This window comes from Sphingomonas sp. CFBP9019, from assembly GCF_034045155.1.
In the GTDB taxonomy this organism is placed as follows: Bacteria; Pseudomonadota; Alphaproteobacteria; order Sphingomonadales; family Sphingomonadaceae; genus Sphingomonas; species Sphingomonas aerolata.
The window spans coordinates 503543-618885 of sequence record NZ_JAXCWK010000001.1; the positions used below are offsets into that span (position 1 = coordinate 503543).

Annotated in this window: 100 protein-coding genes, 2 tRNA genes and 1 pseudogene (2 of these 103 running past the window's edge); 50 read left to right on the forward strand and 53 right to left on the reverse strand. The window is 65.7% G+C overall.

Annotated features, from left to right (window positions below):
• From SOM18_RS02175 to SOM18_RS02190, 4 genes are all read right to left on the reverse strand, one after another.
• Positions 1–535, reverse strand: the 5' portion of a protein-coding gene (locus tag SOM18_RS02175; RefSeq protein ID WP_031441203.1) for an arginine N-succinyltransferase. The gene continues 509 nt to the left of window position 1, outside the view; only the first 535 of its 1044 coding nucleotides appear in the window; its start codon is at positions 533–535; the stop codon falls past the left edge of the window.
• Between the two features lie 10 nt (positions 536–545).
• Positions 546–1751, reverse strand: coding sequence for a hydrolase (locus SOM18_RS02180; protein ID WP_320481235.1), 1206 nt, complete (start codon positions 1749–1751; stop codon positions 546–548).
• 38 nt (positions 1752–1789) lie between these two features.
• Entirely contained in the window at positions 1790–2665 is an 876-nt protein-coding gene (locus SOM18_RS02185; RefSeq protein ID WP_234387715.1) for a DUF481 domain-containing protein, read from the reverse strand.
• 122 nt (positions 2666–2787) lie between these two features.
• Entirely contained in the window at positions 2788–3282 is a 495-nt protein-coding gene (locus tag SOM18_RS02190; RefSeq protein WP_031441205.1) for an RNA pyrophosphohydrolase, read from the reverse strand.
• Positions 3283–3497: 215 nt separating this feature from the next.
• Between SOM18_RS02190 and SOM18_RS02195 the strand changes: the two genes are divergently transcribed.
• Genes SOM18_RS02195 through SOM18_RS02205 form a run of 3 tightly spaced genes read left to right on the forward strand, consistent with a single transcriptional unit; the run spans position 3498 to position 7106 of the window.
• Complete coding sequence (locus SOM18_RS02195; protein WP_031441206.1) at positions 3498–4427, forward strand: histone deacetylase family protein; 930 nt, start codon at positions 3498–3500, stop codon at positions 4425–4427.
• A 9-nt stretch (positions 4428–4436) separates the two neighbouring features.
• Positions 4437–5801, forward strand: a complete 1365-nt coding sequence (locus SOM18_RS02200; protein WP_192008917.1) for a cryptochrome/photolyase family protein — start codon at positions 4437–4439, stop codon at positions 5799–5801.
• Between the two features lie 57 nt (positions 5802–5858).
• Positions 5859–7106: a cyclopropane-fatty-acyl-phospholipid synthase family protein gene (locus SOM18_RS02205; RefSeq protein WP_320481236.1), complete on the forward strand. Its 1248-nt coding sequence runs from the start codon at positions 5859–5861 to the stop codon at positions 7104–7106.
• A gap of 25 nt (positions 7107–7131) precedes the next feature.
• Here SOM18_RS02205 and SOM18_RS02210 read toward each other — a convergent pair whose 3' ends face one another.
• A complete protein-coding gene (locus SOM18_RS02210) occupies positions 7132–7842 on the reverse strand; it encodes an SDR family NAD(P)-dependent oxidoreductase (protein ID WP_192008919.1) in 711 nt (236 codons plus the stop codon).
• 16 nt (positions 7843–7858) lie between these two features.
• Positions 7859–9316, reverse strand: coding sequence for an amidophosphoribosyltransferase (gene purF / locus SOM18_RS02215; protein ID WP_037527979.1), 1458 nt, complete (start codon positions 9314–9316; stop codon positions 7859–7861).
• Positions 9317–9449: 133 nt separating this feature from the next.
• Between purF and hisI the strand changes: the two genes are divergently transcribed.
• The 4 genes from hisI to SOM18_RS02235 are packed head-to-tail and all read left to right on the forward strand — an operon-like array spanning position 9450 to position 12603.
• Positions 9450–9812, forward strand: a complete 363-nt coding sequence (gene hisI, locus SOM18_RS02220; RefSeq protein ID WP_031396541.1) for a phosphoribosyl-AMP cyclohydrolase — start codon at positions 9450–9452, stop codon at positions 9810–9812.
• Positions 9809–10312 (forward strand): hypothetical protein, encoded by a 504-nt coding sequence (locus tag SOM18_RS02225; RefSeq protein ID WP_236559005.1) that lies wholly within the window; start codon positions 9809–9811, stop codon positions 10310–10312. Before hisI ends, SOM18_RS02225 begins: the two co-directional genes overlap by 4 nt.
• Before the next feature lie 32 nt (positions 10313–10344).
• Complete coding sequence (locus SOM18_RS02230; protein ID WP_031396539.1) at positions 10345–10797, forward strand: MerR family transcriptional regulator; 453 nt, start codon at positions 10345–10347, stop codon at positions 10795–10797.
• A gap of 3 nt (positions 10798–10800) precedes the next feature.
• Positions 10801–12603: an acyl-CoA dehydrogenase C-terminal domain-containing protein gene (locus SOM18_RS02235; protein ID WP_031441213.1), complete on the forward strand. Its 1803-nt coding sequence runs from the start codon at positions 10801–10803 to the stop codon at positions 12601–12603.
• Between the two features lie 137 nt (positions 12604–12740).
• Here the strand turns inward: SOM18_RS02235 and SOM18_RS02240 are convergent, their stop codons facing one another.
• A complete protein-coding gene (locus SOM18_RS02240) occupies positions 12741–15794 on the reverse strand; it encodes a TonB-dependent receptor plug domain-containing protein (RefSeq protein WP_192008923.1) in 3054 nt (1017 codons plus the stop codon).
• A gap of 337 nt (positions 15795–16131) precedes the next feature.
• Between SOM18_RS02240 and SOM18_RS02245 the strand changes: the two genes are divergently transcribed.
• The 7 genes from SOM18_RS02245 to trxA all read left to right on the forward strand — a co-directional run bounded on the left by SOM18_RS02245 (position 16132) and on the right by trxA (position 27441).
• A complete protein-coding gene (locus SOM18_RS02245) occupies positions 16132–18492 on the forward strand; it encodes a PAS domain-containing sensor histidine kinase (RefSeq protein ID WP_107045841.1) in 2361 nt (786 codons plus the stop codon).
• A 43-nt stretch (positions 18493–18535) separates the two neighbouring features.
• Positions 18536–18985 (forward strand): tRNA (adenosine(37)-N6)-threonylcarbamoyltransferase complex ATPase subunit type 1 TsaE, encoded by a 450-nt coding sequence (gene tsaE, locus SOM18_RS02250; protein WP_320481237.1) that lies wholly within the window; start codon positions 18536–18538, stop codon positions 18983–18985.
• Positions 18982–19950, forward strand: a complete 969-nt coding sequence (locus SOM18_RS02255; RefSeq protein ID WP_031439048.1) for an aminoglycoside phosphotransferase family protein — start codon at positions 18982–18984, stop codon at positions 19948–19950. Before tsaE ends, SOM18_RS02255 begins: the two co-directional genes overlap by 4 nt.
• Positions 19947–20702, forward strand: a complete 756-nt coding sequence (locus SOM18_RS02260; protein WP_031439047.1) for a nucleotidyltransferase family protein — start codon at positions 19947–19949, stop codon at positions 20700–20702. The genes SOM18_RS02255 and SOM18_RS02260 overlap by 4 nt, the downstream gene beginning before the upstream one ends.
• Positions 20695–23637, forward strand: coding sequence for a double-strand break repair protein AddB (gene addB, locus SOM18_RS02265; RefSeq protein WP_031439046.1), 2943 nt, complete (start codon positions 20695–20697; stop codon positions 23635–23637). Before SOM18_RS02260 ends, addB begins: the two co-directional genes overlap by 8 nt.
• On the forward strand, positions 23624–27052 hold the full coding sequence (gene addA / locus SOM18_RS02270) for a double-strand break repair helicase AddA (protein ID WP_031439045.1): 3429 nt from the start codon (positions 23624–23626) through the stop codon (positions 27050–27052). The genes addB and addA overlap by 14 nt, the downstream gene beginning before the upstream one ends.
• 65 nt (positions 27053–27117) lie before the next feature.
• The gene (gene trxA / locus SOM18_RS02275) at positions 27118–27441 is read left to right on the forward strand and encodes a thioredoxin TrxA (RefSeq protein WP_031393340.1); all 324 of its coding nucleotides are present in this window, start codon (positions 27118–27120) and stop codon (positions 27439–27441) included.
• A 58-nt stretch (positions 27442–27499) separates the two neighbouring features.
• On the opposite strand, the gene argJ is transcribed toward trxA, so the two are convergent.
• On the reverse strand, positions 27500–28720 hold the full coding sequence (gene argJ, locus SOM18_RS02280; protein ID WP_031439044.1) for a bifunctional glutamate N-acetyltransferase/amino-acid acetyltransferase ArgJ: 1221 nt from the start codon (positions 28718–28720) through the stop codon (positions 27500–27502).
• 257 nt (positions 28721–28977) lie between these two features.
• Here argJ and SOM18_RS02285 point away from each other — a divergent pair, with 257 nt between their 5' ends.
• The gene (locus tag SOM18_RS02285) at positions 28978–29229 is read left to right on the forward strand and encodes a hypothetical protein (protein WP_152555339.1); all 252 of its coding nucleotides are present in this window, start codon (positions 28978–28980) and stop codon (positions 29227–29229) included.
• A 95-nt stretch (positions 29230–29324) separates the two neighbouring features.
• On the forward strand, positions 29325–32063 hold the full coding sequence (gene secA, locus SOM18_RS02290) for a preprotein translocase subunit SecA (RefSeq protein WP_031439042.1): 2739 nt from the start codon (positions 29325–29327) through the stop codon (positions 32061–32063).
• A gap of 138 nt (positions 32064–32201) precedes the next feature.
• On the opposite strand, the gene SOM18_RS02295 is transcribed toward secA, so the two are convergent.
• The 6 genes from SOM18_RS02295 to SOM18_RS02320 form a co-directional block, all read right to left on the reverse strand.
• Positions 32202–32822 carry a CC0125/CC1285 family lipoprotein gene (locus tag SOM18_RS02295; RefSeq protein WP_183937588.1) on the reverse strand — a complete coding sequence of 207 codons (621 nt, stop codon included), beginning with the start codon at positions 32820–32822 and terminating at the stop codon, positions 32202–32204.
• Between the two features lie 153 nt (positions 32823–32975).
• Complete coding sequence (locus SOM18_RS02300) at positions 32976–33392, reverse strand: secondary thiamine-phosphate synthase enzyme YjbQ (RefSeq protein ID WP_031439041.1); 417 nt, start codon at positions 33390–33392, stop codon at positions 32976–32978.
• A 48-nt stretch (positions 33393–33440) separates the two neighbouring features.
• Positions 33441–33734, reverse strand: coding sequence for a hypothetical protein (locus tag SOM18_RS02305; protein WP_042466279.1), 294 nt, complete (start codon positions 33732–33734; stop codon positions 33441–33443).
• A gap of 466 nt (positions 33735–34200) precedes the next feature.
• On the reverse strand, positions 34201–34464 hold the full coding sequence (locus tag SOM18_RS02310) for a hypothetical protein (RefSeq protein ID WP_320481238.1): 264 nt from the start codon (positions 34462–34464) through the stop codon (positions 34201–34203).
• Between the two features lie 362 nt (positions 34465–34826).
• On the reverse strand, positions 34827–36563 hold the full coding sequence (locus SOM18_RS02315; RefSeq protein ID WP_042466278.1) for a flotillin family protein: 1737 nt from the start codon (positions 36561–36563) through the stop codon (positions 34827–34829).
• A gap of 14 nt (positions 36564–36577) precedes the next feature.
• Positions 36578–37447 (reverse strand): YqiJ family protein, encoded by an 870-nt coding sequence (locus SOM18_RS02320; protein ID WP_320481239.1) that lies wholly within the window; start codon positions 37445–37447, stop codon positions 36578–36580.
• 82 nt (positions 37448–37529) lie between these two features.
• On the opposite strand from SOM18_RS02320, the pseudogene SOM18_RS02325 reads away from it, so the two are divergent.
• Positions 37530–38869 (forward strand): annotated as a pseudogene (locus SOM18_RS02325) (DUF4173 domain-containing protein).
• A 240-nt stretch (positions 38870–39109) separates the two neighbouring features.
• Here SOM18_RS02325 and SOM18_RS02335 read toward each other — a convergent pair.
• Positions 39110–39185 (reverse strand) — tRNA-Ala (locus tag SOM18_RS02335).
• Positions 39186–39466: 281 nt separating this feature from the next.
• Between SOM18_RS02335 and SOM18_RS02340 the strand changes: the two genes are divergently transcribed.
• Positions 39467–40468, forward strand: a complete 1002-nt coding sequence (locus tag SOM18_RS02340) for an NADP-dependent oxidoreductase (RefSeq protein ID WP_031439035.1) — start codon at positions 39467–39469, stop codon at positions 40466–40468.
• 41 nt (positions 40469–40509) lie between these two features.
• On the opposite strand, the gene ypfJ is transcribed toward SOM18_RS02340, so the two are convergent.
• Positions 40510–41442 carry a KPN_02809 family neutral zinc metallopeptidase gene (gene ypfJ, locus SOM18_RS02345; protein ID WP_031439034.1) on the reverse strand — a complete coding sequence of 311 codons (933 nt, stop codon included), beginning with the start codon at positions 41440–41442 and terminating at the stop codon, positions 40510–40512.
• Positions 41443–41611: 169 nt separating this feature from the next.
• Between ypfJ and SOM18_RS02350 the strand changes: the two genes are divergently transcribed.
• On the forward strand, positions 41612–42397 hold the full coding sequence (locus SOM18_RS02350) for a 3-hydroxybutyrate dehydrogenase (RefSeq protein WP_031439033.1): 786 nt from the start codon (positions 41612–41614) through the stop codon (positions 42395–42397).
• Positions 42394–43098, forward strand: coding sequence for a DUF4893 domain-containing protein (locus tag SOM18_RS02355; protein ID WP_081874045.1), 705 nt, complete (start codon positions 42394–42396; stop codon positions 43096–43098). Before SOM18_RS02350 ends, SOM18_RS02355 begins: the two co-directional genes overlap by 4 nt.
• Before the next feature lie 37 nt (positions 43099–43135).
• On the opposite strand, the gene SOM18_RS02360 is transcribed toward SOM18_RS02355, so the two are convergent.
• Positions 43136–43212: transfer RNA gene (locus SOM18_RS02360), tRNA-Pro, on the reverse strand.
• A gap of 274 nt (positions 43213–43486) precedes the next feature.
• On the opposite strand from SOM18_RS02360, the gene SOM18_RS02365 reads away from it, so the two are divergent.
• The 7 genes from SOM18_RS02365 (at position 43487) to mazG (ending at position 50888) form a co-directional block, all read left to right on the forward strand.
• Positions 43487–44473, forward strand: a complete 987-nt coding sequence (locus SOM18_RS02365) for a lytic murein transglycosylase (protein WP_152555340.1) — start codon at positions 43487–43489, stop codon at positions 44471–44473.
• A 166-nt stretch (positions 44474–44639) separates the two neighbouring features.
• The gene (locus tag SOM18_RS02370; RefSeq protein ID WP_031439030.1) at positions 44640–45809 is read left to right on the forward strand and encodes a D-alanyl-D-alanine carboxypeptidase family protein; all 1170 of its coding nucleotides are present in this window, start codon (positions 44640–44642) and stop codon (positions 45807–45809) included.
• A 52-nt stretch (positions 45810–45861) separates the two neighbouring features.
• Positions 45862–46839 (forward strand): AAA family ATPase, encoded by a 978-nt coding sequence (locus tag SOM18_RS02375; protein WP_031439029.1) that lies wholly within the window; start codon positions 45862–45864, stop codon positions 46837–46839.
• A 55-nt stretch (positions 46840–46894) separates the two neighbouring features.
• Entirely contained in the window at positions 46895–48457 is a 1563-nt protein-coding gene (metG, locus tag SOM18_RS02380) for a methionine--tRNA ligase (RefSeq protein WP_031439028.1), read from the forward strand.
• Positions 48457–49263: a TatD family hydrolase gene (locus tag SOM18_RS02385; protein ID WP_031439027.1), complete on the forward strand. Its 807-nt coding sequence runs from the start codon at positions 48457–48459 to the stop codon at positions 49261–49263. The genes metG and SOM18_RS02385 overlap by 1 nt, the downstream gene beginning before the upstream one ends.
• On the forward strand, positions 49260–50024 hold the full coding sequence (locus SOM18_RS02390; protein ID WP_031439026.1) for an MBL fold metallo-hydrolase: 765 nt from the start codon (positions 49260–49262) through the stop codon (positions 50022–50024). Before SOM18_RS02385 ends, SOM18_RS02390 begins: the two co-directional genes overlap by 4 nt.
• Positions 50025–50153: 129 nt before the next feature.
• The gene (gene mazG, locus SOM18_RS02395; protein ID WP_128082083.1) at positions 50154–50888 is read left to right on the forward strand and encodes a nucleoside triphosphate pyrophosphohydrolase; all 735 of its coding nucleotides are present in this window, start codon (positions 50154–50156) and stop codon (positions 50886–50888) included.
• On the opposite strand, the gene hflX is transcribed toward mazG, so the two are convergent.
• From hflX to dusB, 7 genes are all read right to left on the reverse strand, one after another.
• Positions 50869–52161: a GTPase HflX gene (hflX, locus tag SOM18_RS02400; RefSeq protein WP_031439024.1), complete on the reverse strand. Its 1293-nt coding sequence runs from the start codon at positions 52159–52161 to the stop codon at positions 50869–50871. The genes mazG and hflX overlap by 20 nt on opposite strands.
• A 24-nt stretch (positions 52162–52185) precedes the next feature.
• Positions 52186–52761 carry an RNA chaperone Hfq gene (hfq, locus tag SOM18_RS02405; RefSeq protein WP_268745750.1) on the reverse strand — a complete coding sequence of 192 codons (576 nt, stop codon included), beginning with the start codon at positions 52759–52761 and terminating at the stop codon, positions 52186–52188.
• A 74-nt stretch (positions 52762–52835) separates the two neighbouring features.
• Complete coding sequence (locus tag SOM18_RS02410) at positions 52836–54212, reverse strand: sigma-54-dependent transcriptional regulator (RefSeq protein ID WP_031393368.1); 1377 nt, start codon at positions 54210–54212, stop codon at positions 52836–52838.
• A gap of 4 nt (positions 54213–54216) precedes the next feature.
• A complete protein-coding gene (locus SOM18_RS02415) occupies positions 54217–56466 on the reverse strand; it encodes a sensor histidine kinase (protein WP_042466283.1) in 2250 nt (749 codons plus the stop codon).
• Positions 56467–56518: 52 nt separating this feature from the next.
• On the reverse strand, positions 56519–57964 hold the full coding sequence (gene ntrC / locus SOM18_RS02420; RefSeq protein WP_320481240.1) for a nitrogen regulation protein NR(I): 1446 nt from the start codon (positions 57962–57964) through the stop codon (positions 56519–56521).
• Positions 57961–59025: a two-component system sensor histidine kinase NtrB gene (locus SOM18_RS02425; RefSeq protein ID WP_031439020.1), complete on the reverse strand. Its 1065-nt coding sequence runs from the start codon at positions 59023–59025 to the stop codon at positions 57961–57963. Before SOM18_RS02425 ends, ntrC begins: the two co-directional genes overlap by 4 nt.
• Positions 59012–60010: a tRNA dihydrouridine synthase DusB gene (gene dusB, locus SOM18_RS02430; RefSeq protein WP_031439019.1), complete on the reverse strand. Its 999-nt coding sequence runs from the start codon at positions 60008–60010 to the stop codon at positions 59012–59014. Before dusB ends, SOM18_RS02425 begins: the two co-directional genes overlap by 14 nt.
• A 141-nt stretch (positions 60011–60151) precedes the next feature.
• Here dusB and SOM18_RS02435 point away from each other — a divergent pair, with 141 nt between their 5' ends.
• Genes SOM18_RS02435 through SOM18_RS02445 form a run of 3 tightly spaced genes read left to right on the forward strand, consistent with a single transcriptional unit; the run spans position 60152 to position 62381 of the window.
• A complete protein-coding gene (locus SOM18_RS02435) occupies positions 60152–61339 on the forward strand; it encodes a bifunctional 2-C-methyl-D-erythritol 4-phosphate cytidylyltransferase/2-C-methyl-D-erythritol 2,4-cyclodiphosphate synthase (protein WP_031439018.1) in 1188 nt (395 codons plus the stop codon).
• The gene (locus SOM18_RS02440) at positions 61336–61863 is read left to right on the forward strand and encodes a hypothetical protein (protein ID WP_031439017.1); all 528 of its coding nucleotides are present in this window, start codon (positions 61336–61338) and stop codon (positions 61861–61863) included. The genes SOM18_RS02435 and SOM18_RS02440 overlap by 4 nt, the downstream gene beginning before the upstream one ends.
• Positions 61863–62381, forward strand: a complete 519-nt coding sequence (locus tag SOM18_RS02445; protein WP_031439016.1) for a CinA family protein — start codon at positions 61863–61865, stop codon at positions 62379–62381. The genes SOM18_RS02440 and SOM18_RS02445 overlap by 1 nt, the downstream gene beginning before the upstream one ends.
• Here the strand turns inward: SOM18_RS02445 and SOM18_RS02450 are convergent.
• From SOM18_RS02450 to aspS, 5 genes are all read right to left on the reverse strand, one after another.
• On the reverse strand, positions 62324–62800 hold the full coding sequence (locus SOM18_RS02450; RefSeq protein ID WP_031439015.1) for a type II toxin-antitoxin system RatA family toxin: 477 nt from the start codon (positions 62798–62800) through the stop codon (positions 62324–62326). The genes SOM18_RS02445 and SOM18_RS02450 overlap by 58 nt on opposite strands.
• Complete coding sequence (lipA, locus tag SOM18_RS02455; RefSeq protein ID WP_031393377.1) at positions 62800–63723, reverse strand: lipoyl synthase; 924 nt, start codon at positions 63721–63723, stop codon at positions 62800–62802. The genes SOM18_RS02450 and lipA overlap by 1 nt, the downstream gene beginning before the upstream one ends.
• Before the next feature lie 152 nt (positions 63724–63875).
• The gene (locus SOM18_RS02460; protein ID WP_081874044.1) at positions 63876–64580 is read right to left on the reverse strand and encodes a PAS domain-containing protein; all 705 of its coding nucleotides are present in this window, start codon (positions 64578–64580) and stop codon (positions 63876–63878) included.
• Positions 64581–64761: 181 nt separating this feature from the next.
• Positions 64762–65535, reverse strand: coding sequence for a polyphosphate kinase 2 family protein (locus tag SOM18_RS02465; RefSeq protein ID WP_031439013.1), 774 nt, complete (start codon positions 65533–65535; stop codon positions 64762–64764).
• A 74-nt stretch (positions 65536–65609) separates the two neighbouring features.
• Positions 65610–67433 (reverse strand): aspartate--tRNA ligase, encoded by a 1824-nt coding sequence (aspS, locus tag SOM18_RS02470; RefSeq protein ID WP_031439012.1) that lies wholly within the window; start codon positions 67431–67433, stop codon positions 65610–65612.
• Between the two features lie 187 nt (positions 67434–67620).
• Between aspS and rnd the strand changes: the two genes are divergently transcribed.
• Together rnd and SOM18_RS02480 are read left to right on the forward strand one after the other, a co-directional pair.
• Positions 67621–68796 (forward strand): ribonuclease D, encoded by a 1176-nt coding sequence (rnd, locus tag SOM18_RS02475; protein WP_031439011.1) that lies wholly within the window; start codon positions 67621–67623, stop codon positions 68794–68796.
• Entirely contained in the window at positions 68793–69098 is a 306-nt protein-coding gene (locus SOM18_RS02480) for an I78 family peptidase inhibitor (RefSeq protein ID WP_052148993.1), read from the forward strand. The genes rnd and SOM18_RS02480 overlap by 4 nt, the downstream gene beginning before the upstream one ends.
• Before the next feature lie 24 nt (positions 69099–69122).
• Here SOM18_RS02480 and SOM18_RS02485 read toward each other — a convergent pair whose 3' ends face one another.
• From SOM18_RS02485 to SOM18_RS02500, 4 genes are read right to left on the reverse strand one after another with little or no spacing between them, the layout of a single operon-like run.
• A complete protein-coding gene (locus SOM18_RS02485) occupies positions 69123–70634 on the reverse strand; it encodes a Ppx/GppA family phosphatase (protein ID WP_042466272.1) in 1512 nt (503 codons plus the stop codon).
• Positions 70631–72796 carry an RNA degradosome polyphosphate kinase gene (locus SOM18_RS02490; RefSeq protein ID WP_031439008.1) on the reverse strand — a complete coding sequence of 722 codons (2166 nt, stop codon included), beginning with the start codon at positions 72794–72796 and terminating at the stop codon, positions 70631–70633. The genes SOM18_RS02485 and SOM18_RS02490 overlap by 4 nt, the downstream gene beginning before the upstream one ends.
• A gap of 15 nt (positions 72797–72811) precedes the next feature.
• Positions 72812–73456, reverse strand: a complete 645-nt coding sequence (locus SOM18_RS02495) for a DnaA ATPase domain-containing protein (protein WP_031439007.1) — start codon at positions 73454–73456, stop codon at positions 72812–72814.
• Positions 73457–73467: 11 nt separating this feature from the next.
• On the reverse strand, positions 73468–74712 hold the full coding sequence (locus SOM18_RS02500) for a heavy-metal-associated domain-containing protein (RefSeq protein WP_031439006.1): 1245 nt from the start codon (positions 74710–74712) through the stop codon (positions 73468–73470).
• A 64-nt stretch (positions 74713–74776) separates the two neighbouring features.
• Between SOM18_RS02500 and purM the strand changes: the two genes are divergently transcribed.
• Genes purM through SOM18_RS02515 form a run of 3 tightly spaced genes read left to right on the forward strand, consistent with a single transcriptional unit; the run spans position 74777 to position 77073 of the window.
• Positions 74777–75880 carry a phosphoribosylformylglycinamidine cyclo-ligase gene (gene purM / locus SOM18_RS02505; RefSeq protein WP_031439005.1) on the forward strand — a complete coding sequence of 368 codons (1104 nt, stop codon included), beginning with the start codon at positions 74777–74779 and terminating at the stop codon, positions 75878–75880.
• The gene (purN, locus tag SOM18_RS02510; protein WP_031393388.1) at positions 75873–76445 is read left to right on the forward strand and encodes a phosphoribosylglycinamide formyltransferase; all 573 of its coding nucleotides are present in this window, start codon (positions 75873–75875) and stop codon (positions 76443–76445) included. Before purM ends, purN begins: the two co-directional genes overlap by 8 nt.
• A 25-nt stretch (positions 76446–76470) precedes the next feature.
• Positions 76471–77073, forward strand: a complete 603-nt coding sequence (locus SOM18_RS02515) for a hypothetical protein (protein ID WP_031393389.1) — start codon at positions 76471–76473, stop codon at positions 77071–77073.
• Positions 77074–77097: 24 nt separating this feature from the next.
• Here SOM18_RS02515 and SOM18_RS02520 read toward each other — a convergent pair whose 3' ends face one another.
• The 4 genes from SOM18_RS02520 to SOM18_RS02535 form a co-directional block, all read right to left on the reverse strand.
• Positions 77098–77616, reverse strand: a complete 519-nt coding sequence (locus SOM18_RS02520) for a GNAT family N-acetyltransferase (RefSeq protein ID WP_031439004.1) — start codon at positions 77614–77616, stop codon at positions 77098–77100.
• A complete protein-coding gene (ndk, locus tag SOM18_RS02525) occupies positions 77616–78038 on the reverse strand; it encodes a nucleoside-diphosphate kinase (protein ID WP_031439003.1) in 423 nt (140 codons plus the stop codon). Before ndk ends, SOM18_RS02520 begins: the two co-directional genes overlap by 1 nt.
• An 89-nt stretch (positions 78039–78127) precedes the next feature.
• A complete protein-coding gene (locus SOM18_RS02530) occupies positions 78128–78565 on the reverse strand; it encodes a DNA polymerase III subunit chi (RefSeq protein ID WP_031439002.1) in 438 nt (145 codons plus the stop codon).
• Positions 78566–78647: 82 nt separating this feature from the next.
• Entirely contained in the window at positions 78648–80126 is a 1479-nt protein-coding gene (locus SOM18_RS02535) for a leucyl aminopeptidase (RefSeq protein ID WP_031439001.1), read from the reverse strand.
• Positions 80127–80347: 221 nt separating this feature from the next.
• On the opposite strand from SOM18_RS02535, the gene SOM18_RS02540 reads away from it, so the two are divergent.
• The 4 genes from SOM18_RS02540 to rsmA all read left to right on the forward strand — a co-directional run bounded on the left by SOM18_RS02540 (position 80348) and on the right by rsmA (position 85939).
• A complete protein-coding gene (locus SOM18_RS02540) occupies positions 80348–82591 on the forward strand; it encodes an LPS-assembly protein LptD (protein WP_031439000.1) in 2244 nt (747 codons plus the stop codon).
• Between the two features lie 138 nt (positions 82592–82729).
• Entirely contained in the window at positions 82730–84073 is a 1344-nt protein-coding gene (locus SOM18_RS02545; RefSeq protein ID WP_373929164.1) for a peptidylprolyl isomerase, read from the forward strand.
• 7 nt (positions 84074–84080) lie between these two features.
• Positions 84081–85091 (forward strand): 4-hydroxythreonine-4-phosphate dehydrogenase PdxA, encoded by a 1011-nt coding sequence (pdxA, locus tag SOM18_RS02550; protein WP_320481241.1) that lies wholly within the window; start codon positions 84081–84083, stop codon positions 85089–85091.
• Positions 85088–85939: a 16S rRNA (adenine(1518)-N(6)/adenine(1519)-N(6))-dimethyltransferase RsmA gene (rsmA, locus tag SOM18_RS02555; RefSeq protein WP_031438997.1), complete on the forward strand. Its 852-nt coding sequence runs from the start codon at positions 85088–85090 to the stop codon at positions 85937–85939. Before pdxA ends, rsmA begins: the two co-directional genes overlap by 4 nt.
• Before the next feature lie 11 nt (positions 85940–85950).
• Here rsmA and SOM18_RS02560 read toward each other — a convergent pair whose 3' ends face one another.
• The 3 genes from SOM18_RS02560 to guaB form a co-directional block, all read right to left on the reverse strand.
• Positions 85951–86451: a tetratricopeptide repeat protein gene (locus SOM18_RS02560; RefSeq protein WP_031393398.1), complete on the reverse strand. Its 501-nt coding sequence runs from the start codon at positions 86449–86451 to the stop codon at positions 85951–85953.
• 32 nt (positions 86452–86483) lie between these two features.
• Entirely contained in the window at positions 86484–87671 is a 1188-nt protein-coding gene (locus tag SOM18_RS02565) for an RsmB/NOP family class I SAM-dependent RNA methyltransferase (RefSeq protein ID WP_031438996.1), read from the reverse strand.
• A gap of 173 nt (positions 87672–87844) precedes the next feature.
• Positions 87845–89302 (reverse strand): IMP dehydrogenase, encoded by a 1458-nt coding sequence (guaB, locus tag SOM18_RS02570; protein WP_031393400.1) that lies wholly within the window; start codon positions 89300–89302, stop codon positions 87845–87847.
• 120 nt (positions 89303–89422) lie between these two features.
• Between guaB and SOM18_RS02575 the strand changes: the two genes are divergently transcribed.
• Both SOM18_RS02575 and SOM18_RS02580 read left to right on the forward strand, forming a co-directional pair.
• Entirely contained in the window at positions 89423–90415 is a 993-nt protein-coding gene (locus SOM18_RS02575) for an SPFH domain-containing protein (protein WP_031438995.1), read from the forward strand.
• On the forward strand, positions 90415–90852 hold the full coding sequence (locus SOM18_RS02580) for an NfeD family protein (protein ID WP_031438994.1): 438 nt from the start codon (positions 90415–90417) through the stop codon (positions 90850–90852). Before SOM18_RS02575 ends, SOM18_RS02580 begins: the two co-directional genes overlap by 1 nt.
• Before the next feature lie 112 nt (positions 90853–90964).
• On the opposite strand, the gene SOM18_RS02585 is transcribed toward SOM18_RS02580, so the two are convergent.
• Complete coding sequence (locus SOM18_RS02585) at positions 90965–92575, reverse strand: phosphoenolpyruvate carboxykinase (RefSeq protein ID WP_031438993.1); 1611 nt, start codon at positions 92573–92575, stop codon at positions 90965–90967.
• Between the two features lie 202 nt (positions 92576–92777).
• Between SOM18_RS02585 and SOM18_RS02590 the strand changes: the two genes are divergently transcribed.
• The 7 genes from SOM18_RS02590 (at position 92778) to SOM18_RS02620 (ending at position 98022) form a co-directional block, all read left to right on the forward strand.
• On the forward strand, positions 92778–93485 hold the full coding sequence (locus SOM18_RS02590; protein WP_031393404.1) for a response regulator transcription factor: 708 nt from the start codon (positions 92778–92780) through the stop codon (positions 93483–93485).
• 1 nt (position 93486) lies between these two features.
• Positions 93487–95070, forward strand: a complete 1584-nt coding sequence (locus SOM18_RS02595) for a sensor histidine kinase (protein ID WP_042466269.1) — start codon at positions 93487–93489, stop codon at positions 95068–95070.
• Positions 95060–95515, forward strand: a complete 456-nt coding sequence (locus tag SOM18_RS02600; RefSeq protein WP_031438991.1) for an HPr kinase/phosphorylase — start codon at positions 95060–95062, stop codon at positions 95513–95515. Before SOM18_RS02595 ends, SOM18_RS02600 begins: the two co-directional genes overlap by 11 nt.
• A complete protein-coding gene (rapZ, locus tag SOM18_RS02605) occupies positions 95512–96429 on the forward strand; it encodes an RNase adapter RapZ (protein WP_031438990.1) in 918 nt (305 codons plus the stop codon). Before SOM18_RS02600 ends, rapZ begins: the two co-directional genes overlap by 4 nt.
• 16 nt (positions 96430–96445) lie before the next feature.
• The gene (locus tag SOM18_RS02610; RefSeq protein ID WP_031393408.1) at positions 96446–96853 is read left to right on the forward strand and encodes a PTS sugar transporter subunit IIA; all 408 of its coding nucleotides are present in this window, start codon (positions 96446–96448) and stop codon (positions 96851–96853) included.
• A complete protein-coding gene (locus SOM18_RS02615) occupies positions 96850–97125 on the forward strand; it encodes an HPr family phosphocarrier protein (RefSeq protein WP_031393409.1) in 276 nt (91 codons plus the stop codon). The genes SOM18_RS02610 and SOM18_RS02615 overlap by 4 nt, the downstream gene beginning before the upstream one ends.
• Before the next feature lie 99 nt (positions 97126–97224).
• Positions 97225–98022, forward strand: coding sequence for a TrmH family RNA methyltransferase (locus SOM18_RS02620; RefSeq protein ID WP_031438989.1), 798 nt, complete (start codon positions 97225–97227; stop codon positions 98020–98022).
• 9 nt (positions 98023–98031) lie between these two features.
• Here SOM18_RS02620 and rmuC read toward each other — a convergent pair whose 3' ends face one another.
• The 3 genes from rmuC to recR form a co-directional block, all read right to left on the reverse strand.
• A complete protein-coding gene (gene rmuC, locus SOM18_RS02625) occupies positions 98032–99495 on the reverse strand; it encodes a DNA recombination protein RmuC (RefSeq protein ID WP_031438988.1) in 1464 nt (487 codons plus the stop codon).
• A gap of 466 nt (positions 99496–99961) precedes the next feature.
• Positions 99962–100486 (reverse strand): peptide deformylase, encoded by a 525-nt coding sequence (gene def, locus SOM18_RS02630; RefSeq protein WP_031438987.1) that lies wholly within the window; start codon positions 100484–100486, stop codon positions 99962–99964.
• A 58-nt stretch (positions 100487–100544) separates the two neighbouring features.
• Positions 100545–101141 (reverse strand): recombination mediator RecR, encoded by a 597-nt coding sequence (gene recR, locus SOM18_RS02635; RefSeq protein ID WP_031393413.1) that lies wholly within the window; start codon positions 101139–101141, stop codon positions 100545–100547.
• 52 nt (positions 101142–101193) lie between these two features.
• Here recR and fmt point away from each other — a divergent pair, with 52 nt between their 5' ends.
• Together fmt and truA are read left to right on the forward strand one after the other, a co-directional pair.
• Positions 101194–102120 (forward strand): methionyl-tRNA formyltransferase, encoded by a 927-nt coding sequence (gene fmt, locus SOM18_RS02640; RefSeq protein ID WP_031438986.1) that lies wholly within the window; start codon positions 101194–101196, stop codon positions 102118–102120.
• A complete protein-coding gene (truA, locus tag SOM18_RS02645; RefSeq protein WP_031438985.1) occupies positions 102117–102857 on the forward strand; it encodes a tRNA pseudouridine(38-40) synthase TruA in 741 nt (246 codons plus the stop codon). The genes fmt and truA overlap by 4 nt, the downstream gene beginning before the upstream one ends.
• Positions 102858–102869: 12 nt before the next feature.
• Here truA and SOM18_RS02650 read toward each other — a convergent pair whose 3' ends face one another.
• From SOM18_RS02650 to SOM18_RS02690, 9 genes are all read right to left on the reverse strand, one after another.
• A complete protein-coding gene (locus SOM18_RS02650) occupies positions 102870–104066 on the reverse strand; it encodes a class I SAM-dependent RNA methyltransferase (RefSeq protein WP_320481242.1) in 1197 nt (398 codons plus the stop codon).
• A complete protein-coding gene (locus tag SOM18_RS02655) occupies positions 104063–105553 on the reverse strand; it encodes an NAD(P)H-hydrate dehydratase (protein WP_320481243.1) in 1491 nt (496 codons plus the stop codon). Before SOM18_RS02655 ends, SOM18_RS02650 begins: the two co-directional genes overlap by 4 nt.
• Positions 105550–105825, reverse strand: a complete 276-nt coding sequence (locus tag SOM18_RS02660; RefSeq protein WP_320481244.1) for a hypothetical protein — start codon at positions 105823–105825, stop codon at positions 105550–105552. Before SOM18_RS02660 ends, SOM18_RS02655 begins: the two co-directional genes overlap by 4 nt.
• 106 nt (positions 105826–105931) lie before the next feature.
• Entirely contained in the window at positions 105932–107653 is a 1722-nt protein-coding gene (gene ilvD, locus SOM18_RS02665; protein WP_320481245.1) for a dihydroxy-acid dehydratase, read from the reverse strand.
• 117 nt (positions 107654–107770) lie between these two features.
• Positions 107771–108121, reverse strand: a complete 351-nt coding sequence (locus tag SOM18_RS02670; protein WP_031396103.1) for a response regulator — start codon at positions 108119–108121, stop codon at positions 107771–107773.
• 48 nt (positions 108122–108169) lie between these two features.
• Complete coding sequence (locus SOM18_RS02675) at positions 108170–110554, reverse strand: hybrid sensor histidine kinase/response regulator (RefSeq protein WP_320481246.1); 2385 nt, start codon at positions 110552–110554, stop codon at positions 108170–108172.
• A gap of 80 nt (positions 110555–110634) precedes the next feature.
• Entirely contained in the window at positions 110635–112686 is a 2052-nt protein-coding gene (locus SOM18_RS02680; RefSeq protein ID WP_320481247.1) for a M13 family metallopeptidase, read from the reverse strand.
• Between the two features lie 166 nt (positions 112687–112852).
• Positions 112853–114940 (reverse strand): M13 family metallopeptidase, encoded by a 2088-nt coding sequence (locus tag SOM18_RS02685; protein WP_320481248.1) that lies wholly within the window; start codon positions 114938–114940, stop codon positions 112853–112855.
• A gap of 92 nt (positions 114941–115032) precedes the next feature.
• On the reverse strand, positions 115033–115343 hold the 3' portion of the coding sequence (locus tag SOM18_RS02690; protein WP_042466983.1) for a DUF2062 domain-containing protein. 175 nt of this gene lie beyond the right edge of the window; only the last 311 of its 486 coding nucleotides appear in the window; the start codon falls outside the window, past its right edge; it ends in the stop codon at positions 115033–115035.

Consider the following 115343-nt stretch of genomic DNA (forward strand, 5'->3'; position numbering starts at 1 on the left):
AACCACCCGCCTCGTCGATGATCCCGCGAAGCTCGGCCAGGATCCGGTCGGCGAATCGGGCGCGATGCGCCTTGATGAAGAGATAGCGGCTGCGCGCGAGCAGCAGGCCCAGCCCGCCGGCCCGCTCGCCCGGATGCAGAAACAGCCCGCCGACCTCGCTCGACCCCTCGAGATCGGTGGCGAGGCTCAGCATGTCGGCGCGGAAGGTTCGCGAGAGCTCGCGGCTGTGCTGCGTCAGCGTGCCGATCCGGTAGCTGTAGAAGGGCCAGCTCTGACCGACATGCGTGAACAGCTGACACGTGCCGCGGACTTCCCCCGTCTCGCAATTCTCGAGGACAAGGACGAACAGTTCGTCGCTGACCACGCCGTCTTCGGCGGGCGCGGTCCGGGCGAAAGCGGCGTGGCTGCGTTCGAGCTTGGCGCGCAGCGCGCGGCGATCGGGGGGCAGGTTGGTAAAGCCCCCACCGGTCAGCTTGGCCATCTCGTACAAGGGCTGGAGGTCGCTATCGACCGCCGCGCGGATCCGGAAACTCACAGATGCGTCCTCAAAAGCCGTTCTCGCAGATTCGCAGGATGGTGACCGCGGACAGCGCCGCCCGCTCGGTCAGACTCTCGGGGATCATGAATTCGTCCGGCGAATGGATCGCGCCGCCGCGGACCCCCATGGTGTCGACGACCGGCACGCCCGCGGCCGCGATGTTGTTGCCGTCGCACACGCCCCCGGTCGCTTTCCAGGCGATGTCCAGGCCCAGGTCCGCGCCGCTCGCCTTGACCAGCGCGAACAAGTGCGCGGCCCCCGTATCGATCGGCTTGGGCGGACGATTGAAGCCGCCATGGACCGCAATCTGGACGTCATGCTCGGCCGCCACCGTCGCGACGACGGCGTCGATATGCGCGCGGGCCTGGGTGATGTCCTCGCGCGTCGCCGGGCGGAAGTTGATGCGAAGAACGGCGACGTCGGGAACGACGTTGTTGGGTCCGCCGCCATCGATCCTTGCGGGATTGACGGACAGCCCGGGCCTGCGGACCTTTGACAGCTGGACCGCGATATCGGCGGCCGCGACCAGCGCGTTGCGGCCCTCTTCAGGATTGCGGCCGGCGTGCGCGCTCCGGCCGCGGACGGTGATCGAGAAATTACCCGTGCCACCGCGTGCGCCGGCCAGCGTGCCGTCAGCAAGCGCCGGCTCGTAGGTCAGCGCTGCAATCTTCCCTTGCGCCGCGCGAGCGAGCAGGGCCGCAGACGAGAAGGAGCCGGTCTCCTCGTCCGAGTTGATCACCACGTCATACCCGATCCGCCGACCCAGCGGGCTGGCCTCGATCGTCTTGAGCGCGGCCAGCATCACGGCCAGCCCGCCCTTCATGTCGGCGACGCCGGGTCCGTTGATCGTGCCATCCGGCAGATTCCGCAATGTCTGGAACATGTGGTCGTGCGGATAGACCGTGTCCATGTGACCGGTGAACAGCATCCGCATCGCGGCATCCGGGCGAACGCGAAGATGGAGATGCCGACCGTGGTCCAGCGGGTTTACGGTGCCATCGGTCGCGACGCTATCGGCCGGTTCGGGCTCGACAAGTGTGATATCGCCGGGAAGACACGAAAACGCGTCGGCGAGCAGCCCCGCCATCGTCGCCAGCCCCTCCAGGTTGCGCGTGCCGCTGTTGACCGCGGCCCAGCTTTCCACCTGCTGCAGCATCGCGGCCGCATCAAGCCTGGCGACCGCGCCTGTTTCGTCGTGCGAAAGTCCTCTCATCCCCCGACCCTAGCCTCGCGCGGCGCGGGGGGGAACCGTCAGAAGCTGTAAACCAGCGCGGCGCGGCTGGTCGTGTCGGTCGTCATCGATCCCGCCGGCGGTTCGCTTTCATATTGAACGGCATAGGACAGCGAAGCCGATAGCGGACCGATCAGTTTCGCGGTCAGCGAAGTGGTTCCACCAAGCGTGCTGTTGAACCGCTGGACATAGGCGGATGCGACTTGGGTGACCGACAGGCCGTTGGTGATCCGCCAGCTGAAGTTCAGCGTCCCGCGTCCGGCGATCGCGCTCTGGTTCGTGTCGTCGGTGAACTCGGTGTTCCGATATGCCGGCCCCAATTCGAGATCGAGCTTGGTCCGTGCCGATTTGAGCACGCTGTACCCGCCGCCGACCGAGACCGAATAGCGGTTATTATAGCCGAGGAACCGATCCCCTTCATACTGCGCCGCGCCATAGATATAGGCGCGGTCATCGATCTTGTAGTTGGGTTCGTAGGAGGCGAGATAATGCTCTCGCACGGCGACATTCTGATTTTCCTGGTAATCCGCCTGGGCGTGGAATTTCTGCCGCCAGCGCAGGCCTTCGCGGGTCAGGTCGACAACCGCAGTACCGCCGGCCGTGTCCGAATTGCCGGTCGTGAGATAGCCGCCCACTTCGGCGCGGCCGCTCCAGAGGTCGAGGAAGCTGGCCTGACGGATGACCTGTGTGCGTTGGGCGGCGCGATCGGCCTTCCACTTTTCCGCGATTGCCAGAACCGCGTCGCCGCTGAGCGGGTCGGCCGCGCGGGCATATTTGACGATTGTCGAGACATCGCTCTCGTTACCCGCATCGAGTGCAGCATCGAGCATCGCGCGGATATTTTCCGGGATCATCACGGTCTGGGCGATGGCGGCCGCGGGGGCCAATGCCGTCACCAGGAGGCCGGCGAAAAGCGGGAGACGGAAACAGCGCATAATCGGGTCAAAATCGCGACAGGAGGAGGGGCTGGATCGGCACACAGCGTTCCGTAGCGTCACCACGCCGCGTTGGGAACGGTTCAGCGCGGTCCGCTTGCGCCGAGATGTGGCGCGAAGGCGGCCAGCACCTCCTCGTAGAGGCGTTTCTTGAACGGAACGATCACTGCGGGGAGTTCGGCGGGGTCGATCCAGCGCCAGGCATCGAATTCCGCATGTTCCGTGTCGATCGCGATATCCCCGTCATCGCCGTGGAAGCGGTAGAGGAACCAGCGCTGCCGCTGGCCGCGCCAACGGCCCTTCCAGACCTTGCCCAGAAGTTCGGGGGGAAGATCGTAGACGAACTCGCCCGGGGCCTGCGCGATCAGCGTGACCTTGTCGGGTGAAACGCCGGTTTCCTCGCCCAGTTCGCGAAGGGCCGCGGCCTCAGGGTCCTCGCCGGGGTCGATCCCGCCCTGCGGCATCTGCCACGCGTCGAGCGTCGAGTCGCTGCGGCGGCCCACGAACACCCGGCCCGCTCCGTTGATCAGCATGATGCCCGCGCAGGGACGATAGGGCAGGGTGGTCGGATCGGTCATCCCTGCCCATTCGGGTGTTTCCTGACCGTCTGCAAGCCCGAAGGCGGTCGAGCCGCGCCACGCGATCATGCATCCTCCGAAAGGACTCCGCGTTGAGCGAAGGACATGGTGGTCGCGTATGATAGGAGCAGGGGGATGAGGCGGACCTTGGTGAAGTGGCGGGGTTTGTCCGCGCCGTCGACGATCGGCGCGGATCAATCGTGCGGTCGGTCGCGATGATCCATGTTGTCCACCATCCCGATTATGTGACCCCGGCGCCCGCCCGGTCGACCTATCGCTGGAACAAGAACGGGCTCATCCGCGATCTGCTGCGCGCGCATGGCAGCGCGGTGGCCTGGCACGAGCCGCGCGCGACGCCGCGTGAATGGCTCGAGGCGGTCCATGAGCCGGACTATGTCGCCGAGGTTCTCGAAGCCCGCGTGCCGCCCTTGAAGGAACGCAGGATCGGCTTTCCGGTCAGCGCCCCCGTTGCCCGCCGCGCCGCGATCGTTCCCGACGGCACCTGGGTCGCCGCGGTGCTCGCGCTGCGCCACGGCTTTGCCGCCAATACCGCGGGCGGCAGTCATCATGCGCTCGCCGATACGGGCGCGGGCTACTGCGTGTTCAACGATCTCGCCGTCGCTGCGGTCCGGCTGGTCGAGGAGGGCAGCGTCGAGCGGGTCCTGGTGGTCGATTGCGACGTCCATCAGGGCGATGGCACCGCCGCGCTGCTCGCGGGCCGGCCGGGAATCGCCACCTATTCGATCCATGCGGACAAGAACTTTCCGGTGCGAAAAGCGCAGTCGACGCTCGACGTACCGCTGCCTGACGGCGTCGACGATGACCAGTATCTGGCGACGCTGGAAGAGACGCTGGTCCCGCTGCTCGATTCCTTTGGCGCCGACCTGATCCTGTATCAGGCGGGGGTGGATCCCTTTGCAGGAGACCGGCTCGGCCGGCTGTCGCTGACGCTCGACGGACTGGTACGACGCGAACGCCTGATCGCGCGGCTGGCGATCGCGCGTGGCATCCCGCTGGCGAGCACCGTCGGCGGCGGCTATGGCGACGATGCGCTCGCCATTGCCGAGCGCCATGTCACTGCGATCATGACACTTGGTGCGGCATTCGAGGATGCCAAGGGAACCGCAATGGCCTCCAAAGTGTAGCAGCAGGCGATGACAACACCCGTACTTCTCTGGCTTCGCCAGGACCTTCGCCTGCATGACCACCCGGCGCTCGTCGCCGCCACGCAGGAAGGGCCGGTGATCCCCGTCTATATCCTCGACGACGACGCGCCCGGCGACTGGGCAATCGGCGGTGCCCAGCGCTGGTGGCTCCATCACAGCCTCGAGGCGTTCGCCAAGTCGCTCGACAAGAAGGGCTCCCGCCTCATCCTGCGGCGGGGCGATGCGGTTGCGACGCTGCAGTCGCTGATGACGGAGACGGGCGCGGAGCGGGTGTTCGCGACACGCCAGTATGAGCCATGGTGGCGCAAGGCCGAGGATGCGCTCGGCGACGCGATCTGCCTCCATGATGGCAACCAGCTGGCTCGGGTCGAGAGCGTCACGACCGGAGCAGGCGGGCAGTTCCGTGTCTATTCGTCGTTCTGGAAAGCATTGTCGCAGATGATGCCGCCACCGGAACCGGTGGCGATGCCGCGCAAGATCGATGCGCCGGAGACGTGGCCGGAATCGGACGCGGTGGAGAGCTGGAAGCTGTTGCCGACCAAGCCCGACTGGTCGGGTGGCTTTTCCAACTGGCGCCCCGGTGAGGACGCCGCGCGGAAGGCGGTGGCGCGGTTCGCGGACGTCGCCGACGATTACGACCACGACCGCAACATACCCTCGACCGAGGGGACGTCCCGGCTGTCCCCGCATCTTCATTTCGGCGAGATCAGTCCTCGCCAGGTCTGGCATGCCGTCTCGGGACACGGCGACGGCGTCACGACGTTCCGCAAGGAAGTGGCGTGGCGTGATTTCACGCAGGGCGTGGTGCTGGCGCTCCCCGATTATGCCCGCCGCAACGGAAGGCCGGCGTTCGATGCGTTGCCATGGCGCACCGGCAAGGCGGCGGCGTCCGATCTGAAAGCGTGGCAGACCGGTCGGACAGGCTATCCGATCGTCGATGCAGGGATGCGACAGCTCTGGGCGACGGGCTGGATGCACAATCGCGTCCGGATGATCACCGCGAGCTTCCTCGTCAAACATCTGCTGCTCGACTGGCGCGAGGGCGAACGCTGGTTCTGGGATTGCCTGGTCGATGCGGACTACGGCAATAATTCAGTCAACTGGCAATGGGTCGCGGGCACGGGGGTCGATTCGAACATGTTCGGCCGGATCATGGCGCCGCTGTCGCAATCGGAAAAATTCGATGCGGGCGACTATATCCGACAATGGGTGCCGGAACTCGCCAAGGTTACGGGCGACGCGATCCACGACCCGGACGAGTCCGGGTGTCGGCCGCGCGACTATCCGGCCAAGATCATCGGTCACCGCGAGGCACGCGAGCGCGCGCTCGAGGCGGGGCGGCACGCGCGCTGACGCCTTTTGGCACGCGCCTCTTTCCTAGGTCGCGACGCTGTTGCATGGAGCGCCGCGATGACCGCCGCCCACGCCTTTGACGATGCCGCTACAGGGCGCGCAACCAGTGCAGCACGCCTGACCGCGCCGATATTCCACCGCCTGCTCGACCGGATCGATGCAGGACTCGAGAGCGGCGGTATTGAGGCAAGCTTGCCCGACGGCACCCGCCGTTTGCTGGGAGGGCGTGCACCCGGGCCGATGCCGATCGTCACCGTCCATCGCTGGCGGGCATTGGTAAGGCTGGCAACGGCCGGATCGGTCGGCTGGTATGAAGGCTGGACCGCGGGCGACTGGTCCAGTCCCGATCCGGTCCCGCTGTTCGACCTGTTCATGCGCAACCGGATATCGCTCGGCAGGACGGCGCGATCGGGCGGGGTTGCGCGACTCTCGGCCCGCGCTTGGCACTGGATGCGACGCAACCACCGCACGGGATCACGGCGCAACATCGCCGCGCACTATGATCTCGGCAACGACTTCTACGAGACGTGGCTCGATCCCAGCCTGACCTATTCGAGCGCGCTGTTCGCGGAGCCGATTAGCGAGGCCGAACCGCTCGAGCATGCCCAGACGACGAAGCTCCAGGCGATTCTGGACAGGACGGGTACGCAGCCCGGCGATCGCATCCTCGAGATCGGCTGCGGCTGGGGGTCCTTCGCAGCCCTCGCCGCGCAGTCCGGTGTCGACGTGCATGGCCTCACCCTGTCGACCGAGCAGAAGCGACAGGTCGACGCGCGGATGGCCGAGGCAGGGCTGACGGGGGTGACCGTCTCGCTGACCGATTACCGCGACGTCGTCGGAACCTATGACGCGGTGGCCAGTATCGAAATGGTCGAGGCGGTGGGTGAGGCCTATTGGCCGGCCTATCTCGACGCGGTCGCACGGGCGCTGAAACCCGGCGGCCGTGCCGCGCTTCAATATATCACGATCGACGATGCGATCTTCGACGCCTATTCGACAAGCGTCGACTTCATCCAGCGCTACGTGTTTCCCGGCGGCATGCTGCTGTCCGAGCCGCGGTTCCGCGCTCTGGCGGAGGCGCGCGGGTTGACGTGGGAGGATCAACGAAGCTTCGGGCTGCACTATGCCGAGACATGCCGGCGTTGGCGGATCGCGTTCGACGCCGCTGTTGCGCAGGGGCGCCTGCCGGCACGGCACGACGCGAAGTTCATTGCGCTGTGGCGCTATTACCTGATGTATTGCGAGGGCGGGTTTCGCGGTGGCGGGATCGACGTCGCGCAGGTAACGCTGGTGAAGCGACGCTGATCGTCCGCCCCGCAAGGGGAAGGATTTAGGCGACGCGCTCGAAATGGCCGGGTTCAAACCCTTCGACAGCCAGCGCGACGATGCGGTCCGCAACGACCTGCGGATCCTTGACCGAATTCGGATCCTCGCCCGGATAGGCGCGCGCGCGCATCTTGGTGCGGGTAGCGCCGGGATCGACGATCGCGGTGCGTATGCCGCTGATCTCGGCCATCTCGTCCCCATAAGCGCCGAGCAGCGTCTCGAACGCCGCCTTCGAGGCACCGTAGAGCCCCCAATAAGCGCGCGGCTTGCGACCGACGCTCGACGTGACGCCGATCACGCGCGCCGACTTCGCCCTCTTCAGCATCGGATCGAACGCGGCGATCATCGCCGCCTGCGCGCTGACGTTGAGCGTGAGGACCTGCGCCATTTCCTTCGGATCGATCGCCGGGACCGACGACAGCGATCCCAGCATGCCCGCATTCAACACGAGGATGTCGAGCGCATCCCAGCGATCACCGACCGCACTCGCGAGCCGGCCGATCGCCTCGCTCTCGGCGAGGTCGAGCGGCGCGATCGTCGCGGAGCCGCCGGCGTCATGGATCGCTGTCTCGACCTCTTCGAGGCCGCCCGGCGTGCGCGCGGTCAAAACCACGTGCGCGCCCTTTGCAGCGAGCGCGATCGCGGTGGCGGCGCCGATGCCGCGGCTTGCGCCGGTGACCAGCGCAAGCCGGCCTTCGAGAGGCTTGTCGGTCATTCTAGCTCCAAGACTCTCAGATGACGCGTTCGGCGAGCATCGCGAACTGATCGACCTCGGCGCCCTCGTCATGATCGGTCAGCGTGGTCGGGTAATCGCCGGTGAAGCAGGCATCGCAATATTTCGGTCGGATATCCGCGCGCTTGGCCTCACCGAGCGCCTTGTACAGCCCGTCGATCGAGATGAAGTTGAGGCTGTCGGCGTGGATGAAGCCGGTCATGCCGCCCAGATCGAGCTTGGCCGCGAGCAGTTTGGCGCGCTCCGGCGTGTCGACGCCGTAGAAGCAGGAGTGGCGGGTCGGCGGGCTGGCGATGCGCATATGGACTTCGGCCGCGCCCGCCTCGCGCATCATCTGCACGATCTTGAGCGAGGTCGTGCCGCGGACGATCGAATCGTCGACGAGGATGACGCGCTTGCCCTTGATCAGCGCACGGTTGGCGTTGTGCTTCAGCTTCACGCCGAGATGGCGGACCTTGTCGCCCGGCGAGATGAAGGTGCGACCGACATAATGCGAGCGAATGATTCCGAGCTCGAACGGAATCCCCGATTGCTGCGCATAGCCGATCGCCGCGGGGGTGCCCGAATCTGGGACCGGGATGACGAGATCGGCATCGACCGGCGATTCGATCGCGAGCTGCGCCCCGATCGCTTTCCGCACCGAATAGACCGAATGGTCGTCGACGATCGAGTCGGGGCGCGAGAAATAGACCCATTCGAAGATGCACGGCCGCGCCGCCATCGGCGCGAACGGGCGGATCGAGCGGATCTCGGACCCCTGGACGATCACGAGTTCGCCCGGCTCGACCGCGCGGACGAAGGTCGCGCCAACGACGTCGAGCGCGACGGTTTCGGACGCAAAGATCACTGCGTCGCCAAGCTTGCCCATGACCAGCGGCCGGATGCCCAGCGGATCGCGGCAGGCGATCATGCCCTCGGGCGTCATTACGATGAGCGAATAGGCACCCTCGACCTGCTTTAGCGCATCGATGAAGCGATCGAGCAGCGTGCGATAGTTCGACGTCGCGACGAGATGGATGATCGTCTCGGTATCGCTGGTCGACTGGAAGATCGAGCCACGACGCACGAGCTCGCGACGCAGCCGCATTGCGTTAGAGATATTGCCGTTATGCGCGATCGCGAAACCGCCCGTCGACAGCTCGGCGTACAGCGGCTGCACGTTGCGGAGCGCGGTCTCGCCGGTCGTCGAGTAGCGGACGTGCCCGCAGGCCACCGTGCCCGGCAGCGCGCGAATCACGTCGTCGCGATCGAAGTTCCCGGCGACATGCCCCATCGCGCGGTGCGTATGGAAATGGGCGCCGTCGAACGTCGTTATGCCGGCGGCTTCCTGGCCGCGATGCTGCAGCGCATGGAGGCCCAGGGCGACAAGCGCCGCCGCGCCGTCGGTGGCCGAGACGCCAAACACCCCGCATTCTTCACGGAGTTTGTCGTCATCATAAGGGTTTGTGGTCAGCATGCCGGGTCTCACGTCGTGCGGAGCATGCCCTATAGTCGCGGTTCACACGTTTGTCGCCTCCTTGTAATAACATTGCGCAATGGGTTTGATCTCTCGCGTCGCTTCGCGCCCGCTTTCTGGTATGTCCCCGGGCATGACACACAGCCGCGACACGGGCCTGACGCTCGATCCGAAGTTCGACTCCTCCGGCCTGCTGACGGCGGTCGTCACCGATCGCGTGTCGGGCGATGTCTTGATGGTGGCGCACATGAATGCCGACGCGCTGGCGCAGACCCAGGCGACCGGAGAGGCGCATTTCTGGTCGCGGAGCCGGCAAGCCTTGTGGCGCAAGGGGGAGACGTCGGGCAATGTGCTGCGCGTCGCCGAACTCCGGATCGACTGCGACCAGGACGCGATATGGGTGATCGCCGATGCCGCGGGCCCGGCCTGTCACACCGGCGAACGTACCTGTTTTTTCCGGCGTATAGAGGGTGATGGCCTGGTGACCGCCGAATGAGCCACTGGCGTGGCGGGCTCATGCTCCTGCTGTCGCTGCTGGCCGGATGCGACGGTGCGTCGACCAGCATCACCAATACCGAGAGCACGCCCGGTTCGCGGCTCGAGTCGGCGGCGCGGAGCGCGGGTATCGTTGGTGATCCCGGTGCCGCGCTTCAGGGCTCCTGGGCGCGCGATACCGACCGGATCTGCATCATTGGGACCGAGCGGGTCAGCCGGATCGGCGTCAGCGTCGATTATGGCGAAGCTCAGAGCTGCGCGGCATCGGGGACCGTCGAGCGCTCAGGCGAGCGGCTGCAGATGACGTTCGGCAAATGCGCATTCGATGCGCGGTTCGACGGGGATCGCATCACATTCCCCGCCGACATGCCCGAAGCGTGCGAAGCGCTGTGTGCGGGACGAGCCTCGCTTGCCGCGGTGACGGTCGATCGGTTGAGCGAGTCGCGGTCCGAGGCGGCCACGCTGCGCTCGAAGGCGGGCAAATTTCTATGCCGAGATTGACGTTGACGTAAACGAGAGCTAAATGTTCCGGCATGGCGACCAGAGCATCCCCGGCAGAACGGGCATCTCCCGAATCCTATGCGGTGATCGAACCGCGGCATGATCGCGACCATTTCACGATATCGGATCTGTCGAGCGAGTTCGACGTGACCGCACGCGCGCTTCGCTTTTACGAAGACGAAGGGCTGATCGCGCCCGAGCGACGGGGCACGCAGCGTATCTACTCGCACCGCGACCGCGCACGGCTCGCATGGATCCTGCGCGGCAAGCGTGTCGGCTTCAGCCTCGGCGAGATCCGCGAGATGATCGACCTTTACGACGTCGGCGACGGGCGTCGTGCGCAGCGTCAGGTCGTGATCGAGCGCAGCCAGTCGCGGATCGCGCTGCTGACCGCGCAGAAGCGGGATATCGACGCCGCCATCGACGAACTTACCAATTTCGTGGCCCTTCTCGAAGTCGGCCGCGCCAACGACCAGCAAGGATAGACCATGCCCCAATATACGCCCCCCGTCCGCGACACGCGCTTCGTCCTCGAACAGGTCGTCGGCCTCGACCGCTACAGCAACCTGCCGGGCTTCGACGCGGCTTCCCCCGACGTCGTCGACGCGGTGCTGGAAGAGGGCGGAAAATTCGTCGCCGAAGTCCTGTTCCCGCTCAACCTGTCGGGTGATCAGCAGGGCTGCACCCGCCACGAGGACGGATCGGTCACGACGCCCGACGGCTTCAAGGAGGCGTACAAGCAGTATGTCGAGAGCGGCTGGGCGACGCTTGGCAACCAGCCCGAATATGGCGGGCAGGGGATGCCGCACGTCGTCTCGACCGCGTTCCAGGAATACATGATCTCGTCGAACATGGCGTTCGCGATGTACCCCGGCCTGACGCATGGCGCGATCGCCGCGCTGGTCGCCAAGGGATCGGACGCGCAGAAGGCGATGTACGTGCCGAAGATGGTGTCGGGCGAATGGGGCGGGACGATGAACCTGACCGAGCCGCAGTGCGGCACCGATCTGGGCCTGATCCGCACCAAGGCCGAGCCGCAGGCGGACGGCTCCTATGCTATCACCGGCACGAAGATCTTCATCTCGAGCGGCGAGCATGACCTGACGGAGAACATTATCCACCTCGTCCTCGCCAAGACGCCGGGCGCGCCCGACAGTTCGAAGGGTATCTCGCTGTTTGTCGTGCCGAAGTTCCTCGTCAACGAAGACGGTTCGCTCGGCGATCGCAACGGCGTCACCTGCGGGTCGATCGAGCACAAGATGGGGATCCACGCCAACTCGACCTGCGTGATGAACTATGACTCGGCGACCGGCTGGCTCGTCGGCGAGGAGATGAAGGGCCTCGCCGCGATGTTCATCATGATGAACGCGGCGCGTTTGGGCGTCGGCCTTCAGGGGCTGGGCGTGGCCGAGGTCGCGTATCAGAATGCGGTGCAATATGCGCAGGACCGTCGCCAGGGACGCGCGCTGACCGGGCCGAAGGAGCCGCAGGAAAAGGCGGATTCGCTGTTCGTCCATCCCGACGTGCGCCGCATGCTGATGGAGGGCAAGGCGATGACCGAGGGGTTGCGCGCGTTGATCCTGTGGACCGCGCTGCAGGGCGATCTCGAGCATAACGCCGCGACCGAGGAAGAGCGTCAGCTGGCGGGCGACATGATCAGCCTGCTGACCCCGGTCATCAAGGGCTATGGCACCGACAAGGGCTATGAGATCGCCACCAACGCGCAGCAGGTCTATGGCGGTCATGGCTACATCGCAGAATGGGGCATGGAGCAATATGTGCGCGATGCGCGGATCGCGATGATCTACGAAGGCACCAACGGCGTGCAGGCGATGGATCTGGTCGGTCGCAAGCTGGCGCAGAACGGCGGTCGCGGGATCCAGGCGTTCTTCAAGCTGGTCGCGGACGACGTTGCGGCGGCCAAGAGCGATCCGGCGACGGCGGCATTTGCCGAGGCGCTGGAAAAGGCGAACGGCCAGCTTCAGGCGGCGACAATGTGGTTCATGGCGAACGGCATGAAGAACCCTGAGAATGTCGGCGCCGGTGCGGTCAGCTACATGCATCTGATGGGGATCGTCGCGGTCGGCGCGATGTGGCTGCGGATGGCGGTTGCCGCCACCAAGCTGAAGGCGGCCGGTGAGGGCGAGGCGGCGTTCCTCGACGCCAAGCTGATCACCGCGCGTTTCTATGCCGAGCGGATCCTGCCCGACGCGGGCGCGCTGCGTCGCAAGATCGAGGGTGGCGCGGAGTCGCTGATGGCGTTGCCGCCGGAGATGTTCATGGCGGCGTGATCGCCATCCTCCAGACGTGAAGGGCGCGGGCATCGGGATATCCTCCCGCGGCCCGCGCCCTTTTTTTGTCCATGTCGCTCGGACAAAAAAGGGGAGCCGTTGCCGGCTCCCCTCCTGAGGTACGTTGTGTCCGGGGATCAGAAGTTGATCCGGACACCTGCATAATAGCGGCGGCCGAGCGGATCATAAGTGCCCGCATCGGTATCCTGGCCGGCCGACGCGCCGATATCGGCGAGATAGGGCGGCTTGTTATTGAGCAGGTTCGACCCGCCGACGTAGAATTCGAAGCCGTCGTTCGTCTGGAAACGGATCTGCGAGTCCAGGTAGAATTGCGGACGGACGCGGTACAGCGGATTGGTACCCGGGCGGGCGCCGGTCAACTGGTCGTCGAGGCTTGCCTGGCTCATCCAGGTGCCCGTCGTCGTAAAGCCGACACCATCGATGTCATAGGACAGGTTCGTCGTAAACCGGTCGCGCGACGCACCGATCTCACCCGCGAAATAGTCACGATCCGCATCGGGCAGGGGCACCGTGTAGCCCGAGATCAGATGCGTGTATGAGCCTCGCAGACCAAGTGTGCCGGCGAGACCGATATCGGCGAGATCCTGGCGATAGGTGATGACCGTATCGATGCCCCGGGTCTTGACGCCACCGCTGTTGAGGAAGCTGGTCGTCAGCTGGTCGAGCGACCCGGCGCTGTTCGGCCCGAGCGCGGCCGCACGGCGCGTGATCTGGCTGCAATAATCCGAATTGCCCTGCTGGTAGCACTGGTTGACGATGTATTGCAGCGGCGTCTGGACGATCGCATCCTTGATCCGGATGTTGAAGTAATCGACCGTGACGACGAGGTTGCGCAGCGCTCGGACCGAACGCGGGTTGATCACCACGCCCGCGGTGAAGGAATCGCCCTTCTCTTCTTGGAGGTTGCGATTGCCCGCCTCGAAGCTGGTGACGCCCTGGATATCGGCCTGGTTCGCGGCGAACGCGCCGCCGTTCGCCGCGATGTTGGCGAGCACGCCGGACGCGGCACGGCAGGTCGTGCCGAGCGTTCCGGCCGTCGCCGCGGTCACGCCGATGCAGGGATCGTTGACGCTTGGGAAATTCTGCTGCGGAGCCTGGAACAGCTCGTTGATGTTCGGCGCACGCACCGACCGCGCCTGCATCACGCGGAAGCGGATATCCTCGACCGGTGCCCATTCGCCGCCGAAATTGTAGCTGTAGGTGGTGCCGACGGTCGAATAATCGGACACGCGGATCGCGCCGCGGACGCTCAGCGACTGGAAGAACGGCTTGTCCTGGATGATCGGTGCGACGACCTCGCCGAACCCTTCCCAGAGATGGAAACGTCCCGCGGTCGATGGCAGCGCGTTGTTGCCGTTCAGGCCCTGCTGGGTGAGCAGATCGAAGTCGTTGCGGCTGCTCTCGCGGCGGTATTCGGTACCGACGCTGAAGCCGATCGGGTCGGCGCCGAACAGCGAGAAGAGCTTGCCCGATACGTTGCCGCCGGCAACGGTCTGCGTGACCTTCGTGCTGAGCGTGGTCGGCACGGCGAGATAGCCGGCCGCCGGTGCGAGCGCGCCCGCGCCGTAGATGTTGGCGGGAACGCAGCCTGCTGCGCGCGCGGTCGGATCGGCGCACACGATCTGCCCCGTTGCTGGGTCGCGATAAGAATTTAGCGCCTGGAAGAAGTTAGCGGTATTAAATTGGCCGGTTCCGACCTGGTCTTCTTTGGTCTGGCCATAGATCCCATAAACTTCATAGTTAAAGCGGTCTTCGAGGAACTTGCCGTTTGCGCCGCCCGCGATGCGGAACAGGTCACGGCTGGACCGGATCGTCCGGGGTCCGAAATCGGCGAGACGGCGATCAAAATAGATGTCCCGCAGTCCATCATTGTCGGTGTCCGTCGCAGCATTGAAGATCGCGTCTGGCACATAGGGGTTGCGATAGGTTACGCCGCCGACGACCGTCTGGATCGGGATCTGGCCCGAATTGCGTGGGTTGCTGAAGGTCGAATCGAGGGGGAACGCCTCGATCACGGTGCTGACCTTGGTCTTGGCATAATTGCCCTCGACGAACAGGTTGAGTGCAGGCGACACCTCGTAATTTGCGCGGCCGGCGGCAACGTAGCGCTCGACGGGAACGGCGAGATAACGGAAGTCGGACCGGTTGAAGCCGTCCGGGCCCGCGGCCGTACCATCGGCATTGACGCAGCCCCCCGTGCCGTTGGCGGACGCGCAATCGCGCAGCGCGCCATCCTGACCATAGGTGAAGGTGCTGTCGCCGGCATAATAGCGACCCTGCGGCGCAAACCCCGAAAGATACGGCCGCTGCGGCGTAAACAGCTCGGCATCGTTGCCTGTTAGATAGCCGCGGCTTGTCGAATCGACGGCGCTTGAACCCGCCTCGGTGAAACGGTCGCGCTTCAGCACTGTACCCTGCTTCGAATAGCCACCGAACAGCATGATGTTGCCGCGATCGTCAGCGAAGTTCTTCCCGACGAGGGCATTGACCTGACGGTCGAAGCCGTCGCCATATTGCGACATGCCGACTTGGCCGTCGAGCTGGATGCCGTCGAACTTCGTCTTGTAGATCATGTTGACGACGCCCGCGACCGCGTCGGACCCGTAGACGGCCGATGCGCCGCCGGTCAGGATGTCGACGTTCTCGAGGAACTGCGTCGGAATCACGTTGAGATCGACCGCGCTGCTGCCCGGAAGGCCCGAGACGAAGCGGCGGCCGTTGACGAGGACCAGCGTGCGGTCCTCGCCAAGGTTGCGCAGATTGACCGTCGCTACGCCCGCGCCCTGCGTCGCGAAGCTCGAATTGGTGCGGCTGACGCCCGGCGTACCGAATGCCGGATTCTGGAGCAGGACGTCCTGTACGTTGATCGCGCCGGCCTGCTGGATCTGCGCGATGCCGACGCTCTGGAGCGGCGAGGCGGCGGTGGCCGACGGCGATGCGATGCGCGAGCCGGTCACGACGATCTCGCCTGCCGGCGCTTCTGTAGCACCCTGCGGGTTCTGATCCGTCGCGGTCTGGGTCGGGGTCGCTGGCTCCAAAGCCTCTGCCTGAGCGGCTGCCTCGGGCGTGGCCGCAGGCGTTGCCGGAGCGGTTTGTGCGGCAGCGGGGAGCGTGGAAACCGCAACGAGGAGGCTCGTGGCGAGCAGACTGCGACGATAGGCTTGGGTCATTTAATACTCTCGACTGAAACATTCCGACGAAGGGGCAAAGCCGCTGACCTTCGTCGATGCGCCGCCGTTAGGCCGCGCGGCGCGGCCCGATCCACTCGATTGAGACGAATAGGATCGTTTTTTTACAATGTGTTTCATCCTTGCAACAGTCTGGAGGGATTGGGTTTCCAGCGCCTCGGGCTGACGCGCCGGAGCCGCCAAGCGTGCAGGTGAGGCACCCGATCAGCCGCATGCGATTTCCCGATCGCCGTCTTCCCCCGGGGGGCGCTGTTGGCGTAGACGGAGCCATGGCGGTTACCGTGTTTCCCGATCTCGTTGCGAAGAGTGTCTCCGGGACATGACGGTCCCCGGAACATGGGCGACCGTTCTGGCCGGCGTTGCGACGCTGCTGCTGCTCGGGCTTGGCGGGCTGCTGCTGTTCCTGGGATTGCGCGCGCGCGCCGGCGTCGCGACGACCCTCGCTGAGAATGCGACGATGCGCGCGTTGCTCGATGGGTCGCCGGCCGTCGCGACGGTCGTCCGCTCGGATGGACGAGTGGAGATGCCGCAGCGGATGGCGGACTGGCTGGGTATTCCGGCGCCACGCTATCTGATGGATCTGGCGGGTGAGGAATCCGGGCTCTCACCCGAGGATGCTGCCGCGCTGACCGCTGATGTGACCGCTGCACAGCGTTCGGGCCGGCCCTTCGTCCGTGCCGTCCGCCCCGTCGGTTCGACGCGGGCCATCACGCTGCGCGGCGCGCGTGCGCCTGGTGCGATGGGGGCAACTGGCAGCATCCTGATCTGGGCGTTCGATGCAACGGACAGCGAATCCGAGATCAAGCGCCTCGGCACTGAGACGGCGCGGCTTGGTGCCGCCTATGAGGCGCTGACCGGGCTGATCGAAGCGGCGCCGCTGCCGATGTGGTACCGGGCGCGCGATCTCAGGCTGTCGATGGTCAATTCCGCCTATGTCGCGGCCGTCGAGGGCCAGGATGCGCAGGACGTGGTCGCGCGCGGCCTCGAACTCGTCGAGGGATCGGGGCGCGGCGGGCCGCTGGCGGGTGCCGCCGCCGCGCGCGAGCAGGGGCGGCCGCACCAGCAGGTCCTGCCCGCGACGATCGACGGGGCCCGTCGGTCGCTCCAGATCTATGACGTGCCGCTGCCGACCGGCGGGGTGGCGGGCTTTGCGATCGACATCGAGGATCTCGAGCAGGCGCGCTCGGGCGCCAAGCGCTTTGCCGAGGCGCAGCGGGCGATGCTCGACCGGTTGTCGGCGGGGGTCGCGCAGTTCGGTGGCGACCGCGGCCTGGTCTTCTGCAACCAGCCGTTCCGGCGCATGTTCGCGATGCGGGCGGAGTGGCTCGCCGACCGTCCCGAATTCGACCGCGTGCTCGAACGGATGCGCGAAGCGGACAGGCTCCCGGAGGTCCGCGACTTTCCGGCATGGAAGGCCGAGCGTCGCGCATGGTTCATGCAGACCGGGACCATGCCGAACGGCGGCGCGAGCGAGGAGATCTGGCACCTGCGCGGCGGTACGCATTTGCGCGTTGTCGCCCAGCCCTTGCCCGATGGCGGGCTGTTGCTGATCTTCGAGGACCGCACCGAGCATGTCCAGCTCGCCAGCGCGCGCGACACGCTGCTGCGCGTCCGTACCGCCACCTTCGACAACCTGTTCGAGGCGCTCGGCGTGTTCGCCGCCGACGGCCGGCTGCAATTGTGGAATAACCGATTCAGGGTGCTGTGGGGCCTCGAAGAGGAATTCCTTGCGGGTCATCCGCGTGTCGACGTCTTTGCCGATGCGGCCGCGGGCAAGTTGATGACGCCCAACCGGTCGGCGCTGATCCCCGATCTCGTGCGATCGGCGACCGCCGGACGGCAGCAGCGCGGGGGCCGCGTGGCCTTTGCCGACGGCCGGCATTTCGAATTCGCGGGCGTCCCGCTGCCCGACGGCAACGCGCTGTTCACGATGCTCGACATCACCGACAGCCGGCGTGCGGAGCAGGCCTTGCGCGAACGCGCGAACGCGCTCGAGGCGGCGGACAAGGTGAAGACGGCGTTCGTCGCGAACATGAGCTATGAGCTCAAGACGCCGCTGACGTCGATCAGTGGTTTCGCCGAGATGCTGCACGGTGGCTATGCCGGGCCGATGAGCGAACAGGCCGGGGGGTATCTCGAGGCCATTCTCGAATCGGTCGAGCGGCTCGGGCTGCTGGTCGACGACGTGCTCGACCTGACCCGGACCGAGAGCGAGAGCACCGAGATGGTGCGCACCGATGTCGAGCTGGCGGTGGTCGCCCGCGCCGCGGCAGGCTCGATCCAGGCGACCGCGCGGCGTCGCAAGCTGGACTTCGCGATCGAGATCGGGCGCTCGACCGGGCGTATCTGCGGCGATCCCAAGCGACTGCGTGAGATCGTCGAGCATCTGCTGCGTCACGCGGTCGCCGGTACGCCCGAGGGGGGGCGGATTCTCCTGCACGCCGACGGCAATGCAACGCATGCGCGGATCGTCGTGTCGGATGACGGCGCGGGGATGAGCGCGGAAGGCGTCGCGCATGCGTTCGACCGGTTCGCCGAATCCAAGACGATCGGCGATCGTGCGCTGGGGCTCGGCCTGCCGCTCGCCAAGCAGTTCGTCGAGGCGCATAACGGCACGATCGATCTCGTATCCGAACCCGGAAACGGCACGCTGATCACGGTCGAACTACCGCGGAGATGATCATCGCTTTGAAGGGACACGCACGCTGCCCGGGTTCGGTCGCATGATCGTGCTGCGGTTAGAGGATCCCGCCGCGACCGAGGCGTTCGGCGCGAAACTGGCAGCGCACGTCAAGGCGGGTGACGTGATTGCGCTGACGGGGACGCTCGGCGCGGGGAAGACGAGCCTGGCACGCGGGCTGCTGGCCGCGCTCGGTCTGGTCGGCGAGGCGCCATCGCCGAGTTTCGCGATCGTCCAGCCCTATGCACCACCCGAGGTGCGTCTGCCGGTGCTCCACGTCGATCTGTACCGGATCGACGATCCGGACGAGATCGTCGAGCTCGCGCTTGACGACGCGCGTTATGATTCCGTTCTGATCGTCGAATGGCCAGAGCGGGCGGGGCCGGACTATTGGCCGGACGCGCTTCGGCTCGACCTCACGATCGAACCGGACGGCACGCGCGGCTTGACAGCCGGAGTGCCGGAGGGTTGGACGCGGCGATGGCCGATATGACACCCCCGGCGGGCGCCGCCGCATTTCTCGACGCGCATGGCTGGGCGGGGGCGACGCTCCTGCCGGTTGCGGGGGATGCCTCGTTCCGTCGCTATTTCCGCGTCGTCGCCGGGACACGCCACGCGATCCTGATGGACGCGCCGCCGCCACATGAAGACCCGCGCCCGTTCATCGCGGTCGCACAGTGGCTGGTCGAGCGGACGTTCCGGGCGCCTGCGATCCTCGCGAGCGACCTGACGCAGGGGCTCGTGCTGATCGAGGATTTCGGCGATGATCGGTTGCGCGAGGCGATCGACGCATCGTCCGACAAGGGCATGGCGCTCTACGCGCCCGCGATCGACCTGCTCGGCCGTCTTCACTCGCACCCGGCCGGACCATTCGCACCCTATGATCGTGCCGTCCTGGCGCGCGAGGCCGCGCTGTTCGTCGACTGGTATTGCCCGGCCCTCGGGATCGTCCCGGACCGGGCGGGCTGGGATGCGGCATGGGACGCCGTGTTCGATCACGGGATCGCGACCGACCCCGTCACCGTCCTGCGCGATTATCATGCGGAGAACCTGATGCTGCTCGCGCCGGACGGAGCGCTCGGCCTGCTCGACTTCCAGGATGCGCTCGCCGGGCACCCGGCCTATGACCTCGTGTCGCTGTTGCAGGATGCCCGCCGCGACGTCGATCCGGTGGTCGAGGCAGCGATGCTCGCGCGCTACCGCGAAGCGACGGGCGTCGGTGACGAGTTTCTCGACGCCTATCACGTGCTCGGCGCGCAGCGGAACGCCAAGATCCTCGGCATCTTCACGCGGCTGTGGAAGCGCGACGGCAAGCTGCGCTACCCGACCTTGTGTCCCCGGGTCTGGACGTATCTCGAGCGTGACCTGGCCCAGCCGGTGATGGCACCGGTCGCGGCCTGGTTCGATGCCAATGTGCCGGCAGCATTGCGCGGCGACCCGCTGGCGTTGGCGGCATGAGCGGCCAGCGGATGATCCGTCCGATCCCGCGCGGGACGGTGCCCGAGACGGCGATGGTGATGGCGGCCGGGCTCGGCAAACGGATGCGGCCGTTGACCGCGACGCGCCCCAAGCCGCTGGTCGAAGTGGCCGGCAAGGCGCTGATCGACCATGTCTTCGATCGGCTGCAGCGTGCCGGGATCGCCCGCGCGGTGGTCAATGTTCACTATCTGGCGGATACGTTGCAGGCGCATGTCACCGATCGTTACCCCGATATCGAGGTCGTGATTTCGGACGAGCGTCGCCGGTTGATGGAGACGGGCGGCGGGCTGGTTCAGGCACGTACCCTGCTCGGCGATGCGCCGGTTCTGGTGGTCAACAGCGACAATCTCTGGATTGACGGACCGGTCGACGCGATCCGCCTGCTTGCGTCGCGCTGGGACGATGCGACGATGGATGCGCTGCTGCTGATGGTTCCGCTCGCCCGCGCGCACAATCATGGCGGTCCCGGCGACTTCCATCTGGCAGCGGACGGGCGGATCACCGGACGACGCAAGCCGGGGCGGGTCGCACCCTTCGCCTTTACGGGCATCCAGATTCTCCACCCGCGCGTCATCGCGGATTGGCCCGAGGGACCGTTTTCGACGAACCTGTTCTGGGACCGTGCGATCGCCGCGGGTCGTGCATTTGGCCAGGTCCATCAGGGCCTGTGGTTCGACGTTGGCACGCCCGGCGCAATTCCGAAGACCGAGGCGATCCTGGCCGGTGGCTGAACGGACGGGGCCAACCCTCTACACCATCCCCGCCCATCGCGCCTTTGCCGACGCGCTGGTCGCGGGTTTGCTCCGGCGGGCAGGGCAGGATCCGCTGGCGCTCGCCCGCGCGCTGATCCTGTTGCCGAACAACCGCGCGATCCGGGCGGTGACCGATGCGTTCGTGCGGGCGAGCGGCGGGGGGCTGGTGTTGCCGCGGATGATCGCGCTGGGCGACACTGGGCTGGGCGAAGCGGTCGGCGCGGCGCTCGATCCTGCGGACGATGTCGATCCGCCGCTGCCAGCAGTGCCGCCCTATCAGCGGCGGATGATCCTTGCGCGGCTGGTGTCGGAAGAACGCCGGCGCGGGGGGCATCCGATCGATGCGGCCGAGGCGGTCCGACTTGCCGGCGAACTCGCCAAGACGCTCGACCAGCTGCTCGTCGAGGAGGTCGCGCCGACGCGCCTGCACGAGATCGAACTCGGTCCCGAACTGACCGAACACTGGCAGCGCGCATTGTCGACGTTCGACGTCGTGTTGCAGCGATGGCCGGGCGAGCTGGCCCGCCTGGGGCGGATCGACGCGGCGACTCGGCGCGCCGCGCTGCTCGACAGATTGGTGGTGCGGTGGCGTGCGACGCCGCCGGCCGGGCTGGTCTGCGCTGCGGGCGTCACCGACTCCGCACCGTCGGTCGCGCGCGCCCTGCGTTGCGTCGCAGACCTGCCAGGCGGCATGGTGGTGTTCGCGGATCTCGATCTGCACCTGCCCGACGAGGAGTGGGATGCGCTGGGACCCCACCCGCGAAACCCGGATACCGGGCTGACGCGGCGGTCGATCGAAACGCATCCGCAATTTCATCTAAAGCTCCTGCTCGAACGCATGGGCGTCGGGCGCGCCGAGGTTGCGACCTGGCGCGAGGGCGGTGGCCATGACGCCGACACGACCCGAAGCCGCGCTATCGCCAATGCACTGGCCCCCGCCGACTTCACGGGAAAGTGGACCCGGCTGGGGGCAGAGGATCGCCGCCTGAAGGGGGTGACGGTCGCCGAACTGGCAACGCCCGCCGAAGAGGCGCAGGCGATCGCGCTGGCCTTGCGCGGCGTGCTGGAGGAGCCGGGACGGACAGCCGCGCTCGTTACGCCCGATCGCGCTCTGGCGCGGCGTGTCGCGGCGCATCTTGGGCGCTGGCAGATCCTGATCGACGACAGCGCGGGCCGGCCCTTGTCGATCCTCCCGCCCGGGACTCTCATCCTCGCGCTGGTCGAGGCTGCGGCACAGCGTTTCGCACCGCTCGCGTTACTGGCGTTGCTGAAGCACCCGCTGGTTCGCAGTGGCGATACCCGGCTGGCGTGGCTCGACGGCGTTCGTGCGCTCGATCGCGCGTTGCGCGGACCGCGGCCCGCTGCGGGGCTCGATGCTGTCGATGCGCATCTGCGCGCCGGAACGGCGAAGCGCTGGTGGCCGGAGGCGCAAGCGCTGCTCACGCCGATCGCCACGGTATTCGAACGCGGCGCCCAGCCGCTCGGCCCGTTGCTGGCGACCGTTCGCGAGACGGCCGCGGCGCTGTGCGGCGATGAACTCTGGGCCGGCCCCGCGGGGCGGGCCGCGGCGCAATGCCTTGCCGATCTCGAGATCGAGGCCGATGCTGGTCCGCCGCTCGTCGATCCGGGCGAACTCGCGCAGCTTTTGCGGACCTTGCTCGACGAGGTTGCGGTGCGGCCATTGCAGGGCGCGCATCCGCGTCTGGCGATTTACGGACTGCTCGAGGCGCGGTTGCAGACCGCCGACCTGATGGTCCTGGGCGGGCTGAACGAAGGCATGTGGCCAGGCCGTCCTGCGCCGGACCCGTGGCTCGCGCCGCGGATCCGCGCTGAACTCGGGCTGCCGGGCCTTGAGCGGCAGGTAGGGACGTCGGCGCATGATTTCGCCCAGGCGCTCGGCGCGCCGCGGGCGATCGTCACACGTGCGCGCCGCGACGCCAAATCGCCGGCATTGGCGTCGCGACTGTGGCTGCGTCTGCAGGCACTTGCAGGGGACAGGTTCGAGCGCGCCGAGGCGCTCGAGGCGTGGACACGCGATCTCGACGATCCGCGGGCGCACCGGCCCGCCGACCGTCCGGCACCGTCACCGATCGCCGCGCTGCGGCCAAGGCTGATTTCGGTGACCGAGGTCGACCGGTTGAAGGCCGACCCCTATGCCTTCTATGCGCGCCGGGTGCTCGGACTGATGCCGCTCGACCCGGTCGATGCGGATCCGAGCGCGGCGTGGCGCGGCACCGCGGTCCACGACATTCTCGAACAATGGTGGAAGCACGACGCCTGCGCGATCGATGCATTGCGGCCGCGTGCCGAAGCGATGCTGCGCGACGAGCGGACGCACCCGATGATGCGTGCGCTCTGGCAGCCGCGGCTGCTCGAGGCGATCGACTGGATCGCGGGCACGATCGCGGCGCAGGCCGTCGATGGCCGGGTCGTCGCCAGCGCTGAAGGCAAGGGCGAAATCGCGATTGCGGGGGTCACGCTGCGGGGACGGTACGACCGTGTCGACCGGCTGCCGGGCGGCGAGCTGGCGATCATCGACTACAAGACCGGCAAGCCACCCTCGGCGACCGCGGTGCGCGCGGGCTATAGCCTGCAGCTGGGGCTGCTCGGCCTGATCGCCGAGCGCGGCGGCTTTGCCGATGTCGCGGGCAAGGCGGGTGCGTTCGAATATTGGTCGCTTGGCAAGAAGCGCGATGCGTTTGGCTATGTCGAGAGTCCGGTCGATCCCGAAGGCAAACGCGACAAGATCCCGACCGCGGATTTCACCGCGACGGCGGCACACAACTTTACCGAGGTCGCGGGGAACTGGCTCACCGGCAGCGCCGCCTTCACCGCCAAGCTCGTGCCGGAATACGCCCCCTATGCCGAGTATGACCAGCTGATGCGCCGCGATGAATGGTATGGTCGTGAATAGCGGCGAGCTTCGCACATTGCCCCGTCTCAAGGGCGCGCAGGCGGCGGCGAGTGACCCCCGCGCCCATGTCTGGCTGTCCGCATCGGCGGGAACCGGCAAGACCCAGGTCCTCGCGGCGCGCGTCTTTCGGCTCTTGCTGCGCGGTGTCGATCCGGGCGCGATCCTGTGCCTGACCTTCACCAAGGCGGGCGCCGCCGAAATGGCACAGCGGATCAACGGGCGTCTTGCCGCATGGGTGCGGATGCCCGGTCCCGCGCTGGGTGCCGATCTGATCGCCCTGGGGGAGGTCCCGGACCAGGCGTTGCAGGATCGTGCGCGGACGCTGTTTGCCAAGGTGCTCGACGCGCCGGGGGGCGGGTTGCGGATCCAGACGATCCACGGTTTCTGCCAGGGCCTGCTGGCGGCGTTTCCGGTCGAAGCGGGGCTGACCCCGGGTTTTCGCCCCCTGGAGGCCCGCGAGGAAGCCGGGCTTGCGCGTGAGGCGCTGGCGGGGATGCTCGCGGACGCCGAGCGTGAGGGGCGGGAGCGTCCCGTCGAGATCGTCGGCCGCTTGTCCCTGCGGATGGGGGAGGGCGGTGCCGAGGGGTTCCTGATGGCCTGCGCACGGGCGCTGCCCGCGCTCGAGGTGTTGCCGTCGGGTATCCGCCCCTGGTTGCGCCGGACGCTCGAGCTGCCCGCGGGCGATATCGACGAGGCGGTCGCGGACTGGTGCGAGGCGCTGGATATCGACGCGATCATGCGGATCGGCGCGGCCAACCGCGCGTGGGGAACCGCGACAGGGCTGAAGCAGGCGGCGGTGGTCGAGGCGTGGCTCGTGTCGCCGGACCGTGCGGCGATGCTTCCCGACCTCACAGGCGTCGTGCTGACGGCCAAGGGGGAGCCCCGCAAGGCACAGAAGAAGCTGATCGATCTCGAACCTGACTATGAGATCCTGGCACAGGATGTCGGCGCGGCCTGCGCCGATATCGCATCGATGATCCAGCGCGTCGCCTATGCCGATCTTCTCGCCGACGGGCTGGAGGTCGGGCGCGATTATGCGCGCGCTTATGCACTCGCGAAACGGCGCGTCGGCGGGGTCGATTTCGACGATCTGATCGCGACGACCGTGGCGTTGCTCGACCAGCCCGGCATCGGCGAATGGGTCCGCTACAAGCTCGATCAGGCGACCGAGCATGTCCTGATCGACGAGGCGCAGGACACCAATGCCGACCAGTGGCGGATCGTCCGCGCGCTCGCCGACGAATTCTTCGTCGGGCGCGGCATCTATGCGCCGTCGACGCGCACGCTGTTCACGGTCGGCGACTGGAAGCAGGCGATCTTCGGCTTTCAGGGGACTGACCCGTTCAACTTCGCCGCCGCAGAGCTACATTTCGGGCGGCGTGCGCTTGAGGTTGCGGGTGACGACGAATGGCCGGAGGCGGAGCGGGGCCTGCCGCTCGAGCGGCTGTCGCTGACCCATTCCTTCCGGTCGACCCGGCCGATCCTCGCGTTCGTCGATGCCGCGGTCGCCGCGGCGGGCGACCCCGGCCTTGGCGCGATCGGCGAGCTCGAGGTCCATGCGAGCGAGGTCAAGGGCCCCGGCAAGGTGACGCTGTGGCCACCGGTCATCGCAGGGGGGAGCGAGGACGACGAGGAGGGCTGGGTCGATGATGCGGTCCGCAAGCTCGCGGGCGATATCGCCAAGGCGGTCCGACGCTGGCTCGCGCCCGACGGGCTGATGCTCGAGAGCAAGGGGCGACGGCTGCGTCCCGAGGACGTGATGATCCTCGTGAAGCGGCGCGGCGATCTCGCGTCGCTGATCGTCGCGCGGCTTTATGCCGAGGGCGTGCCCGTCGCGGGCGTCGACCGGCTGCGCCTGAACGCGCCGCTCGCGGTCCAGGATCTGCTCGCGACGATCCGCTTCGTGTTGCAGCCGGAGGACGATCTGAGCCTTGCCTCCCTGCTGGTCTCGCCGCTTATCGGCTGGACGCAGGACGAACTGATGGCGGCGGCGCCACGTGAGGCCGGCCCGTTGTGGCGACATCTTCAGCGGACGCAGTCCGCCGAGCGCCTCGCGCCGCTGCTCGCGATGCTCGCACGTGCGGACATCGCAACGCCATATCAGTTTCTGGAGGAGCTCCTGTCCGGGCCGCTCGACGGACGGCGCAAGCTGATCCTGCGGCTGGGGACCGAAGCGCGCGATCCGATCGAGGAACTGCTCAACGCAGCACTGACGTTCGAGAGCAATACGACACCGTCGCTGCAGCGCTTTCTCGACTGGTTCGATCGCGGCGATGTCGACATCGTCCGCGATCCGTCGGCGCCGCTCGATGCGGTGCGCGTGATGACCGCGCACGGCGCCAAGGGTCTGCAGGCACCGCTGGTGATCCTTGCCGATGCGACGGCCGATCCCGCCGCCGCACCGCGGTCGATCCTGAAATGGACTCCCGAGGACATGGTCGCGCCGCTGCCGGTGTTCCGTCCGCGCAGCAACGAGCGGGGTGGCCCCCTCGATGCGGTGGTGACGGCAGCCGAGCGGCGCGAACTGGAGGAGCATTGGCGGCTGTTCTATGTCGCGGCGACCCGCGCCGAGGAGCGTCTGGTCATCGCGGGCGCGCTCGGTACGCGGGCGCAGGGCATTGCGCCGGTGACGAGCTGGTATGGCGCCGCGGATCGCGCGCTGACGGCGTTGGGCGTGGCGGACGCGGAGGGCGAGCGAATCTTCGTCGGCGACGGGACGGAATTTCCGGTACCGGTCAAGCCCGCGGCGAACGACGTGGCCGTGCCTTCCCAGACTATACCGGACTGGGCCCGGCACGCGGCACCGAAGGAGTCACGACCGTCGCGCCCGCTGTCGCCGTCCGCGCTCGGCGAGGATGCGGTGTCCGACCCGCCGCCGACCCCGGAGATGCGGCTTGCGGCCGAACGCGGCGCGTTGATCCACAAGCTGCTCGAGCGCCTTCCCGCGGTCGACGGCGGTTCGCGTGCGGCGGCGGCGGATCGCTGGCTCGGCCAGGCCGGCGGTGTTTCCGATCCCGCCGCGCGTGCGGAAATTGCAGCAAGCGCGATCGGCGTGATCGAGGATCCGCGCTTCGCTGACCTGTTCGGTATCGACTCGCTTGCCGAAGCGCCGATCGCGGCGACGTTGGCGGACGGCATCGTGGTATCGGGAACGGTCGACCGGCTGCTGATCGGCGCGGAGACCATCCGGGTGATCGATTTCAAGACCGGGCGGCGTGCGCCGCGCGAGCTCGACGAGGTGCCGGACTATCATCTCAAGCAGATGGCCGCCTATGCGGCGGCGTTGCGGGTGATCTTTCCGGGGCGGACGATCGAAGCGGCGTTGCTGTACACTGCGGCACCCCGATTGATCGAGATATCGGCCGATATGCTCGACAGGCACAAGCCGCGCTATGCGATGATGGAGCAAAGCTAGGCTGTCGACGGTTGAGACGCGTGCAGCCGGACCCTAGATTACGGTATAACGAAGGAGATATTTCAGTGGCGACCAAGCAGATCACCGATGCGAGCTTCAATGCCGACGTGCTGAACGCCGACGGCCCCGTGCTCGTCGATTTCTGGGCCGAATGGTGCGGGCCGTGCAAGATGATCGGGCCGAGCCTCGAAGAGCTGTCCGAGGAACTGGGCGAGAAGGTGACCATCGCCAAGCTCAACATCGACGAGAACCCCGATGCGCCAGGCCAGTATGGCGTGCGCGGGATCCCGACGATGATCCTGTTCAAGGGCGGCGCCCCGGCAGCAACCAAGGTTGGTGCGGCACCCAAGGGCCAGCTCAAGGCGTGGCTTGAAGGCGAGCTCGCCTAAGACGGTACGCGCCGCTACCGCCACCTCAGATCTTTTGAGGTGGCGGTTAGAGGCAGACTCAGCTTCGATAGTCGGCGTTGATCGAGATATAGCCGTGCGTCAGGTCGCAGGTCCACACCGTGGCCGCACCGTCGCCCAGCGCGAGATCGACGCCGATCTCGATGTCCTGCCCCTTAAGATGGTCCGCAACGGGCGCCTCGTCATAACCGCTGAGCGCCAGCCCGCCCTCAGCCACTTGCGTGTTGCCGAACCGGATCGACAACGTGTCGCGGTCGGCAGGCTCTCCCGCCTTCCCGACGGCCATCACGACACGACCCCAATTGGCGTCCTCGCCGGCGACCGCCGTCTTGACCAGAGGCGAGTTGGCGATGCTCATCGCGATGCGGTGTGCGCTGCGGTCGCTCTCTGCGCCGGTCACCTGGATCTCGATCAGCTTCTGCGCGCCTTCGCCGTCGCGGACGACCAGCAGGGCGAGCTGGTGGCACAGATCGGCCAGTGCCGCACGGAACGCGTCCGCGCCGATGCTATCGTCGTCGCTGAGCGGCGCGTTGCCGGCCTTACCCGTCGCGAATGCGAGCACCGTGTCGCTGGTCGAGGTGTCGCTGTCGACGGTGATGCACGAGAAGCTCGGCGCATTGGCCTTGGACAGTGCGGCCTGGAGAAACGCAGGCTCGACCGCGGTATCCGTGAAGATGAAGCCGAGCATCGTCGCCATGTCCGGTGCGATCATCCCCGAGCCCTTGATGATGCCGACCAAAGTGACGGTCCGATCGCCGATCACCGCGGTCGTCACCGCGCCCTTGGTAAATGTATCGGTGGTCATGATGGTCGCGGCGGCATCCTCCCAGCCGCACGGCGTGGCTGCGAACGCAGCGTCGAGCCCGGCTTCGGCCTTGTCGATTGGCAACGGCACGCCGATCACGCCGGTCGAGGCGACGAACACGTCCGAGGGCTGGCAACCGAGATGCGCGGCCGTTCGTGCGGCGATCGCCTCGACCGCGGCACGGCCACGCGCACCAGTGAAGGCGTTCGAATTGCCCGCGTTGACGACAAGCGCGCGCGCCTGTCCGAGAGTCAGTGCCGCGCGGCACCACTCGACCTCGGGGGACGGACATTTGCTCTGCGTAAGGACGCCCGCAACGACCGTCCCTGGATCGAGCGTCACGAACGTCAGGTCGCACCGGTCCCAGGCCTTGTAGCCGGCACGCGCGACATGCGGCACGACCCCGTCGATCAACGGGGCGGCGGGGAAGGGCAAGGCGAGCGGCGAGATCTGCATCCGGCCTTCATAGACGCTGCGGTCCGGCCTGCAAGATCGCGGGTTGCGTCTGACAGCCGCCCGTCGACCGGGGTCCGGTGCGGTTGGGGGCTATAGAATGACATCGGCGTGCTTCGGTGGTCGGCGAGCTCCGTCAGGGTCGTCATTCCTACGCACGACGCCGTCCCGTTACGGATCGAGCGTCCGCGCGTTCGCCGGGTGCGTCCGTCCGACGAATGGTAGATTTTACACGCAAGCTCGCATACAGCCGGTCCCGCATGAACCTGCTGCTCCTCCTTTCTGCCCTCCTGTCCGCGCTGACCGGCGCGGTGCCGGGTGTGCGTGGACAGTCCGCACAGGCAGTAGCGCAGGGTAGCGTTTGCGCGCAGACCGCCGCGGTGGCGGTGGCAAAGGTCGCGGTACGACCGGTCGCTGCGCTTCCCTCGCTCGACGACGTTGCCACCTCGGCGAGGCTGCCAGTCGTCGCGATCATCACGGCTCCTATCTGGATGGACCGTCGGCGCGAATAGCGTCGCGCGCCTGATCTCTCGGCCTACGGGCCATTCCACCTCTTTGCGCGCGCCCACCCGCGTGCCGTCGCGCCCTATAATCAGGAAATCAGCCCATGTTCGGTGGCTTTGCCAAATCGCTGTTCGGATCGTCCAACGACCGTTACGTCAAGTCGCTCAACCCGATCCTTGCGAAGATCGCCTCGTTCGAGCCCGCGCTCGTCGCGATGTCGGACGAGGAATTGTCCGGGCAGACCGCGCAGTTCCGTGCCCGACTCGCTAACGGCGAGAAACTCGACGACTTGCTTCCAGAGGCATTTGCCACGGTGCGCGAGGCGGCCAAGCGCGTACTTGGCCAGCGGCATTACGACGTGCAGATGGTCGGCGGCATCGTCCTTCACCGCGGCGAGATCGCCGAGATGCGTACCGGCGAGGGCAAGACGCTCGTCGCGACGCTTGCGACCTATCTGAACGCCCTGCCGGGCGACGGCGTCCACGTCGTCACGGTCAACGACTATCTCGCCGCGCGCGATGCTGAGTGGATGGGGCAGGTCTATACCTTCCTCGGCATGACGATCGGCGTGATCGTGCCGAACTTGTCGGACGAGGAGCGTCGCGCAGCCTATGCCGCCGACATCACCTACGGCACGAACAACGAGTTCGGCTTCGACTATCTGCGCGACAACATGAAGTACGAGCGCAGTTCGATGGTGCAGCGCCGCTTCAACTTCGCGGTGGTCGATGAGGTCGATTCGGTCCTGATCGACGAAGCGCGTACGCCGCTGATCATCTCGGGGCCGACCGACGACAAGTCCGAGCTGTATATCCAGGTCGATGCGGTCGTGAAGCAGCTCGTCCCCGGTGACTATGACAAGGACGAGAAGCAGAAGACGATCATCCTCACCGAGGACGGCACCGAGAAGGTCGAGCGGATGCTCGAGGCGGCAGGGCTGCTTGAAGGCGCCAACCTGTACGACTTCGAGAACACGCAGGTCGTCCACCACCTCAACCAGGCGCTGCGCGCGATCGTGATGTTCAAGTCGGACATCGATTACATCGTCAAGGACGGCAAGGTCATCATCATCGACGAGTTCACCGGTCGCATGATGGACGGCCGGCGCTGGTCGGACGGCCTTCATCAGGCGGTCGAGGCCAAGGAAGGCGTCCAGATCGAGCCTGAGAACCAGACGATGGCCTCGATCACGTTCCAGAACTATTTCCGCATGTACCCCAAGATCGGCGGCATGACCGGTACGGCGGCGACCGAGGCGGCCGAGTTCTACGACATCTACAAGATCAACGTCGTCAGCATCCCGACCAACGTCACGGTCAAGCGCGTCGACGAGGAAGACGAGTTCTACAAGGACACCAAGGACAAGTTCGCGGCGATCGCCAAGAAGATCAAGCATCACGCCGACCTCGGTCAGCCGGTGCTCGTCGGCACGGTATCGATCGAAAAATCCGAGCTGCTCAGCGAGTTCCTCGTCGGCGAGGCGGTCGAGCACAAGGTGCTGAACGCGCGCTTCCACGAGATGGAGGCGCACATCGTCGCGCAGGCCGGACGCAAGTCGGCCGTGACAATCGCGACCAACATGGCGGGCCGCGGTACCGACATCAAACTCGGTGGCAATCTCGAATTCCGCATGCTCGACGAGCATCCCGATCTGGTCGAGGGCACGCCCGAATATGCCGCCGAGGCGGCGCGGATCGAGACCGAGATCGAGGCCGAGAAGCAGGCAGTGCTCGCCGCGGGCGGCCTGTTCGTGCTCGGTACCGAGCGTCACGAGAGCCGGCGCATCGACAACCAGCTGCGCGGGCGCTCGGGTCGTCAGGGCGATCCCGGCCTGTCGCGCTTCTACCTGAGCCTCGACGACGATCTGCTGCGGATCTTCGGGCCGGACACGCTGTTCGCCAAGATGATGCGCAACAATATCGAGGACGGCGAGGCGATCGGGAGCAAGTGGCTGTCGAAGGCGATCGAGACCGCGCAGAAGAAGGTCGAGGCGCGCAACTACGACATCCGCAAGCAGGTCGTCGAATATGACGACGTGATGAACGAGCAGCGCAAGGTCATCTACGAGCAGCGCGCGGACATCATGGATGCCGACACCGTCGGCGACGTAGTGACGGACATGCGTGCGGAGACGGTCAACGTCATCGTCGGTGAGGCATGCCCCCCCAATTCCTATCCCGAACAGTGGGACATTGCGGGGATGAAGACGCGGCTTGCCGAGGTGCTCAACCTCGAGCCGCAGATCGAGGCGTGGCTGCTCGAAGAGGCGATCGATCCCGAGATCGTCGAGGAACGCATTCGTGCAATGGCGGACGAGGCGATCGCGACGAAATCCGCAGACCTCGACACCGAGACGTGGACGTCGGTCGAAAAGTCGATCCTGCTGCAGAATCTCGACCATCACTGGAAGGAGCATCTGGCGACGCTCGACGCGCTGCGCCAGGTTGTCCATCTGCGCGCCTATGCGCAGAAGACGCCGATCAACGAGTATAAGCAGGAGGCGTTCTCGCTGTTCCAGCGGATGCTCGAGACGATCCGCGAGGACGTGACCAAGACGATCGCCCACGCGCAGTTCCAGATCCAGGCGCCGGTCGGCCTGCCCGAGCTACCCGATTTCATCACGACGCATTTCGACCCGTTCACCGGCGAGAATGACAGCCTCGACCAGGCACGTGGCATGTCGGGCCACATCACGTCGCAGCTCCCGCCGATGCAGATCCCGCAGCTCCAGGCCGCGGATATCGGCGAGGATCCGGCGAATTGGGAAGGCGTGGTTAGCCGCAACGCGCCATGCCCGTGCGGGTCGGGGCGCAAATACAAGCAGTGCCACGGCGCGGTCTGAACGCTGCGCTGACGGGCCAGCCGTTTAGCGGCCGCGCCCGGGTGGCGGCATTGCAGCCAATAAAAAGCCGGGCCGTCCCAGGGGACGGTCCGGCTTTTGCTTGTGTGCGTGGTTGCGGCGGTGCGGCCGCGACGCTGCTTACTTTGGCAGGATGACGCTCGGCCCGATATTGTCGACGACCTGCTTGGCATTGAACGCACGGATGTTGTCGCGCGGGATCGGCCCCTTGCGCATCACGATCTCGGCCGTCGCTTCGTAGCGGTCGATCGTGCGGACGTCGAAGTCGTTGCCCCATGGGCCGCCGAAACCGCCGCCGCCAAAGCCACCGAAGCCGCCACCGATATAGGGATCCCAACTCCGCCAGCCGAAGCCGCGGCCGCGATAGCGCCACGACGGGCCCCAATAGCCGCCAAAACCGCCATAACCAAACCCACCGCCAATTCCGGGAGTCGAATAGGTGCGCGACTGAAGATTGGTGTCTCGGTCCGCCATCAGGAAATAGTCATATCCCTGCTGGAGCGTGAGTTCCGCCGCGCGGAAGAAGAGATAGCGTTCGACGGTGTCGCGCGAGGTGACGCTGTTTCCCGCGAAGCTGACGAGGAAGCGGTTATCCTCGATCCGGCGATCGCTATAGCCGGTACGGTTGAACCCCTGGCCAGTGGCCGGGCGGTAGGTGGTTTCGGTCGCACAACCCGCGACCAGCAACGTGCTCGTGGCGAGAGCTGCCAGCAGGACCTTGCGACCAGGCATGATGAACATGATTGTCGTCTCCGTTCGCGGCGAATGCGGCGAAACGCCTTACATTAGCCTTCAGTGGTGGAACGGTTGATGAACGGGATTGGTCCACGGGTCCATGACGCTGGATGAATAAACCGCGTGGCGCGGTCATAGGCCGTCGTCCGCGCCGCAGGGTCATTCCCCGATCAGATGAAGCGCCAGCGAGCGACCATGAGGACGACGGCGATGCTCGAACAAGTAGATTCCCTGCCACGTGCCGAGCGCGAGCGTGGCGTCGATCACTGGGATCGACAATTGTACCTGCGTGAGAGCGGCGCGCAAATGCGCGGGCATGTCGTCGGGCCCTTCGTCGTCGTGCAGATACGAACTTGATTCCGGTGCGATGCGCTCGAAATAAGCCTCGATATCCGTTCGGACCTCGGGCGCGGCATTTTCCTGGATGAGCAGCGATGCGGAGGTATGGCGACAAAACACCGTCAATAACCCGGATTGCATCGCCTGCGCATCGACCCAGCGCCGGATCGGGGCGGTAATGTCGACCAGCCCCTGCCGGCGGGTATCGATCGTGATCTGGGTCGTGGACTGCCGCATCGCTGCGCTCCTATGTAACTGCCTAGCCGGTCAGGTCCGTGACGGTGCTCAACGCCTGTCGGCACGGCCTTGGTCGCTATCGGCATCCGCCGGGACGTCGCGACCCAAATTGATCTCGTCATAGAGTTTGAGAAGATCGCTGACCTCCGCGATGACGGTTTCCTGCTCGGCGCGCCAGCGTGCCGTCGCGTCGTGCGTCGGTGTGCCGCACTTGCCATCGTGAAGCGTGAAACCCTGATCGATCAACCAGATGGTATCCGCCGCACGGGCCCGCTGCCGCCGCAGATGGAATACCCATTGTTCGATGACGCCGGAAGGAACGAGTCTGTCGATTTCACCCATGGTCGGCGCCTACCCGACCAGCGTCGTGCTTGTACAGCAGACGTTGCCGATGGTCTCGAATGCCGGAGTCTCGACCCGGGAAACGGGTCTTGTGGAAGGCTGGAAAGTTCCGCCGGTTTTAGCCAAAACGCCTCGATTCAGCACGCTTTCGGGAACCGCTCACGACCAGACGTGTTGAAAAGGTGGTAAAAAGCGTGTGTATTTTGACTGCCATCCTGTCACCGGAACCCGATCAATGCCTGTTATGTCCCACCGACCCGAGCGCGACCAGCCCTCGTTTCACCGCGTCGATCAGTCTCCGCCACGCCTGTCGGACCGATATGGTGCGGACAGGCTTGACGCCCTTTACCGGCGTGCCGCGGCCGATCGTGACCGGTTTCGCCAGCAGCAGTTGATCGCGATGCAGCCAAGCCTGCTCGAACGACTGCTAGGCAAGTTCCGGCGCTAAGAAGGGGGCAACTGACTGCTACACGCCGACCGGGAAGGTCGTCGCATGGCGCAATCCTTGAATTTCGGCCCAGGTGATGGGCCGGTCACGACCGACGCATTCTATGGTCAAAGCGTCGGCATCCTCGGCGGCAAGTTCGTCCGCCGCCTTTATCATGTCTTCTAGCGAGCCCGAAGCGATCTGCTCATCCGCGACCGGCGCCGCGTTCTCGCCGTCGACAGAGCTTTCGGCAACCGCACGTCGGAGCAGTTTTGCCGGCATTTTCCACATTGTCTTGAACACGTTTACGCTCCAGCCCCCTGGCACGACAGCGATGCCGCACGTTGCACCAATGGTCCAGACCATCGCCGCATGCCTGCGCCGATTGCAGCATCCCACGCGACGAATCGCACGATCCGTTCGATACGGGCGAGTTTGGCGTTGTCGTTGCGGACTGTGGTCGAACAGCACGTCTCTAACGGCACCCGCGGTAGAGCCCAAGGCCGATGGGGTAATGTTGCCAATGGGCCGTCGATCGCGCGCCTGGACCCAGGGCAGGGGCGGACCCGGTCCTTACACTCAGGACGTCTCTAGCGAAGATCTGCGCCCCGTATTCTTCGAAGCGCAGATCGATTTTCAAGGGCTGGGCCTTCGAGTGCCTCTGATCAGGCCGGCGGGTTGCCCGTCCCACCATTAAGTGAACCGGAATGTTTGTGGGCATCGTGGGAGGAGGCTCGGGCAGGCGCCGCATCCGCGCTGCTCCCGGCGAGCATGCCGTTCAACGAACTGCCGGTCATGCCGAGTTCCGCCATGAGGCCATCGATCAGCGGCCCGCCGACGCGGTAGCGCATGGCGGCTGCGACCGCGGCGTCGGCGAGGTTGCCCTGGCCGACGTCGGACGCGCCATCGTTGCCAGTGTCACCGTGCAGGCCCCGCGCATCCAGGATGCTGATCTTGTCGATGTTCTCCATCGGCTTGCTCGCCGCAGCGATGATCGCGGGCAACGCTTCGAGCATCGCGCGGCGGATCAGCAGTGCGGTCTGCGAGTCACTCAGCAAGTTGGTCGCCTCGTTCAACGACGCCTGACCTGCCGCGTCGACCTTGAAGGCCGCCTCGCGCCCTTCCGCGCGCGCCTTCTCTGCATCTGCTTCGGCGGTTGCTTCAGTACGCAGGGCGCTCGCACGAGCTTCCGCGGCTTCCTTATCGGCGGTCGCAGCGACGGTGATGCCAACGGCTTCTTCCTGCGCGCGCTGGGTGGCGGCAATCACGGCCACGTTCTTGTTTCGGTTGGCGATCTCGGTCGCCTTGGCAGTAGCGACGCTTTCCTCAGCGCGGACGGCCAGTGCGCGCGCCTCGTTGGCTGCAGCGGTGGCGGTCGATTCCTCTTCCGACTTCTGCGCGGTCTGCACCGCAGTCGTGATGCGTGCGATCTCGATCGTCCTGTCGCGCTCGATCGTCGCGGTCTGGATCGCGCCGTCACGAGCAATCGTGGCGGTCTGGATCACCTTGTCGGCTTCGGTCTGCGCGACGGTCTGCGCCTGGCCCGCGGTGATGCGGGCGATCTCGGCGAGGCGGGTCTGCTCCGCCTCGGCGGTGGCAATCGCCGTGGCTTGTTCCGCACGGCGCGCGGACAGCGTTTGCTCCTGTGTCAGGCGCGCCTGTTCGGCGGCCTGCGCGATCTCGAGCGACTGGTTGTTAGCGTCGAGGTTACGCTGCTCGATCTCGACGCGGTTGGTTGCGACGATGTCGTTGCGGATCTTCTTGCGCTCCTCGATCGTCCGCGTGAGCACGGTCAGCCCCTCGGCGTCGAACGCGTTGTTCTCGTTGAAATGCTCGAACGCGGTCTGGTCGAAATGGGTGATGCTGACGGACTCGAGCTGGAACCCGTTCATGTCCAGGTCGGTCATCAGCGCCTCCTGCACCTTCTGGATGAAGTCGGCGCGGTTGGCGTGGAGGTGCTCCATCGTCATCGTCGCCGCGACCGAACGCAGCGCGGACACCAGCTTGCCGTCGAGCAGCGACTTCACCGCATCAGGGCTGTTGACCGAATCGCCGAGCGTCTGCGCGGCGGCGGCGATCGATTCCGCGTCGGGCTTCACCTTGATGTGGAACAGCCCGACGACGTCGACGCGCAGCTTGTCGAGCGTGATCAGCGCATCCTTGTTGAGGCGCGATACCTCTAATTTCACTGTCGTCAGGCGGACCTGCATCAACTCATGAAGCACCGGGATCACCATGATGCCGCCGTTGAGCACGACTTTTTCGCCGCCGAAACCGGTGCGGATCAGCGCAACATCCTTGGTCGCGCGCCGGTAGAGCCGAGTCAGAATGATGCCGATCACGACAAGCGCGAACAGCACGATACCGGCGTAGATAAGGACGTTCAGAAGCTGTGCGGGCATGAAACCCTCCCCGGTTATGATTGTGATCGGATCGACTGCAGGAGCGCGTTGGCGTCGGGCAGCGCGTAGAAGAGTTTGCCGTCGCGGCGGACGATCAGGGCGGTCTCGCCGGTGGCGATCACGTCGGCGTCGTCGTGCGGCTCGACCATGATGAAGTGCGCCTGACCATGCTGATCGACGATCTTTGCACGGGCCGGCGATCCGCGGCGGGCGGTGCCTTCGAGGATGGTGCCGCGGCGGCGGAGAAAGTCGTCAGTGGAGATCACGCTGGTTTCGAAGCCGGGCATGATCCGGGCAAGCCCGTTTGCGGCGAGGGTGTTGAGCAGGCTGCCAGCGACCAGCGCACCACCCGAGGCGAGACCCCAGTGCAGTGGGCCGCCGGTCAACGCGGTCGCACCTTGCTGAATGGCTATCCCGGTGAGCGTGAAGCAGCCGAGTAATGACGTCAGCCAGATCAGGATCGGCAGTTCGTGACCGAACCCGAGCCAATCGAGCACGCCACTATCGGTTTCGGCATAAACGTCCGCGTCGAGATCAAGATGGCCGAGCCCAAGGCCGATCGCCTCGATCAGCCCGATCCCGAACATTATAACGAACGCGATCGCAAACGGCGCGTAAGCGGTCGTCAGGAAGATCGCGAACATAAGCCGTAGCAATGTTGAGGGCGCTGCTTGTACATCGGCGAACTGGTAGCGGACAGACGACAACGCTTCGTTACGAAACGCCGGCCGATCCGGATTTTGAACTCCATGTGTCGATGCTCCCCGAACGGAGGCTAGCCCTGCGCCAAGACTTTCGCAACGCGCGCTGAGGACACCGCCCGGGTTTGGATTCATCATCTGCACAGGATCTGTACGACAAGTGAACGGATCGTACGCGGACATTGCGATCTGACGCTCACGGGACCGCTGCAAAGCAGAACCTCGACAGTCGGGGAGCGCGAAGATGAGTCGTCATGGAAGACTGATGGCCAAAATCGGCGCTGCCTTTCCTGGCGGAGATACCGATCGACGACGGCAATGGCGCGGTGGTTGGTGGGTTCGCTTTGGCCTGGATTACCGCCCTGTTCCTGACGCGACGGGGGATCTGGAAAGACGGATCGGCGCGACTGGTGTTGCTTTCCGGCGCCGGATTGGCGGTGGTACTCATCGACGATCCAAGCTTCCTCGGCTGGGTTCTGTTCTGGACGGCTGTCTCGCTTGCCGCACTCCTGCCGCGGCACGGGTTCGACGATGCGCTCGCCTGGGCGCGCAGGCTCGGCTGGCACGCGATATCCGCCGCCATTGCGCCGCTGAAGGATGCGGCGCGGGTGTCGATAGTCCGCCAGCGTCGAGGACTGCCCTCCAGCGCTTCCGCGCTATCGGGGCCGTCGCCGCGTTGCCTTTGGTAGGCGGCGCGACGTTCCTTGGGCTGTTCGCGAACGCCAACCCGCTGATCGGCTGGGCGTTTTCGCAAATCGTGCTGCCGGATCCGTGGGCGACGATCTGGCGCACGCTGTTCGGCCTCTGCGTGTTGATCACCATCTGGGCAAGCCTGCGGCCAAGTCCTTATACGACGGGTCCATCGCGTTTCGGCGATCGCTCGATCGGTACGGTGTTCGAGCCGGCGGTGGCGCAGCTGACTCTCTTACTCGTGACGTTCAATACGATCTTCGCGGTTGAGAATGGGCTCGACATTGTGTTCCTGTCGAGCGGCGCGGGAGTGCCCTCGGGCGTGACGATGGCGGACTATGCGCACCGTGGCACGTATTCGTTGATCGTAACGGCAGCGCTCGCCGGCGTATTCGTGTTGTTGGCATTCCGTCCGGGCAGTACAGCCGCGTCGCTTCCGCTGGTGCGGCGGCTGGTGACGGTCTGGCTCGTCCAGAACCTGCTGCTGGTCGCGTCGAGTGCATTGCGAACGCTCGATTATGTCGACGCCTACGGGATGACGGTGCTGCGACTGTCGGCACTTCATGGATGGGACTCGTGGCCACGGGCCTGGCGCTGATCGGCTGGCGATTGCTTGTCGATAGGTCGGCGGCGTGCCTGATCAACGCCAATGCGCTGGCGGCTGTGACTGCGTTGGTGACGGCGAGCGTTGTGGATCTTGGCGCGGTCGCGGCGGCTTGGAATGTTCGCACAGCGCTCAAAATGGGTAAGGCGGGGCCGCCGCTCGACCTCTGCTATGTGGGGCGGCTGGGGCCATCGTCGCTCGTCCAACTGGCAACGCTGGAGCAGCATGCACGCGAGCCGCGGCTGCGCGATCGTCTGACGTATCTGCGGTGGGAACGTCAGACCGAAACGGCAGATGCGCAGGCCGATTGACGTCTGTGGACCCCGCGCAACGCGCGACTGCTTGCGACCGTCCGCGGGATGTTCGGCACCAAGGCGCCGCGTTTGCGGTCTGCACCGGACGGACGGCGCTGTGACGGGCTGATTCTGCCGCCGCCCAGGATAGAGATTCTATCAGCGGCGCCGTCCGCTCCGGCACCGAACACGTTAGCGCCGGACACGCCCTCACTTGCCGCTTTATCAAAGACGGTGACAGTATTGAATAGGTTGCGCTGGTGGAGCCGAGGGGAATCGAACCCCTGACCTCTGCAGTGCGATTGCAGCGCTCTCCCATCTGAGCTACGGCCCCGCGCGGTCCGGCGACGCCGGATCTTGCGATATTAGCGATGGCGCCGCCGGCTTGCAATCCACCGCCGCGCTCTCCCCCTCATGTTTTGGACACGGGACATTCATCGCGAACGCGGCTCGCACGGGCGCACCCGGCAACGGCCGGCGGAACTTCGATCAGGGCGCGGGCGATTGACGGGTAGGCTCGCTGCAGACGTGCACGTCATGTGTGCTCTGCCGCTTGGCGGGGGATCCGTTCTGCGCCATACCCGAGTCATGAAACCTCAACGACAGGAGTGAAGAATGTCCCGTGCATGGAGCCTGAAGACGCGTCCGCAAGGCATGCCCAAGCATACCGACTTTGAGATGATCGACGTTTCACAGTCCGAACTGGCCGACGGCGAAGTGCGCATCGCCAACCGCTGGCTCTCGGTCGATCCCTATATGCGCGGTCGCATGAACGACGTGAAAAGCTACACCCCGCCGTTCGAGCTGGGCAAGCCGATGCAAGGTGGTGCGATCGGCGAAGTCGTCGAGAGCCGGGCCGAGGGTCTGAAGGCGGGCGATCTCGTCCAGCATATGGCGGGATGGCGCGACGAAGCGACGCTGCCGGCAAACCAGGTCCAGAAGCTGCCGGACCTGGCGGTCGATCCGCAGGCGTTTCTTGGGCAGCTCGGCATGCCGGGCATGACCGCCTATTTCGGCCTGCTGGAAGTTGCCGCCGCCAAGTCCGGCGATACCGTCTTCGTGTCGGCCGCGGCGGGCGCGGTGGGCTCAACCGTCGTTCAGGTCGCCAAGGCCAAGGGCATGACGGTGATCGGCTCGGCAGGCGGAGCGGACAAATGTGCCTGGGTCAAGTCGCTCGGCGCTGATGCCGTGATCGACTACAAGTCCGGTACACCGGTCGTGAAGGGACTTGGCGAGGCTGTGGCCGCGGTCGGGTCAGGCGGGATTGACGTATATTTCGACAATGTCGGCGGCGAACATCTCGATGCGGCATTGGCGCACGCCAAGCTGCACGCCCGGTTCGCGATCTGTGGCATGATCGACGTCTACAACAGCGGCGCGGCGACTGAACTGCGCTATCTCGCAAGGCTGATCGGTAACCGTATCCAGATCCGCGGCTTCATCGTCAGCGATTTCATGGATCGGGCTGCGGAGTTCTATACGGACATGGGCGCCCTGCTGAAGGCGGGCACGTTGAAGCGGCAGGAAACCGTGCATGATGGCCTCGACGCAATGCCCGACGCGTTTCTCGGACTGTTTTCGGGTGGAAATACCGGCAAGATGCTCGTCAAGCTCTGAGCATTTAGCCCCCTCCCGGTAGTGCGGGAGGGGGCATTCATTCAGATCGCGCCCGAGAAGGTGTCGCACACCTTCGGGTCCCCGCTGTCGAGACCACGGCGAAGCCAGGTCTGACGCTGCGCCGAGGTGCCGTGCGTGAAGCTGTCCGGCACGACCCGGCCCTGAGCCTGCTTCTGAAGCGTGTCGTCGCCGATCGCCTGCGCAGCGGTCATGCCCTCCTCGATGTCACCGGGCTCGAGGCGGTCGCGATTGGCGGCCGCCCAGACACCGGCGAAACAATCCGCTTGGAGCTCCAACCGAACCGACAGCGCATTGCCCTCGCTCGAACCAGCGCGCTGCTGCGCGCGTGAAACCTGGCTCGACGTGCCGACCAGATTCTGGATGTGGTGACCGAATTCATGCGCGATGACGTAATCCTGCGCAAAGTCGCCGCGCGCGCCGAACCGGTTGGCCAGCTCGTCGAAGAAGCTGGTGTCGAGGAAGATTCCGTTGTCGGTCGGGCAGTAGAAGGGGCCCATTGCCGCCTGTGCTGCGCCGCAGCCCGAACGGCCATTGTCGTCGAAGAAGCTGAGCTTGGGCGCCTGGAACTGTTCACTGTTTTTCGCGAAGATCGCGGCCCAGGTTTTCTGCGCCGAGCTGAAGGCGTTGCACGCGGCGTGTCGCTCGGGGTTCAGCTTGCAGATCGACTGCGCGTCGGTGCCGGAACCCTGTTCGCCGCCGCGGTTGGCCCCACCTTGCGTTATCTGCCCGGAGGGTGCGCTGGGCGACGAGCCGCCACCCAGCATGCCACCGATATTGCCGAGGCCGCCGAACAGCGCCATCACGATCAACACGACGACGATGCCGCCGCACCCGAAACGGCTGCCGATCAGCGGCAGTAGGCCGAACAGAAGGCCGCCGCCTCCACCGCCCGAACCGCCGCCGCGGCCCTGATCCTCGACGTTGATGTTGGGGTCGAAATCATCGAGCCGCATGGTCTTAAGACTTTCATTCTGGAGTGGTAACGAAATGCATGGGACGATGCGGAGTTGCATCCGATTGGCTTGCCGGGTTTAATCGTATTCTGCCGACCTTTGGAAGGCATGACAAAGCGTTGTACGGCAGGCGGGGCGTTCTGGCCGCGTCAAGATGGGGGACGAGGCAATGTTTCTGGCGGGCAGGACGGCGGTCATTACAGGATCCACTTCGGGGATCGGCCTCGCCTATGCGCGGGCCTTTGCGGGGGAGGGGGCCTGCGTCGTTCTCAACGGCTTTGGCGACGCCGCGACGATCGAGGCGGAGCGTGTGGCGCTGAGCACGATCAGTGGGGCGACCGCGCTTTACGATGCCGCTGACATGACCCGCCCCGACGAGATTGTCGCACTGATCGAGCGCGCGGTCGCGGAGACGGGGAATTGCGATATCGTGGTCAACAATGCGGGCATCCAGCATGTTGCGGGGATTGCGGATTTTCCCGTCGCGACCTTCGATAAGATTATCGCGATCAACATGGCGTCGGCCTGGCACATGATGCGGGCGGCGATTCCGCATATGCGGCGCCGGGGCTGGGGGCGGATCATCTCGACGGCGTCGGCGCATTCGCTGGTCGCTAGCCCGAACAAGTCGGCCTATGTCATGGCCAAGCATGCCATCGCCGGACTGACCAAGACGATCGCACTCGAAACCGCGACCGACAACATCACGGTCAACTGCATCTCGCCCGGCTATGTCTGGACGCCGCTCGTCGAGGATCAGATCCCGGATACGATGGCGGCGCGCGCGATGACCCGCGAGCAGGTCGTGAACGACATTCTGCTCGCCGCGCAGCCGACCAAGGCCTTCGTCACGCCAGAGCAGGTCGCAGCGCTCGCACTCTTCCTGTGCCGCGACGAGGCTAGCGCGATGACCGGCGCCAATCTGTCGATGGATGGCGGCTGGACGGCAGCATGATAGGTGTCGGCGGTGCCCGTGTCGACGCGCGACGCGCGATCGGGGCGTTGGCGACATGCGTCTTGCTCGTTGCCTGCGGGGGCGGAAAACAGATCGCCAGCGCGCCGCCCCCCGACGTCGAGCGAACCGATCCCACCGGACGAGGGGCAGGATGGCGCACGGCAGCAACGGTTGCCGACCGCGCAAGGCTGCGCGACTGGCGCGATGCGTGGATGGATGCGCTTGCGCAGATCCCGCAGCGTGAGATTGCCGCGGATCCTCAATTGTTCGATCCGGACCGGGCACTCCCCGATCCGTTGCCACCGATCGGCACCTATCGGTGTCGCACGATCAAGCTCGGGGCGCCTGGAGCGGGCGCGTCACGCTTCATTGCCTATGGCTGGTTCTCGTGCCGCATCGAACAGCCAGCACGCACGGGGGGAGACGGGGACCTGACGTTCACGCGGCTGGGAGGATCGCAACGTCCGTCCGGGACGCTGTACCGCGAATCGCGGGCAGATTCGGCTCCGCGACCGCGTGCGATCTTCCTCGGCAGCATGGCGTTGGGCGACGAACAGCGTCCGATGCGCTACGGCACCGACGCAAATCGCGATCTGGCGGGTGTGATGGAGCGCATCGGTAACCGGCGCTGGCGGCTGATACTGCCTCGTCCGCGCTTCGAATCCCTGCTCGACATCGTCGAGATCATACCGATGGAATAATCCCGGACTATCGGGTTTGTCGCGATCAAGCGCAACATGGTCGGGGAGACAGGATTCGAACCTGCGACCCCCTGGTCCCAAACCAGGTGCGCTACCAGCCTGCGCCACTCCCCGACGCCGCAGCCCTTAGCGGGTGCGGTTGACGAAAGGCAAGCAGCTTCGTGTCGGCGGGCAGGGAAAGTCGTCACTGAAGGACGGGGCCGGCACCCGAACGATAGCCTCGGCGGAGAAGGGTAGCAGCGTAGCGGGCGGTCCACGCGTCGATGCGAGCCATGCTTGCGTCAGGACGAGGTTCCGATGCGGACGCCCCTATGGCAGAGCGGTCGGCATGTGGGCAAAATCTATCCTATCGAGTGCGTTGCGACGTGGCGCTTTGACCGTCGCGGCGATGACCGCGGTCACCACCCCCGCATGTGCGCAGGACGAGGCGGGGTTTCAGGCCTATCTCGGCCAGCTTCGTACGCAGGCGCTGGAGGCCGGAGTCACGGCGCGTACGGTGGACTCAGTCTTTCCCACGTTGACGCTGAACGAGCGTGTCATCGCGCTCGATCGTGCACAGCCGGGCGGCGGCACAAGCAGCGCCATTCCGGCCTTCGCGCCGTACAAGGCGCAGCATGTCGACGCGGCGCGGATCGGACGCGGTCGGGAAACCTATCGGGCGCAGCGGGGCAGGCTGCAGCGTATCGAGCGCGAAACAGGCGTGCCCGAATCGATCATGGTTGCGATCTGGGGGCATGAGACCAATTACGGCAGCTACACCGGAAATTTCGACATTCTGCGGTCGCTCGCGAGCCTCGCCTATGAGGGGCGTCGGCGATCGCTGTTTGCGGGCGAGTTCATTGCCGGCTTGAAGATCGTCGACCGGGGCATTTCCCGCGAACAACTCAAGGGTAGCTGGGCAGGCGCGATGGGCAATCCACAGTTTCTGCCGTCCATCTATCTACGACTGGCCCGTGACGGGGATGGTGACGGCCGCGCGGATATCTGGAACAGTCCGGCCGATACGCTGGCGTCGATCGGCAATTATTTTACCAATGCCGGCTGGCGCAGTGGCCAACCCTGGGGCGTCGCGGTCTCCGTGCCGCAGGGATTCGATCGGTCGCAGGTACGCAATCGGCTCGTGTCGCCGCGGTGCCCGCGCGTGTTCGAACGGCATAGCGGCTGGCGAACGATCGCCGAGTGGCGCGGTCTGGGTGTGATGACGCAAGGCGCCTCGTGGCCGGCCGACAATGTCATGGCGACGCTGCTCGAACCCGACGGTTCAGGCGCCACGGCGTATCTGCTCACGAGCAATTACCGCGTGATCCTCGACTATAATTGTTCGAATTTTTATGCGCTGTCGGTGGGGCTGCTGGCGGATGCAGTCGAGCGCTAACCGGCGTGCCCGATAGACTCAAAGCCAAGCGTGACGCGGTTGCCAAGCGCGGCTATGACTTCGATAAGGTCCCGGCGGCGCCGCGAGCCTGCCTCCCATCGTGTTCCTCTTTGACGTAACGGATATCATGACGAAGCTGCCCATGAACACGCTGCCCTTTACTCAAATGGTCCGGCGCCGCATCGCCATCGCGCCGCTGGCAATGATCGCGCTTGCGACGCCGTCTATCGCCGCTGCGCCACAGTTCCAGACCAGCGCACCGATCGCCTATATGGAAGATCTGTCGTCGGGCGCGGTCCTGTTCGCACGGGATGCCGATCGCCGTATGCCGCCTGCGTCGATGGCGAAGATGATGACGGTCTATGTCGCGTTCGACATGCTCAAAAAAGGCGAGCTCAAGCTCGATCACATGGTCACCGTCCGGCCGGAGACCTGGGCAAAATGGCATGGTCCGTCAGCGGGTTCGACGATGTTCCTGTCGGCGAACGAGAGCGTCAGCGTGGCCAATCTGCTATATGGCATCGTGACATTGTCGGGCAACGACGCCTGCGTCGTTCTCGCGGAGTCGATCTCGGGTTCGGAGCCCGCCTTTACCGAGCGCATGAACCGCGTCGCGGCACAGCTCGGCCTCAAGGACAGTCATTTCGGGACGTCGAACGGGTGGCCAGACAACGGCGTGACCTATGTCACTGCGCATGATCTGGCCAAGCTGGCATCGGCGACGATCACCAACCATCCCCAACTCTACAAGCAATTTTATGCAAAGCGCGATTTCACCTGGGGCAAGACCATGGGCGGCAGCGCGATTACCCAGGCCAATCGTGATCCGCTGCTCGGCCGCGTCGCGGGTGCCGATGGGTTGAAGACCGGACATACCGAAGAAGCCGGATACGGATTCACCGGGTCGGCCGAGCAGAATGGTCGCCGTCTGGTATTGGTCGTCGCCGGCCTGAAGAGTTCGACAGAGCGCGCGAACGAGTCAGTACGGTTCATGGACTGGGGCTTCCGCGCGTGGCAGTCCAAGCCGATCGTAGCGAAGGGTCGGAAGGTCGAGGAGGCCAGCGTGCAGATGGGCGGCTCATCGAGCGTCGGCCTCATGGCGCCCAAGGCGCTGACCGTCACCGTGCCGGCGGGGACATCGCCGAACCTGAACGCCAAGGTCGTCTATCAGGGGCCGGTCAAGGCGCCGATCAAGGCGGGCCAGCACATCGCGGATCTGGTCGTGTCGATGCCTGACGGGGTCGAGCAGCGTATGCCGCTGGTCGCGGAAAAGGACGTTGCCGAAGCCGGGTTCTTCGGGCGCGCTTGGTCTGGGCTCACCGGGCTGTTCGGTTGAGGCTCGGCGTGCCGGCGCGCGTGTGCACCGTTCGGGTGAGCCCGTCGCCGGCATGACCGACATAATCGGCAATGCCGCGGCGCAGTCCGCTTTCGCCGCGGCGATGCAAAGCGGCGCGCTTCACCATGCGTGGCTGTTCACCGGCCCGCAGGGCGTTGGCAAGGCAAGCTTCGCACGGCTGGCGGCGATGCGCATGCTGGCCGATGCGCGCGGCGGGTCGACCGAGCCGCGCGGGTTTGCCGTGCCGGCCGGCGACCCCACGCGCGCGCTGATCGAGGCGGGTTCGCACCCCGATTTCCGCCTGCTGACGCGTCTGCCCAAGGATCCTGAAAAGCCCGACCAGGATCTTGCGCGCAGTATAACGATCGCGCAGGTCCGCACGCTCCAGCCGCTCTTTGCGACGACGCCATCGATGAGCCCGCGCCGGGTCGTCATGATCGACGCGATCGACGATCTGGAGCGCGGCGGCAGCAATGCGTTGCTCAAGAACCTTGAGGAACCACCCGCCGGGACGATATTCCTCCTGGTCAGCCACGCGCCGGGACGGTTGTTGCCAACGATCCGGTCGCGGTGCCGGGTCTTGCGGTTCGAGGCACTGACGCCCGACGAGGTCGCGGTGACGTTGCGACTGGCGCAGCCGGACCTCGACCACGACGAGATATCTGCCCTCGTACGTGCGAGTGAGGGAGCGCCGGGCAGGGCGCTGCGCTACGCGGGTCTCGATATTGCGAGCCTCGACGAAGCGATTGCGCGGATCGCCGACGAAGGCGATCGCGATAACGGCCATCGTCTCCGGCTGGCGAAGTCCCTTGCTGGGAAGGCGTCGCAACCCCGCTATGAGGCGTTTCTCGATCGCGTGCCGGCGTTCATCGCCCACGCGGCGCGGGACCGTTCGGGCGCGCGGCTCAAGATCGCCCTCGACGCGCATGCTGCAGCGCGTGACCTGTCGGCCGCCGCCATTGGCCTGTCACTTGATGCGCAGGCGACCGTCTTCGAGCTGTCGGGAATCCTTGCGACACTGCGCACCTGATGAAGGCGGCGACATGGGCTTCACCTCCTTCGGGGGATGCTCTAGGAGCGCTGACATGGCCGACCCTTACTACATCACCACCGCAATCCATTATCCCAATGGCCGACCGCATATCGGCCATGCCTATGAAATGGTTGCAGCCGACGCGATCGCCCGCTTTCAGCGCCAGGCCGGACGCGACGTGCTGTTCCAGACCGGGACCGACGAACACGGCCTGAAGATGGTCCAGGCCGCCCGCGACCGCGGCGTCCCCGTTCGCGAGTTCGCGGATGAAATGTCGTCCTATTTCAGCGGGATGGCGGACCGTCTTGATATATCCTATGATCGGTTCATCCGGACCGTCGATAGCGATCATTACGCGGCGAGCCAGGCGATCTGGGAAGCGATGGCGGATGCCGGGGACCTTTATCTCGATCGTTATGAGGGCTGGTATTCGGTTCGCGACGAAGCCTTTTACGACGAGTCCGAACTGACGGGGGAGGGCGCCGATCGCCGGTCTCCGCAAGGCACGCCGGTCGAATGGACTGCCGAGGAAACCTGGTTCTTCCGCTTGTCGAAATATCAGCAGCCCTTGCTCGACCTCTACGCCGCGAACCCCGACTTCATCCGTCCTGAGAGCCGCCGCAACGAGGTCATGCGCTTTGTCGAAGGGGGCCTGTCCGACCTCTCGGTGTCGCGGACGAGCTTCGACTGGGGCGTGCCCGTGCCGGGAAGCCCGGGTCATGTCATGTATGTCTGGGTCGACGCGCTCACAAATTACCTCACGGGGACGGGCTATCCGAACACCGGAACGGACGACGCAAATCTGGCGCGATTCTGGCCGGCGGACCTTCACCTGATCGGCAAGGACATTGTCCGCTTCCATGCGGTCTTTTGGCCTGCTTTCCTGATGTCCGCGAACATCCCGCTCCCCAAAAGCGTCTTTGGCCACGGCTTTCTCCTGACCCGTGGCGAGAAGATGTCGAAGTCGGTTGGTAACGTCGTCGATCCGATGGAGCTGGCTGACGCGTTCGGCGTCGATGCCCTGCGCTATTTCTTCCTTCGCGACGTCAGCTTTGGGCAGGATGGCAGCTATTCGGCCGAGGCGATCGTGACGCGGGTCAACGCCGAGCTCGCGAACAGCTTCGGCAATCTGGCCCAGCGGACATTGTCGTTCATTGCCAAGAACCTGGACGGTGCATTGCCCATGGCGACGGCGATCGAGCCGGCCGACGCTGCGCTGCTCCAAGACGTCACCGCGGCCTGCGCCGCGTTCAGATCCGGCTTTGCAGACCTCGCTCTGTCGCATGCCATCGAGGCGTGGATGCGGGGCGTCTTTGCCTGCAACCAGTATATCGACGTCCAGGCGCCCTGGGCGTTGCGCAAGACCGACCCGGCACGGATGAACACGGTGCTGGCGACATTGGTGCGTGCGATCCGGATGCTCGCCATCACGATCCTTCCGGTCGTGCCGAGCGCAGCGGGCAAGGTCCTCGACCAGATCGGTGCAGAGGGCCGCGACCATGCCGCGCTTGCGGATGACGATTGGTATGATCGGCAGGCCTTAAGCGATTTCCGGATCGTCGCGCCGACCGGCGCGTTCCCACGGCTTGAGATGCCTGCGGAGACCGACGCCTGATGCTTGCAGACAGTCATTGCCACCTGAATTACCCCGGCTTGATCGAGGATCAGCAGGCGGTCCTCGATCGCGCGCGGGCGCGCGGTGTGACGGCGATGCTCAACATTTCGACGCGTGAAAGTGAATGGGATGCGGTGATCGCCACCGCGGACCGTGAGGCCGATGTATGGGCGACGGTCGGCATCCACCCAAATGAAGCCGATGCCCATCCCGCGATCGACGCGACGCGTTTGGTCGAGCGCGCACGTCACCCGCGGGTCGTGGGCCTGGGTGAGACCGGGCTCGATTATTACCGCGAGACCTCCGATCGTGCACGCCAGGCGCTGAGCTTCCGCGCGCATATCGACGCGGCGCGTGAAACCGGCCTGCCGATTGTCGTGCATACCCGCGATGCCGAAGAGGATACCGCGGCGATCCTGTCGGACGAGATGGGGAAGGGGGCCTATGGCGGCGTCATCCACTGTTTCACAGCGAGCGCAGCATTTGCCGACAAGGCACTGGAACTTGGCCTCTATATATCGCTGTCGGGGATCGTGACGTTCAAGAACGCGCGCGACCTTCAGGCGATCGCGGCACGCTTGCCGATCGAACGGCTGCTGATCGAAACCGACGCGCCTTTTCTTGCGCCCGTGCCCAATCGGGGCAAGACGGGGGAGCCCGGCTTTGTCGCCGACACCGCGCAGTTCGTGGCGGACCTGCGCGGCGTCTCCGTCGGCGAGTTGTCTCAGCGGACCGCCGAAAACTTCCATACTTTGTTCGCCAAGACGCGGCCCGGCGATACGCCGGTCGTGGCGCATCGCGCGTGAAGATCACGATCCTCGGCTCGGGGACGTCGTCCGGCGTTCCCCGGATCGGCAATGACTGGGGTGCCTGCGATCCCGCCGAACCGCGCAACCGACGTACGCGCGTCTCCGCGCTTGTTGAGCATGCCGGAACGCGGATCCTGATCGATACAGGGCCGGACATGCGCGAGCAGTTGCTTGCGGCGAACGTCTCCGAGGTTGATGCGGTCATCTGGACGCATGATCACGCTGATCACTGCCACGGCATTGATGACCTCAGACAGCTCTATCACGAAATGGGCACGCCCGTGATCGGCTTTGCCCGGCCCGCGACGCTCGCCGCGCTCGAGGATCGCTTCACCTATGCGTTCCGGGGCCGCAGCGGTTATCCGTCGACGATCACCGGGGCGGTCCTTCCGGACCGGCTGACGATCGGCGCGATCGACATTCGTGTTACCGATCAGCCGCACGGATCGATCCACGCCGCTGGGCTGCGCTTCGAGGCCGATGGCAAGGCAATCGGTTATGCGACCGATTTCAACATCATGACCGACGATATGGCCGCGCTGTATACGGGCCTGGACGTATGGGTGGTCGATGCACTGCGCCGTCGTCCACATCCGACGCATCCGCAACTTTCAGCCGTCTTGGGCTGGGTCGATGCGTTCAGGCCGGGGCGGACCGCGCTTATCCATATGGACAACAGCATGGACTATGTAGCGTTGAGGGCCGAACTGCCTGACACAGTGGAGCCGGGCTTTGATGGGCAGATCCTCGAGGCCTGACACATACCAACCCCAGAGCATTTTACATAATGTATATTATCGGATCGAGAGTGATTCGTTATGAAGCTTTTGATTTTGTCGTAGCAACGGCGATCTCCACGTCATCCTCACTTTATGCGGAGCGCCGCCATGATTGACCGCCTCACGACCATCATGGCGCGACTGCGCGATCCGGATACGGGATGCGAATGGGACCGTGTTCAAACATCGAGGACGATTGCTCGCTACACGATCGAAGAGGCCTATGAGGTCGTCGACGCGATCGAACGCGGCGATCTTGCCGATCTGAAGGACGAACTCGGCGACCTGTTGTTGCAGGTGGTATTCCATGCCCGCATTGCAGAGGAAGCGGGTGCATTTGCCCTGCCCGACGTCATCGACGCGATCAGCGACAAGATGGAGCGCCGACACCCGCACATCTTCGGTCCGGCGGAGACATCGCCCGGCTGGGAAACGATCAAGGCGACCGAGCGCGCGAACAAGCCTGACCAGAGTGCGGTCGCCGGCGTCGCCACCGCGCTGCCTTCGCTGGCGCGAGCCGACAAGCTGCAAAAGCGTGCTGCGCGGGTCGGGTTCGACTGGCCCGATCCAACCGGTTCCTTGGCCAAGGTGCACGAAGAACTCGACGAGATTGCGACAGCAACCGCCGACACACTGGCCGAAGAGGTCGGCGATCTTCTGTTTGCTGTGGCCAATTATGCCCGCCACCTCGGTATTGATCCCGAAGTGGCGTTACGCGCGGGCAACGCAAAGTTCGAAGCCCGGTTCCGGGCGATGGAACACATCGCCGGTGCGGGCTTCGAAGCTTTGTCGCTTGAGGAGAAGGAAGCGCTTTGGCAGACGGTCAAACGTCGCGGCGGCTGAACCGGTCGTAATCGGTGTCGGACAGCCGTACGTCATAGGTGGTGGCCAGCCCGTCCGCGAAACTGCTGAGCACCTCGCCATGCGCGTGCAACCATGCCGCGCCTGCGCCGTCCGTCGCATCGAGCGTAATGTGATAGCGGCGATGCGCATCCGTCAGTTTGGCAGCGACCTGCTCGACGAGATGGTCCACCCCCTCCCCACTCAGCGCCGAGATCGCCACGACATCCTCGCGATGCTCAGCCTCCCCGACAATCTCGTCATGGTCGGCAGGATCGAGCAGATCCAGCTTGTTCCAGACTTCGAACCGCGGGGTCATATCGTCGACGCCGATGTCCGCCAGCACCGCCTCGACATCGGCACGTTGCGCCTCCGTATCGGGATGCGCGATATCACGGACGTGGATCAGCAGATCGGCGGACACCACTTCTTCGAGCGTCGCCTTGAATGCCGCGACGAGCTGGGTTGGCAGGTCCGAGACGAACCCGACCGTGTCGGACAGGATCGCCTTGTCGATACCGGGCAATCGGATTTGCCGAAGCGTCGGATCCAGCGTCGCGAACAGCAGGTCTTCGGCCATGACGTCGGCACCGGTCAACCGATTGAACAGCGTCGACTTTCCGGCATTGGTATAGCCGACTAGCGCGATGACGGGCCAAGGGGCTCGCTGGCGTCGCTCCCGGTGCAGGCCGCGGGTGCGGCTGACCTGCTCGAGTTCGCGCCGGAGCCGCGCCATCCGGTCCCGGATGAGCCGGCGATCCGCCTCGATCTGGGTTTCACCAGGCCCGCCGAGAAAGCCGAACCCGCCGCGCTGACGCTCGAGATGGGTCCAGCTCCGGACGAGCCGGCCAGCCTGATAGTCGAGATGCGCAAGTTCAACCTGCAGCCGCCCTTCGGCCGTCGCCGCGCGCTCCCCGAAGATTTCGAGGATCAGCCCGGTGCGGTCGATGACCTTCGTTTCCAGCGCCTTTTCGAGATTGCGCTGCTGGATCGGGCTCAGGCTCGCATCGAACACGACGAGCCCCGCTTCCTCCATTCGCACCTGCGTCGCGAGGAGCTCGACCTGCCCGCTGCCGATCAACGTTGCGGGCTTGGCCTGGCGGACGCGATAGGCGATCCGCTCGACCACCTCCACGCCAATGGCGGCGGCAAGGCCCGCCGTCTCTTCGAGCCGTGCGTCGACATCGCGGGTCGCATCGCCTTGGTCGGGCAAGACGACGATCGCTTTCGTGCCGCGGGCGAACTCGTCGCGGTCACGGTCAAAACCACTACTCATGCGCATTGCCCCAGGCCGTCATGATCATGCGTCGTCCACTGCATCCGTCTCGTCGCTGTCGTCGGGATCCTCGGCAAGGTTCAGGGGCCGCGCAGGCTGGATCGTCGACACCGCGTGCTTGTAGACGAGCTGCGCCATGCCTTCGCGCTGGAGCAGCATGCAGAACAGGTCGAAGCCGGCAATCTGGCCCTGGAGCATGACGCCGTTGATCAGGAACATGGTCACGCTGTCTTCCGACTTGCGGACCGCGTTCAGGAAAATTTCCTGCAAAAGCGGCTGCTTCTTTTGCGTTTCTCCGACGGCGTTCACGATCGCGGCGACGTCCATCGGTCCCGCGGGCATAATCGTCGAAATCGCGTGCTTGTAGATGAGCTGGGACTGACCGTCGCGACGTAGCAGCACCGAGAAATTATCGAACCAGGTGACGATGCCCTGGAGCTTGACACCCTTGACGAGAAACATCGTGACGGGGGTCTTGGTGCGGCGCAGCGCGTTGAGGAACAGGTCCTGGAGCGAGCCAATTTTTTCGGCCAATGGGATAACCCTTGTTTTTGGCGGGACTTTGCCCGCGTGGCGCCGTTTCCCGGCGTCGGAGATCACCCGATTGCCGGGCGAGCGTCTAATCTATGTTCCCGGTACCGCTTCGTCCATAGGGGCGGGCGACAGATATGCGATCAATCGTCGCGCGTCTCGGTGATCCCAAGCAGCTTCAGCTTCCGGTGCAACGCCGATCGCTCCATCCCGATAAAGCTCGCGGTGCGCGAAATGTTGCCGGAGAACCGACGGATCTGAACACGCAGATACTCCCGTTCGAAGGTTTCACGCGCCTCGCGTAGCGGCGAGCCCATGATCGCAGTTCCCCCGGCGCTGCCCATGTCGCCCTGATCGCCCAGGACTTCGGCCGGCAGCAAGTCGAGATCGATGCGTCCCAGTCGGTCGCCCGGCGCGAGGATGATCGTCCGTTCAACTACGTTGCGAAGCTGACGAACATTTCCCGGCCAGTCGTAGGATTGCAGCGCAACCATCGCATCGGGCGCGATTTCCGGTGTCCGGACCCGGCGTTCTGCCGCATAATGCGCGATGAAATGCTGGACCAGCGCGGGAATGTCCTCGCGGCGATCCGCGAGCGGCGGGATAGCCACCGGCACGACGTTCAACCGGTAATAGAGGTCCTCGCGAAACCGACCCTCGGCAATCTCGTGGACGAGGTCGCGCGCCGTCGCGGACACCACACGCACATCGACCTTGACGACCCTGGTACCGCCGATCCGCGTAAAGCTCTGGTCGGTCAGGACCCGCAAGATCCGCGCTTGCGTCGTGATCGGCATGTCGGCGATCTCGTCGAGGAACAGCGTTCCGCCATGCGCCTGCTCGAGCAACCCGGGGCGGATCTTGTCCCCGCCCTCCTCCGCGCCGAACAACTCTTCGTCGACACGTTCAGGGGTCATCATCGCGGCGCTGACGATCACGAAAGGCGCATCAGTGCGCAGGCTCCAGCCGTGCAGAAGGCGTGCAGCGACCTCCTTGCCGACCCCTGCCCCACCCATGATCAGCACACGGCTGCCGGTGGCGGCGACGCGCTTGAGCGTTGCCCGGACGCCGTTGATCGCCCCCGAATTGCCGGTGAGATCGGTCTCGCGGCCGACCGTAGCCCGTAACGAGGCGACCTCGCGGCGCAGCCGTTCGGTCTCGGTCGCGCGCGCCACCATGAGCAGCAGTCGCTCGGCCTCGAACGGTTTTTCGATAAAGTCCGATGCGCCCCGCCGGATCGCCGCGACCGCGGTGTCGAGATTGCCGTGACCCGATATGACCAGCACCGGGATCGATGGATCCCGCCGCTTTATCTCGTCGAGCAGTTCGAGCCCGTCGAGGCGCGACCCCTGCAGCCAGACGTCGAGCAGCACGAGCGACGGACGCCGCGCCGCGATCGCTTCGAGCGCAGCGTCGCTGTCGCCCGCATCGCGCGTCTGATAGCCCTCGTCCTCCAGGACGCCGGCCACCAGTTCGCGAATGTCACGTTCGTCGTCCACGACGAGAATATCGAGCGCCATCAATTCATGTCCGATTGCGAGTCATTGCGACGAGCTGGCCATCCCCTGCCGGCTCGGGTGCGGATGCCCCCTGATCAAGCGCGACCAGCGCTCTGGCGTCGAAGTTCATGGTGACGATGGTGCCACCACCGGGGCGATCCGAAAATGCGATCGTCCCGCAATGTTCCTCGATGATCTTCTTGACGATGGCAAGCCCGAGCCCGGTTCCGCGGGCCCGCGTCGTCATATAGGGTTCGATGATCCGGTCGCGTTCGACCGGCAGACCGATCCCGGTGTCGGCGACTTCGATCGCGACGCAGTGCCCCGTTCCATCGTGGCGCGTCTCCGTCAGGGTCATGGTAACCGCCCCGCCCTCGTCATCGCCGCGGGTCTCGATCGCCTCGACCGCGTTCTTGACGATGTTCGTCAGAGCCTGCCCGATCTGACGGCGATCGCAGACGAGCATCGGACCCGGGTCGTCATGAACCAGCAGAAACCGGATCCCCGGATGCGCAACCTCATGCAGGAACATCGCCTGGCGGGCGGCGTCGAGCAATGATTCCTCGCGGAAGACGGGTTTGGGCATGCGTGCGAACGAGGAGAATTCATCGACCATCCGGCGCAGGTCCGCGACCTGGCGGATGATCGTGTCGGTGAGCCGCGCAAATGTCCCGTCCTCCGCGGGGATCTTGCCCCCATAGCGCCGCTGCAGTCGCTCCGCGGCGAGCTGGATCGGCGTCAGCGGGTTCTTGATCTCGTGCGCGATCCGGCGGGCGACGTCAGACCAAGCGGCGCGGCGCTGGTCGAGCAGTTGCTGCGTGATATCGTCGAAGGTGAGGATCGGACCGGTCGGCGCATGTGCGATCCGGACGGCGAGTGTCCGCGCATCGCCAGCCTGGCCGACCTGGACGATCGCTTCGCGTCCTCCCTCCTGCACGAGCGCATCGAGTTCAGGCGCAACCTCGTGCAACGGCTTGCCAACCAGGCCGTCCGCGCCGAGCAGCTGGATCGCAGAGCGATTTGCAATCCGGATTACGCGGTCCTTCGCGGTCGCGACGACACCTGCCGAGACATCCGCCATAACCGCCTCGATCAGCGCGCGGCGGGTCTCAAGCTGGTCATTCGCGGTCATCAGATCGCTATTTTGCTCCTGCAGGCGACCCGTCATCTGGTTGAACGCACGCGCCAGCGTCCCGACCTCGTCGCGGCTGCGCGGATCTGGCACGCGCGCGGTCAGATCCCCCTCGGCCACCCGACGTGCCGCATCGACCAGCTCGCCGACGGGGCGTACCAGACGATCTGCGACGGCCAGCGCGATCCAGACCGCAACCCCGACGATGAGCAGGGAAATGCCCAGCAATGCCGCGTTGAACAGGAGCTGGAGGCTGCGCGACCGGGCAAGCAGCTGCCGATAGCTTGCCAGCACGGCGTTGGCGCGCGTCGTCTGCTCCGACAGGAGCTTGGTATCCTCGACGCGCCCAGCATAAAGGAAGAGTTCGTCGGCGCCGGGCAGCATCGTGATCGTGCGGATACGATCCCCCGTCACCGATACTGCGGCGGGCTTGCCGCTCCGGAGTTCGCGGATCGCCTCGGGCGTCACCTGTCGTGTAAAGTCGATTTCATAGGGGTTCACGACCGCGAATGTCTGGATCTCGTTCTGTGGCGTGACCTTGAACAGCGCGGCTTCGGACAGGCTGCGATAATAGACCTGTTGATAAAAATACCCGGAGAAATCCGGGCTCTGCAGCGATCGCTCACGCAGGTAATTGGACATGTCCGCTGCCATCGTGACGCTCGCCTCTTCCCAGCGGCTGAGCTGGCGCGCGTAGGACGACTGGGCGAGTTCGGTGGCGTTTTCGAGCATGCCCCGCGCTTGGTCGGAATACCAGAATTGCACGCCATATTGGAACAGCAGCGACGCGAAGATCGTCACCAGCAGCATCGGCACCGCGGCGACGATCGAGAACAAGGCGACGAGCCGGACGTGCAGGCGGCCGCCACCGCCAACCGGGGACCGCGCAGCGCGCCGCATCGCTACCCGCCGGCCGAGCAGCATCAGCAATGCGATGCCGGGGACGAGATTGGCGATCAGCAGCAGCGCGATCAGCGGTGGCGGCATCAAACGCTGGGGTGAATTGGCGCCGCTGATGAGCACATAGCTCGCGACCGCGACAGTAATCGCCAGCGCGACCACCAGCGCCTCAAGCGCAGGCGTCACTGCGAACCGGTGCGGTGGCACGTCGTCTTCGATGGCAAGCGTCGCGGGGGCGATCATCGTTGCCGTGATACAACGACAATTGTTGCCGGGAAACCACATAATGGCCGGGTCAGCGTGACCCTGCCGCGTCTAGCTCGGTCATGTCGCCGCTGATGTCGATCCCGAGCGTGTCGAGACGCTTGCGCAGCGTGTTGCGATTGATTCCCATCGCACGTGCGGCGCGAAGCTGGTTCTGCCCATGCCGGGCAAGCATCAGTTCGATCAACGGACGCTCGACCTCACCGATGACGCGGTCGTACAGACTGCCGTCGTCGAGCGCTGCCGGGTTTTCCCGCTCGATCCGCCCAATCAGTGCCTTCACCGCGCCGGCGATGTCGAGATCGGTTGCAGTGGCGGTCGGTGTTCGCGCGCCCAGCATCGCGTGGATAGCCTCGGCGCCGATGACCTCATCGCGCGCGAGCACCGCTAGCCTGCGCATCAGGTTTTCGAGTTCGCGAACATTGCCCGGCCAGTCATACGCGCCGAGCGCGGTGATCGCATCCCCCGCCAACTGACGTCGCGGCAGACCCTGGATCGCCGCATGATCGAGAAAATGTCGTGCGAGCAGGGCGACGTCCTGCCGTCGCTCGCGGAGCGGTGGCAAGGTGACCGGCACGACGTTGAGACGGTAGAACAGGTCTTCCCGGAAATGTCCCGCGGCCACCTGCGCCGCCAGATCGCGGTTGGTTGCGGCCAGGATGCGGACATCGACCCGGATCGTGCGCGCGCCACCAACGCTCGTGAACTCGCCCGACTGCAGCACGCGAAGCAGCCGGGTCTGCGCCTCCATCGGCATGTCGCCGATTTCGTCGAGGAACAGCGTGCCGCCCGTCGCCTGCTCGAAACGACCGGCATTTCGCGTTGCGGCACCGGTAAAGGCGCCGCGCTCATGCCCGAACAGTTCGGCCTCGATCAATTCGCGCGGGATGGCGGCCATGTTGATCGCGATGAACGGCGCGGCGCTCCGCTGGCCGAGGTCGTGGATAGCCCGGGCGACCAGTTCCTTGCCGGTGCCCGATTCGCCGGATATCAGCACGGTCAGATCGTTCGAGATGACGCGTGCGATGACCCGGTAGACGTCCTGCATCGCCGCGGACCGGCCGATCAGCGGCAGTGCACGATCCTCGTCGCCGATCCGGTCATCGGACAGCACCCCGCCCCGCGCCAGCGCCCCCGTCACCGCACGCGACAAGACGTCGAGATCAAAGGGCTTGGGCAGATATTCATACGCACCGACCTCCTCCGCGCGTACCGCGGTGGTCAGCGTGTTCTGCGCCGACAGGACGATGATCGGCAGCGTCGGGTGGCGTTCGGCGACATTGCGGACATGGTCGATGCCGTCGCCGTCGGGCAGCACCACGTCCGTGATCAGCACGTCGGGTATCGCCACAGCCAGGGCGCGTTCGAGTTGCGCGAGGCTGTCGGCGACGGTTACGTCGTGGCCGCTGCGCCGCAACGCCTGCGCGACGACGGTGCGAATCGCGGCGTCGTCGTCGACGACCAGCACAGTGCTCATGATGTGGCTCTTGGCAGCAGCAGGCGAAGAACGGTCATTTCTGGAATCCCCTCACGCGCATATTGCACGATCCCGCCCATATCGCGCGTCAGCTTGTCGACGAGGGCGAGGCCCAGCCCCTGCCCTTCACGGCGCCCCGACACGAAGGGATCGAACAGGTGATCGGCAATATCAGCAGGCGCGCCGGGGCCATTGTCGAACACACAGATCTCAATCGGCAACGGGAGACGCGGTTTGCCCGGCGCGCTGCTGACGGTGATCCCGTGGCGATAGGCCGTGGTCATGATGATCAGGGGATTTGGTTGATCTGCAACGGCTTCACGTGCGTTCTTCAGAAGGTTGATGACAATCTGAAGGACCGCGTCGCGATTGATATGCGCGGGCGGTAGCGAGGGATCGAACCGCTCCTCGATCGCGATTCCGCGCGCAAAACCGGCGAGCGCGAGGCGACGCGCGTGCGTCAACAACGGGTAGATATTCTCGCTGGCGAGCGGGAGCGGGCGCGTATCGCTGAAGTCCTGCATGCGATCGATCAGCGCCGCGATTCGGTCCACCTCGGTCGTGATCAGCGTGGTCAGTTCGCCGGCATCGAGCAGCTGCGCGGCCCCGCGGATGCCGGACAAGGGATTCTTGATCTCATGTGCGAGCATCGCCGCGGCCCCGACTGCCGCGCGCGCGCCCGCAGTACGGTCCGCCGAATAGCCCAGCCGTCGCGAGATGGCGGGAACGTGCAGTGTGATCGCGCGCCAGCCGGGATGATCGGGCATGATCGTCTCGGCAAAGTCGACGCGGATCTTCACGCCGCGGGCGGTCGCGATCTCGGTATCAAAGACGGCGAGGCCGCGATTATCGTGCTTGCGGGATTCGTCGGGGGGCGGGAGTATCGCCGCGATCGGCTGCCCTACCATGAGGCGTTCCGACAGGTTGAGCAATTGCTCCGCCAGCGCATTGGCATGGGCTATCCTGTCGTCAGGATCGACCACGACGACCGCCACCGGCAGCGCCGCGAAGACGTCGTTGAACCCCGGACGGTCGCGCCGATCCGACTCAGGCGGCTTCAAGGTGACGCCAGGGCGCGTAGAACTCCGCCAGCATCGCCTTGACCTGGTTGGGGTCCGCCACCTGGTTCACCCGGTTCCGGAACTCCGCCGACCCATGCAGGCCCTTGGTGTACCAGCCGATATGCTTGCGGGCCATGTTGACACCTGTCTCGATCCCATAGTGCTCGAGCATCGCCTCGTAATGCCCTGCAATCGCTTCATATTGTTCGTTGATTGACGGATCGGCCACGCGGCGTCCGGTCGCAAACCAGGTCATGACCTGATTGAGCAGCCAAGGCCGCCCATAGGCGCCGCGTCCGATCATCACGCCGTCCGCACCCGACTGGTCGAGCGCCGCTTCGGCATCCTCGATCGAACAAATGTCGCCATTGACGATCACGGGGATCGACACCGCGTCCTTCACCCGGCGCACGAAGCCCCAATCGGCGCTTCCCTTGTACATCTGATTCCGCGTCCGGCCATGGACGGTGATCAGCTTCACCCCGAGATCTTCTGCGATCCTGGACAATTCGGGTGCGTTGAGACTGTCGTGGCACCAGCCCATACGCATCTTCAACGTGACCGGGACATCGACCGCCTTCACCGTCGCAGATACGATCGCCGTCGCCAGCTTGACGTCACGCATCAGCGCGGACCCGGCATCCCCATTGACGATCTTACGGACCGGACATCCCATGTTGATGTCGACGATCGCGGCACCGCGATCCTGACTCAGCCGCGCGGCCTCGCCCATTTCATAGGGCGTGCACCCGACCAGTTGCATCGACACCGGCTCTTCGAGGCGATCCCATGCCGCCTTCTGGATCGACTGGCGGGTCTCGCGGATTGCAGCCTGGCTCGCGACCATTTCGGTAACGTTAAGCCCTGATCCATATCGCCGCACAAGCGTACGGAACGGCATATCCGTCACGCCCGTCATGGGCGCGAGGACGACCGGACTTTCAATCCGCACGGTGCCGATCTGGATAGGTGAGAGATTACGCATAAGCTGCCCAAAAAAGAGGCAGAACATAGGCCGCGATGCCAGAAATGGCAAGGCTGGTCTAGCTGTTCCCGTCGTGCGCGACGTCATGGGGAACGACTGCCTGCACTGGCGATGCCGCGCTCAAGACGCTAATCGCCGCCCATGACAAAGCGCCGCACCGTCGCCCTGATCGTCGCAGCCGGGTCCGGCACCCGCGCTGGCGGCACCCTCCCCAAGCAATTCGCGACCGTTGCGGGAAGGCCGATGCTCATGCACGCGGTTACCGCAATGTCAGCGCACCCGGCGATCGACGCCGTGAGGGTCGTCGTTGCCGAAGGTCAGCTGGACCATGCAAAGGCGGTACTGGCAGCAGGAGGCGTTACGGACGCGACGGTCATCGTCGGGGGCAGGACCCGCCGGGATTCGGTACTGAGGGGAATCGCTGCCCTGTCCGATTTGGATCACGTTCTCGTTCACGATGCCGCCCGGCCGTTCCTTCCTGCCGGGGTCATCAGCGCGGTCGTGGCAGCGCTGACGAACAGCGACGCCGCGGTGCCTGTGCTGCCGGTAGCGGATACGCTGGCGCGCGGCGCGACGACGCTGACCGGTCGCATGCTCGGCGAAGTCGTTCCGCGCGAGGCCGTATACCGGGTCCAGACGCCGCAGGGCTTCCGGATCGCTAAGCTGCGCGCCGCGCACGCTGCCTGGCCGGCCGATGAAGATGCCAGCGACGATGCCCAGATGGTGCGACGGGTTGGCGGCAGCGTCGCGTTGGTGCAGGGCGATCCGATGCTCGACAAAGTGACTCACCCCGACGATTTTGCCGCCGCTGAAGCGCGCGCGCCCTATGAAAGCCGAACCGCGATGGGCTTCGACGTCCATCGGCTGGAAACGGGCGAGGAATTATGGCTTGGCGGCGTCCGGATCCCGCACGACAAGGGGCTTTCCGGCCATAGCGATGCCGATGTCGCGCTGCATGCGCTGACCGACGCGTTGCTCGGCACGATCGCCGCGGGTGATATCGGCACGCATTTCCCCCCGAGCGATCCGCAGTGGAAAGGTGCCGACTCCGCGCAGTTCCTGCAGCATGCCGCGCAGCTGATCGCGGCCAAAGGCGGTCGGATCGACTTCGTCGACCTGACCATTCTGTGCGAGATGCCCAAGATCGGACCGCACCGCGCGGCGATGACGAACCGGATCGCCGATCTGCTCGACCTCACCACGGACCGGGTGAGCGTGAAGGCGACGACGACCGAGCGACTCGGGTTCACGGGACGGGGCGAGGGCATTGCGGCGCAGGCGGTCGCGACGATCAGCCTCCCTTCGAATCGTGGCCGTGTCGGCGCATGAGGTTCGCTGCCGCACTGACGCTCGCCGCCCTTATCGCAACGCCGGTATCGGCACAGTCCCCCTGCATCTCCGGCCCCGAGGCGGAGGCGATGACGCTCGTCGCGCTGCCCGACATCATCCGTGAAACGGGCCGAATCTGCGCGGCAAGGCTTCCCGCGACCAGCCTCGTGCGCAACCAGTCCAGTACACTGATCGCGCGCTATCAGATCGAAGCGGATCGCGCCTGGCCGTCCGCTCGGGCCGCGATCGTAAAGCTTAGCGACCCTGCGGTCGATGCGCTTCTCCAGTCCGACTATGCCCGGCCATTGCTGACGAGCCTGCTCGTCCCGCAGATTGTCGGACGCATCGCGGCGCGCGACTGTGGGACGATCGATCGGCTCGTGACGCTGCTCCAGCCGCTGCCGCCGCGGAACACCGCTGGCATCGTCGTCGAGACGCTGCGCTATCTCAAGGCTGACAAGGCACGCCGCGGAGATCGATCGACGCCCGACCTTCCGCTCTGCACGGCAACGGAGAGCCGCTGATGGATACCCTTCTCCCTCCCCAGCTGATCGACGCGGCACGCAAGGTCATCGAGGCAAATCGCGCCCTCGGACGACGCGTCGCGGTTGCTGAAAGCTGTACCGGGGGCCTCGTCGCTGCGGCGCTGACGGAAATTCCGGGCAGTTCCGACGTGTTCGAAATCGGGTTCGTGACCTATTCGAACGAGGCCAAGCTGAAACTGCTCAAGATCAGCTCAGACGTGCTTGAGACTTTCGGTGCGGTGTCGATCGCCGTCGCGTGGAGCATGGCGCAGGGCGCACTCGAGCAGTCGGGCGCGGATGTTGCCGTCGCCATCACCGGCATCGCCGGGCCCGGCGGTGGATCGGCGAAGAAGCCGGTCGGGACGGTGGTCTTCGCCCGTGCCGAGAAGGGCGGCGATCGCAGCGATGTCGACGCAGATCGCAAGGATTTTGGCGATCTCGGCCGCGGCGGTATCCGCCTTCAGGCTGCGCTGTGCGCGCTCGAACTCTTGCTGCCGGTCGAGGATGTCGCACCGTAAAGCTCGGCCGCGCGCGTCTCGAACGCGCCAATCATCTTGCGCAATGCGGCACCGAAGACCTGACCCGCGATCAGCTCGAACATCCGGTTTTTGAAAGCAAAGTCGACGGTAAAGTCGACCGCGCACCCCTGCCCCTCAGGACGAAAACGCCATTCGTTGCGAAGATATTTGAGCGGACCATCGACATAGTCGACGAGGATCTCGGTCGGTCGAGTCTTCTGCACACGTGACGTGAACGTCTCGCGCAAGCCCTTAAAGCCGACGATCATGTCCGCGAGCGTTTCCGTCTCACTGTTCGAACGGACGCGCATCGCACTGACCCATGGCAGAAACTCGGCGTAGCGGCCGACATCGGCGACCAGATCGAACATCTGTTCGGGTGTATAGGGTAGATGGCGTGTTTCGGAATGCTTGGGCATCAGATCCGTGCGACCCCGAGCTTGGCATCACGCGCCGCCCGAAGCTGCGCGAAGTCGTCCCCAGCATGGTAGCTCGACCGCGTCAGTGGCGACGATGCAACAAGCATGAATCCCTTGGCCCGGGCGATCGACGCATAGGCATCGAAGGCCTTGGGCGTGACGAACTCGGCCACCTTGGCATGGCGTGGCGTGGGCTGAAGATACTGGCCCATCGTCAGGAAATCGATGTCCGCGCAGCGCATGTCGTCCATGACCTGGTGGATCTCGAGGCGCTCTTCGCCCAGCCCAAGCATCACGCCCGACTTGGTGAAAATCGACGGGTCGTGGCGTTTCACGCTCTCGAGCAAGCGCAACGAGGCATAATAGCGCGCGCCAGGCCGGATCGTCGGGTACAGGCGAGGAACTGTCTCGAGGTTGTGGTTGTAGACATCGGGGCGCGCCTCGACGATCGACTCGATCGCGGCCTGCGCCTTGTTGCGGAAATCGGGCGTCAGGATTTCGATCGTCGTAGTGGGATTCGACGCGCGGATTGCCTGGATGACCTTCACAAACTGCGAAGCGCCGCCATCGGGAAGGTCGTCGCGGTCGACCGATGTGATGACGATGTGGTTCAGCCCCATCTGCGCCGCGGCATCGGCGACATTCTGTGGCTCCATCCGGTCGACCGCGCGGGGCATGCCGGTCTTCACGTTGCAGAAGGCGCAGGCGCGGGTGCAGGTATCGCCGAGGATCATGACCGTTGCATGCTTCTTCGACCAGCATTCGCCGATATTCGGGCATGCGGCCTCTTCACAGACCGTCGTCAGGCTTTTCGAGCGCATCAGTTCGCGGGTCTTGGCGAAGCCGGCGGATGTCGGGGCCTTGACGCGGATCCAGTCGGGCTTTCGAGCGCGCGGCGCGGCGAGCGGGGTCATCTCGTTCATGGCAGGCAGATAGCGATCCCGGCTATATGAAACAACACACATGCGGTTCTTCGCCCGATATCACGGGTATCCTGCGAAGCCGGCAAGAACGCCCCCGCGCCGGCGCATATGCGGAGCGGGCGCACTTACCACGTCGTACCGCACCGACCGGCTCAGCGGAACCGTTCCAGATCCGTCGCAGCCGATACCGCGACGGCATATCGATCGGACAGATACCGTTCGAACCGTTGATGCGCATCGCACGTGAGCTGAAACGCCGCACCCCCCGCTCGCCCGTCGCCGGCAGCCTCGAACTCGATCAGCCCCTGAACCTCGAGCGCGCGAATCCAGCGGGTCAGTGTGGCGTGTCCGACCCCGAGCATCGGTTCAAGGTCGGTCGGCGTCAGGAGAACGCCCTCGGCCTCGCTGACATAGGCCGCAAGCAGGATGTCCCACGCGCTGTCGGCAAACAACGACGGGCAGAATATTGCCCCGCGCGCGCGCCGGGCATCCAGCGTCAGCTGGGCCGTCTTCAACAAGGCTTCGGGTTTGACCTCGCCGGACCCAGGCATGGTTTCCTCGAAGATCATCGTCACGCAGACCTCGGTCCCTGGCGGCGCGATCGATAAATGGCCCTGCACCCAGAGATGCGACGAGTCGGTTCTGACCAGCCTTTTGGTAGTGCTGATCGGGGATCCGGTATGCACCACGCGACGCATCAGTCGCCGGCAGCGCTCGCGGTCGGCAGGCGCGGTGAAATCGAGCATGTTGCTGCCAAGCAAAATGGCGGCTGTCGCATTGAGCGTGTGGCAGAACGTCGCGTCCACCTCGACAATCGCCCCTGAGGTGTCGACACCTATTCGACCGCGTTCCGTCATGACCTACGCCCACTGAATGGCCGTCCGCTACTCGGACACGCCCATTATCTTAGGGCAAGCCTAACCATCATCGGAAGCTGTTCACGCTAACATAAGTTGTTCGGAAGGCGTTAGAATTTCGACCAAAATGGATATAGCTGCAGAGGACTGCGACCAAAAGCGGGGTTGCGCCTTGCGAAGATTAGAGCTTGAGGGCCTTTTTCGCGACCTTGAGGACGGCGGGATCAAGCGGCGGGGGCACCATCGCGACTCCACCCTCCAGACGATCCGCGACGACGGTCAGCGCAGCGATCCGTGCCGCCTTCTTGTCGTTCCCGTCGATGACGATCCACGGTGCTGCCGCGCTGTCCGTGCGTGCGAACATCTCATGCATCGCGGCGAGATAGTCCTCGCGTCGCGACCGGTTGTGATAGTCGTCGAGACCGGTCTTCCAATGCTTCCAAGGGTCGCGCAGCCGCGCCTCGAGCCGGCGATCCTGCTCGTCTTGCGTGATATGGACGAAGATCTTGATCAGCGTCGTGTCGTTCTCGATCAGTCCCGCTTCGAAGGCATTGATCGCGTCATAGCCGCGCTCCCATTCGCGGCGCGTGGCGAATTCCTCGACCCGCTCGACCAGTACCCTGCCGTACCAGCTCCGATCGAAGACGGCGATGTTCCCGTCCGCCGGCAACCGTTTCCAGAAGCGCCAGAGAAAGTGATGTGCCTTCTCGTCGGCGCTCGGGGCGGCGATCGGCCAGACGCGGTAAGTACGGGGATCCCACTCGGCCGACAACCGCTGGATGATACCGCCCTTCCCCGCCGCATCCCACCCTTCGAACATCACCACAGCGGGGCGCTTGTTGACGATATGCGCGACCTGGATGTGCTCAAGCCTCTTCTGAAGCTTTGCCAAGTCGCGCTTGTATTTGCCGTCATAGGCGTCGCCGGCTTCATAATGGGCAAGATCGATGGGCATAAGCAAACTCCAGAAGATCAGGCGGCCACTAGGGGCGGGACGGAAAGGACCGAGGCGGCCGAGCCGCCTCGGCGTCAGCCAGCGGCGGGCGTCACCGTCTTGGCCGGGTCCTTCGGCCCATCGACGGTGAGCTTGATGTTGAGCTCCTTCAGCTGGCGCGGGCTGACCGGGCTTGGTGCGCCCATCATCAGGTCCTCGGCCTTCTGGTTCATCGGGAACAGCACGACCTCGCGGATGTTCGGTTCGCCCGCGAGTAGCATGACCATCCGGTCGATGCCGGGTGCCGAGCCGCCATGCGGCGGTGCGCCGACCTTGAACGCGTTGATCATGCCGGCAAAGTTCGTGTCGACATCGGCCTGCGTGTAGCCGGCGATCTCGAACGCCTTGTACATGATCTCAGGCCGGTGGTTCCGGATCGCACCCGACGACAGTTCGACGCCGTTGCAGACGATGTCGTACTGGTACGCCAGGATATCGAGCGGATCCTTGTTCTCCAACGCGTCCATCTCGCCCTGCGGCATCGAGAACGGGTTGTGGCTGAAGTCGACCTTCTTGGCGTCCTCGTCATATTCGAACATCGGGAAGTCGACGATCCAGCAGAACTCAAACCGGTTCTCGTCGATCAGGCCGAGATCCGCACCTATGCGCGCGCGGGCTGCGCCGGCGAGCTTGGCGGCGGGGAGTTCCTTGCCGGCGGCGAAGAAGATGCCGTCGTTCGGCCCGAGGCCCATCTCCGCGATCAGCTTGCGCGTCGCTTCCTCGCCGTGATTCTTGGCGATCGGGCCGCCAAGTTCGCCGTTCTTCTGCGTGATGTAGCCGAGCCCCGCATGCCCTTCGGCGCGCGCCCAGTCGTTCATGTCGGTGAAGAACTTGCGGCTCTTCTCGGCGGTGTTCGGCGCAGGGATTGCGCGAACCACGTCACCCCCGGCGACGATGCCCGCGAACAGGCCGAAGCCCGAGTCAACGAAGTGGTGGCCGACGTCGTGGATCAGGATCGGGTTGCGCAGATCGGGCTTGTCGCTGCCGTATTTCAGCATCGATTCGCGGTAGGGAATGCGCTTGAACGGCAGGGCGGAGACCTGGCGTCCCTTGCCCTGCCAATCGGCGAACTCCTCGAACACGCCGTGCAGCACGGGCTCGATCGCGTTGAACACGTCGTCCTGCGTGACGAAGCTCATCTCGAAATCGAGCTGGTAGAATTCGCCCGGCGAACGATCGGCGCGCGCGTCCTCGTCGCGGAAGCAGGGGGCAATCTGGAAATAGCGATCGAAGCCCGCGACCATCAGCAGCTGCTTGAACATCTGCGGTGCCTGCGGCAGCGCGTAGAACTTGCCCGGATGCACGCGGCTCGGCACCAGATAGTCACGCGCGCCCTCTGGCGACGACGCCGTCAGGATCGGCGTCTGGAATTCGGTGAAGCCCTGATCGTTCATGCGGTTGCGCAGCGAGGTGATGACCTTCGAACGCAGCATGATGTTCGCGTGCAGCCGCTCGCGCCGCAGGTCGAGATAGCGATAGCGCAGGCGGATATCCTCGGGATACTCGGCCTCGCCAGCGACCGGCATCGGCAGCTCGCCTGCCATCGACTGGACGGTCGCGGCGGTCGCGCGGACCTCGATCCCGCCGGTCGGCAGGTTCGGATTTACCGCTTCGGGCGCGCGTGAGGTCACCTTGCCGGTGATCGTGACGACGCTCTCGCTCTTCAGGCCCTCGATGACCTTGAAGACGGGGCCGCTGACGTCGGTGACGATCTGCGTGATGCCGTAATGATCGCGCAGATCGATGAAGACCAGGTCACCATGATCGCGCTTCTTGTGGACCCAGCCCGAGACGCGGACCTCCTCGCCGACCTGTTCGGGGCGGAGGGCGGCGCAGTTATGGGTGCGATAGGCGTGCATGTGTCTCGTCTCTCATACGTCGTCCCTGCGTTTGCGGGGATCTCGTGCAGCAAGGGTGCGCCCTGCGACGGGAGATCCCAGCGTTTGCTGGGATGACGGGAATTGGATGGCCCGCGCTTCCCTTCCCTACCGGCCTTTGTCAAGGCGCCCCTTTGTCAACATGGGGGAGCCTCGCTATGGACGAGCGATGCATATCCACCCGCTTATCTCCGACAGTGCCACGCTCGCCAATCTGTGCGCGCGCCTGGCCGACGCCGACTATGTGTGCGTCGACACCGAATTCATGCGCGAGAGCACCTATTACCCGGAGCTTTGCCTGATCCAGATCGCCGACGACAAGGAAGCCGCGGCGATCGACCCGATGGCGCCGGGGATCGACCTGAAGCCGCTGCTCGATCTGCTCGTCGAGAATCACGACGTGCTGAAGGTCGTCCATGCCGGCGGGCAGGATATCGAGATCGTCTATAACCTCACGGGCAAGACCCCCTTCCCGCTGTTCGACACGCAGGTCGCGGCGATGGCGCTCGGCCAGGGCGAACAGATCGGCTATTCAAACTTGGTCGACAGCTGGCTCGGCATCGCGGTCGACAAGGGCGCGCGGTTCACCGACTGGGCGCGGCGCCCGCTGGATGCGCGCCAGATCGAATATGCGATCGGCGACGTCACGCATCTGTCGAAGATCTTCCCCAAGATGCTCGAGCGGCTGCGCAAGACCGGGCGCGGCGTGTGGCTTGACCAGGAGATGGAGCGGCTCGGCGATATCGCCAATTACGCGAACGATCCCGACCTGGCCTGGAAGCGCGTTCGGATCTCTGGGCGCAAGCCCGACGTGCTCGGCCGGTTGAAGGCCTTGGCGCGGTGGCGTGAACTCGAGGCGCAGGCGAAGGATCTGCCGCGCGGGCGGATCGTCAAGGACGAGACGCTTGGTGACATGGCAGGGCACCCGCCGCGGAAACAGTCCGACCTTGCCCGCGTCCGGGGGCTTTCGGCCACCTGGGCTGGCAACGATATCGGGGCGCGACTGATGCTCGCGATCGAGCAGGCACAGCCGCTCGGCGACGATGAGCTGCCGCCCCGCGACGATCGCAAGCCGGGTCTTGGCAAGGAGGGCTCGCTGGTCGCGGATCTGCTCAAACTCCTTCTCAAAATCCGCTCGCGAGATATTGATGTAGCGTCGAAACTTCTTGCGAGGACCGACGAGCTCGAGGCGCTGGCCGCGGGCGTGCGGACGGGCTTGCCGATGCTGGAGGGGTGGCGGTTCGACCAGTTCGGCCGCGACGCGCTGGACCTGGTCGAGGGCCGGCTGGCCTTTGCGGTGATCAACGGAAAGTTGAAAATGACCCGTACGGAGGACGCGGCATGAAGCGGGCGCTGCTTGCGGTCGTGCTTGCTTCGGCGGGGTGCATGCCGGTCGAGATGCGCGACGGCGCACCCGATGTTGCGACGCCAACCCCGCCCGGTGCAGCGTGCAAGATTGAGGCACTGGGCGATCTGGTTGGGAAGCGGGCAAGCGATGCGCGCGCGGATGTGATGCTGGCCCGATCGGGCGCGCGTACGCTGCGGTGGATCGCGCCGAACGACGTGGTGACGATGGACTTCCGGAACGATCGCCTGAATGTCTATGTCGACGGCGCGAGCAGGATCGAGCGTTTCACCTGCGCCTGACCCTGATTGCGCGTTCGTCTCCGGTCAAGCGATCGCGAGCACCGGCTTCCGGCCGATGGCCGCGGCTAGCGCCGCGTGCCGCCGCTCAACAGCTTCCCCGTAGAGTCCCCGATCTGCGAGCAGCAGCGTAAGCGTCAGCGATACGCCGTCATCGGTGATGCGCGAGCGTTTGAGCGGTCCGGCAAGCCCGCCGCTCATTCGCTGCCCGAGACGCATCGCAAGTCCCCAGGCCGTTGCGCTCTGGATCTCTGCGGGTGTCGCCAGGCGCTCCACGGGATCCGCGGCGGCCAGGTCACCGCCAAGGCTGGTATACAGGGCCTGGGCGAGCATACCGCGACCCGGTGCGTCGATCGCGACCCAATTGCCGTGCAACGCGACTTCGACCCCGCGCTCGGCGCGAAATTCCGGATTGGCGCGCCAACCCACGTCGGCGAGGAGGCAGGCGGTGTGGCGTAAGCGCGCCACCGCAGGGGGTTCGGTAACGAACAACGGCGCGATCCAGCGATCGAGCAGATCGCCATGTTCGGGAAAGCGGCCGAGCAGGCGCCCCTCCTCGCGTGCGGCTTCGATCAGGGGGTCGAGTGCCCGCGCCGCCGGTTTGAGGTCGCCGTAGAGCAGCCCTTCGCGAAGGCCATAGGCGGAGACGATCGTCGTCTTGCTACCAAGCTGGCGCATGAGAATGCCGAGCAACGCGGCGGCATCCCCAAGCGTCGCGATCCGGCCGGACGACAGGCCCGGAATGGCTTTCAGGCGTGGCTTGGACAATTGCGGGATGGTGCGACTGAGGCGCGTGACGGTCGCTGCGGTCATCGAATATTGATGGATGATCGGCAGCGGATAGTCCGACAACTCCATATCGAGCCGCGCCAGCGCGCGCCATGACCCGCCGACGAGATACAGGGGCAGTCCCTGCCCGCGTGCGGCCCAGCCGGCGTCGCGTACGAGCCGCGCGACATGGCGCTCGAGCACCTTGCCGCGTTTCGCCCGCATCGGTCCGATACGCAGCACGCCGAGGGGGAACGAGACGCTGTCCTCGATCTTGCCACGGCGGACGCGTACGAGCTCAAGGCTGCCGCCGCCGAGATCGCCGACGATGCCATCCGCCTCAGGGATCGCAGACAGCACGCCATAGCCCGCAGCGCTCGCCTCCTGTCCGCCCGAGAACGTCTCAACCTTGAGCCCCAACTCCTCTGCCGCGGCGATGAGGTCACCACCGTTCCGGGCATCGCGAACTGCTGCCGTGGCAACCGTCCGCAGCGTCGAACACTCCATCTCACGCGCAACCGCGGCAAACCGCGCAAGCGCCACCTTAGCCGTCTTGAGTGCTGACTTTTCGATCGTGCCCGTCGCCGCCAATCCGCGGCCGAGGCCCGCCAGCACCTTCTCGTTGAACCGGATCGCCGGCAGTCTGGGCGGCCCCTGATAGACGACGAGCCGGATCGAGTTCGATCCAATGTCGATGATCCCGGTGCGCGGATGGTCGTCGACCTCAACCTTTGGCGTCGCGGTGCCGAACAGGAGGTTGGTAACGCTCATCGCTGTCGACGGAGCGAAAGCGTCGGCACGGTTGCGCTCGTGGCAAGCGATGCACCACGGCCGGAAAGAGACGGATTGGTCATGAAATACCGATGCAGGTTGAACGGACGATCGCCGGGATCGACGCGCGAATAATCGCCGTCGGGTCCTAGCTCCCAGCTTTGTTCGTTGTCGATGAGATTGGCGACCATCACCTGGTCGAGGATCTGGTCGTGCACCGTCGGGTTGAGGATCGGCAGCATGTATTCGACGCGCCGATCGAAATTACGCGGCATCCAGTCGGCGGACGAGATGAACAGCTTTGCACCGTCATTCGGTAACGCCTTCCCGTTTCCGAAAGCCCAGATACGGCTGTGTTCGAGAAACCGGCCGATCACCGATTTGACGCGGATCGTTTCGGACAGGCCGGGCACACCCGGTCGGAGACAGCAGATACCGCGGATGATGAGGTCGATTTCGACCCCAGCCCCGCTCGCCTCGTACAGCTTCTCGATCACCGCAGGGTCGACCAACGAGTTCATCTTCGCCCAGACCCCTGCCGGTCGCCCCGCGCGGGCATTGGCGATCTCGACGTCGATCAGGGTCATCAGATTCTTCCGGAGGTCGCGCGGGCTCAGGCTGACGCGGGCCATGTCCGTCGGTTCGACATAGCCGGTGATGTAGTTGAACATCTGCGCAGCATCACGCCCGACCGCCGCGTCGGCGGTAAAGAAGCTGAGGTCAGTGTAGATCTTGGCTGTGACGGGGTGATAATTGCCGGTACCGAAATGGCAGTAGGTCCGGAACGCCTGCCCCTCTCGGCGGACGACCAGGGAGACCTTTGCATGGGTCTTCCAGTCGATGAATCCATAGACGACCTGCACCCCTGCGCGTTCCAGCGCGGAGGCCCAGACCATGTTCTGCTCCTCATCGAACCGTGCCTTGAGTTCGACCACCGCGGTGACTGATTTGCCCGCCTCGGCCGCGGTGATCAGCGCATTGATGACCGCGGGTTGCTTGCCGGCGCGGTAGAGCGTCTGCTTGATGGCGACGACATCGGGATCATTCGCCGCCTGCTTCAGGAAGGCCAGCACCACCTCGAACGTCTCATAGGGGTGGTGGACGACGATGTCCTTGGCCTTGATCGCTGCGAAGCAATCACCGCCAAATTCACGGATTCGCTCCGGAAAGCGCGGCGTGAAGGGCGGGAATTTCAAATCGGGGCGATCCTCCTCGACCAGTCCGTCGAGATCGACGATGCCCAGCAGATTGCCGCTTTCGGTGATGATCGCCTCGGCCCCGCCCAGTTCATCTTTGAGCACGGCTGCCAGCACGTCCGGTATCCCGGTTTCCAGCTCGAGCCGGATTACCCGGCCCCGGCGGCGGCGTTTGATCGCGTTGGCAAAGTAGCGGACAAGGTCCTCCGCCTCCTCCTCGATCTCCATGTCGCTGTCGCGCAGGACGCGGAAGCTCGCGGCGGCAAGCACCTCATAGCCCGGGAACAGCACCGGCGCGAACCGCTTGAGGAGCGTCTCGATCGCGACGTAGCGCGCGGGCTCGCCAGGCAACCGCACGAAGCGCGTCATGGTGTGCGGCAACATGACCAGTTCGCGGACCGGCTCGTTGTCCGACCGGCGGACGAGGTCGAAGATTACCGACAGGCCGCGGTTCGGAATGAACGGGAACGGATGGGCGGGGTCGAGCGCCTGCGGGGTCAGAATCGGAAAGATCTGCTCACGAAAATGCGTTTCGAGCCAGTCATCGGCTTCGCCCTCGACGGCATCGCGGCGCAGGACAAACAGCCCCGCTTCGTCGAGCAGCACACGAAGATCACCCCAGACCGCCTGCTGGCTCTCCATCAGCGCGTCCGCTTCGCGGATGATCGCGGTCAGCTGCTGCCCGGCGGTCAAGCCGTCGGCCGAGCGACGATCGACGTCCTGCGTCTGCTGACCCTTCAGTCCGGCGACACGGACCATGAAGAACTCGTCGAGATTGGATCCCGAAATCGAGAGAAACCTAAGCCGTTCGAGCAACGGATGCGCCGGATTGCACGCCTCTTCGATCACGCGCCGATTGAACGCGAGCCAGGAAAGCTCACGGTTGAAAAATCGGTCGTTCGGCTGAGCGCCGATGGGATCGTCGTCGTCTTCCGCTTGGCGGACGATATGCGCTGGACGGTTCATCGGTCCTCTAGGGGCTTAAGGTGACGTGAAAAGCGGCAGATCAAGGGCAAGTTGCGGCCGTAGGATCAGGCCAGCCTCGGTCAGGGTGGTTCGTGCAAGATTAATGGACAAGCGCTTGCGGCGTTCCATCGTTTCCTGATCCAGCGCATCGACGGTTCGCGTGACGGTAATATGACTACGCTCGATTCGCGACGCGAGCCAGTCGATGAGATCGGGCCGTGCATCGACGTTGCGGCGCTCGAACAGATGCGCAAGCAACAGGCGCATGAGCTCGTCGTCGGGTGCACCGATCGCCGCGATCGGGCTCGCAGCAAGGCGCGATCGCAGGTCAGGAAGCTTGACCTTCCATTCGGGCGGTGCCGCGTCAGCGACAATGAGCAACGGTTTTTGCTCTTCCTGGGCCTGGTTCCAGGCGTGGAATAGCTGTGCCTCGGGTACGCGTTCTGCGTCGTCGATGATCGTCCCGCCACTCTTGGCCGCGAAGATCCGTGCGAGCAGGCTGCGGCCAGACTTTCGCGGACCGGTCAGGATGGCGGTCATCACCGGCCAGGTCGCCCAATGCTCCAGCGTCTGCGCCGCACGGACATTTGAAGGAGTTACGAGGAAGGCGTCGTCACGGGGATCCGCCGGCCAACCGAGCGGCAGCGCAATTTGAGTCATTCGATCCGCGCTCACCCTGTCGTCGCATTGTCCGCAGGCAAGTCCGGCGGAAGAAGTTGTGCGGTGCGGCGGATCCGAATGGTCTGGCCCGAACCGAACACCTGATAGCCGCGCGCTTCGAGCGCCGCCTTGAGCGCTGCCGGATCGCCATCATAGGCAACACGCATCAGTGACACGCCGCCGAGTGCGAGGCTGGTCGTCGCGGCCGACCGGACGCCGGGAATCGCCCGCAGCGCCGCCTCCGTCGAGGTAACGGCCGCCGCTGCGGGCGTATCGAACTGAACGGTGATCGAGAGGCCGGTGCCCCCCGTCAGGACGGCCGTATTGGCGTCGGCCGTTTCATCGCCCGGGACGGTCTCAGTCGCAATGGGATCGGGCGCAGGCGGCGGCGAAAGGCTGTAGTCGACCCGCAGCGTGCCGTTCCGCCGCGCCTGCTGGTACAGGTCATCGATCCGCTTGACGCCGGTGTCCATGAGCTGCGGCAGCCCGTCCGGGGTCCCGACCCGCAGCGTGAAACGGCCGATCAGCGCGTTGTCGGGGCCATGACGTGCTTCGAACACCCCGATCACCGGGCCACCCGGCGATTGGCGATATAGCGTGACGACCGGAACGAGAATGTCGCTGGCGCCATATTGATCGATGATCGTCCGCCACCAGCCGCGGCCGGGCCGCTGCGTCTGGCCGACGTTCAACAGTAGCGGGTCGGGGCCCGACCCCGACGGGCGGACATAGTCGATGCTGCTGTTACCCGTCCGATAGCGTGCCCAGGCCTGCTGCCATTCCGTCCGCTGCTCGAAGACCTGCCCGACACCGCCCGACCATTGGACCGGTATGACGAGCATCGGTTGCGACCGATCCGAATAAGTCGAGATACCCAGGAGCGATCCCGCCCGAGTCCGATCGAACAGAACGCCGAGCTTGGCGACGTAACGCTGCGGCCCGATCTGTTCGTTCTCGACGACGATACCCGAAACCAGCGAATCGAGCGTGCCGTCGGACACCAGCGCGCCGCCCCCGCCCAGCCGATTCGACAACTGCACCCAGGCCTTGCGCTGCGCCAGTCGCCAGCCGCCATAGCGGGCAGCGTCGGCGGACGGGCCCGCGACGTCGACGATGACGCCGCTGACCTCGTACGCACTCCCGCTATCGACGGGCGCTGCGCCGCGGCTGCCGCCCTCGATCTGTGCGAGCACGGCCCCGCCGCCAAGCAGGAGCGCGGCGCCGGCAAGCGCGATGGGAAGGGCACGGATACGCATCACGCGGGCCTTTTGGCGAAGCAGACGTGGAAATCCAAGCGCGATGTGGCTAGCAGCACCGATCATGACCGATACGCCAGACACCGCCACGCCCTATACCTATGCTCAAGCGGGGGTTTCGATCGCCGCCGGCAACGCGCTGGTGCGCGCGATTGCACCGCTTGCCCGCTCGACGCGACGACCCGGCGCCGATGCCGATCTCGGCGGCTTTGGTGGCCTGTTCGACCTGAAGGCGGCGGGCTTCGTCGACCCTTTGCTGGTCGCGGCGAACGATGGCGTGGGCACCAAGCTGAAGCTCGCGATCGAATGGAACCGACATGACGGCGTTGGCATCGATCTCGTTGCGATGTGCGTGAACGACCTAATCGTTCAGGGCGCAGAGCCGCTGTTTTTCCTCGATTATTATGCAAGCGGCAAGCTCGACGCCGCGGTGGCGGAGCGCGTAGTCGCGTCGATCGCAGAGGGTTGCAAGACGGCCGGTTGTGCGCTGATCGGCGGCGAAACCGCGGAGATGCCGGGCATGTACGCGGACGGCGACTATGATCTCGCCGGCTTCTGCGTCGGCGCGGTCGAGCGGACCAACATGCTGACCGGCCGCGATATCGCGGCGGGCGATGTGATGCTCGGACTGGCGTCGTCGGGCGTGCATTCGAACGGCTTCTCGCTGGTCCGCCGTCTCGCCAGCGACCGCGGGTGGAAACTCGACCGGCCGGCGCTGTTCGATCAGGACAAGCTGCTGATCGACCATCTGATGGCGCCGACTCGGATCTACGTCGCCGGCCTCCTGCCACTTCTGCGTGAGCGCCGCATCAAGGGCCTCGCGCATATCACGGGCGGTGGCTTGCTCGAAAACATTCCACGGGTTCTGCCGCAAGGCGTTCATGCGATCGTCGATGCAGATGCCTGGGAGCAGTCCCGGCTCATGGCCTTCCTTCAGGCGCAGGGTGCTATCGAACCCGAGGAGATGGCACGGACCTTCAATTGCGGCGTCGGCATGGTCGCTATCGTCGACGCTAACGATGTGACGATGATCACCGCTGCTCTGGAAGCCGCGGGCGAGACGGTATTCCCGATCGGGCGGATCGAGGCGGGGACACATGGCTGCACCGTGCGCGGTTCGGCGGGCACATGGAGCGCGCGCGCCGACTGGACCGCGACTCATGGCTGACAGAACGCGCGTCGGCGTGCTCCTGTCGGGGCGCGGATCGAACATGATCGCGCTGGTTGAGGCGTCGCGCGCTGCGAACTGCCCTTATGAGGTGGTGCTCGTCGCGTCCGACAAGCCGGAGGCGGCCGGCATCGCATGGGCAAAGGCCGAGGGGATAGCGACATTTGCGCTGTCTCCCCGCGGGTTGGGTAAACCGGCCTTTGAGGCGGCGATCGATCGGGCGCTCCGGGACGCCGCGGTCGATATCATCGCGCTGGCCGGCTATATGCGGCTGCTCTCCGACGGATTCGTCGCCGCATGGCGCGATCGGATCGTCAATATCCATCCCTCGTTGCTCCCCAAATATAAGGGGCTCGATACGCATGCGAGGGCGATCGCGGCGGGCGATGCCACAGGAGGATGCTCGGTCCATCTGGTTACCGAGGAACTCGATGGCGGCGTCGTGCTGGGCCAGGCCGAAGTCCCGATTCTGCCAGCCGACGACGCGGACGCGCTGGCGAATCGCGTGCTGGCCGCGGAACATGCGCTATACCCCAGAACGCTCGCCGAGTTCGTGACACGATGAACGCCCTGTCGAAAGCAGACGTCTGATGAGCCGCGAAACACCGACCGAACGGCGTGAAGCCGCCGAAACGCGTCGCCGCTGGGTGACGCTGGCAGAGGTCCTCGCGGTCGCTGGCGTGCTCATCGCGGCACTCACGCTCTGGAGCAACTGGTCCGAACGCAACGCGGACAAGGCCGAGAAGGCGAGCGCACTTGCCAGCGAACAGCGCGAAAGCCGGCGTTTCGAAATCCGAGCCGTCGCGGCGGAGAATGGCGATTCGCTGATGTTGCTGCGCGACGAGAGGCACGACATCCAGACGGCGACGATCGCGTTCCCCTCGGCGCTGAGCGTCGAGCGCAAGGATGCCCTGACGGATCAGATCCAACGCGACTGGTTCGAAAAGGCCTTGCTGAAAGCCACCGACGGCGGCGCGGACGATCAGGCCGGGCGGCTGCCGGTCCTCATTGCCGTCACCTATACCGACGGCGATGTCTCGGGTTCGGCAAGCGGCATCTACGACGTGATCTGGCGCACGAAAGCCGGTGTGTTTCCGTTCGGCCGATCGCTGAAACTGGAGGGCTTGAAGCTCAGGCAACGTGGCGGCGATCAGGCTAGGCTAGACGCGTTATGGACACGCCAACAACGCTAGCGAGGCACCTTACCCCTGCGACCGTCAGATTTCACGGGCGTAGACCGGATCGGTATACGGCGTCGTCCCGATCCTGAAGGGCCGGGTGCCGATCACGGAGAATTGCTGGCGTTCGTAAAAGGCGCGGGCGCGGGCGTTCAAGCCCCACACACCCAACAACACACGGGCGTAATCGCGCTCGGCCGCGTCAGCGAGCGCCCGGTCCATCAACGCGGCACCGAGACCTGATCCGTGCGCCTGCTTCATGAGGTAGATACGGCGCAGTTCGATGTCGCGAGGACCGGTCTCTATCGGAAAGGCAGGCTTCGTGAGCACGGAATAGCCGATCGGCGCATGGCCAGGCTCATATTCCGCAAGCGTCACGATCGTTGCAGGGTCGTCGAGCCACGCCGCGAAAGTCGCGACACTGTTGTTCCGCGTACAATGATCGACGATGTCGACGCCCGCAAATGCTGTTGCGTAGGCGTCGAGAAACGAGGCGGCTCCGACGAGCGAGAGGGCGGGCGCATCGTTCACCGTCGCGCGTCGCAGCCGCCAGAGCATCAGCCGACGATTTCTTCGGGCTTGAAGAAATAGGCGATCTCGATCTCGGCATTCTCGTCCGAATCCGAACCGTGAACGCTATTGGCTTCGATCGACTCGGCAAGCTCCTTGCGGATCGTGCCGGGCTCGGCGTTCGCCGGGTTGGTCGCGCCCATGATGTCGCGGTTGCGCTGCATCGCGTTGTCGCCTTCGAGAACCTGGACGACGACGGGGCCCGAGATCATGAACGAGACGAGCTCACCGAAGAAGGGGCGCTCCTTGTGCACCGCGTAGAAGCCTTCGGCCTGCTCGCGGGTCATCTGGATGCGCTTCGACGCGACGACGCGCAGGCCGGCTTCCTCGAGCATCTTGGTGACCGCACCGGTCAGGTTGCGGCGGGTGGCATCGGGCTTGATGATCGAAAAGGTACGGTTCGCGGCCATGATGGTCACGGGCTCCTGTGTTGACGGAAATAGGATGCGCGGCGCTTAGGCGCGGATCGGCCCCAAGGCAACGCCTATGCCGTCCAATTTCAGGCAGCCTGCTCCCAGCGGCCGGCATCGTTCTGTCTCCAGTACCGACGCTCGACACCATCTCGATCGCCCAGCGTCTTCCATGCCAGCCGCGCCTCGCGAATCGCCTCTTCGTCAAACACATGGAATACCCGCTCGAAATCGAGCGCCGCGTCCCGCCAGCGACCATCGACGATCGCGACGTTGCGCGCGGCGTTGGCCGTCGTCACGTCGCTGGCAATCAGAACGGGCTGTGCCGCGTCGTTACCTGCGCCGATATGTGCATGCGGCAGGAAGCTCTCCGGCGCATAGGACCAGAGGAGCCGATCGAGCGCGACACGCTGCGCCTCGGGTTCGGCGACAATAAGCAGGCGGCCGCCAGTTTGCACTACGCGCTCGGCGATTCGCGGAAGGACGCGGTCGAGCGGGGTGGTCAGGTGGTAGAAATCGACCTGCATTATGCTCATCCCCCGAGTTCAGACTGCCGGCCAAGTGCCCCCGTCATCCCGACCGCTGCCGGGATGACGGGATAGGTGCCGTTCAGCCTTCGAAATTGTCGGCAACGAAACGGTCGAGCAGGCGCACGCCATAACCGGTCGCGCCCTTATCGTGGTGGGTTCCCGGCTTGTCCGACCAGACCATGCCAGCGATGTCGAGATGCGCCCATTTCACGCCTTCGTCGACGAAGCGCTTGATGAACTGCGCCGCAGTGATCGACCCTGCGCCGCGCGGGCCGACATTCTTCATGTCCGCGATCGGGGAGTCGATCAGCTTGTCGTAGGCCGGCGACAGCGGGAAGCGCCACAATGTGTCGCCACTGGCCGTCCCAGCCGCAAGCAACTGGTCCGCCAGCGCGTCGTCATTGGCGAAGATGCCGCCATTCTCGGTGCCAAGCGCGACAATCATCGCACCCGTCAGCGTCGCGAGATCGACGATCGTCGCAGGCTGATGCGTCTTCTGGACCCAGGTCACGCAGTCGCAGAGCACCAGCCGTCCTTCGGCGTCGGTGTTCAGGACTTCGATCGTCTGGCCCGACATCGACGTGATGACGTCGCTAGGCCGCAACGCCGCGCCATCGGGCATGTTCTCGACCAGCCCCATCACGCCGACCACATTGGCCTTGGCCTTGCGCGCAGCGAGCGCCTTCATCGCGCCGGCAACGGCCCCTGCCCCGCCCATGTCCCACTTCATGTCTTCCATGCCAGCGCCAGGCTTGATGGATATACCACCCGAGTCGAACGTCACGCCCTTGCCGACAAGGGCAAGCGTCGGGACGTCGGCAGCGGCTCCGTTCCATTTCAGCGCCAGCAGGCGAGCCTCGCGGCGCGAGCCCTGGCTGACGCTCAGCAGCGAACCCATGCCGAGTTCCGCCATCTGCGCTTCGTCGAGGACGGTGATTTCGAGCCCCAGCCCTTCGATGTCCTTCGTCACCTTCTCGACGAAGCTCTCGGGGTAGACGATGTTTGGCGGCGATGTGACGAGCCACCGCGTCAGGTCCATGCCACCACTTACCGCGGCCTGCTCGGCCCATGCCGCGTCGGTGCCTTCGGGCGCACCGGCGATCGTGAATGTCGTCAAGCTGGGCTTCGACGTCTCGGCAAGCTTGGTGCGATACGTGTCGTAACGCCATGCGCGCTGCAGGGCCGCTGCGGCGAACCGGGCGGCAGCCGCAGCACTCGGGGGCGTCGAGGCGGCACCCAGGTCGATCGTTACAGCAATGGCGCCTGACGTCAGCAGGCGCGCGGTGACCGCACCGCCCGCTTTCCCCCAATCCGCATCGCTGCCTGCACCGACGCCAACGAACAGGAGGTGGCGTACCGTGTCCGCGACCGGAACGAAGACCTCGATGATCGCCCCCGCTTCGCCGGTGAAGCGGGCAGCGGCCGCGGCCTGCGTCGCTACCGCCTCGACGCTATCCCCGATCGCGGTCCATCGCGTCTTGGACAGTCCGTCCTTGGCAACGGGCACGGCGAGAATGGCCGCATCGGGCTTGGCGACGGGGGTGAAATCGATCTGCATGGGGACCTCGAAAAACATTGAATAGACTGGGCTAGATGCCCCTAAGCTGATGCTGCGGAGGCGGCAAAGCAAGGTCGCGGCCGATCAAGGCTGTGGATAGCCGTGATCCGACGCACGGCGATTGCAGCAACGCGCGGACGATGCGATAGGCGGCGCGGTATGGCGGCGACCGGCCGCAGTTCCAAAAGGGGTTGGTTCGGATCGTGTTGCGTATCGACCTTATGGCGGGTTGCGCCCTGTCGCTCGCCTTGCTCGCATCGGGACTGCTTCCAGCGTCCGCGCGCGCGCAGGATCTCCAGGCGCGTCCGGCAGCGCCGCCCCTTCCGGAACCGCCGACCTCATCGACCCCAACGGATCCGGATCAGGTGCAGTTCAGCGCCAGCGGTCTTGAATATGACACTGACGCCGACATCGTCACGGCAACTGGCGAGGTCCGCATGTTCCGCCAGGGCGATCGGCTGCGCGCCGACAAAGTGGTGTGGAACCGCAAGACGGGCAAGGTTCTTGCGACGGGCAATATCGCGGTCACCAACCCCCAGGGCGACATTGCCTATGGCGACTCGATCGAGCTGACCGACTCGCTGAAAGACGGCGTCGTCGACAATATGCTCGTCGTGCTCGAACAGGGCGGCAGGCTGGCCGCCAAGCAAGGGACGCGCGAGGCTGATGGCACGGTCGAACTGCGCAGTGCCGCATATACGCCCTGCGCCGTCGTCAACTCGGCCGGTTGCCCCAAGGAGCCAACGTGGAAGATAACCGCGGTCAGCGTCACCTATCGCCCCGACCGCAAGCGGATTTATTACGCCGGCGCGCGCCTGCACCTGTTCGGCCTTCCCAGCCTGCCGCTACCCAAATTCTCGAATCCCGTCGGCGGGGGCAGCGACAGCGGGCTGCTATCCCCCAATGGCGGATATAGCCGGGTCAACGGTTTCGAAGTCAGCATTCCCTATTATGTGAAGCTCGCGCCCAACCAGGGCCTGGTCATCACGCCGCATCTCTACACCAGCGTGCTGCCGATGCTCCAGGCCGATTATTCCGCGCTGAGCACCAGGGGCGCGTTCAGCCTGCGCGCCTATGCGACCGAAAGCCGCCGAAGCGACGATCTGACCACGGCAAATTCGGCGGACACCAGCATGGCGTTCCGCGGCTATCTCGACGGCATGGCGCGCTATCAGCTGACGCCCAACTGGAGTGTCAGCGGCTCGCTCCGCCTAACGACCGACCGGACGTTCCTGCGGCGCTACGACATCTCGCGCGACGACCGGTTGCGCAGCACGGCCAGCTTCGAGCGGATCGACGACAGCAGCTATTTCGCGCTGACCGGCTGGTACGTCCAGACGCTGCGCGTCAATGACAGCCAGGGTCAGCAGCCGATCGCGCTTCCCGAGATCGACTATCGCAAGCGCTTCGACGATGGACTGGTCGGGGGCCGCGTCCAGCTCCAGCTCAACACGCTGGCGCTGACACGCACCGACGGACAGGACACGCAGCGCGCGTTCGCCAGCGCGCAATGGGATCTTCGGCGCCTGACGAACTGGGGTCAGGAGGTCACCTTCACGGCATTCGCCCGCGCCGACGCCTATAACACGAACAACACCGACGCGACCTCGATCGTCAGTTATCGCGGACTCGAAGGATTTCACAAGCGGGCGATCGGCGCAGCGGCCGTGGACGTGAAATGGCCGTTCATCGGCACGTTCCTCGGCGGCACGCAGCGGTTCACGCCGCGTGTCCAGCTGGTCGCCGCGCCGAGCATCGCCAACACGCGCATCCCCAACGAGGATTCGCGCGCCGTCGACCTCGACGACACCAACCTGTTCGCACTCAACCGGTTCGCCGGGTATGACCGGTTCGAGGATTCCTCGCGCGCCACTTATGGCGGCGAGTGGGCGCTCGACCTTCCGGGGATCGCGTTCACGACGAATATCGGACAGAGCTATCGCTTGGGTACGCGGCCGACGATCCTGCCCGACGGTACCGGGCTCAGCGACCGGTTCTCCGATATTGTCGGCCGCAGCGAATTGCGATTTCGCGACTTTGTTTCGGTGGTGCACCGCTACCGGCTCGACAAGGACAGCCTGGCGATCCGCCGCAACGAGGTTGACGCCACGATCGGGTCGCGCGCGACTTACGTGCTCGTCGGCTATCTAAAGCTCAACCGCAACATCGACGCCGCGATCGAGGATTTGCGCGACCGAGAGGAAATCCGCGTCGCCGGCCGTGTCCAGTTTGCCCGGTTCTGGTCGGCCTTCGGATCGGGAGTCGTCGATTTGACGAACAAGTCGGAAGATCCGCTGTCGGTCAGCGACGGTTTCAGCCCGATCCGCCACCGTGTCGGCGTTCAGTATGAAGACGATTGCCTGCGGCTTGGCGCGACGTGGCGGCGGACGTACAACGATACCGGTGATGCGCGGAAGGGGAACAGTTTCCTGCTGACGCTGGCCTTCACCAATCTTGGCCGCTAAGCCCGCATTCAGCTAAGCCAGGGTAGGCCGCGCGGCACGTGCGATGATACGCGATGATGGGATACCGACACCTTGAAGCATGATGTTCGACTGACGGCGCGTGGTGGCCGCGTAATCGGCGCTGTGGTCCTTGCCGCACTGACCGCAAGCGCCATTGCCCAGACCGCGCCAACGCCTGCGCCCGCGCCCGCTGGAGGATCCGGGCAGACCGTGTCCGATCAGAGCGTGCCCGACAATACCGGGCTTAATCTGCCGACGAATCTTCAGATCTTCGGCAAGGTCGATCCGAACGTCCGCAAGCCGACGGCGATCGTCAACGACTCCGTGATCACCGGCACCGACGTCGATCAGCGCGTCGCCTTGATCGCGATGGCCAATGAGGGCGCCAAGCTCTCGCCCGAAGACCGCGACCGGTTGAAGCTCCAGGTCCTGCGGCAGCTGATCGACGAAACGCTGCAGATCCAGGAGGCAAAGACCGCCGACATCACGATCACGCCCGCCGAACTGACGCAGAGCTATGACGCGGTGTCGAAGCGGTTCAACCGTACCCCTGCCACCATGGCGGCCTATCTGCGGCAGACCGGCTCGTCGGATCGCTCGCTCAAGCGTCAGATCGAAGGCGAACTGGCCTGGCAGCGCTATCTGCGGCGCCGCGTCGAGCCCTTCGTCAACGTCGGCGACGAGGAGGTCAAAGGCATCATCGACCGTCTCGAGGCGGCCAAGGGTACGGACGAGTTCAACCTGAAGGAAATCTACCTCGCCGGGAATGCGACGAACGGGCAACAGGTCTATGCCAATGCCCGCCAGCTGATCCAGGAAATCCAGAAGGGCACGCAGCCGTTCGAGTCCTATGCGCGGCAATTCTCCGAGGCGTCGACCCGCGCGGTCGGCGGCGATCTCGGCTGGGTTCGTGCATCGACGCTGCCGCCGGAGCTCGCCCAGGCGACGCAGTCGATGCAGGTCGGCCAGGTGGCCGGTCCGATCGAGGTGTCGGGCGGCTATTCCATCCTGTACCTGACCGACAAGCGCCAGGTGCTGACCGCCGACCCACGCGACGCGCGGCTCAGCCTGAAGCAGCTGACGTTGCGCTTCCCGCCCAATACCTCGCAGGCGCAGGCCGCAGCGCGTGCCGAGGCGTTTGCAAGGGCTACGAAGGATCTGCGTGGGTGTGGCACCGTCGAAAAGGTCGCCGCGGGCATCGGAGCCGACGTTGTCGACAATGATACTGTCCGAATCCGCGATCTTCCGCCGCAGCTTCAGGAAGTGATGCTCAAGTTGCAAGTCGGCGAATCGAGCCCGCCGTTTGGGTCCGCCGAACAGGGCGTACGTGCCCTCGTCCTGTGCGGACGCGACGATCCGCAGTCAGGCAATCTGCCGAGTTCGGAGCAGATCCAGGGACAGCTCGAGCAGCAGCGCGTCAATTTGCGGGCCCAGCAGAAACTGCGCGATCTGCGTCGTGACGCCGTCGTCGAATATCGCTGATCCTGACATGCCGCAGTCGCGCCCCCTCGCCGTCTCGATGGGCGACCCCGCGGGGATCGGACCTGAAATCATCGCCAAGGCTTGGGCCGCGCGTGTTGCGCACGATCTGCCCCCGTTCGTTGCGATCGGCGACATCCGGGCGATCGAGCGGGTCTGGTCCGGGCCCGTGGTCCGGATCGCTGATCCTACCGAAACGGCCACGGTATTCGCCGGTGCGCTGCCGGTGCTGAGCGTCGAAGACGCGGGCGAGATCGTGCCCGGGAATCCGGATGTCGAGGGCGCCCGTTGCGCCTTGCATGCGCTCGAGCTTGCGGTGGGACTGGTCAAGACCGGAGCAGCACGCGCACTGGTCACGGGGCCGGTATCGAAGGCAAAGCTTTATGCGATTGGCTTCACCCATCCCGGGCAGACGGAGTTCGTCGCTGAACGGTTCGGCGTCGCGGGCGAGAATGCCGTGATGATGCTCGCCGGCCCGTCGCTCCGTGTCGTGCCGATCACGACGCATGTACCGCTCGGCGACGTCGCGTCCCTGCTGTCGGTCGATTTGATCGTCGCAAAGGGGCGGGCAACGGCTCGCGGGTTGACGCGGAATTTCGGGATTGCGGCCCCGCGGCTCGCCTTTGCCGGGTTCAATCCGCACGCGGGCGAACAGGGCGCGCTCGGTCGTGAGGAGATTGATATCATCGCCCCGGCGATCGATCTGCTGCGCGCGGAGGGCATCGATGCGACCGGGCCTTTTGCGGCAGATACCTTGTTCCACCCGCGCGCGCGCGCGACCTATGACGCGGTACTTTGCTGCTATCATGACCAGGCGCTCGTGCCGCTCAAGACCATCCATTTTGACGAAGGCGTCAACATCACGCTCGGGCTGCCTATCGTGCGTACGTCGCCTGACCACGGCACGGCATTCCCGATCGCCGGTAAAAACCTCGCCGAACCGGGTGCCATGATCGCGGCTATCGCGATGGCCGGCCAGGCATCCGATCGGCGTGCCGCGCAAAGCGCCGAAAGTCGATGATCGCCCCGGCACCGGCCCTCCCCCCGCTGCGCGAGGTGATCGCGCGGCATGGCCTCAATGCCAGCAAGGCGCTGGGGCAGAATTTCCTGTTCGACGGGCAATTGCTGGCGCGCATCGCCGCTGTGCCGGGTGACCTGCACGACGCTGAAGTCCTCGAGGTCGGCCCAGGTCCCGGTGGACTGACCCGCGCTTTGCTTGCGGCGGGTGCGCGCGTGACGGCGATCGAGCGGGATCATCGCTGCATTCCCGCGCTAGCCGAACTGGGGGAAGCATTCCCGGGGCAGCTAACGGTCATCGAAGGCGATGCGCTGGCGATCGACGCGCCGTCGCTGTTCACGACAAAGCCTCACATCGTTTCCAACCTGCCCTATAATGTCGGTACTGCCTTGCTGGTCGGCTGGCTGTCGGCGGATTGGGCACCATGGTGGCAATCGCTGACGCTGATGTTCCAGAAAGAGGTCGCCGAACGGATCGTTGCGACCACGAACAGCGATCATTACGGACGCCTTGCGGTGCTCGCGCAATGGCGAAGCGCGTCGAGGATTGCGATGCCGGTCCACAGGTCGGCCTTTACGCCGCCACCCAAGGTAATGTCCGCAGTCGTCCACATCACGCCACAGGCTGCGCCCGAGGGCGTCGACTTCGCCCTGCTCGAACGACTGACCGGCGCCGCTTTTGGACAACGTCGCAAGATGCTCCGCCAGAGCTTGAAATCAGTACCTGGCGCTCTCGATGCGCTGGAGCGGATCGGGATCGATGGGACGCGACGCGCAGAGACCTTGTCGGTGCTGGATTTCGTGGCACTGGCGCGCGCCGCGAAGACGCGGCCGCTCACTGTCAGCGGCTGAGGTCGTCCCGCTCAGTCCTTGGCGGGGGTAGCGGGCTTTACGACCTGCGCAGTCGTGATGGGCGGACCCTTGGCGATGATCGCGGCAAGCTGCACGGCCTCGGGACACTGCCCCTTACAGATGGTGCGGATCTTGGCGAGGTTGTCGCGGGCCCGGACGACCGCGCCCTTCATCACCAACGCACTGCCCTGCCCCTGCAACGCGGTGACATCGTTGGGCTCGAGCAGTAGCGCCTCGCGGTAAAGGCGGATCGCCTTGCCCGGCAGTTCGCGTGCCTCTGCGACCCTGCCCAGTTCGACGAACGCCGCGCGATTGCGCGGATCCACCGCGACCGCGGTTTCGAGCATGTCGGTCGCACCGTCGAGATTGCCGGCCGCCTTCAGGCTGCGCCCCTGTGCGAGCAGTTGCAACGACCGCGCATCAATCTGCGTATCGGGCCGTTGGCCGCTCAGTGACGTCGATACGGACACGACCGTCAGCGCGGCGGCAACGGCAACGGTCGAAAAACGCATGATGGTCTCCAGGCGGGGCACAGCGGGTTTGGCTAGCATGGGCTGATAAGGCGCGCGACAAAAAATCCGTCGGTGCCGTCGCGGCCGGGCTCGAGGCGAACCCCGTGGCCGTGGACAGCGCCTGCGGGCAACGACAGCGGCGCGGTCGTCCAGCCGGGATGCGCGCCCAGGAACCACGTAACCTGGTCCGTGCCTTCCGCATCGAGCAGCGAACAGACGATATACACCAACGTACCGCCCGGTTTGACCAGCGTTGCCGCGACCGACAGGACCTGCTGTTGGGTCGACTGCAATCTGGACACGCGGTCGGGCGTCAGGCGCCAGCGCGCCTCGGGATTGCGTCGCCACGTGCCTGTTCCCGAACAAGGCGCATCAACGAGCACGCCGTCCGCACGGCCTGCCCATTCGCTCAACGCCTCGATCTCACGGGTCGGGTTGAGCAACTGCGTCTCGATGATCGCGGCGCCCGCACGGGTCGCGCGCGGCGCCAGCCGTGATAGCCGGTTACGATCGGTATCGCAGGCAAGGAGGGTACCCGTGTTCGCCATCATCGCGGCGAGCGCGAGCGTCTTGCCGCCAGCGCCTGCGCAGAGGTCGACGATCCTTTGGCCGGGCTTGGCCTGCATCGCGAGCCCGACGATCTGGCTGCCCTCGTCCTGGACTTCCAGCGCTCCCTCGTTGAACAGCGGCAATGCCTCGACGTTCGTGCCGGTCGGCAGCCGGATTCCGTCGGGAGCGTGCGGTGTCGCCTCAGCGTCGGGCAATGCGGCGAGCACGGCGGGACGATCCGCGACGAGCGTGTTGACCCGCAGGTCGAGCGTCGCACGCCCCGCAAGATCGGTGAGCGCCGCGCCATCGAGCCCCGATGCCCGCAACGCCTTGGTCAGCCATTGCGGCGCGACGCCGGCGCGTGCGCGCGGTTCATCCTTGCCGATCGGCGCTGGTGCATGGGTCGAGCCGTCGAAGGTCGCGGCCAGCGCGGGGTCAGCATCGGCCACCAGCAGCATCGCGGCACGGCCGTTCTCAGGTCGATCTCCTGCCTTGCGGATCGCCGCATAGACGAGCTCACGCACGGCGCGACGGTCCTTCGACCCAGCGTAACGACGCGTGGCGAAGTAGCGGGCGATGAGCGTGTCCGCTGCCGCGCCACTCTCGCGGGCAGCGGCGATGATCTGGTCGAGCAGCTCGATCGCGGCCTGCGTCCGCGCCGACGGGGTCAAGGCCGACCTCCCGGGATTGCGCAATATCGGGCAGTGATTTGGTAGGGGATCATCATCATCCCCTGCCCCTACCCCCTCCCGGACGTAGAAGGGAATGATTTCAGGTATCCGCTTGCCACATTCCCGGCCGGCGGGCCCTCCCGATCCCGTTGCGGCATCGGGAGGCGTCGATGCTAGCGCGTCGGGTAGTTCGGGGCCTCGCGCGTGATCGTGACGTCGTGGACATGGCTCTCCATCAGGCCGGCACCGGTGATCTGGACGAATTCCGCGCGTGCCTGCAGATCCGGAATCGTCGCCGACCCGGTATAGCCCATCGCTGCCTTGATCCCGCCGACGAGCTGGTGGACGACGTCGCGTGCCGGACCCTTATACGCAACCTGCCCTTCGATGCCCTCGGGAACCAGCTTCAGCTGGTCCTTGATATCGCCCTGGAAGTAGCGATCCGCAGACCCGCGACCCATAGCGCCGACCGAACCCATGCCACGATAGGATTTATACGCGCGGCCCTGGTAGAGGAAGGTTTCGCCCGGCGCCTCGTCCGTCCCGGCGAGCAGCGACCCGATCATCACGGTCGATGCGCCTGCAGCCAGCGCCTTGGCCATGTCGCCCGACGTGCGGATACCCCCATCCGCGATCACCGGTACGCCGGCCTTGTGACCGGCTTCGGCGCAATCCATCACGGCCGTCAACTGCGGCACGCCCACGCCAGCGACCACCCGCGTGGTGCAGATCGACCCGGGGCCGATGCCGACCTTGATGCCGTCCGCGCCCGCGTCGATCAGCGCGCGGGTGGCGTCGCCCGTCGCGACGTTCCCGGCAACGACCTGGACCGAGTTGGACAGTTTCTTCACTCGCTCAACGGCACGCCCGACGTCACGATTATGACCATGTGCCGTGTCGATGACGATCAGGTCGCATCCGGCGTCGACCAGCTGTTCCGTGCGATCGAAGCCCTTGTCGCCGACGGTCGTCGCCGCTGCGACACGCAGGCGGCCCGCTTCGTCCTTGGTCGCATCGGGGAACATGACGGCCTTTTCGATATCCTTGACCGTAATGAGGCCGACGCAACGATACTCGGCATCGACGACCAGCAGCTTTTCGATGCGACGCTGGTGCAGCAGCCGGCGCGCTTCCTCCTTGCCGACCTCGGTCGATACAGTCGCAAGATTCTCGTGCGTCATGAGCTCGCTGACCGGCTGCTGCGGGTTCCCGGCAAAGCGAACATCGCGATTGGTCAGGATTCCGACCAGCTTGCCATCCGACTCGACGACCGGAATGCCGCTGATCCGATGGCCGGCCATCAACGCCTGCGCTTCGCCCAGAGTGGCGGTCGGCTTGATCGTGATCGGGTTGACCACCATCCCCGATTCGAACCGCTTGACCTGACGGACCGCGACAACCTGTTCCTCGATCGTCAGGTTACGGTGTAGCACGCCGATGCCGCCGAGCTGCGCCATGACGATCGCCATGTCCGCTTCGGTCACAGTATCCATTGCGGAGGACAGGATCGGAATGTTGAGGGCTATCCCCCGTGTTACCTGGGTCCGCGTGTCCGCCTGGCTTGGCAGCACGTCCGATTCCCCCGGATACAGTAGGACGTCGTCGAAAGTGAGGCCGAGGCGGATATCCATGAAAGCTGCCGATCCTGGGTGTGGGGTGGCGCGCCATGTAACCAAAGCGGGCGCGTACGGCTAGGCCCCTCTGCGAACGGCGTGCTATAGCCGGGCACTACACGCATGGGGGATATTCCGATGGGGTTGATTGTCGCCGGGCTCGCAGTGGCGCTGGTGCTGTTCTATTTGATGACCAGTATCAAGATCGTACGTCAGGGCTATCAGTACACGATCGAACATTTCGGAAGGTTCACCACGGTCGCAAGGCCCGGCTTCAATTTCTATCCGGCGTTTTTCTACCGCGTCGGGCGGAAGGTGAACATGATGGAGCAGGTGATCGATATTCCCGGGCAGGAGATCATCACCAAGGACAATGCGATGATATCGACCGACGGGGTCGTGTTCTTCCAGGTGCTGGATTCGGCCAAGGCCGCCTATGAGGTGTCCGACCTGTATCAGGCGCTGCTGCAGCTCACGACGACGAACCTTCGCACCGTCATGGGCTCGATGGATCTCGACGAGACATTGAGCAAGCGCGACGAGATCAATGCGCGATTGCTGAGCGTCGTCGACCACGCAACGACGCCGTGGGGCGTCAAGATCACCCGGGTGGAGATCAAGGACATCCGTCCGCCAGCAGACATCGTCAACGCCATGGGCCGCCAGATGAAGGCCGAGCGCGAGAAGCGCGCAAACATTCTGGACGCGGAAGGCTCACGCGCCTCGGAAATCCTCCGGGCAGAGGGCCAGAAGCAGGCACGGATCCTGGAGTCGGAGGGCCGCAAGGAATCGGCCTTTCGCGATGCCGAGGCCCGCGAGCGTGCGGCCGTTGCCGAAGCGTCAGCGACCCGGGCCGTGTCGCAGGCGATCGAGGAGGGCGGCGCGCAGGCGATCAACTATTTCATCGCGCAGAAATATGTCGAGGCAATCGGCAAATTCGCCACGTCGCCCAATGCGAAGACGATCCTGTTTCCCGTCGAGGCGACCCAGTTGATGGGAACGCTGGGTGGCATTGGCGAGATTGCGAAGGATGCCCTGCGCGACACGGTGCCGTCAGCCACCTCGGCAGCGAAGCCGTCACCCAGGGGACCATTTGAACTGTCGAACGCCAACGAAGTGCCGAAAAGCTAATGTATGGAGTCGGACCGGCCGTTGCATGGCTGATCGCTGCGCTGGTGTTGGGAATCGCGGAACTGGCTGTTCCGGGCGTTTTCCTGGTCTTTCTGGCGATCGCCGCAGCGTTCACCGGGGTGATGGCGCTCGCGTTTCCGGACCTGCCGGTCGCCGTACAGCTTGTAGCCTTCGCGGTCTGGAGTGTGGTCGCGGTCACGATCGGCAAACGATGGTATCGTGACTATCCGGTCGAGGGCGGGGATCCGCTGCTGAACGACCGCGCGGCGCGATTGATCGGCCAGATCGTGATCGTCGAGACGGCGCTCGTTGGTGGCCAAGGCCGTGTTCTCGTCGGTGACGGCAGCTGGCCCGCACGCGGGCCCGACGCGGCGGTCGGCACGCGGGTCAGGATCGTCGCGGTGATGGACGGCGCGGTGGCTGTGGAACCTCAGTAGACGGGCGTCGCAACGTCTCGGACGGCCCGTTTAATGTCGATGGCGGGACCGAGAAGGGCTCGACGCCCCATCCCGGTCCGGCACCCGCGAACCTACCGGGCCGCTCGGTTTGTCACGCAGCTTCGGTCACCTTCGGCGCCGCCTGCATTACGCTGGCATCGACATGCTCCGAGAACTGCGCGAAATTCTCGACGAACAGATCGACCAGCTTTGCCGCTGTCGCGTCATAGGCATCGGTATCTGCCCATGTCGTCCGCGGATCGAGGATGGCGTCGTCGACGCCCTGTACGCTCACCGGAACCTGAAACCCAAAGTTAGGGTCCGTACGAAATTCGGCAGTCTTCAGACTGCCGTCCAGCGCAGCGTTCAGAAGCGCACGCGTAGCCTTGATCGGCATCCGGCTGCCGACACCATATTTGCCCCCGGTCCAACCCGTATTCACCAGCCAGCAGTCGACCCCGCCGCGGGCGATCCGCGCTTTCAGGAGATTACCATAAACCGAGGGATGCCGCGGCATGAACGGAGCGCCGAAACAGGTCGAGAACGTCGCATCGGGCTCGGTCACGCCGATTTCAGTGCCGGCGACGCGGGCCGTATAGCCTGACAGAAAGTGGTACATCGCCTGATCCGGCGTCAGTTTGGCAATCGGCGGAAGCACACCATAGGCATCGGCGGTCAACATCACGATGTTCCGCGGAACCGGACCCATATTGTCCGCCGAGCTGTTGGGAATGAAGTCGATCGGATAGGCGCCCCGGCTATTTTCCGCGAGCGTGTGATCGTCAAGATCAAGCAGGCGCGTGGTGGGATCCATCACGACATTCTCGAGAACCGTTCCGAACCGCTTCGTCGTCGCGAAGATCTCGGGCTCGGCATCGGCCGACAAACGGATCATCTTGGCGTAGCAGCCACCTTCGAAGTTGAAGACGGCGGTATCGGACCAGCCATGCTCATCGTCGCCGATCAGCGTTCGGCTGGCATCGGCACTCAAGGTCGTCTTGCCGGTGCCAGAAAGCCCGAAGAACACCGCGGTATCGCCGTTTGCGCCCATGTTTGCCGAACAATGCATCGGCATCACCCCGGCCGGCGGCAGGAGGTAGTTGAGCAGGCCGAAGACCGACTTTTTCATCTCCCCGGCATATTTCGTACCCCCGATAAGGATGAGCCGATCGGTGAAATTGACCGCGATGACGGTTTCGCTGCGGCAACCATGCCGCGCGGGATCGGCCTGGAAGCTGGGCAGATCGATGATCGTATAGTCGGCTTGAAAGCCTTTCAGCGCCGACGCTTCCGGACGGACAAGCATCGTCCGGATGAAGAGATTGTGCCAGGCGAGTTCCGTGACGACGCGAACATTCACCCGGTGATCGGGTTGCGATCCGCCATATAGGTCCTGAACGAACAGCGTATTCTTCTGCGCCAGCGCGGCGTAGAAATCTGCCTTCAGTGCGGCAAAGTGCGCCGCAGCCATCGGCTTGTTGCTCTTGCCCCACCAGACGGTCGCGCCGGTTTCCGCGTCGCGGACGATGAACTTGTCCTGAGCCGAACGTCCGGTATGGGCGCCCGTTTCGACGACCAGGGGCCCGTCGGCGGACAGACGCCCCTCACCCCGGTCGAGCGCGGCTTCGACCAGCTGCGCGGTCACCAGATTCCAGTGCACCTCCGCATGTGTTTCAATTCCCTGCGCATCGAGCCCTGAGGCAGGGGTTCGCAAATCGGACACGGCATCTCTCCATAAGACACTTGCGCATACGTATGTATGTCGTTGAGGCTCGATCTAGGCGGGCCTGTGATCCGGGTCAATTCGACCGGAGGGCGTGCAACTCACGCCGCGGTCTGGTGTACCCCGGTTGAGTACGCTAGCACTTTGCCCTACGCAGCCCGAGATTTATCCCGGCGGGCGCCAAGAAGATGACAGCCAGACCATGACGGCAACGATCGCGCTCGTCGATGACGACCGAAACATCCTGACGTCCGTGTCGATCGCCCTTCAGACCGAGGGGTTTGTCACGCGGGTCTATTCGGATGGCGAGACCGCGCTGAAGGCCTTGACGGACAATCCCCCCGATCTGGCGATCTTCGACATCAAGATGCCCCGTATGGATGGTCTGGAACTGTTGCGGCGGCTGCGCGAAAAGAGCCAGATACCTGTCATCTTCCTGACCAGCAAGGATGACGAACTCGACGAGGCGCTTGGCCTTGCGATGGGGGCGGACGATTATATCGCGAAGCCGTTCTCGCAGCGATTGCTGATTGCGCGGGTCCGGGCGATCCTGCGGCGCGCGGAGTTGACCCGGTCGCCTGGCACGGAGACGGAGGCCGAGGCGGCCGGGCCGCTTGACCGGGGACGGCTCAGCATGGACCCGGCGCGCCACCGGACCCTGTGGGCTGGCGAACCCGTGACGCTGACGGTGACGGAGTTCATGATCCTCGAAACGCTCGCGCAGCGGCCGGGTATCGTCAAGACGCGCAACCAGTTGATGGACGCAGCCTATCAGGACGACATCTATGTCGACGACCGGACGATCGACAGCCACATAAAGCGGCTTCGTCGCAAGTTCCGACAGGTCGATCCAGATTTCGACGCGATCGAAACGCTGTATGGGGCAGGCTATCGGTTCTCCGAAGATTAGCATGGGACGGAGCGATTCGGGCGACGACGTGGGCGATCGTAACGAGGATGACGGTCGCGACCTGACATTACGCTGGTCGGGTCAGATCTCGCTCACGCGGCGCATCCTCGCCGTCAATATCTTCGCGCTCTTGCTGCTCGCAGGCGGCTTTTTCTACCTCGATTCCTATCGCAGCCGTATCGTCGACAGCCGCGTCGCGCAGGCCGCACGCGAGGCGCGGCTGATCGGTGAGGCAATCGCCGCAGTCGATCCGGCGCTGCGTGAGCCGCTCATCGTTCGGCTGGCGCAGGATACGGGCTCGCAGATCCGGGTCTTCGACCGCGACGGGCAGATCATCAAGGACAGTCGCGCACTGGGGCTACGCAGTTTCGTGCTGCACGACCCGGACAAGGAAGACTGGGGGCAGGATGCCGCGCGCTTTCTCGACGCGGTCATCGACGTGGTCGTGATGGCGCCCCGCGCACCGCTTTACCGCGAACGCGGCCCGCGGCAACGCTGGCCCGACGTCGAGGACGTACGGTTGCGGCATGGCATCTCCACGACGGTCTGGCGCGCGCCCGACCGCACCCCAGTGATAACGGCTGCGGCCCGCGTGCCGGGCGGCGGCGTGGTGATGACGACGGTGAACGCGCGTGACATCACGCGCACCGTGCGTATCGAACGCTTCCGCCTGAGCATGGTGCTGTTGCTGGTCTCAATCGTGTCCGTGCTGCTGTCGCTGTTCCTTGCACGCACCATCGTCCGGCCCCTGCGCCGTCTCGCTCGGGCGGCGGTGCGGGTGCGGCTCGGGCGCGCGCGCGAAGTCGTGGTCCCTCGACTGCCGTCGCGCCGGGATGAACTGGGCATGCTTGCCAGGGCGCTGTCGGACATGAGCCTGGCGCTCAGGGCCCGCATCGACGCGACCGAAGCGTTCGCCGCCGACGTTACGCATGAGATGAAGAACCCGCTGGCGTCGTTACGGTCTGCGGTGGAAGGGCTGTCACGCGTGCAGGATCCCGCCCTCAAGGAGCAGCTGATGGCGATCGTGCGAGACGATGTCCATCGACTAGATCGGCTGATCTCCGACATCTCCGACGCGTCGCGACTGGACGCACAGCTCAGCCGGGCAAAGTTCGAACCGATCGACATGGTCAGCCTGATCGACGGCTTGCTGTCGCAGCGCCTCGCTCGCGACGTCGAACGTGAAATCCGTTTTCGCTTCGATCGCAGCGACGATGGCCCGTTCGTCGTGCTCGGCGAAGGCGCCCGGCTCGAGCGTGTGATCGAGAACCTGATCGATAACGCGGTATCCTTCTCGCCCGACCGCGGCCTGATCACGTTGTCTGCAATGCGCGGCGCGCACGAGGTCGTCCTTCGTGTCGAGGATGAGGGCCCGGGCGTCCCTCCAGACGCACGCGATGCGATCTTTCGCCGCTTCCACTCGGTCAGACCTGACGGCGAAGCCTTCGGGCGTCACTCCGGATTGGGGCTCGCCATTGCGCGCACCATCGTCGAGGGGCATCAGGGCACGATCACCGTCGAATCGCGCGAGGATCGGCTGGGCGGTGCCCGGTTCGTAATCCATCTGCCGCTGTATGCACGATGAGGGAGCCCTAGTTCTGTCTGTCCTCTCGTCCGATCGCCTGCATGCGACGACCGTCTCGATCGGCGGCCAGGGCGTCCTGCTGGAAGGACCTTCCGGCATCGGCAAGTCCGACCTCGCCCTTCGCCTTATCGACCGCGGCGCAATGCTGGTCAGCGACGACCAGACCATCGTGGTGCGCTCGGGTGCCCGGTTGCTGGCACACCCACCCGCTTCCATCGCAGGCCGGATCGAGGTTCGCGGCCTCGGCATTATCGTCATGCCCTATGTTGTCGACATACCCATCGCCTTGCTCGTACGGCTAGGAAGTCAGGTCCCGCGGATGCCCGAGCTTGAGGCGCGGCGGATCGCTGGTGCCGATATCCCGGTCCTCCTGCTCGAACCACTCCAGGCGTCCGCTCCACTGAAGGTTGAACTGGCTCTGAAACACGGAATTCTCGCCGCATGACGCGCCAATCAAAGCCGATCCTGCTGATCACTGGCATGTCGGGCGCGGGCAAATCGACCGTCCTCAAGACGCTTGAGGATCTGGGCTGGGAGATCGTCGACAACCTACCGCTGATGCTGCTCGATCGGTTGCTAGATACGCCGCGCGCAAAGGGACAAATGGATGATTCCACCCCCCTGGCGATTGGTATTGGCTCGCAAACGCGCGATTTTGATGCGGATCGCATCATCGGGCGCATCCGCGATCTCCGCGATCGGCACGGTCTGGAAATCGGGACGCTGTTTCTCGACTGTTCGGGGGTAGAACTCGAGCGACGCTATTCGGAAACACGGCGGCGTCATCCGCTAGCCCCCGATCGCCCCGCGGGCGACGGGATCGCGCGCGAGCGTGAAATGCTGCGGCCGCTGCGCGACTGGGCGAACCGGTTGATCGACACGACCACATTGGCGGCCAACGAGCTGGCGCAACAGATCCGCCACAGCTTCGCGCAGGACGATCAGGGTGCTCCGACGCTGTCGATCCAGTCGTTCGGCTTCGCGCGCGGGCTACCGCGCAACGCTGACCTTGTCTTCGACATGCGGTTTTTGCGAAATCCGCATTGGGATCCGCAGCTGCGTCCTGGGACCGGACTGGATGCCGAGGTTGCGCAATATGTCATGGCCGATCCGGCCTATGAAGCCGCTGTCAGCCGCATCGAGGATCTGCTGCTCCTGTTGCTGCCGCGCTACAAGGCGGAGGGCAAGTCCTATGTCAGCGTTGCGATCGGGTGTACCGGAGGGAGACATCGATCGGTTCATGTCGCCGAACGGATCGCCGGACGGTTGCGCGCAGAGGGTTTTTCGCCCACGGTAAACCATCGCGACCTGGGGGCCGCGCCGCAGGACTCGCTTGAGGGACCACCGGTCGGCTTATGAGTATGAAGCGTCTGATATGATCGGCCTAGTTTTGGTGACCCACGGGCGGCTCGCCGACGAGTTCGTGACCGCAATGGTCCATGTCGTCGGCCCACAGGAACGCGTCGCGGCAATCGCGATCGGCCCCGATGACGATATGGAGGAACGCCGCGCGGATATCGCGACGGCGATCGCCGAGGTCGATGCGGGACGCGGCGTGATCGTCCTGACCGATCTGTTCGGCGGTACCCCGTCCAACCTTGCCATCTCCCTGATGGAGCGGGGCCGGGTGGAGGTGATCGCGGGAATGAACCTACCCATGCTGATCCGGCTGGGATCGGCCCGCAAGGCGATGACGGTCGTGGCGGCGGTCGCTGCCGCGCGTGAAGCCGGCCGGAAATATATATCCGTCGCATCCGAGGTTCTCGGCGAGGCGGCCGCGTGACCGCGGTTGCGCGCACGGTCCTGATCACCAACCGCCGGGGATTGCATGCCCGGGCCAGCGCAAAGTTTGTCACACTTGCCTCCTCGCAACCTTGCGACGTGCTGGTCGAGAAGGACGGCGCGGGGAGCGTGACGGGAACGTCGATCATGGGGCTGATGATGCTCGGGGCCGCGATGGGTGACTCGATCGTCATATCGGCGACCGGCGATGGCGCGGACGAAACCGTCGCCCGGCTGGTCGAGCTTGTCGAAGCCAAGTTCGGCGAGGATTGAGCCCCCTTCCCCGCAGCGCTTGCCGCGCCGGGTTGCGGAGGGCATGAGCAGCGCGTGTTTACCAACCTCCCCTGTTTCCGCGCGCCGAAGGGCCGATAAATGCCTCGCGAAATTACCGCCTTTTCGAACCCGTTGATCAAATATGTCCGCGATCTTCGCGACAAACGACATCGCAAGGCTGCACGTCAGTTCCTTGCCGAGGGGTTGCGGATCTTGACCGAGGCTCGCGAGACCGGCCGGCTGCCCCGCACGCTTTTCTACGCTGCGGCGAGTGCCAACCATCCGCTGGTCCATGCGCTGTCGATGGATGTCGAGGAGGCGGGCGGCGAATCGATCCAGACGACGCCCGACATCCTGTCCAAGCTGTCGGGCAAGGACAATCCGCAGGCGGTGGTCGGCGTGTTCGATGAGTTCGACGCGGCACTCGAGGATCTGGACCGGACCAGTGCGGGGATCTGGCTGGTCGCCGAGCGCCTGCGGGATCCGGGCAATCTCGGCACGATCCTGCGGACCGGCGATGCCGTCGGTGCGGGCGGGCTGATCCTGATCGGCGAGTCGGTCGATCCGTTCTCGGTCGAGGCGGTGCGGGCGAGCATGGGGGCGCTGTTCACCATTCCGGTCGTCAAGACCGAGTGGGCGCCGTTCGAGGCGTGGCTCCGCAGCGGTCCCGGGCAGCTGGTCGGGCTGAGCCTCGACACCGAGACCGATTACCGGGCGGCGACGTACAGCGCCCCGACCTTCTTGCTGACCGGCAACGAGGCGCAGGGCATGCCGGCAGAGATGGCCGAAGGCTGCGACACGCTGGTCAAGATTCCGATGCTGGGCAAGGCCGACAGCCTCAACGCCGCGGTCGCAACCGCGGTGATGGCCTATGAGGTTCTTGCCCGACAGCGTTGAAAAGACGGATTAAACGTCCGCGGGCTCTGGCTTTTCGATCAATGCCGGCCCCTCGCCCAGCGCCAGCGCGTCGATCGACGACACGTCCTCGAGATCGCGCGCGCCGGTCTCGATATTGAGGTCGCGGAACTTGCGGCCGGTGACCATCAGGCGGCCGTTGAACGAGTTGGTGAAGCCGTTGAAGTTCTTCACCGCGCTGTTGAGACCGACCCCGACCTTGCGGAGATCGTCCGCGACCTTGGCGAGCCGATCGTGCATCTCCTTGCCGAGCTCGCCGATCTTGCGCGCCTCGTTGGCGAGCTTCTCCTGCCGCCAGACCGCGGCGACGGTCCGCGCGATCGCAATCAGATTGGTAGGAGTGGCCAGCAACACCCTCTTTTCAAACGCGAAATCCCAGAGGGTCGGATCGTGCTCAAGCGCAGCGGAGAGAAAATGTTCGCCGGGGACGAACATGATCACATAGTCGGGGGTGTCGGCGAACTGGCTCCAATAGGCCTTGTTGCCGAGCCCGTTGACATGCGCGCGCATCGACGCGGCGTGCGCCGCCAGACCGACCAGCCGCTCGGCCTCGTCGACCGCGCCGAACGCATCCTGATAGGCGTTGAGCGAGACCTTGGCATCGATGACGAGTGCGCGGCCGCCGGGGACGCGGATGATCGCATCGGGGCGCAGCCGGGCGCCGGCGCGCTCATCGGCATCACCGACCGCGACGCTGACCTCGGTCTGGAAGTCGGTATGTTCACTCAGCCCGCAGGTCTCGAGCACGTTCTTCAACTGCTGCTCGCCCCAGCGGCCGCGCGACTTGGGCGCGTTGCGCAGCGAATTGACGAGCTTGGCGGCCTCGGTCGAGACCTTTTCCTGGCCGAGCCGCATCTGTTCGATCTGCCCCTTGAGATCGCCGAACGCGTCGCGGCGTTCCGCCTCGACCTTGGCGACGCCCTCTTCATAGCGCTGCAGCCGGTCGCTGACGGGCTGGAGCATCGACTTGAGGTTCTGCCCGGCGGATTCCTCGGACTGGCGGAAGCGGGCGTCGGCGCGATCGAGGAAGGTCTTCTGCGCGTCGCTCAGCAGCTTGTTGGCGACGTCGCCGAACTGAGCCGCCATCACGTCCTTGGCGTCGCGGAACTCGACCAGCCGCGCCTCGAACGCCTCGCTGCGGGCATGCTCGGTAGCGAGTTCGGTGCGCGCGGCGTCGCGGTCGGCGCGGATCGTCGCGAGATCGGTACGCAGGCGGTCCGCCTCCCCGGCGCGTTCGGCATTCTGCGCGCGCAGCGTGGCGAGATCCTGGAGTGCGGCATTGCGCTCCTGCTCGACCGCGTCGCGCGCGGTACGGACCAGATCATAGTCGGCGGCACGGGTCCTGGCGACCGCAAGATCGCTGGCGAGCGCGCCGGCTCGACGCGAGGCGAGCAACCAGCCGAGCAGGAGCCCGGCGGCGGCCGCGAGCAGCGCGACGATCACGAGTTCGGTCATGCCAGCGTCCCAATGTTGTGAATGTTGAGACGATAAGCGTGTTTTGCGCCGAGATCCGTACAATTTCCGGCTGCGGAACCGGCCATGCAGGGTTTGGGCGCGGGCGGCTGGGGGGGCACGGTCTGAAAAGTCATCGTTGGAACATAGCACGAACGACGTGGGTGGGACAGAGGGATTTCCCGCCTTCGGGCGTTGCCCTTGGTCGCTGCTGTAGCAGAGTTGGGCTTTGCGGGCGGTAGTGCGTTATCGCCGGGGACGTGCCAGCTGGGCCCCGGCCTTCGCCGGGGTGGTGCTTTTGGGGGTGCGCCGCCCCTCGCTGCGGAGCTATCGGAGGTGGGCGCCGGTGTTTGCTGGGCAGTCTTCTTGGCGTGTGCCGCCCGCGATTACGCGGGGCTTCCCTGCCTGGGCCCCGGCCTTCGCCGGGGAATTGGTGGCTTGGCCGGTCGACTTAACAACCGGCGCCGGGTCAGCCGAGCTTGCGGGCCTTGGCGAGTTTCTTGAGGACCATGTCGCGCTTGAGGCGGCTGATGTGGTCGATGAAGAGGACGCCGTCGAGATGGTCGATCTCGTGCTGCATGCAGGTCGAGAGCAGGCCGTCGAGCTCTTCCTCATGCGCGGCGCCGGTCTCGTCGAGCCACTTCACGCGGCAGCGGGCGGGGCGGACGACCTCGGCATATTGCTCGGGGATCGAAAGGCAGCCCTCGTTATAGGTCGACATCTCTTCGCTGACCGAAAGGATCTCGGCGTTGATATAGGCCTTGGGATTCCTGATCGGCTTGTCCTCTTCGTCCTTCTCTTCCTGAAGGTCGATGACGAGGACGCGCTGCTGCACGCCGACCTGAGTCGCGGCGAGGCCGATGCCGTTGAAGTCGTACATCGTCTCGATCATGTCGGCGACGAGCGTACGGGTGGAATCGTCCACCGACGCCACCGGCTCCGCGACGAGGCGCAGGCGGGGATCGGGGACTTCGAGAACGGTCATGACGGTCATGCTGCGCAGCTAGGTTCCGCGGGTTGAGCCGTCAAGCATTTGGGTTAGGCCGCGACCATCAGGCCATCGGGCGACGCGCGCGCAGCGCCTGGGCGAGCGTGCCCTCGTCGAGATAGTCGAGCTCGCCACCCACCGGCAGGCCGTGCGCCAGCTGTGTGACGCGGACGGGGAATCGTTCGATGCGCTCGGCGATGTAATGCGCGGTGGTCTGGCCTTCGAGCGTGGCGTTCATCGCGAGCACGACCTCGTCGATCCCCCCCGCCTCGATCCGGCGGACGAGATTGTCGATGCTGAGATCCTCGGGCCGGATGCCTTCCAATGCGGACAGGCGACCGCCAAGCACGTGGAAGCGACCGGGGAACAGCCGCGAGCGATCGAGCGCCCAGAGATCGGCGACCTCCTCGACGACGCAGAGCGAGCGCTGGTCACGGCGCGGGTCGGCGCAGATCGCGCACGGGTTGGTCGTGTCGACATTGCCGCAGACGCTGCAATTCTCCAGCCGCTCGTCGACCGCGGTCAGCGCCTCGCGCAGCGGCCCCAGCGCGGCGTCGCGCTTCTTGAGCAGATGCAGCACGGCGCGGCGTGCGGACCGGGGGCCGAGGCCGGGGAGCCGGGCCAGCGCCTGCGTCAGCGCCTCGATCTCGGGGGATGCCATCACGACCAGATAGGGGGTTGCGTCGCTCCCCGCCAGCGTGTTCGAGAGGGGCATGCGGATCATCTTCATGGGAACGCCGGACTTCGCGGTGCCGGTGCTGGAGGCCCTCGTCACGGCGGGGCACGAACTGGTGGCGGCCTATTGCCAGCCGGCACGACCGGGCGGGCGACGCGGACGCGAGCTGGTGCCGTCGCCGGTCCAGGTCCGGGCGGAGGCGCTGGGCATAGAGGTTCGGACGCCGGTGTCGTTCAAGGCGTCGCTGCCCGAGGGGCTTGAGGCGCGGGACGCGTTTGCGGCGCTGGAGGCGGATGTCGCGGTGGTGGCCGCCTATGGCCTGATCCTGCCGCGCGCGGTGCTCGAGGCGCCCCGGCTCGGGTGCCTCAACGTCCATGGCTCGCTGTTGCCGCGGTGGCGCGGGGCGGCACCGGTGCAGCGCGCGATCCTCGCGGGCGATGCGGAGACCGGCGTCGGGATCATGCAGATGGAGGCCGGGCTCGATACCGGGCCGGTTCGGCTTGAGGGGCGAACTGACGTTGCGGGGAAGACGGCGGGGGATCTGACCGCCGAGCTGTCGGCGATGGGGGCGCGGTTGATGGTCGAGGTGCTGGGCGATCTCGACGCCTACCCTGCCCGGCCGCAACCCGAGGAGGGCGTCACCTATGCGGCCAAGATCGACAAGGCGGAGGCGCGGATCGATTTCGAGCGGTCGGCGGTCGAGGTCGAGCGGCTGGTGCGCGCGATGAACCCGGCGCCGGGCGCGTGGTTCGAGGTCGCCGGCGAGCGCGTGAAGGTGCTGGCGGCGGACGTGTTGCCGTTCAGCTTTCTCGGGTGCGAGGGGCTGACGGTGAACGCCGAGCTGACGATCGGGTGCGGCGACGGCGCGATCCGGCCCACGTTGGTGCAGCGGGCCGGGCGCGGCGTCACCTCGGCCGAGGAGCTGCTGCGCGGGTTTGCGATTCCCTCGGGGACCCAGCTTTGACGCGGTTCGCGCTGACGGTGGAGTTTGACGGCCGGCCGTTCATGGGCTGGCAGCGACAGAAGCATGGGCCGAGCGTGCAGGCCGCGCTCGAGGCGGCGGTGCTCAAGATGACCGGCGAGGCCGTGTCGGTGCAGGCGGCGGGGCGGACCGATGCGGGGGTGCACGGGATCGCGATGCGCGCGCATGTCGATATCGTGAAGCCGCTCGCGGCGTTCCGGCTGATGGAGGGGCTGAATGCTCTGGTCAAACCGGCGCCGGTGTCGGTGCTGGCGTGCGAGGTGGTGCCCGACGACTGGCATGCGCGGTTCTCGTGCATCGGGCGGTCGTACGAGTACCGGATCGTCAACCGGCGCGCGCCGCTGAGCTTCGAGGCGGGGCTGGCGTGGCAGGTGCCGCAACCGCTCGATGCGGAGGCGATGGCGGAGGCGGCGCGCGCGCTGGTCGGGCGGCATGACTTCACGACGTTTAGGTCTGCGCATTGCCAGGCGGACAGTCCGGTGCGGACGCTCGACCGGCTCGACGTCGTGCGCGAGGGCGAGCGGCTGTTCGTCTACGCGGCGGCGCGGTCGTTCCTGCATCACCAGGTACGATCGATGGTCGGGTGCCTGGCGCTGGTCGGCATGGGGCGCTGGGCGGTCGGCGATGTCGCGGACGCGCTGGCGGCGAAGGATCGGGCGATGCTGGGGCTCAATGCACCGCCCGATGGGTTGTTCTTCGTAACCGCTGTTTATCCCTAAGGAATTAACACCTTAGCGGACGAACTTCGCAGCGAGTTCGACATGCGTCGACCAGCGGAACTGGCCGACCGGCTGGATCCAGTCGATCCGCCAGCCGGCGTCGCACAGCTCCTTGGCATCGCGCGCGAAGCTCGCCGGGTTGCACGAGACGTAGACGATTACCGGGGTCCTGGACGCGGCGAGCGCACCGGCCTGTTCGCGCGCGCCCGAGCGGGGCGGATCGATCACCACCGCGTCGAACCGGTCGAGCTCGGCCACCGTCAGCGGGCGACGGTAGAGATCGCGGTGCTCGGGGAAGACGGGGCGTTGCAGGCGGTGCGCGGCGGCCTTGAGCGCGGTCAGCGCGTCGCGCGCGCCCTCCGCGGCATAGACCTTGGCCGGAATCGCGAGCGTGAAGGTGCCGAGCCCGGCGAACAGGTCGGCGACGGTGGCGGGCGTGCCGATCGCCTCGAGCACCGCGGCGGTGAGCGCGGCCTCGCCGTCGGGCGTCGCCTGGAGGAACGAGGCGGGTGGCAGCGGCACGGGGACGCCGCCCAGCGTGATCGTCACCGCATCGGGCTCCCAGCGCGTCTCCGGGCCTAGACCGTCGTCGAACGCGACGCGGGCGATGCCGTGCTCCTCGCAGAACCGGGTGAGCGCTTCGGCGGCGGGGAGGCCTTCGGGCGCGAAGCCGGTGATGAGGATGTCGGCGCCCTGATCCGCGAGCGTCAGGTGGATGTCCGCGCGGCGGCGGAAGTTGAGACGCTTGAGCAGGGTGCGGAGCGGCTGGACGAGCGCGAAGAGGCGCGGATCGAGGATCCAGCATTCCTTGATGTCGACGATCAGATGCGCCTTCTCGGCGGTGAAGCCGAGCGTGATCCTGCCGCCCTTGGCCTCGGCATGCAGCGTCGCGCGGCGGCGGCTGCGGACCGGCGAGATGTGCGGGGTGTGGATCGGCGCGGACAGGCCCTGCCCGTCGAGCGCGGAGGCGATCCGGTCGGTGACGAAGGCGCTGTAGCTCTCATCGTCGAGATGCTGGAGCTGGCAGCCGCCACAGGTCGGGAAATGGACGCAGGGCGGCGTCTGGTGGTGCGGGCCGTGGGTCACGCTGCCGTCGGCCGCGAGCGTGTCGCCGGGCGCGGTGAAGGCGGCGTGGCGGCCGTCGGCGGTGATGCCGTCGCCGCGCGCGGCGACGCGGACGATGGTGTCGGTCGTTGGGTCACTGGTCATAAGGACGCTCTGGCCGACCGGAGCGCATCCGCCAAGTCATCGGCGATAAATGCCGGCCCGGATCGACGCGCGGCCTCGCTGTGAAGCCACACACCCGCGGCGGCGGCGGCGAGCGGATCGAGCCCTGCGGCGAGCATCGCGCCGATCGCGCCGGCGAGCACGTCGCCGGTGCCCGCGGTGGAAAGCCAGTCGCTCGCGCCGGGGGCGAGCTGGACGCGACCGTCGGGCGCGGCGATGACGGTGTCCGCGCCCTTGAAGACGACGACCGCCCCGGTGCGGGCGGCGGCGTCGCGGGCGCGGGTGATCTTGTCGTCGTCCGATCGCCCGAAGAGCGCGTCGAATTCGCCGGCATGTGGGGTGAGGATGACGGGGACGGTGAGCGCGCGGATCCGGTCGGGATCGAGCAGGCGGAGCGCGTCGCCGTCGAGGACGAGCGGGTGGCCGGCGGCGAGCGCGGCATCGAGTCGGACGCGGGCGGTGGCGTCGCGGCCGAGGCCTGGACCGATGACGAGCGCGCCAATCCGGTCGTTGGCGAGCGCGTGGTCGGAGAACGCCGCGCGGACGAGTGCATGCGGCGGGCCGGCGCTGTCGCCGAGCAGCGTCACATAGCCCGCGCCCGCGCGCATCGCGGCGAGCGCGGCGAGGTCGGCGGCGCCTGCCATCGTGCCGGCGATGACCCCGACCATGCCGCGGGTGTATTTGTGCGCGTCGGGTCCGGGCGGTGCGAGGTGCGGGCTTTTGAGCACTTCGATCTGGCTGGTGACGGGGACGCCGATGTCGAGGAGGCGGATCTCGCCGCAATAGCGGGCGGCGGGCTGGAGGAGGTGCACGGGTTTGAGTGCGCCGAGGGCTAGCGTGAGGTGGAAGACGGGGGGTGTGGTGAGCGCGCGGCCGGAGTCGGTGGCGAGGCCGCTGGGGAGGTCGATGGCTATGGTGAGGGTGGCGGCTTTGGTCAGGGTGTGGAGTCTTTCCCCGATCGATACCTCCCCGGCGGAGGCCGGGGGCCAGTTGGGTGAACCGTGCACTTCGTCGATAGCGGTGCCCAACTGGGCCCCGGCCTTCGCCGGGGGGGTGTTTGGGGTTTGGGGAGAGGTACCACTCAAGGGTCGGGTCAGGCCGGTGCCGAAGAGGGCGTCGACGAGGACGGGGGCGGGCTTCGCGGTGGCGAGCGAGTCGACGGGGCCGGGCCACCCTGCCCTTGCCGCCCTGGCTGCGTCGGTGCGGGGTTCGGACAGCGCGGCGACGCGGACGGTTGCGCCCAGTTCGGCGAGCACGCGCGCGGCGACATAGCCGTCGCCGCCATTGTTGCCGGGGCCGCAGAGGATCAGGATGGCGTTCGATCCCGCCAGACGGCGGACCGCGTGCGCGATCGCGGTGCCTGCGCGGTTCATCAGCGTATCGACCGTGACACCGGTTGCGATCACCGCATCCTCGGCCGCACGCATCTCGGCGGCGGTCAGGACGGGCTGGCCCTCGATCCGGATCATGAGCCGTTCGCGCCCGGCTGGACCGTCGCCGGGAGGCGGTAGCGGTCGGTGCCCAGCGCGACGTCGATGCTGCCGGGCGTGGATGCCGTGACGCGCGCCCGCTCGGCCCCGTCGGCGGCCACGACGCCGCGGCCGTCAGGGGAAACGCGCAGCCGGCGAAAGGCGCCATCGGCGTGGCGGAGGGTCAGGATCACGCCATCTGCGCCGCGCGCCTGCTCGATCGTGCAGTCGGCGGCCAAAGCCGCGGCCCCCTTGGCGCACGGGACATGCATGACGGCAGCGTCCTCGCGGCGCGACGCCGTGTCACCGGCGTCGGGCTTGCCGCTCCCGCAGGCTGCGAGCGGGAGTGAGACAAGCCCGACAAGATACTGCGATCGTTTAGATATCCGCGTAGACATGCGTTTCGGCTGCGGCCCCCGGGTGCGTGACCGCACCCTTGTACGCCGGACCGACGGTCTTCGCATAGCGCCACAGCGCGCCCGAGCCGTAATCGGTCTTGCGTGGGACCCAGACCGCGCGGCGTGCTGCCATCACGTCCTCGGGAACATCGAGATCGATCGTCCCCGCCTCGGCATCGATATGGATCATGTCGCCATCCTCGACGAGTGCGATGGGGCCGCCATCGGCGGCTTCGGGGCCGACATGGCCGATGCAGAAGCCGCGCGTGCCGCCCGAGAAACGGCCATCGGTGATCAGCGCGACACTCTCGCCCATGCCGAGGCCGTAGAGCGCGGCGGTGGTCGAGAGCATCTCGCGCATGCCCGGACCGCCCTTGGGACCTTCGTATCGGATGACGATGACCTCGCCCTCGTTGATCGCGCGCGCCTCGACCGCGGCGAAGGTGTCCTCCTCGCAGTCGAACACGCGCGCCGGGCCGCTGAACTGGAGCCGGTGCATGCCCGCGACCTTCACGATCGCGCCATCGGGGGCGAGGCTGCCGCGCAAGCCGACGACGCCACCCGTCGGGGTCAGCGGGGTGCTGATGTCGTAGATGACCTTCTGGTCGGGGTTCCACGTCACCTGGTCGATATTCTCGGCCAGCGTCTTGCCGGTCACGGTCATGCAGCTGCCGTCGAGGAAGCCACCGCTGAGCATCGTCTTCATCAGCATGTAGACGCCGCCCGCCTCGTACATGTCTTTGGCGACATACTTCCCACCGGGTTTGAGGTCGGCGATGTACGGCGTTGTCTTGAAGATCTCGGCGACGTCGAACAGGTCGAAGTCGATCCCCGCTTCCGACGCCATCGCGGGCAGATGCAGCGCAGCATTGGTCGAGCCGCCGGTCGCGGCGACAACGCGCGCGGCGTTGATGAAGGCTTCGCGGGTGCAGATGTCGCGCGGGCGGATATTGTCGGCCAGACACTCCATGACCTGCGCGCCGGCAGCCACCGCGATCTGTTCGCGCGTCGTGTAAGGAGCCGGCACCATGTTGCTGTTCGGAATGGACAATCCGATCGCTTCCGCGACGCAGGCCATGGTGTTGGCGGTATATTGCCCACCGCAGGCGCCGTGACCCGGGCAGGCTACCTTTTCGAGCGCATGCACCTCCGACAGCGGGCAGGCGCCGGCGGCATATTTGCCGACGATCTCGAACACGTCGACGACGGTGACGTCGCGCTCCTGATAGCGGCCGGGCAAGATCGAGCCGCCATAGACGAACACCGACGGGATGTTGAGGCGGAGCATCGCCATCATCATGCCGGGCAGCGACTTGTCGCAGCCGGCAAAGCCGACCAGCGCGTCGTAGCAATGGCCGCGGACCGAGAGTTCGACCGAGTCGGCGATGACTTCGCGGCTGACGAGGCTCGCCTTCATCCCCTGATGGCCCATCGCGATGCCGTCGGTGACGGTGATCGTGTTGAAGCGGCGCGGCATGCCGCCGCCCTGGATGACGCCGGCCTGCGCGGCATCGGCCTGCGCGTCGAGCGTGGTGTTGCAGGGGGCCGAGTTGTTGCCGGCGGACGCGAGCGCAACGAACGGACGTGCGATATCCTCTTCGGGGATACCCATCGCGTAATAATAGCTGCGGTGCGGCGCACGCTCTGGACCGACGGAGACATGCCGGCTCGGCAGGCGCGATTTATCGAATATACGGGTCATGGCGACCGCCTATGTCGCGAGACGGGGCCTTTACGCAAGACAGTTGCGTATGGATTTGCAGTTTTATCCGCCGCGGCCGCGGCCAGACGAGGACCGCAGAGCCCGCGCGGCGGACCGTCAGAGGCTTTCGAGCGCCTTGGCGACGCCGTCCATCGTGAACGGCTTCTGCAGGCGGGGCCGGTCGCGAAAGCGGGGATCGAGGCCGTCATCGCCACCGCCGGTCGCGAACACGAAGGGAATTCCGCCCTCCGCAAGCCGTTCGGCGATCGGCGTACTCTTCTCACCGCCACGCAGGTTGACGTCGAGGATCGCGGCGTCGACACCCCCGGCCGAGATGCGGTGCAGGGCATCGGCGACGGTGTCGACGGACCCTGCGACGCCCTTGTCCAGCACCTCGAGGAAATCCTCGAGCATCATGGCGATCAACGGTTCATCCTCTACGATGAGGATCTGCTGTGGCACGTTCATATTTTGTACCTTAGGCGGCAATTTCGCCGAGCGCCAACATCTTGTTGCTTAACGTGCCGCAAGAACGTCGCGCGCGGCTTCGGCAAGCTGCTGAACCGAGAAAGGCTTGGGAAGAAACTCGACATTGTCGAGGTCGATCGACTTGCGCAACTGTTCCTCGGCATAGCCCGACATGAAGACGATCGGCAGGTCGGGATATTTCTCGCGTGCGTGCCGGACCATCGTCGGGCCGTCCATGGTCGGCATCACCACGTCGGTGATCAGCAGATCGGGGCGGCCGTTCTTCGCCATGATCTCGAGCGCGACCTCGCCATTCTCCGCGGTCAGCACGCTATAGCCCTGGCGGGTGAGCGCGCGCTCGGCGACCGCGCGGACCATGTCCTCGTCCTCGACCAGCAGGATGGTCCCCGTGCCCCACAGGTCGGCGGGCTTGGCCGCGGGTTTGGGCGCGGTGAGCCGCGGCGCGGCGGGGGCGGCATGGACGGGGAGGAAGATGGTGAAGGTCGCCCCCTGCCCCTGCTGCGATTCGGCGAAGATATAGCCGCCCGACTGCTTGACGATGCCGTAGACGGTCGAGAGGCCGAGCCCGGTCCCCTTGCCGAATTCCTTGGTCGTGAAGAACGGCTCGAAGATCTTCGGCAGGACCTCGGGCGGGATCCCGGTGCCGGTGTCCTGGACGATCAGCGCGGTATAATCCGCGACGGGCAGGATGTCGGAGGCCATCTGCCGCACCTCGGTCGCCGAGACCGAACGCGTGGTGATGGTCAGCGTGCCGCCGCCGCGCGGGTTGGCGGACAGGATCGCATCGCGGGCGTTGACTGCGAGGTTGACGACGACCTGTTCGAGCTGCCCCGGATCGGCGCGGACCGGCCCCAGGTTGCGGCCGTGCATCATGTCGAGCCGGACGGTCTCGCCCATCAGTCGCTTGAGCAGGTTGGAGACCTCGGACACGACGTCGGGCAGCTGCAGGATCTGCGGGCGCAGCGTCTGCTGGCGGCTGAAGGCGAGCAGCTGGCGGGTCAGCCCGGCGGCGCGGTTCGAGTTGGTGCGGATCTGCTGGATGTCGTCATAATCGCTGTCGCCGGGCGAATGGCGCATCAGCATCAGGTCGCAGTGGCCGATGATCGCGGTCAGGATGTTGTTGAAATCATGCGCGACGCCGCCGGCGAGCTGGCCGACCGCCTGCATCTTGGTCGCCTGCGCCACCTCGCGCTTCAGTCGCGATTCCTCGCTATTGTCTTTCAGGCTGAGCAGGACGGCGGCGTCGCCGAGCCCGCGCGCGCCGGCGATGGTCAGCGCGACCGGCTCGTCGGGATGATCCTTCAGCCGGACCGCCATGTCGGTCGAATGCGTCTGCCCGCCCGCGAACCGACGGATCGCGTCGGCGACCGCGGTCTTGTCCTCGCGTACGACGAGGTCGCCGGGGTAAAGCGGCGGCGCGGCGCCGACGACCCCGGCGGCGCGCAGGAACGAGTCGTTCATCTGGATGAAGCGGCCCTCGCGATCGACCAGCGCCATGCTGAACGGCATCAGGCTGACGAGGCTGCGGACATGCGCGGAGGCGGACGCGCCGATCGCGGGCGCATCCTCCTCGTCGTCGAGCAAAATGACGAGGACGGGGGCGTCGTCGCCCTCGACAAAGGGCACCTGCACCACGCGCAGCGGCGTCCCCGCGCCGCCCTCGCGCGCGAAGCGGACGAGGCCGCGATTGTCGGTGATCAGGAAGCGCGCGAAGTCGCGGCCTTCGATCGCCTCATGCTCGTCGCCAATCGCGCGGACGCGGAGCACGCGGTTGGTCGCGCGGACGCGGCCGTCGGCGCTGAGCAACGCCGCCATGATCCCGCTGCCGCCGAGCCGGTCGCCGGTCGGCCCGTCGATCAGCCGCTCGGCGGTCTGTGCGAGGTCATAGTCGGGCGCGGTGACGAACCGCCAGACGAGCATGTCCGCCTCGTCCCCGGCGCGGGTGATCGATGCCGAGATGCGCAGCCCGTTGGCGACCAGCCGTTCTGCCTGCGCGTGACCGTCGCGCCACGCGGTGCGTCCGGCCTCGGCCAGCAATACGACCCCACTCGCGTCGAGCGGCAGCCCCGGCGGGGTCGGAAAGCCGCTGAACACCGCGTCATAGGCGTCGTTCGCGCAGACCAGCCGGCCCGCGCGATCGGTCACCGCGATCGCATCGCCGCTCGCCTGCGCAACCGCCCGCGTAAAGTCCCAGTCGATCGTGCGCAGTTCGGCGCTGCCGGCGCGCGCGAGCAACCGCCAGACGATCACCGCGCCGACGACGATGATCGCCGCGGCGAGAAAGGCCGCCGCGACGACGAGGTCGCCGATCATGCCGAGCACCAGCCCCGACGCGGCGATCCCCGTCACCGCCGCGACAAGGGCGGCGCGGCGGTTCGGCCCGAGGCCGGTCTGGGGCGGAAGCGAAACCATGCGATGCCTCTTCCGCTGTTCGGGGGTTTGGGGTCAAGCATCATGTCCCCGCCCGGTTTCCCGGTCGGGGACGCGGCCGGTCACCAGATGCGTACGCGCTGTTCGGGGGCGAGATACAGACGCTGCGTCGGCTTGGGCTGATAGGCGGCGTACCAGGGGTCGAGATTGCGGACGACCGAGGCGCGCTGCTGCGACGGCGAATGCGGATCGGTCAGCAGCCGCTGACGCAGGTTCGCCTCGCGGTAGTTGCGGCGCCAGACCTGCGCCCAGCCCAGATAGAAGCGCTGGTCGCCGGTGAAGCCGTCGAGCACGGGCGCCGCCTCGCCGCCGAGCGCGGTGTGATAGGCGTCATAGGCGACCGTCAGCCCGGCGAGATCGGCGATGTTTTCGCCCATCGTCAGCTGGCCCTTCACGTGCATCCCCGGCAGCGGCTCATAGGCGTCGTACTGCGCGCCGAGCTTGCCGGTGAGTGCGTTGAAGCCGGCGATGTCCTTGGGCGTCCACCAGTCGGTGAGCTGCCCCTTGGCATCGTATTTCGAACCCTGGTCGTCGAAATGATGGCTCAGTTCGTGGCCGATCACGGCGCCGATGCCGCCGTAATTGACCGCGTCGTCGGCCTTCGGATCGAAGAACGGCGGCTGGAGGATGGCTGCGGGGAAGACGATCTCGACCATGCCGAAATTGGCATAGGCGTTGACCGTCATCGGCGTCATGCCCCATTCCCAGCGCTGCAGGGGCTTGCCGAGCTTGGCGATATTGTCCTGATGCTGCCATTCATTGGCGCGCCATTCGTTGCCGAACGCGTCGCCGGACGTGATCGTCAGCGCGGACAGGTCCTTCCACTGGCTGGGATAGCCGATCTTGGGGGTGAAGGCGGCGAGCTTGGCGTGCGCCTTCTGCTTGGTCTCGGGCGCCATCCAGTCGAGCTTGTCGATCCGGCGGCCCATCGCGGCGAGCACGTTCTTCACCAGCACGTCCGCTGCCGCCTTGGTCTCGGGCGGGAAATACTGTGCGACGTAGAGCTTGCTGACCTCGTCGCCGAGCGCACCGCTGGTGAACTGGACACCGCGCTTCCAGCGGGCCTCCTGCTCGGGGGTGCCGCCGAGCACGGTGCCGTAAAAGGCGAACTGTTCGGCGTCGAACGCCTTTGGCAGCACGTCCGCATAGCCGTCGAGCGAACGCAGGATCAGCTGGTCCTTGAGCACGCCGATCGGCGCGGTCGCGACGAGTTTTGCAATGCCGGTGATCGCCGAGGGCTGTGCGACGATGACGGTCGGTACGGGCGTGCCGGTCGCCTTGAAATAGCCCGCGAAGTCGAAGCCGGGCGCGCGCTTGGCGAGCTCTGCGACGGACATCTTGTTATAGGTCTTGGTCGCGTCGCGGCTGTCGACTCGGGTCCAGCTGACCCGGGCGATCTCGGTCTCGAACGCGAGCAACGCGGCGGCGCGCGCCTCGGCATCGGGTTCGCCGGCGAGCGTCAGCATCTTGGCGATGTGCGCGCGGTAGGCGGTGCGCGCCTCGACCAGCTTGGCGTCGGTGCTGAGATAATAGTCGCGGTCGGGCAGACCGAGCCCCGACTGGCCGAGCGAGAGCGCGTATTGCTCGGGGATCTTGTCGTCCTGGCCGACGCCGCTGCCGAACGGGCCGCCGATCCCGGCGCGATCCGCCTCGGCGAGCAGCGCAGGATAGCCCGCCCGGTCCTTCAGCGCGGCGATCTTCGCGAGCCATGGGCGGATCGGCGCCAGCCCCTTGGCCTCGATCGTGCCGGTGTCGAGGAAGGTCGCATAGGCGCGACCGATCTTCGAGTTGGGGTCCTTGGCCGCGGTGTCGAGGATGCCGCGGGTGCGCGTCTCGGACAGGTCGGAGAGGAAGTTGAACGCGCCGTAGTTCGACTTGTCCGCGGGGATCGGGGTGGTCTTCGCCCAGTTGCCATTGGCGAAGGCGTAGAAATCGTCACCGGGCTGGACGCTCTTGTCCATGCCCTTCTCGTCGAAGCCGAAGCTGCCATATTGCGCGCCGGTCGCGGCGGGCGCGGCGGGTGCGGCGGTTGGTTCGGCGGTCTGCGAGATGGCGGCGGTGACGCCGGTGATCGCGGTGGCGGCGAGCAGGCCGGCGGCGATGTAGGTCTTCATGGGGGTCTCCTGGAATTTCGTTGGCGGTACACCTCCCCGGCGAAGGCCGGGGCCCAGTTGGGAAGGTGTTGGTAACGATGGACAGTCGGCCATTACGCCTGTCCCCCCAACTGGGCCCCGGCCTTCGCCGGGGTGGGGTAGATCTGGGGCGGTCGGCGGGAGCGGATTACCAGATGCGGACGCGGGTTGCGGGGGCGAGGTAGCTGGCCTCGCCGGGCTTCACGCCGAACGCGGCGTACCAGGGGTCGAGGTTGCGGACGGTAAGGACGCGCTGGTGACCCGGCGAGTGCGGATCGGAAAGCAAGGTCTGGCGCAGTGCGGGTTCGCGGAACTTGCTGCGCCAGACGCCGGCCCAGCCATAATAGAAGCGCTGGTCGCCGGTGGTGCCGTCGATCACCGGCGCGGGCTTGCCGCCGAGCGAGCGGTGATAGGCGTCATAGGCGACGGTCAGCCCGGCGAGATCGGCGATGTTCTCGCCGAGCGTCAGGCCGCCCTGGACGTGCAGCCCGGGCAAGGGCTCATAGGCGTCGTACTGCTTGACCAGCGCGTCGGTGAAGACCTTGAAGCGCGCGACGTCCTGCGGCGTCCACCAGTCCGTGAGCTTGCCGCTGGCGTCGTATTTGCGGCCCTGATCGTCGAAGTGATGGCTGATCTCGTGGCCGATCACCGCGCCGATGCCGCCATAGTTGATCGCCGGGTCCGCCTTCGGATCGAAGAAGGGCGGCTGGAGGATCGCGGCTGGGAAGACGACCTCGTTCATCGTCGGATTGGCATAGGCGTTGATCGTCATCGGCGTCATGAACCATTCGCCGCGATCGATCGGCTGGCCGAGCTTCTTGAGGTCGCGATCATAGTCGAAGGCGTTGGCGCGCGCGACGTTACCGACGAGATCGCCGCGCTGGACCTGAAGCGCGGAATAGTCGCGCCAAGTGTCCGGATAGCCGATTTTGGGGGTGAAGGCGGCAAGCTTGGCGAGCGCCTTGGTCTTGGTCTCGGGCGCCATCCAGGCGAGGTTGCGCAACCGGTCGCCCATCGCCGCGATGACGTTCTTGACGAGCTGATCGGCGGCCGCCTTCGATTCCGGCGGGAAATATCTGGCGACATACTGCTCGCCGATCGCCTCGCCCATCGCGCCCGACACGGTCGAGACGCCGCGCTTCCAGCGGACCTGCTGCTCGGGCGTGCCCGACAGGGTGGTGCCGTAGAAGCCGAAATTGGCCTTGTCGAAATCGCTCGAGAGATAGGGCGCATAGGCGCGCAGCACCTTGAGCATCGCGTAATCCTGAAGGACGTTCACCGGGGTGTCGGCAAAGACCTTCGCTTCGCCCGTCAGCGCGCTCGGCTGTGCGACGAGGTAGAAGGGACGGCCGGTGACGCCCATCGCGGTCATGTACTGGGCCCAGGGGAAACCGGGCGCCTTGGCCGCGAAGTCGGCGGCGGTCCATTTATTGTAGGTCTTGTCCGCGTCGCGGCTTTCGATCCGCGTCCAGTGCGCGGTGGCGAGGCCCTTCTCCATCGCGAAGACCGCCGCGGCGCGCGCGGCGGCGTTGGGCTCGCCTGCGAGCGTCAGCATCTGCGCGAGATACGCCTGATAGGCGGTGCGGACCGCGGCGAGCTTGGCATCGTCCTTCAGATAATAGTCGCGATCGGGAAGCCCGAGGCCGCTCTGGCCGAAGCCGACGACATAGGTGGTCGGGTCCTTGTCGTCCTGCTGGACGCCGACGCCGACGAGCCCGCCGACCCCCTGGCGCTGCAGCTTCGCGATCTGGGTGACGAGCGCGGTCTTGTCGGTGGTCGTCTTGAGCGCGGCGAGCATCGGCTTCACCGGGCCCGCGCCCTTCGCATTGACCGCAGCCTCGTCCATGAAGCTCGCGTAGAAGTCACCGACCTTGTCGCCGGGCTTCGCGGTCGCCGCGTCGAGGATCGTCCGGGTGCGCTCGAGCGACAGGTCCTGGAGGACGTGGAACATGCCGTAGGACGAGCGATCGGCGGGGATCGGCGTCGCCTTCTCCCAGCCGCCATTGGCATAGTCGAAAAAGTCGGTGCCGGGCTTCACCGCGGTATCGCGCCCGGCCATGTCGAAGCCGAAATCGCCGATCTGCGGCTTGTTCGCATCTTTCGGCGCGACGGGACCGCTGGCCACACCGGCGAGCGCCGGCGACGGCGCGGCCCGTCGGGCCGGGGTCTGACTGGTCTGGGCCGAGACCGTTGCGGCGGAGGCGAGCAGAATGGCGGTGACAATCGACGTACGCATCAAGGACCCTCGGGGAAGAACTTCAGGATGCGGTGTGTTCTACGCCGATAAGACGCTCCGTCAATTCGTCGGGCGACAGATAGTGACGATTGTTACGATCCGCGATTATCGTGCCGGTGCCGCCACTTGCGGGCAATCCACAGCCGCCAGCCGAGTGCGCTGAGCGCATAGCCGCCGATCGAGGCCACCACGGTGATCGCCAGCAGACCGAGCGCGGTGGCGGGGCCGGCCTGCATCAGCCAGGGGATCCAGTCGGCTTGCGCGGCGGCTTCGGCGACCGGCTGGCCGGGGACGTGCGCGTCGATCCGCAGCATCCACGACCCGATCCAATAGGCGGCGATCCAGAGCGGCGGGGTCGTCAGCGGATTGGTGATGAAGGTGGTCAGCGCGGCGGTCGGCACAT

Coding starts and splice junctions, on each gene's coding strand:
- SOM18_RS02375 (WP_031439029.1), top strand. CDS start 45,862: ATGACCGACATAATCGGCAATGCCGCGGCGCAGTCCGCTTTCGCCGCG.
- rnd (WP_031439011.1), top strand. CDS start 67,621: ATGCATATCCACCCGCTTATCTCCGACAGTGCCACGCTCGCCAATCTG.
- argJ (WP_031439044.1), bottom strand. CDS start 28,720: ATGCAGATCTCGCCGCTCGCCTTGCCCTTCCCCGCCGCCCCGTTGATC.
- SOM18_RS02195 (WP_031441206.1), top strand. CDS start 3,498: ATGATCCATGTTGTCCACCATCCCGATTATGTGACCCCGGCGCCCGCC.
- SOM18_RS02285 (WP_152555339.1), top strand. CDS start 28,978: ATGAACCTGCTGCTCCTCCTTTCTGCCCTCCTGTCCGCGCTGACCGGC.
- SOM18_RS02460 (WP_081874044.1), bottom strand. CDS start 64,580: ATGACGGAACGCGGTCGAATAGGTGTCGACACCTCAGGGGCGATTGTC.
- SOM18_RS02580 (WP_031438994.1), top strand. CDS start 90,415: ATGTATGGAGTCGGACCGGCCGTTGCATGGCTGATCGCTGCGCTGGTG.
- SOM18_RS02210 (WP_192008919.1), bottom strand. CDS start 7,842: ATGACCGACAAGCCTCTCGAAGGCCGGCTTGCGCTGGTCACCGGCGCA.
- SOM18_RS02685 (WP_320481248.1), bottom strand. CDS start 114,940: ATGCGTACGTCGATTGTCACCGCCATTCTGCTCGCCTCCGCCGCAACG.
- SOM18_RS02350 (WP_031439033.1), top strand. CDS start 41,612: ATGTTTCTGGCGGGCAGGACGGCGGTCATTACAGGATCCACTTCGGGG.
- SOM18_RS02515 (WP_031393389.1), top strand. CDS start 76,471: ATGAGCCGCGAAACACCGACCGAACGGCGTGAAGCCGCCGAAACGCGT.
- SOM18_RS02295 (WP_183937588.1), bottom strand. CDS start 32,822: ATGTTCATCATGCCTGGTCGCAAGGTCCTGCTGGCAGCTCTCGCCACG.
- metG (WP_031439028.1), top strand. CDS start 46,895: ATGGCCGACCCTTACTACATCACCACCGCAATCCATTATCCCAATGGC.
- SOM18_RS02465 (WP_031439013.1), bottom strand. CDS start 65,535: ATGCCCATCGATCTTGCCCATTATGAAGCCGGCGACGCCTATGACGGC.
- SOM18_RS02240 (WP_192008923.1), bottom strand. CDS start 15,794: ATGACCCAAGCCTATCGTCGCAGTCTGCTCGCCACGAGCCTCCTCGTT.
- SOM18_RS02540 (WP_031439000.1), top strand. CDS start 80,348: ATGGCGGGTTGCGCCCTGTCGCTCGCCTTGCTCGCATCGGGACTGCTT.
- aspS (WP_031439012.1), bottom strand. CDS start 67,433: ATGCACGCCTATCGCACCCATAACTGCGCCGCCCTCCGCCCCGAACAG.
- SOM18_RS02575 (WP_031438995.1), top strand. CDS start 89,423: ATGGGGTTGATTGTCGCCGGGCTCGCAGTGGCGCTGGTGCTGTTCTAT.
- def (WP_031438987.1), bottom strand. CDS start 100,486: ATGACCGTCATGACCGTTCTCGAAGTCCCCGATCCCCGCCTGCGCCTC.
- SOM18_RS02650 (WP_320481242.1), bottom strand. CDS start 104,066: ATGACCAGTGACCCAACGACCGACACCATCGTCCGCGTCGCCGCGCGC.
- SOM18_RS02660 (WP_320481244.1), bottom strand. CDS start 105,825: ATGCATGTCCCGTGCGCCAAGGGGGCCGCGGCTTTGGCCGCCGACTGC.
- lipA (WP_031393377.1), bottom strand. CDS start 63,723: ATGAACGAGATGACCCCGCTCGCCGCGCCGCGCGCTCGAAAGCCCGAC.
- SOM18_RS02500 (WP_031439006.1), bottom strand. CDS start 74,712: ATGCGTATCCGTGCCCTTCCCATCGCGCTTGCCGGCGCCGCGCTCCTG.
- tsaE (WP_320481237.1), top strand. CDS start 18,536: ATGATCGTGCTGCGGTTAGAGGATCCCGCCGCGACCGAGGCGTTCGGC.
- ntrC (WP_320481240.1), bottom strand. CDS start 57,964: ATGAGCACTGTGCTGGTCGTCGACGACGACGCCGCGATTCGCACCGTC.
- pdxA (WP_320481241.1), top strand. CDS start 84,081: ATGCCGCAGTCGCGCCCCCTCGCCGTCTCGATGGGCGACCCCGCGGGG.
- SOM18_RS02480 (WP_052148993.1), top strand. CDS start 68,793: ATGAAGCGGGCGCTGCTTGCGGTCGTGCTTGCTTCGGCGGGGTGCATG.
- addA (WP_031439045.1), top strand. CDS start 23,624: ATGGTCGTGAATAGCGGCGAGCTTCGCACATTGCCCCGTCTCAAGGGC.
- SOM18_RS02610 (WP_031393408.1), top strand. CDS start 96,446: ATGATCGGCCTAGTTTTGGTGACCCACGGGCGGCTCGCCGACGAGTTC.
- SOM18_RS02355 (WP_081874045.1), top strand. CDS start 42,394: ATGATAGGTGTCGGCGGTGCCCGTGTCGACGCGCGACGCGCGATCGGG.
- fmt (WP_031438986.1), top strand. CDS start 101,194: ATGCGGATCATCTTCATGGGAACGCCGGACTTCGCGGTGCCGGTGCTG.
- SOM18_RS02595 (WP_042466269.1), top strand. CDS start 93,487: ATGGGACGGAGCGATTCGGGCGACGACGTGGGCGATCGTAACGAGGAT.
- SOM18_RS02535 (WP_031439001.1), bottom strand. CDS start 80,126: ATGCAGATCGATTTCACCCCCGTCGCCAAGCCCGATGCGGCCATTCTC.
- SOM18_RS02200 (WP_192008917.1), top strand. CDS start 4,437: ATGACAACACCCGTACTTCTCTGGCTTCGCCAGGACCTTCGCCTGCAT.
- SOM18_RS02655 (WP_320481243.1), bottom strand. CDS start 105,553: ATGATCCGGATCGAGGGCCAGCCCGTCCTGACCGCCGCCGAGATGCGT.
- ilvD (WP_320481245.1), bottom strand. CDS start 107,653: ATGACCCGTATATTCGATAAATCGCGCCTGCCGAGCCGGCATGTCTCC.
- SOM18_RS02205 (WP_320481236.1), top strand. CDS start 5,859: ATGACCGCCGCCCACGCCTTTGACGATGCCGCTACAGGGCGCGCAACC.
- SOM18_RS02680 (WP_320481247.1), bottom strand. CDS start 112,686: ATGAAGACCTACATCGCCGCCGGCCTGCTCGCCGCCACCGCGATCACC.
- SOM18_RS02385 (WP_031439027.1), top strand. CDS start 48,457: ATGCTTGCAGACAGTCATTGCCACCTGAATTACCCCGGCTTGATCGAG.
- SOM18_RS02245 (WP_107045841.1), top strand. CDS start 16,132: ATGACGGTCCCCGGAACATGGGCGACCGTTCTGGCCGGCGTTGCGACG.
- SOM18_RS02305 (WP_042466279.1), bottom strand. CDS start 33,734: ATGGGTGAAATCGACAGACTCGTTCCTTCCGGCGTCATCGAACAATGG.
- SOM18_RS02315 (WP_042466278.1), bottom strand. CDS start 36,563: ATGCCCGCACAGCTTCTGAACGTCCTTATCTACGCCGGTATCGTGCTG.
- SOM18_RS02490 (WP_031439008.1), bottom strand. CDS start 72,796: ATGAACCGTCCAGCGCATATCGTCCGCCAAGCGGAAGACGACGACGAT.
- SOM18_RS02520 (WP_031439004.1), bottom strand. CDS start 77,616: ATGCTCTGGCGGCTGCGACGCGCGACGGTGAACGATGCGCCCGCCCTC.
- secA (WP_031439042.1), top strand. CDS start 29,325: ATGTTCGGTGGCTTTGCCAAATCGCTGTTCGGATCGTCCAACGACCGT.
- mazG (WP_128082083.1), top strand. CDS start 50,154: ATGATTGACCGCCTCACGACCATCATGGCGCGACTGCGCGATCCGGAT.
- SOM18_RS02600 (WP_031438991.1), top strand. CDS start 95,060: ATGCACGATGAGGGAGCCCTAGTTCTGTCTGTCCTCTCGTCCGATCGC.
- rapZ (WP_031438990.1), top strand. CDS start 95,512: ATGACGCGCCAATCAAAGCCGATCCTGCTGATCACTGGCATGTCGGGC.
- SOM18_RS02370 (WP_031439030.1), top strand. CDS start 44,640: ATGGTCCGGCGCCGCATCGCCATCGCGCCGCTGGCAATGATCGCGCTT.
- hflX (WP_031439024.1), bottom strand. CDS start 52,161: ATGAGTAGTGGTTTTGACCGTGACCGCGACGAGTTCGCCCGCGGCACG.
- SOM18_RS02620 (WP_031438989.1), top strand. CDS start 97,225: ATGCCTCGCGAAATTACCGCCTTTTCGAACCCGTTGATCAAATATGTC.
- SOM18_RS02590 (WP_031393404.1), top strand. CDS start 92,778: ATGACGGCAACGATCGCGCTCGTCGATGACGACCGAAACATCCTGACG.
- SOM18_RS02410 (WP_031393368.1), bottom strand. CDS start 54,212: ATGGCGCTCGATATTCTCGTCGTGGACGACGAACGTGACATTCGCGAA.
- SOM18_RS02445 (WP_031439016.1), top strand. CDS start 61,863: ATGGATACCCTTCTCCCTCCCCAGCTGATCGACGCGGCACGCAAGGTC.
- guaB (WP_031393400.1), bottom strand. CDS start 89,302: ATGGATATCCGCCTCGGCCTCACTTTCGACGACGTCCTACTGTATCCG.
- SOM18_RS02340 (WP_031439035.1), top strand. CDS start 39,467: ATGTCCCGTGCATGGAGCCTGAAGACGCGTCCGCAAGGCATGCCCAAG.
- recR (WP_031393413.1), bottom strand. CDS start 101,141: ATGGCATCCCCCGAGATCGAGGCGCTGACGCAGGCGCTGGCCCGGCTC.
- SOM18_RS02415 (WP_042466283.1), bottom strand. CDS start 56,466: ATGATCGCCCCCGCGACGCTTGCCATCGAAGACGACGTGCCACCGCAC.
- SOM18_RS02190 (WP_031441205.1), bottom strand. CDS start 3,282: ATGACCGATCCGACCACCCTGCCCTATCGTCCCTGCGCGGGCATCATG.
- SOM18_RS02530 (WP_031439002.1), bottom strand. CDS start 78,565: ATGCAGGTCGATTTCTACCACCTGACCACCCCGCTCGACCGCGTCCTT.
- purF (WP_037527979.1), bottom strand. CDS start 9,316: ATGCTGACCACAAACCCTTATGATGACGACAAACTCCGTGAAGAATGC.
- SOM18_RS02675 (WP_320481246.1), bottom strand. CDS start 110,554: ATGGTTTCGCTTCCGCCCCAGACCGGCCTCGGGCCGAACCGCCGCGCC.
- SOM18_RS02255 (WP_031439048.1), top strand. CDS start 18,982: ATGACACCCCCGGCGGGCGCCGCCGCATTTCTCGACGCGCATGGCTGG.
- hisI (WP_031396541.1), top strand. CDS start 9,450: ATGACACACAGCCGCGACACGGGCCTGACGCTCGATCCGAAGTTCGAC.
- SOM18_RS02260 (WP_031439047.1), top strand. CDS start 19,947: ATGAGCGGCCAGCGGATGATCCGTCCGATCCCGCGCGGGACGGTGCCC.
- SOM18_RS02560 (WP_031393398.1), bottom strand. CDS start 86,451: ATGCGTTTTTCGACCGTTGCCGTTGCCGCCGCGCTGACGGTCGTGTCC.
- SOM18_RS02440 (WP_031439017.1), top strand. CDS start 61,336: ATGAGGTTCGCTGCCGCACTGACGCTCGCCGCCCTTATCGCAACGCCG.
- SOM18_RS02670 (WP_031396103.1), bottom strand. CDS start 108,121: ATGAACGTGCCACAGCAGATCCTCATCGTAGAGGATGAACCGTTGATC.
- SOM18_RS02320 (WP_320481239.1), bottom strand. CDS start 37,447: ATGTCCGCGTACGATCCGTTCACTTGTCGTACAGATCCTGTGCAGATG.
- SOM18_RS02235 (WP_031441213.1), top strand. CDS start 10,801: ATGCCCCAATATACGCCCCCCGTCCGCGACACGCGCTTCGTCCTCGAA.
- dusB (WP_031439019.1), bottom strand. CDS start 60,010: ATGCGTAATCTCTCACCTATCCAGATCGGCACCGTGCGGATTGAAAGT.
- rsmA (WP_031438997.1), top strand. CDS start 85,088: ATGATCGCCCCGGCACCGGCCCTCCCCCCGCTGCGCGAGGTGATCGCG.
- ndk (WP_031439003.1), bottom strand. CDS start 78,038: ATGGCCGCGAACCGTACCTTTTCGATCATCAAGCCCGATGCCACCCGC.
- purM (WP_031439005.1), top strand. CDS start 74,777: ATGACCGATACGCCAGACACCGCCACGCCCTATACCTATGCTCAAGCG.
- SOM18_RS02365 (WP_152555340.1), top strand. CDS start 43,487: ATGACCGCGGTCACCACCCCCGCATGTGCGCAGGACGAGGCGGGGTTT.
- SOM18_RS02300 (WP_031439041.1), bottom strand. CDS start 33,392: ATGCGGCAGTCCACGACCCAGATCACGATCGATACCCGCCGGCAGGGG.
- SOM18_RS02230 (WP_031396539.1), top strand. CDS start 10,345: ATGGCGACCAGAGCATCCCCGGCAGAACGGGCATCTCCCGAATCCTAT.
- SOM18_RS02225 (WP_236559005.1), top strand. CDS start 9,809: ATGAGCCACTGGCGTGGCGGGCTCATGCTCCTGCTGTCGCTGCTGGCC.
- SOM18_RS02485 (WP_042466272.1), bottom strand. CDS start 70,634: ATGAGCGTTACCAACCTCCTGTTCGGCACCGCGACGCCAAAGGTTGAG.
- SOM18_RS02450 (WP_031439015.1), bottom strand. CDS start 62,800: ATGCCCAAGCATTCCGAAACACGCCATCTACCCTATACACCCGAACAG.
- purN (WP_031393388.1), top strand. CDS start 75,873: ATGGCTGACAGAACGCGCGTCGGCGTGCTCCTGTCGGGGCGCGGATCG.
- rmuC (WP_031438988.1), bottom strand. CDS start 99,495: ATGACCGAACTCGTGATCGTCGCGCTGCTCGCGGCCGCCGCCGGGCTC.
- SOM18_RS02495 (WP_031439007.1), bottom strand. CDS start 73,456: ATGACTCAAATTGCGCTGCCGCTCGGTTGGCCGGCGGATCCCCGTGAC.
- SOM18_RS02180 (WP_320481235.1), bottom strand. CDS start 1,751: ATGAGAGGACTTTCGCACGACGAAACAGGCGCGGTCGCCAGGCTTGAT.
- ypfJ (WP_031439034.1), bottom strand. CDS start 41,442: ATGCGGCTCGATGATTTCGACCCCAACATCAACGTCGAGGATCAGGGC.
- SOM18_RS02435 (WP_031439018.1), top strand. CDS start 60,152: ATGACAAAGCGCCGCACCGTCGCCCTGATCGTCGCAGCCGGGTCCGGC.